The organism is Microlunatus kandeliicorticis (assembly GCF_014137855.1).
GTDB classification, from domain to species: Bacteria; Actinomycetota; Actinomycetes; order Propionibacteriales; family Propionibacteriaceae; genus Microlunatus; species Microlunatus kandeliicorticis.
Genome location: NZ_JACGWT010000005.1, coordinates 229,337 through 342,880 on the forward strand (window position 1 = coordinate 229,337; position 113,544 = coordinate 342,880).

The following is a 113,544-nucleotide window of genomic DNA, read 5'->3' on the forward strand; positions in this document are numbered from 1 at the left end:
CATCCGCCGGCTGAACGCGATCACCCCGCCCGAGGCGGCCTTCGACGCCGCCTTCGCGACGAAGGAGTGAGCGCCCCGGGCGGGTCCGGGTCGGCCTCGACGCTCACGGTCGTCAGCTACAACCTGCGGTACGCGACCGCCGACGACGGCCACCCGTGGTCGTCGCGACGCGGCCCGATGCTCGAGCTGCTCCGCGAGCTGGCCCCGGACGTCCTCGGCACCCAGGAGGGACTGGACTTCGCGCTCGCCGAGCTGGTCGAGGGTCTGCCGGGCCGCTACGGCTGGGTCGGCCGCGGACGCGGTGTGCGACCCGACGAGAGCGAGTTCGGCGCGGTCTTTTACGACACGACCCGGTTCGACGTGGTCCGGGTCGCCTACCGGTGGCTGTCCGACGACCCCGAGGTGCCGGGCTCGATGACCTGGGGCAACGACCTGCCGCGGATGATCACCCACGTCACGCTGCTCGAGCGCCGGACCGGCCGCGAGCTCGAGGTGGTCAACACCCATCTCGACCACGTCCCCGACGACGCGGTCCGGCTGCGCTCGGTGGCCATGATCACCGACTACCTCGGCCCGCTGCTCGACGCCGGGCGGGCGGTGGTGGTGACCGGCGACTTCAACGCGTCGGCCGGGAGCTCGCGGGTCTACGAGCGGTTTGCCGCCGGCCGGCTGGTCGACGCGGTGGCCGGCGCCGAGGAGGTCGGACCGCTCCCCTGCAGCTGCCCGTCCTACGAGCCGCCCGAACCGGACGGCGACCGGATCGACTGGGTGTTCACCTCTCCCGCGCTGCACCCGCTGACCTCGCGGGTCGTCGACACCGCCCCCGGCGGGATCTGGCCGAGCGACCACCTGCCGGTGGAGGTCCGCCTGCGCTGGTGATCCCGGCACCACGAGGGTCTACCCGCCCGCGGACGGCTCCCGGTCGGTCAGCGTCCAACGACCCTCGGCCAGGTCGTGGACACCGTCGCGCAGCACGACCCGGGCGGTCGAGCCCGCGGGCACCTCGACGCTGACCTCGCGCCCGGCGTCGACGGTGCGCCAGCTCACCGCCACCCGGCCGCGGACGGTCTCGGTGGCGAAGGACGCGTGGTCCAGCGAGGCCGGGAACCCGGTGGCCGGGGCGACCTCGAAGTCGGCCCAGCCGTGGTCGCCGCGGCGCAGCCCGACCACGTCCTCGATCAGCCACTGCACGACGGTGCCGTGGAAGTAGTGGTTGCGGGACCGGGTGGTCTCCTCCCACATCTCCCACATGGTGTCGGCGCCCTGGGCGAACCAGAAGCCCCAGCCCGGATAGGTCCGGGTGGTCGCGACCTCGAGCGCCAGCTCGGGGTGGCCGTTCCGGGTGAGCGCGGTGAGCAGCGTCGCCGCGCCGAGACAGCCGACGTGGTGGTGCCCTCCGCGGGCCCGGACGTCGGCGGCCAGCCCGGCCGCCACGGCCGCCACCCGGTCGGCCGGCACCAGCCCGAAGGCCAGCATCACCGCGTTGGCGGTCTGGCTGTAGGCCGGCCCGACGACGTAGCAGCCGGCGTCGGCGTCGAAGCACCGGTCGTGCAGCCGGCTGGTCAGCGCGGCCGCGGCGGCCCGCCACCGGGCCGCGTCCTCGGGACGGCCGACCAGCTCCGCGACCTCGGCCCCGCAGCCCAGCCCGCGGATGAGGAAGGCGGTCGCGGTGAGCACCGAGTCGTCCGGGCCGAGCCCGTCGGTGCCGGGAGCCAGGTAGTCGCCGAGCGCGGAGACGCACAGCCCGTCGACCAGCTGCCCCAGCTCCCAGTCGAGATAGCGACGCAGGGAGTCGGCGTGCCGGTGCAGCAGCGCGGGCTCGCCCCGGTGCCGGTAGAGCTCGCGGAGCAGGAACGGGTAGACCGTGGTCCACTCCGGCGACGGAGCCAGGTCGTGATAGCCCCAACCCGGGGTCGGGAAGATCACCGGCAGCGCGCCGTCGGGATGCATCGCGTCGACCGCGTCCTCGAGCCACTTGGCGAGCAGCGACCCGGCGTCGAGCAGGTAGAGCATCGTCGGCGCCCCGACCTGGGCGTCGCCGGTCCAGCCGTTCTTCTCGTAGGCCGGGGTGTCGGTCGGCAGGTGGTGCAGGTTGTTGGTGATCGTCCGGGCCATCGCGTCGGTGTAGGTGGCGAACAGCGGCTCGGCGGCGGTGAGGACGCCGACCCGCCGGACGTCGCTGTGCGCGGCCACCACCGTCACCGTCTCCGGCCCGGGCTCGTGGGTGAGCCCGTCGAGCTGCACCCAGCGGAAGCCCTTGTAGGTGTAGGAGGGCTCCCAGTGCTGGTCGGGTGTCCCGTCGCCGACGTACCGGTCCTCCTGGAACCGGTCGCCGGTGACGTGCCGGTTCACCGGCCGCAGCGTGCCGTCGGGTTCGGGCACCTCGGCGTAGCGGATCCGCACCTCGGCCCCGCGGGCCTGGTCGGTGCGCAGCCGGACCCAGCCGGCCACGGTCCGCCCGGCGTCCCCGACCCAGCTGTCCCCGATCCGACGCCAGCGGACCGGGCCGGTCCAGGTCGGCCGGACCGGTGGGAAGTCGCGCGGCCGGAGCACCCCGGCCGGTGGCTCGGCCGGCGCGGCCGGCACCGGCGCCCCCGGTTCCTTGGTCGCGTCGAAGCTCTCCCCGGCGTAGAGGCAGTTGGTCGTGGTGCCCCCCGCCGTGACCGTCCAGCCGGTGTCGCTCCCGCTCAGCACCGCCCCGTCGGGACCGCTCACCTCGAGGTCGGCGAGCAGCCGGAGCGGGCCGGTCCAGGGCGCCCGGTGCCAGCCCCAGACGTTCTCGGTGGGCAGCGCGAAGAAGCCGCGACCCAGGGTGACGGTCAGCCGGTGCGTCCCGGCGGCCAGACCGCTCAGGTCGTAGGTCTCGAACCAGACCGTCCTGTCGTAGGCGCTGAAGGCCGGTGCGAGCCTCCGGTCGTCGGGCTCGCGGCCGTCCACCCGGACGACGGCGAGCCCGAGCCCGGCCAGGTCGAGCCGCACGCCGGTGCAGCCCTCCGGGACCACGAGGTCGGTGGCGAAAACCGGCTCGTCGGCGCCGAAGCCGGCCGGTGGCCCGATCCACCGGCCGGCCCGCGGGAAGCTGGTCTCCGCGCTCACAGCTTGACCGCGGACTGCGACAGGCCGGAGACGAAGTACTTCATCATCACCAGCACCAGCACGGCGATCGGCACCGAGGCGATGCTGAACGCGGCCAGCTGGACGTTGTAGCTGTCGAGGTTGGGGGTCATCGGGGGCGGGGTGAAGCTGGTGATGGCCACCGAGACCGTCGAGCTGTCGCCCTGCAGGATCAGCGACGGCAGCACGTAGTCGCCCCACAGCCCGACGACGTTGAGCAGCGCCAGCGCGATCACCAACGGCATCGACAGCGGCACCGCGACCGAGAAGAACATCCAGGCGTGCCCGGCGCCGTCGATCTTGGCCGCCTCGAACAGCTCCTCGGGGATGGCCTCGATCGCGCTGCGCAGCACCACCACGCCGAGGGCCTGGCCGCCGGCCAGGTAGGGCAGGATCAGCCCCCACCGGGTGCCGATCAGCCCCATGTCGCTCATCTGGACGTAGAGCGGGATCAGCGTGATGAAGCCGGGGATCAGCAGCAGCCCGAAGACCGTGTAGAACCAGATCTCCTTCTCCCGGAACCGCAGCCGGGCGAAGGCGTAGGCGCTGGCCAGGGTGGTGATGGCGATGCCGACCACCGACACCACCACGATGAAGATCGTCCCCGGGTAGGCGAAGCTGCTGGCCTGCCAGGCGAGCGAGAAGTTGTGCCACTTCGGCTCGGTGGCCAGTGCGAACGGCGAGGCCTGCATCGCCGGGCCGCTGCGCAGCGCGTTGTCGATCATGAAGTAGGCCGGGACGTAGGTCAGCACGGCGATGATCGCCAGCACGAAGTGGCCGGGCAGCGACCACTTCCGCAGCGCGCGACCGGCGGTGGCGCTCCGGCGACCGGGCAGGGTGGCAGCACTCATGATCGCGTCCTCAGCACTCGCATGTTGATGATCGACAGGGCCAGCACCACCACGAACAGCAGGGTGCCGACGGCCATGCCGAAGCCGTACTGCCCGTAGTCGATGGCCCGCTGGTACATGTAGAGCACCGGGGTCAGGGTGGCGTTCCCCGGGCCGCCGTTGGTCAGCAGCAATGGCACGGTCAGGTTCTGGGTGACGCCGATGATGCTCAGCACCAGCAGCAGCTTCCACTGCCCGGCGATCAGCGGCAGCTCGATGTGGACCAGCTGGCGGAACCGCCCGGCCCCCTCGAGCGCGGAGGCCTCGATCACCTCGCGCGGGATGGCCTTGAGCCCGCTGTAGAAGATCAGTACGTTGAACGACGACACCCAGGGGAAGCCGAGGAAGATCAGCGCCCAGAGCGCGAACTTCGGGTCGGCGATCCAGGACCGGGCCAGCTCCCCCAGCCCGACGCTGTGCAGCACCGTGTTGATCGGGCCGTTCGGGCCGTAGAGAAACTGCCAGATCAGGATCGAGACCACCGGCGGGATGATCAGCGGCGCGACGAACACCGCCCGCCAGACGAACTGGGCCCGGTCCGAACGGAGCCGGAAGATCAGCTCGGCCACGACGAACGACGGCACCATGGCCAGCGGGACGCCGAACAGCGTCCAGATCGCCACGTTGACCGCTGAGCGCAGGAAGTCCGGGTCGCCGAACGCCTGGGTGAAGTTCTGCACCCCGACCCAGACCGGCGGGTTGAAGCCGTCCCACCGGGTGAAGGCCGTGACGCCCGCGCGGACCGCCGGGTAGTAGGAGAACACCCCGATCAGGGCCAGCGTGGGCAGCAGGAACGCCACTGCGGCCAGCCGCTCGAGGACGAGCCGCCGGACCGACCGGCGGCGCTGCGGGCGCACGGTCGCGGCCGGTCGCCGCTCGGTGGCGACGACCGTGGTCGAGCCCGCCATCAGCTGTACTTCGAGAAGTCGATCGGGTGCACCTGGAGGTAGTCCTGCAGCCCCTTGTCCATGATCTGCGGGTACTTGGTGGTGACGTCGTCCATGCTCACCTGGCCGAGCACGTAGGCCTGGAAGAGCTTGCTGATCTGGTCGTTGGCCTCGGTGGTGAACTCCGCGCCGCCGTTCATCGCGTAGATCGGCTCGGCGGCCAGGCTGGCCAGCTCCTTGAGGTCCTTGGTCGGCTCGGCGCCGCTGTAGGTCGGTAGGAAGCTGCCGTACTCGTTGCAGATCGCCGTGTTCCGCTCGGGCGTGGAGAAGAACTGCATCCAGGCGACCACCGCGTCGAGCTTGCCGTTCTCACGCAGGCTGGTGTCCGAGCGCGGGCTCGAGATGAAGTACTGCCAGGCCGCGTTCGGCCCGGAGACGGCGTTCGCGGTGTCGAAGGAGGTGGCGTACTGGTTCGAGCCGGCCAGGCTCGGCCACGGGAAGCTGCCGATCTCGATCCCGCCGCCGTTGGCGGCCACCGCGGTGGGCGCCCAGGTGCCGTCGTAGATCATCCCGACCTTGCCGGCCGCCATCATCGCCTCGGGGTTGGGCGAGCCGACCGGCGGGTTGGCCGGCAGCTGGTTGATCTGCGGGTCGCAGTAGGAGAACAGCTCCTTGGCCATCGGCCACCAGGCCAGCACCGCCGGGTTCTGCCGCGGGTCGAGCAGCCCCTTCTTGTAGGCCACCGCGACGTCGGTGGTGCTGATCCCCGGGTCCTTGGAGTAGGCGTCGATCTTCTTGCAGGTGTCCTCACCGAGGAAGTTGGCCAGGAAGATCCGTGCCAGCCAGCCGAACCCGTAGGTGTAGGCCGGGATCGCGCACGGCGTGGTGCCGGCGGCCTTGAGCTTCTGGCAGACCGCGATCAGCTCGTCCCAAGTCTTCGGGACGTCGCTGATCCCGGCCGAGGCAAAGATCTTCTTGTTGTAGAAGAACGCCGTCCCGACGAAGTCGCCGTTGTTGCAGTACTGGGTGTCCGCGTCGGCGTAGGACTGGGTGTAGGACTGCGCGTTGAGCACGTCGCGCCAGCGGGTGTTGCCCTTGATGAACGGGTTCGGCTTCTCCATGTAGGGCGCCAGGTTGGTGCAGACCCCGGCCGGGAACGAGGTGTTGACCTCGCTGTGCTGCTGCCACCAGACGTCGGGCAGCTGACCGCCGGTCGCCTGGGTCTTCATGGTGGTGGTCTCGTAGGTGTAGTCCGAACCCAGGAACTTGATCTTGATGTCCGGGTAGAGCGCGGTGAACGCGTCGGCCACCTTGCCGAACTCCTGCAGCTTGGCGGTGCCCGGGGCCAGCTTCACCCCCGGCAGCGCCGGGGTGTAGGCCTGGGCACCCATGGTGATGGTGCCCTTCCAGGTCAGGTCGGGGTTGCCGTCGGAGCGGAGTGACGGGCCGTTGCCCGCACCGCCCGAGGAGCTCTTCGAGCATCCCGCCAACGCAGCGGCACCGGCCGCCATCGTCGCGGCCATGAACTGCCGTCGTCTCATCATGTCCGTCTCCCTCGAGGAACATCGCGTCGGCGCCCGTGAATCGTTTCATCGCGGCGTGCCGCTGAATGTATAACGTTCTACAGAAACCGGTCAAGGATCGCGGGGCTGCTCGTCGGGATCGGTCGCCCGGTGGAGCGGTCCGGCTCAGCCGCCCGCGGGAACCGGTCCCGAGCTGGACCGGACCACCAGCGACGGCGGGTGCAGGAAGTGCCGGCCGGGCCGGGCCGAACCGATCCGGTCCATCAGCAGCCGGGCGGCGCGCCGGCCCATCCCCCGGGCGTCCTGGTCGACCGAGGTCAGCCCGACCGGGACCATCGCGGCCACCGGGGTGTTGTCGCAGCCGACCACCGACAGCTCCGCGGGCACCGGGACCCGGCGCCGGCGGAGCTCGTCGAGCAACCCGAGGGCGGCCACGTCGGCCCCGCCGTGCACCGCGGTCGGCCGTCGACGACGGCGCAGCAGCCGGCGCGCGGCCGCCACCCCGCCGGCCTGGGTCCAGGTGGTGTCCACCACGTCCGGACGCAGGCCGTGGTCGGTCATCGACGCGCGGTAGCCGGCCTCGCGGAAGGTCTCGGGCAGCCCCTCGACCCGGCTGACCCGCTGGGTGAGGAAGCTGACCCGCTGGTGGCCGAGCCCGACCAGGTGGTCGACGGCCAGCCGGGCGCCGAGGGCGTCGTCGCTGGCCACCGAGTCGTAGAGCGGGCCGCGGCCGTGCCGACCGAGCACCACGATGGGGATCCGCCGCGCCAGCGCCTCGAGCTCGTCGGTCTCCAGCCGCGGGGCCATCAGCACCAGCCCGTCCATCCGGTGGTCGATCATCGACTCGACCGCGCGGAGCTGCGCGGTCGGGCCGTCCCCGGCCAGCGAGATCAGCACCTGGTAGTCGGCCGCGTCGGCCGCGGCGCCGATCCCCTCGAGCAGCAGCCCGAAGAAGGGGTTCCACAGGTCGAGCGCGGAGACCCCGATCGTGTAGGTCGCCCCGCGCATCGCCCGGGCCCCCACCATCGGCCGGTAACCCAGCTCGTCGATCGCCCGCTGGACGCGTTCGCGCATCGCCGGGCTGCTGCCGTAGGCGTTGCGGAGCACCTTGGACACCGCGGAGGTCGAGACCCCGGCCCGCCCGGCGACGTCGACGATGGTCACCCGTCGCCGGGTGTCACGCGACGGCACCGGGGACGGTCCGCGGTCGGCCTCGAGGGTCACGGTGCAGAAGCGTACGAGCCGACGACGCCTCAGCCGTACAGCCGGGACTGCGGCAGACCGGGCGGCGCCGCCTCCAGCCAGCTGAGCAGACCGGTCAGCGAGTCCCCGCTCATGGCCAGCTGCCAGCGTCGCGCGGGCACCTCGGCGCGGTCCTCGATCTCGACCACCTGCTGCCCGGAGTAGAGCGCGACCGCCTCGGCGGGGTCGGGCGGGCGACTGGCCAGCACCCGGACGTCGCGGCGCGGGAACGCCTTGCGCGGCGCGAACCGGTAGGAGAAGAACCGGTACCACTCGAGCTGCTCACCCGAATAGCGCGCCACCCCCAGCGCCCAGCCGCCGCCACCGGTGGCCGCGCGCAGCCGCAGGCTGCACTCGAACGTGCCGCCCTTGCGGGACAGCCAGCGGCGTCGCAGCCCGAGGACGAGCAGCGCCAGGGCGGCGAACCCGATCAGGATCGCCACCACCTCGAAGGCACCCAGCCAGCCGGGAAGCACCGCTCAGACTCCTGCGCTGCTTGGACACCGGCCGGCCATACGGTGCCTCGCCCTATCTGGCCTTCTGCGCGGCGCGGAGCTGCGCGGTGGCCCGGTGGAGGTGCTGCTTGGTCTCTTCGCTCTCGTCCCCGGCGTCGAGCTTGGCGCGGGCGTCGGCGAGCTCGCGCTCGGCGTCGGCCACGCTCAGCTCCTGCGCCATCCGGGCGTACTCGCTGAGGATCGAGACCCGGTCCTGGCTGACCGAGATGAAGCCGCCGTCGACCGCGACGATCTCCCGGCTCCGCCCGTCGGGGCAGACGATCTCGACGCCACCGGGCACCAGCAGCGCCAACACCGGGCTGTGCCCGGGCAGGATGCCGATGTCACCGTCGACGGTCTTGGCGATGACCGACTCGGCCTCGCCGGACCACACCAGGGCCTCGGCGGAGACCACCTCGACCTGAAGGGGGTCGGCCATGATCAGGCGTCCTTCTCCATCTCCGACCAGCGCTTCTCGACGTCGTCGAGGGTGCCGGTGTTGAAGAACGCCTGCTCGGCGATGTGGTCCACCTTGCCGTCGCAGATCGCCTTGAACGAGTCGACGGTCTCCGAGACCGGGACCGTCGAGCCCTCGATCTGGGTGAACTTCTCGGCCATGTAGGTGTTCTGGCTGAGGAACTGCTGGATCCGCCGGGCCCGGTTGACGGTGACCTTGTCCTCCTCGGACAGCTCGTCGACACCGAGGATGGCGATGATGTCCTGCAGCTCCTTGTTGCGCTGCAGGATCGCCTTGACCTGGATCGCCGTGTCGTAGTGGTGCTGCCCGATGTACTGGGCGTCGAGGATCCGGCTGGTCGAGGTCAGCGGGTCCACCGCCGGGTACAGACCGCGCGAGGCGATCGCCCGGCTGAGCTCGGTGGTCGCGTCCAGGTGGGCGAAGGTGGTGGCCGGCGCCGGGTCGGTGTAGTCGTCGGCGGGCACGTAGATCGCCTGCATCGAGGTGATCGAGTGGCCGCGGGTCGAGGTGATCCGCTCCTGCAGCTGACCCATCTCGTCGGCCAGGTTGGGCTGGTAACCCACCGCGGACGGCATCCGGCCGAGCAGCGTCGACACCTCCGAGCCGGCCTGGGTGAACCGGAAGATGTTGTCGATGAACAGGAGCACGTCCTGGCTGGCGACGTCGCGGAAGTACTCGGCCATGGTCAACGCGCTCAGCGCGACCCGCAGCCGGGTGCCCGGGGGCTCGTCCATCTGCCCGAAGACCAGCGCGGTGTCCTTGAGGACCCCGGCCTCCTCCATCTCGTTGATCAGGTCGTTGCCCTCGCGGGTCCGCTCCCCGACACCGGCGAACACCGACGTGCCACCGAAGTTGTGGGCGATCCGGTAGATCATCTCCTGGATCAGCACGGTCTTGCCGACGCCGGCGCCGCCGAACAGGCCGATCTTGCCGCCCTGGACGTACGGGGTGAGCAGGTCGAGCACCTTGATGCCGGTCTCGAGCATCTCGGTCTTGGACTCGAGCTGGTCGAACTTCGGCGCCTGGCGGTGGATCGGCCAGCGCTCGGTGATCTCGATGGTGTCGGCCGGCACGTTGAGCACGTCACCGGTCACGTTCCAGACGTGGCCCTTGGTGATGTCCCCGACCGGGACGCTGATCGGCGCACCGGTGTCGTGCACCTCGGTGCCGCGGCGCAGACCGTCGGTCGGCTTGAGCGCGATGGCCCGCACCAGGTTGTCCCCGATGTGCAGCTCGACCTCGAGGGTCATGGTGGTGGTCTCGTCGCCGATGGTGGTGTCCACCGTCAGCGCGTTCATGATGTCGGGCATCTGGTCGGCGGGGAACTCCACGTCGACGACCGGGCCGATCACCCGGGAGATCCGTCCGACGCCGCCGCCCCGGGCCTGCTCGGTGTCCTGCTCGACGACTGCGGTCATCTCACTCACTCACTTTCTGCGCTGTCGGCCAGCGCGTTCGCGCCGCCGACGATCTCGGAGATCTCCTGGGTGATGCCCGCCTGCCGGGCCTGGTTGGCCTCGCGGGTCAGCCGCTCGATCAGCTGTTCGGCGTTGTCGGTGGCCGCCTTCATCGCCCGCTGCCGGGCGGCCAGCTCGGAGGCGGCCGCCTGGAGCAGACAGAACTGGATCCGGGAGGCGACGTAGAGCGGCAGCAGCTCGTCCAGCACGGTGTCGGCGTCGGGCTCGAACTCGTACAGCGGCAGGATGTCGCCCTTCTCCGGCGGCTCCTCCCCCTCCACGACCTCGAGCGGGAGCAGCCGGATGACCTCCGGCCGCTGGGTCAGCATCGAGACGAACCGGGTGTAGACGACGTGGATCTCGTCCACCCCGCCCTCCTCGGTCGGCGTGTTGAACCGCTCGATCAGCGCGTCGGCGATCTCGCGGGCCGCCGCGTAGGTCGGCGCGTCCGAGAACCCGCTCCAGCTGCCGGCCACCTCGCGGCGCCGGAAGGCGTAGAACTGGGCGGCCTTGCGACCGGCGAGGAACGGCACCACGTCCTTGCCGTCCTCGTGCAGCGCCTGGGTCAGCTGCTCACCCTGCCGGAGCACGCTCGAGGAGTAGGCCCCGGCCTGACCGCGGTCGGCGGTGATCAACAGCATCGCCGCCCGGGTCGGGTTCTCCGGCTCGGTGGTCAGCGGGTGGTCGACGTTGGAGAACGTCGCCACCGCCGACACCGCACGGGTCAGCTCGCGGGCGTACGGCTCGGCGGCGCGGGCGCTCCGCTGGGCCTTGATGATCCGCGAGGCGGCGATCAGCTCCATCGCCCGGGTGATCTTCTTGATGTTGGAGACGGAGGCCCGCCGCTCCCGGAGCTCGCGCAGACTAGCCGGCATCAGCCATCACCTCCGCTGCTTGACGATCTGCTCTTGCTCGACGTCCTCGTCCGGCAGCGCCTCGTGCTCCTCGCGTCCCGGCAGCAGCTTGCCGTCGGAGGTCTGGAAGCTCTGCTTGAAGGTGTCGATCTCCTTGGTCAGCGCCTCGGCGGTGGCGTCGTCGAAGACCTTGGTGTTGCGGATGTTGGTGAGGATCTCGGTGTTGTGCCGGAGGTGCTCGAGCAGCTCGTTCTCGAACCGGAGCACGTCGTCGACCGGGACCTCGTCGAACTTGCCGTTGGTGCCGGCCCAGATGCTGACCACCTGGTTCTCGACCGGGTAGGGCGAGTACTGCGGCTGCCGGAGCAGCTCGTAGAGCCGGGCACCGCGGTCGAGCTGGCGCCGGGTGGTGGCGTCGAGGTCGGAGGCGAACATCGCGAACGCCTGCATGTCCCGGTACTGGGCCAGGTCGATCTTGAGCGAGCCCGAGACGCCCTTCATCGCCTTGATCTGCGCGGCACCGCCGACCCGGGACACCGAGATGCCCACGTCGATGGCCGGCCGCTGGTTGGCGTTGAACAGGTCCGACTGCAGGAAGATCTGGCCGTCGGTGATCGAGATGACGTTGGTCGGGATGAACGCCGAGACGTCGTTGGCCTTGGTCTCGATGATCGGCAGACCGGTCATCGAGCCGCCGCCGAGCTCGTCGGAGAGCTTGGCGCAGCGCTCGAGCAGCCGCGAGTGGAGGTAGAAGACGTCGCCGGGGTACGCCTCGCGGCCCGGCGGGCGGCGGAGCAGCAGCGACATCGCCCGGTAGGCCTCGGCCTGCTTGGAGAGGTCGTCGAAGACGATCAGGACGTGCTTGCCCTGGTACATCCAGTGCTGGCCGATCGCCGAGCCGGTGTAGGGCGCGACGTACTTGTAGCCGGCCGGGTCCGAGGCCGGAGCCGCGACGATGGTCGTGTACTCCAGCGCACCGGCCTCCTCGAGGGCGGCCCGGACGCTGGCGATGGTCGAGCCCTTCTGGCCGATCGCGACGTAGATGCAGCGGACCTGCTGCTCGGGGTCGCCGGTCGCCCAGAACTCCTTCTGGTTGATGATCGTGTCCACCGCGACCGCGGTCTTGCCGGTCTTGCGGTCACCGATGATCAGCTGCCGCTGGCCGCGCCCGATCGGGGTCATGGCGTCGATCGCCTTGATCCCGGTCTGCAGCGGCTGGCGCACCTCCTGGCGGTCCATCACGCCGGCGGCCTGGAGCTCGAGGGCGCGCCGGCCCTCGATGTCGGTGATGTCACCGAGCCCGTCGATCGGGCGGCCGAGGGCGTCCACCACGCGACCGAGGTAGCCCTCGCCCACGTCGACGCCGAGGATCTCCCCGGTGCCGCGGACGGTCGAGCCCTCCTCGATGCCCTCCGACTCGCCCATCACCACGACGCCGATCTCGCGGACGTCGAGGTTCAGCGCGATGCCGGTGGTGCCGTTCTCGAACTCGAGCAGCTCGTTGGCCATCGCCGAGGGCAGGCCCTCGACCCGGGCGATGCCGTCGCCCGAGCTCACCACGGTGCCGACCTCCTCGGTGGCGGCCGCGTCCGGGTGGTAGTTCTGGACGTAGGCGTCCAGCGCCTCCCGGATCTCCTCCGGGCGGATCGTCAGTTCAGCCATCGCGTTGCCCTGCTCCCTGTACTCGGTCCTGCCGTGCTCACTGCTCTGTCTTCTGCTGTGCTCGCTGCTCGAGCCCGGCGCGCCGGGAGCCGAGCCCCCGCGCGACCAGTCTTACCCGTCAGCCGAACTGCCGACGCGCGTCGGCCAGCCGGCCCGCCACCGTGCCCTCGATGACCTGGCTGCCCATCTCCACCCGGACCCCGCCGATCAGGCCCGGCTCGACGATCTCCTGGATCGTCACCTGGCGCCCGGCCTGCCGGGTCAGCGTGCGGGCCAGCCGCTCGCGCTGTTCCCCGGTCAGCGGCCGCGCCACCCGGACCACCGCGATGGTCCGGTCGCGCATCTCCGCGGCGAGCTGGACGTAGCTCTCCAGCGTCCAGGCGAAGTTGCGCTCGCGTGCCCGGATCGCCCGCTTGGCCAGCAGCACCGTGGCGCCGCCCACCTTGCCGCCGAGCAGGCTGTCGACCAGCCCCTCCCGGCGCTCGATGCTCGCCGTCCGGTCGGTGATCGCAGCGCGCAGCGCCGGGTCGCCGTCGACCACACGGCCGAACCGGAACAGCTCGTCCTCCACCGAGTCCAGTCCGCCCCCGGCCTCGGCGATCCGCAGCTGGGCGCGGACGCCCTGGCGCTCGATCGTGTCGGCCAGGTGCCGACCGCTGTTCCAGCGCTGCCCGGCCGCCTCCGCGAGGACCCGGGCCGCCGGCTCGCTCACTCGGCTGTCGAACAGCGCGTGAGCCAGCCCGGTGCGCTGGGCGTCGGGCAGGTTCGGGTCGGTCAGCGCCCGCTTGAGCGCCGGCGACCGGTCGAGGCTGTCGACGAGCGCGAACAGCTCGCCCGGCAGCCCGTCGGCCACCGGGAGGCCGTCGAGCACGCGGTCGACGGCCTCGGTGCGGCCCGGCTTCTCGGCGCTCATCGGTGTGCGGACTCCTCCGGCTGCTGGGTCGGACGGCCGTCCTCGTGGCTCTCCAGCTCGCTGAGGAACCGGTCGACCGTGCGACGGGCGCGCTCGTCGTCGTCGAGCGACTCCCCGACGATCCGGCCGGCGAGGTTCGTGGCCAGCCCACCGATCTCGGCGCGCAGCTGGGAGACGACCTGGTTGCGCTCGGCCTCCATCTGGTTGTGCGCGTTCTGCACGATCCGCGCGGCCTCGGCCTGGGCCTGCTCGCGCATCTCGGCGATGATCCGGCCGCCCTCGGTCTTGGCGTCCTCGCGGATCTTGGCCGCCTCGCTGCGCGAGGAGGCCAGTTGCGCCTGGTACTGCTCGAGCGCCGCCTGGGCCTCGCGCTGGGCGCGCTCGGCCTTCTCGATCCCGCCCTCGATCGCCTCGGTGCGGGCCTGGTAGGTCGCCTCGAACCGCGGCACCACCGCCTTCGAGATGATCACGGTGAGGATCAGCACGAAGACGACCGCGGCGATGATCTCCGACAGGTGCGGGAGGAGCGGGTTCTCGCCGGCCATCGGGACGACCAGCGGGATGATCGCGTCGTTCATCGGAGCGGTCCCGACGTCACTGACCGACGAAGCCGAAGACGAAGGCCAGGGCGATGCCGATGATGGCCAGCGCCTCGGTCAGCGCGAAGCCGATGAACGCAGTGCTGAGCATCGCGCCGCGGGCCTCGGGCTGGCGGGCGGTGCCCTGGATCACGGCGGCGAAGATCAGGCCGACGCCGATGCCCGGGCCGATGGCGCCGAGGCCGTAGCCGACGATGCCGAGCGAGCCGACGATTTCCATGGGAGTCATGCTGTGTTCCTTTCGGGATCCACGAGGTGTGAACCTGACTGGGTGGTGGCTGCGGTGGGTGGAGCGGTCGGTGGGTCAGTGCTCCTCGGACGAGGCCGAGGAGATGTACTGCGCGGTGAGCACGGTGAAGATGTAGGCCTGCAGGATCTGCACGAAGATCTCCAGCGCGAAGATCGCCATGCTGAAGATCAGCGAGGCGCCACCGGCGACCTTGTTGATGATCGGCTCGGACTCCACCAGCAGGTACTCGCCGCCGAGCACGAAGACCAGCACCAGCAGGTGCCCGGCCAGCATGTTGGCGAAGAGTCGCAGCGACAGGGTGATCGGCCGGACGATGATGTTGGAGAAGAACTCCAGCGGGATCACGATCGGCAGCATGTAGCCGGGCACCCCCGGCGGCATGGTCACGTGCTTGAGGTAGCCGAGCGGCCCGAACTTCCGCAGCCCGATCGCGTTGTAGAGGATCCACACCATGCCGGCCAGGCCGTAGGCCCAGCCGACGTGCGAGGCGGTGGGGAGCAGGGTCAGCGGGAAGATGCCCCAGAGGTTGTTGACCAGCACGAAGCTGAACACCGCGATGAGGAACGGCAGGTACTTGCGGAACTCGTGGCCGATCATGTCCCGGCCGATCGAGTCCCGCAGGAAGAAGTAGGCGGACTCGCCGACGAACTGACCCTTGCTCGGGACCAGCTTGTTCTTCCGCGCCATCACCAGCCAGAAGATGCCCACCAGCAGGAAGGCGACCAGCGCCTGGAGCAGGTAGCGGTCGACCCAGGCCGGGGCGCCGGGGAACAGCGGCGGGAAGTCGAAGCTCTGGACACCGGGCGGCTCGTAGCCCTCCATGGGCACCAGCAGAGGGATCAGCAGCCCCATCAGAACCCCTCCCCCCTCGTGTTCCGGTCCGTGTGCGTCGTCGGTCGTGTCATCGGTCGCGGTCCGGTGGCGGACCCGGGTCGGCCGGCGGTGTCCCGCGGCGTCCCAGCGCCCCGAACCGGTGGATGATCAGGTAGCACCCGAGCCCCGCACCGATCACGATCCCGATCGGGGTGAACAGGTGCCGGGTGCCGGCGAGATGGTCCACCAACCAGCCGGCACCGCCCCACAGGAGCACGCCGGAGATGAGGTAGGAGAGCACGATCGAGGCCTGGTCGAGCCCCTGCGTCTGCGCTCGGTTGAGCTCCCGACGGGCGCGGTGCGCACGGTCGGCACGGGACTCCGTCGGGGAGCCCGGAGGAGAGATCGCCATGGCGTGTCACACGGTAGCAGTCAGACTGAGAGACGCTCAGTCCGCTCACCGCTGCCCTCCTTCCCTGCTCGTCCCCGACGACGCGTTCGCGTCGGCGCCCTGCTCGTGGTCGTCCCCGGAGCCCTCGCCGGGACCGACGTACTCGGTGTCGTAGGCGCTGATCCGCAGTCTGCGGAAGGTCAGCACCTCGCTGGTCAGCCACCCGACCACCACCAGCACGGTGGTCAGGAAGACCGCCATCGGCTCGATCGCGGTCCAGCTGGTGCGGTGCCGGCTGACGGTCAGCAGGATCGCGCCGAGGATGATCACCCGGAACGTGTAGCTGGTCATCGAGACCATCAGCAGCGTCTTGGCGTCCGCGTTGGCGAACAGCATGATGAGCAGCTGCCCGACCACGTAGAAGAACAGCACCATCGCCGCCGCCAGACCGGCCGACAGCAGACCCTTGACCCCGTCGAGCGCGGTGAAGATGATCAAGGCCAGCACCGTCGCGACCAGCCCGCCGATCAGCCCGCCGACCAGGAGTTTGCGCGCTCGGACGACGTGCACGCTCGGCCCGGGTTGGTTCCGGACTGGGGTGGTGTCAGTCGTCATGACGGCGGCTGTCCTCGTCTTCACGGTGGTGAACCGTGTCACTCGTGCGGGTTCCGAAGGAACCCGTCGCGGGCGGGGTGTCCGAGGAAACTAGCACAGGAACACGGGCCGCTGCGAACTCGCGCAGCGACCGCCCTGAGGGCCGGCGGGAGGGGTCACCGGGCGGGTCACCGGGCGGTCTGCCGGTCGCTCCGGGCCGGGCGGCCGAGGGTGAGGATCGAGAGCACCACCGCGACCACGACCAGCCCGCCGACCACCGGGATGCCGACCCGCAGGCTCTGCACCCGGCCGAGCGCGATCACCCCGAAGCTGACCAGCGCCGACCACACGTACATCAGCACCACCGCCCGACGGTGGCTGTGCCCGCGCTCCATCAGCCGGTGGTGCAGGTGCTGCTTGTCGGCCACGAACCACCACTTCCCGGCGTAGGTCCGCCGGATGAAGGCCAGGGTGAAGTCGAGGAACGGCAGGAACAGGGTGGCCAGCGGCAGCACCAGCGGCAGATAGGCCGGGACCAGCCCGCCGTCGGTGTTCTCCAGCTGCGAGCTGTCGATCTGCCCGGTCAGGGTGATGGTCGAGGTGGCCAGCAGGAAGCCGAGCAACAGCGCGCCCGAGTCGCCCATGAACATCCGCGCCGGGAAGAAGTTGTGCGGCAGGAAGCCCAGGCAGGCGCCGGCGATGGCCACCGTGATCAGGCTCGAGGTGGTGGCGCGGACCAGGTGCTGCTCGACGTAGAGGTAGTAGGAGTAGGCGAAGAACGCGAACGCCCCGATGCAGACCACGCCGGCGGCCAGGCCGTCGAGCCCGTCGACGAAGTTGACCGCGTTCGAGCAGAGCACGATGAAGAAGACGGTGATGGCGATCGAGGCGGTGTCGTCGAGGCTCACCGTCCGGTTCTGCAGCGGGATGTAGAGCATCTTCACCCCGAACGCGACGACGATGCCGGCGGCCAGCACCTGCCCGGCGAGCTTGGCCAGCGCGTTGAGCTCGAAGAGGTCGTCGAGCACCCCGACCGCGCAGATCACCAGGGCGCCGATCAGCACCGTCCGGGAGTCGTTCTGCAGCACCGCCTGACGGCCAAGGAACGGCAGGTGGTGCGCGACCAGGAACGCCGCCGCGACCCCGAACAGCATCGCCACCCCGCCGAAGTACGGCATCGCCACTGTGTGCACGTCGCGGTCGCGGACCCGGGCGACCGCGTTGATGCGCAGCGCGATCCGCCGGCAGAGCCCGCTGACCAGGAAGGTGGTGGCGGCGGCGATGGCCAGCACCAGCAGGTACTCACGCACCCGAGGTGGCCTCCGGAGCCGGGGTCCCGGCTGCGGTCTGCGGCTCGGCGTCGGTCTCCGCGGCGTCGGTCTGCGCGGGGTCGTCGGTCTGCGCGGGGTCGGTCGAGGTCGCCGTCCGCGCCGGCGGCTGGAGGGTGAACCGGGCCCGGTCGGGCCGGGCGGCAGGCGGGGCGAGCTCCGGCTCGGGCAGCCCGACGACGTCCGGGCAGACCTCGCGGAGCTGCTCGAGGCTCAGTGCCCCGAGCCGGAGCACCTGCCCGGTGACCAGCTGGGTGAAGTCGACCATGGTCGACGGCGGACGTCCCTCGTCGCCGAGCCGGCCACCGTCGAGGTAGACGCTGACCCGGTCGCCGAGCATCCCGATGGCCTCGTCGCAGTCGAGCGCGGCCGGGCTCCCGCTGGCGTTGGCGCTGCTGACCGCCATCGGCCCGGTGCGCCGCAGCAGGCTGCGGGCCAGCTCGTGGTCGGGCACCCGGAGCGCGACCGTACCGTGGGTCTCCCCGAGGTCCATCCGCAGACTCGGGTGAGCCCGCAGGATCACGGTCAGCGCCCCCGGCCAGAAGGCCGCGGTCAGCTGCTCAGCCGCCTCCGGCACCTCGTCGACCAGCGCCCGGACCTGACCGGCGTCGGCGATCAGCACCGGCGGCGGCATGTCCCGTCCGCGGCCCTTGGCGTCGAGCAGCCGCTGCACCGCCTTGGCGTCGAAGGCGTCCGCGCCGATGCCGTAGACCGTGTCGGTGGGGAGCACCACGCACTCCCCCGCCTCGACCGCGCGCCGGGCTGCCTCGGCGGCCGGCTCGATCCGGTCGGAGTCGGTGCAGTCGAAGCGCGCCCAGCCGGTGACCTCCGGCGTCGGCTCGCTCGCGTCCTCGCCCGCATCCTCGCCCGAGGCTTCACCCTGTTGCTCGCCCGAGCCGTCGCCCGGGTCGGCGGGACGGGGGTCGTCGGCGTCCGCGATCGCGGGGGCGCCAGCGTCGTCGGCGTCCGGTTCACTCACCCGGCCCATCCTGCCACCGCGACACCCCACCCTCCTGAACGCGACGGGCGGTCGTCCAGCGCGGCCGGTCGTTGAGGTCGCGGTGGTCGCGGACGTCGGTGAAGTCGCCGGTCCGGGCGAACACCGCGGGCGCGGAGCGCCCCTGGACGTCGGCGTGCTCGCAGCCGACCACGCCACCCGGCCGGAGCAGCCGGGCGGCCACCCGCGCCACCACCCGGATCGCGTCCAGGCCGTCGGGTCCGGAGAACAGCGCGAGCGCGGGATCGTGGTCGCGGGCCTCGACCGCCACCGACTCCCAGGCCTCGAGCGGGATGTAGGGCGGGTTGGCGGTCACCACGTCGACCGTCCCGTCGAGCTCGGGAAAGGCGTCGGCGAGATCCCCGATCCGCAGGTCGACGGCCCGGCCGGCCAGGTTGCGGGCCGCGTAGGCCGCCGCCTCCTCCGACAGCTCGACGGCGTGCACGCGGGCCCCGGGCACCTCGTCGGCCAGCGCGGCGGCGACGGCGCCGGACCCGGTGCACAGGTCGACGACGACCGGGCGTTGGCGTCCGGCGCAGGCCGCGATCGCCCACCCGGCCAGCAGCTCGGTCTCCGGCCGGGGCACGAAGACGCCCGGCCCCACCGCCAGCTCGACGTGCCGGAACCAGGCCCGACCGGTGAGGTGCTGCAGCGGTTCGCGCGCGGCGCGGCGGGCCAGCAGGACGTCGAACGCCGCGGCGTCGGCCGGTGCGACCGCGGAACGGAGCAGCAGGGCGGACGGCTCGACGCCGAGCACGTGGGCCAGCAGCGTCCGGGCGTCGTGCGCGGCCGACCCGGCGTCGATCCCGGCGGCCACCAGCCGGGCTCGGGCTTCGCGGAGCAGCGGCTCGATCGGGACCCCGGACACGACCGACGATCGTAGTGCCGCCGCCGGTCCGGGGTCGGCCGCCGGAGGCGGAAATTAGCCGTGCTAACGTCCGAGATCCCCGGCGGGTCTGAGCGCCGGCTGAACGTCGACGGAGAGGTTCGGGCCATGAGCGCTGCCGGGAGCACACCGGCCACCACCGAGCAGGGCCACCGACCGCGGCGGAACATCGCCATCTGGTTCTTCGGCGCCCTCGGCGGCATCCTCTGGGGCTACGACACCGGCGTGATCGGCGGCGCGCTGCTGTTCATCGGCCGCGACATCAGGCTGGGCCCCCTGGTCGAGGGCATGGTGGTCAGCGGGCTGCTGCTCGGCGCGATGATCGGCGCGCTCTCGGCCGGCCGGCTCTCGGACAGCCTGGGCCGCAAGAAGCTGATCGTGTCGGGCTCGATCGTGTTCGTGATCGGCACCATCGGTGCCGCGCTGTCGGTGAACGCGCCGATGCTGATCGCCTTCCGGCTGGTCATCGGGCTCGGCGTCGGGATCGTCTCGGTGGTCGTCCCGATGTACCTCAGCGAGCTCGCCCCCAAGCACATCCGCGGAGGGTTGTCCTCGCTGATGCAGCTGATGGTCACCACCGGCATCTTCGTGGCCTACCTGGTCGACTTCGCCTTCTCCGGCGGCGGGCTGTGGCGCTGGATGATCGGGCTCGGTGTGGTGCCGGCCGCGCTGCTCTTCGTGGGCATCCTCACCCAGCCCGAGAGCCCGCGCTGGCTGATCGGCGCTCACGACCGGGTGCGCGACGCCGACGCCAGGGCGCGGGAGACGCTGACCCGGCTCCGCGGCAGCGAGCAGGCGGCCGACGCCGAGATCGAGGAGATCAAGCAGAGCGTCGCCAAGGAGGAGGCCGAGACCCAGCCGCTGCGGCTGACCGACCTACTGGCGCCGCGGCTGCGGCTGCTCTTCGTGATCGGTGTGCTGCTGGTGTTCTTCCAGAACTGGGGCGGGATCAACACGATCATCTACTACGCCCCCACGCTGCTGAAGAACGTCGGCTTCAGCGACCAGCAGTCGATCATCGCCAACGCGGCCATCGGACTGCTCAACATGCTGATGACGCTGCCCGCGATGCGGCTGATCGACCGCGCCGGCCGCAAGCCGCTGCTGATCTTCGGTGCGGCCGGGATGTGCGTCGGGATGCTGTTCCTCGGGATCACCACGCTGCTCGGGCTGACCAGCGGCCGCACCTCGGGTGCGATCGCCATCACGCTGATCGGCATCGCGCTCTACATCGCCTCCTTCGCGATCAGCTGGGGTCCGGTGCAGTGGGTGATGCTGCCCGAGCTGTACCCGCTGCGGATCCGGGCCGGCGCGATGGGCATCTGCACGACGCTCAACTGGCTGTTCAACCTGGCGGTCGCGCTGCTGTTCCCGAGCCTGCTGGCCAAGTTCGGGGCCGGGCCCAACTTCCTGTTCTTCGCGCTCACCACCCTCCTGGCGCTGATCTTCGCCTGGCGGCTGCTGCCCGAGACCAAGGGCAAGAGCCTGGAGGAGATCGAGGCGCAGCTGAGCCTCGGCGGCGACGGACAGCGCATCGGAGAGGCGGCCTCGTCCCGAAGCTGACCTCGTGCCCGAACTGCCCGAGGTCGAACTCGCCCGCGCCACCGTCGACCAGCACGCCCTGAACCGGAAGATCGCCGACGTCGACGACCACGACGAGTGGGAGTGCCGGCCGCACCACCCCGGTGACCTGCGGACGGCGCTGGTCGGACGCCGGCTGACCGCGGCCCGGCGTCGCGGCAAGTCGATGTGGTGCGAGACGTCAGGCACCGGTCGGTCGCGCACGCCCGGTCCGCTGCTCGGGCTGCACCTCGGGATGAGCGGACGCATCATCGTCACCGACCGGCGCGGGAAGCCGAGCGAGGGCGGCGACCGGCTCGGCCGGTTCGCCACCGCCGTCGAGCAGATCGAGCGCAAGCCGGTCTGGGTCCGCTTCACGCTGGTCTTCGAGGACGGCGGCAAGCTGATGCTCTTCGACAAGCGGCGGCTGGGCCGGGTGCGACTCGACCCGGACCTCGACGCGCTCGGCCCGGACGCCGAGGAGGTCGGGGTCGCCGAGTTCCGCGAGCGGTTGAGCCGGGGCACCGCGCCGGTGAAGGCGCGGCTGCTCGACCAGTCGGTGATCGCCGGCGTCGGCAACCTGCTGGCCGACGAGACCCTCTGGCGGGCGCGGATCAGCCCGCAGCGCCGCGTCGACACCCTCGACCGCGACGACCTCACCACGCTGCACAAGGCGCTGCACCGGGCGACCAAGGCGGCCATCCGGCACGGCGGCGTCCACACCGGCGAGGTGATCGGCTTCCGCCGGGCCGGGGCCCACTGCCCCCGCTGCGGCGCCGAGATGACCCGCGCCACCGTCGGCGGCCGCACGACCTGGTGGTGTCCGCAGGAACAGCGCTGACGCCCTCCCCCGCACCGACACCGGCCCTTCGACGGGTCAGGGCACGGCCCCTTCGACAGGCTCAGGGCACGGGCCCTTGTAGGAGCTCAGGGGCCGGGCGTCAGGAGGCGGGAGTCGAGAGCCGGGCGGCGGTGTCGGCTTCCTGCAGGGCGCTGATCACCGGCTGGAGCTCACCGTCGAGGACGGCGTCGAGGTTGTGGGCCTTGAAGCCGATCCGGTGGTCGGCGATCCGGTTCTCCGGGTAGTTGTAGGTGCGGATCCGCTCGGACCGGTCGACGGTGCGCACCTGGCTCTTCCGGGCGGCCGAGGCGGCTGACGCGGCCTCCTCCTCGGCGGCGGCGAGCAGCCGCGAGCGGAGCATCCGCATCGCCTGCTCGCGGTTCTGCAGCTGGGACCGCTCGTTCTGGCAGGACACCACGATCCCGGTGGGCAGGTGGGTGATCCGGACCGCCGAGTCGGTGGTGTTGACACCCTGGCCGCCCGGGCCCGAGCTGCGGAACACGTCGATCCGCAGGTCGTTCTCGTCGATCGCGACCTCGGTCTCCTCGACCTCGGGCATCACCAGCACGCCGACCGCCGAGGTGTGCACCCGGCCCTGCGACTCGGTCACCGGCACCCGCTGCACCCGGTGCACGCCGCCCTCGAACTTGAGCACGCCGTAGGGCATCTGGTCGGGCTCGCCGACCGCGGGTGCCTTGACCGCGACGGTGACCGACTTGTAGCCGCCGAGGTCGGTGTCCTGGGCGTCGAGCACCTCGACCTTCCAGCCCCGCGACTCGGCGTAGCGGGTGTACATCTTGAGCAGGTCGGCGGCGAACAGCGCCGACTCCTCACCGCCCTCGCCGGACTTGATCTCGATCAGCGCGTCGCCCGAGTCGTTGGGGTCGCGCGGCGCCAGCAGCCGGGTGAGCCGTTCGGTCACCGCGTCGAGCTGACCACGGAGCGTCTCGGCCTCGGCGGCGAACGCCGGGTCCTCGGTGGCGAGCTCCCGGGCCGCGGCCAGGTCCTCGGTCAGCCGATCGTAGCTGTCCAGAGCGGTGACGATCGGGGTGAGCTCGGCGTAGCGCCGTCCGACCCGACGCGCCCGGGCCACGTCGGTGTGCAACTCCGGGTCCGCGAGCCGGGTCTCCAGCTCCGCGAACTCCGCGCGCAACGGCGCCGCCGACTCGAACACCGCACTCCTTCCCGCACCGGGCCGGCCGCACCCGGAGGCGGAGCCGGCCGCTCAGACAGAAGGGGCCGGGATCTCATCGATCCCGGCCCCTCCGTCACGAGCTCACTTCTTCTTCGCGTACCGCTTCTCGAACCGGGCCACCCGGCCACCGGTGTCGAGGATGCGCTGCTTGCCGGTGTAGAAGGGGTGGCACTGCGAGCAGGTCTCGGCGCGGATCACGCCGTCGGCCGCCGTCGAGCGGGTGGTGAAGGTGTTCCCGCAGGTACAGGTGACGGTGGTCTCCCCGTACGCCGGGTGGATGTTCGACTTCATGCTGTCTCCTCGGTGCTTTCTCGGCCCGGGTCCTCGAACGGTCGAACGAGGTGAACCGGTGCCAGCGGACCAGTGTGCCCCAGCGCGGCTCCCGCGGCCAAACCGACGTCCCCGCCGACCCGACCCGGGTGCCGCCCCGGATGCTCACCCGGCACAACGCCGGGTGAGCGCCGATATTCCCGGCGACTCTCCCGCGGACTCAGTCCGCGGTGCCCGGCATGGTCCGGGTGATCGCCATCAGGAACTCGTGGTTGTTGTGGGTCTTGCGCAGCCGGTCGAGCAGCATCTCGAGCGCCTGCTGGCCGTCGAGCCCGGACAGCACGCGGCGGAGCTTCCAGATGATGGCCAGCTCCTCCTTGCCCATCAGCAGCTCCTCGCGACGGGTGCTCGAGGCGTCGACGTCGATGGCCGGGAAGATCCGCTTGTCGGCGTACTCGCGACGCAGCCGGATCTCCATGTTGCCGGTGCCCTTGAACTCCTCGAAGATCACCTCGTCCATCTTCGAGCCGGTCTCGACCAGTGCGCTGGCCAGGATGGTCAGCGAGCCGCCGTTCTCGATGTTGCGCGCCGCGCCGAAGAACTTCTTCGGCGGGTACAGCGCCGCCGAGTCGACGCCACCGGACAGGATCCGGCCGGACGCCGGGGCGGCGATGTTGTAGGCCCGCCCGAGCCGGGTCATCGAGTCGAGCAGCACGACCACGTCGTGGCCGAGCTCGACCAGCCGCTTGGCCCGCTCGATGGCGAGCTCGGCGGCGGTGGTGTGGTCGTCGGCCGGCCGGTCGAAGGTCGAGGCGATGACCTCGCCCTTGACGGCGCGCTGCATGTCGGTGACCTCCTCGGGGCGCTCGTCGACGAGCACGACCATGAGGTGGACCTCGGGGTTGTTCTCGGTGATCGCGTTGGCGATCTGCTGCAGCACGATCGTCTTGCCGGCCTTGGTCGGCGAGACGATCAGGCCGCGCTGGCCCTTGCCGATCGGGCTGATCAGGTCGATGATCCGCGTGGTCAGCACGTTCGGCGTGGTCTCCAGCCGCAACCGCTCCTGCGGGTACAGCGGGGTCAGCTTGCCGAACTCGGCACGGTTCTTGGACTTCTCAGGGTCGTCGCCGTTGACGGTCTCGATCCGGACGAGCGGGTTGAACTTCTCCTTGCGCTCGCCGTCCTTCGGGGTGCGGATCACGCCGGTGACCACGTCACCCTTGCGCAGGCCGTACTTCTTGACCATCGAGAGCGAGACGTAGGCGTCGTTCGACCCCGGCAGGTAGCCGCTGGTGCGGACGAACGCGTAATTGTCGAGCACGTCGAGGATGCCGGCCGCCGGGACGAGGACGTCGTCCTCGTTGATCGTCGGCTCGGACTCGAACCGCTCCATCCCGCCGCCACCGCTGCCGTTGCGGCCCCGGCGGTTCTGCCGGTCGCGGCTGCGCCGGCGCCGGCCGCGGCGCCCGCCGCCGAAGTCGTCGTCGTCGCGCGAGTCGTTGCGGGAGTCGTTCCGCTGGTCGTTGCGACCCTGCTGCTGATCGTTGCGACCCTGCTGCTGATCGTTGCGACCCTGCTGCTGATCGTTGCGACCCTGCTGCTGATCGTTGCGACCCTGCTGCTGATCGTTGCGACCCTGCTGCTGATCGTTGCGACCCTGCTGCTGATCGTTGCGACCCTGCTGCTGATCGTTGCGACCCTGCTGCTGATCGTTGCGACCCTGCTGCTGATCGTTGCGCTGACCGTTCCGGTTGCGCCGACCGCCCTCGCGCTGCTGGTCACGGCCCTGGTCCTGACGACCCTGCTGGTCCTGGCGCTGCTGGTCCTGGCGCCCCTGGTCCTCGCGGGCCTGCGGCTGGTGGTCCTCACGAACCTGCGGCTGGTGGTCCTCGCGGGCCTGCGGTTGGTGGTCCTCGCGGGCCTGCGGCTGCTCACGGACCACGGTCTCGGTCGGCAGCGCGGCCTGGACAGCGCCGGCGGGCGCGCCGCTGCCGTGCGCGCCGTGGCTCGCGCCGTTGCCGTTGGCCTCGCCGTGGCTCGCGCCGTTCCCGGCATGGCCGTTCGAGGTCCCGGTGGCACCGTCGGTGGCCGGGCCACCGTTCGACGGGCGGCCGCCGCCCTGCGCACCGCGGATCGCGTCGATCAGCTGCGGCTTGCGCATCGCGCCGGTGCCCTTGAGGCCCAGCGAGCTCGCGAGCTGCTTGAGCTCGGGCAGGACCATGGCCTCGAGGCCGGAACCCTTCCGCCGTCGTCCCGCGGTCGGGGTGCCGGTCACTTCGGCTGTTTCTGTCACGTACGTCCTTTCGGGGATGGGCATCCAACTGCCCTGGAGCCGCTCCTGGAGATGAGCAGGCGTTCCGAGGTCGATGGGCGTCACGTCACGAGACGGACTGCACATACCGGGGTGGGGCCCGCGACTCGCTCCGGCGGGATCCCGGTGCCAGACGGAATCAGTGCGGGAGACGATCCACGGATCATTGCGCCGGACCTCTGCGGCGCGAGCTCGGGACCTCGTGGAATGAACTCGCCGCTGTGCGGCTGCCACACGTCCCTTTCTCGTTCTCAAGATTAGCACTGTGCGATGGCTCCGTGTCCAAGACCGCACGCGGGACCCGCCGGGAAACCGCGCGGCGAGCGGGCCACAGCCCGGTCTCAGACCACCTCGACCACGGTGGCGTCACGCCCGACGGCGACGTCGACGGTGCGGAATCCGGTGCTGTCCACCGCCGCCGACCGGGCCAGCTGCTCGGCCGTGCCCAGCACCAGCACCGTCGGCCCCGCGCCGCTGATCACCGCGGCACAGCCCCGGACCCGGAGCGCGGCGAGCAGCGCGGCCGAGGCGGGCATCGCCGCACTCCGGTAGTGCTGGTGCAGCCGGTCCTCGGTCGCGGCGAGGAGCAGGTCCGGCCGGCGTCCGAGCGCCTCGACGAGCAGCGCGGCCCGGGCCGCGTTGGCCGCCGCGTCGGGGTGCGGGACGGTCGGCGGCAGCAGCCCGCGGGCGGCCGCGGTCGAGACCGGCGTCGCCGGGACGTAGAGCCGGGCCGCGACGTCGGGGTGCACGGACGGTCCGACCACCTGCACCGGTCCGGCTCCACGGTCGGTCCCGCGGTAACAGAGGGTGAAGCCACCCCAGAGCGCCGCGGCGACGTTGTCGGGATGGCCCTCGATGGCGTCGGCCGGTCCGATCCAGCGCTCGGGACGGGTGTCCGCGCCGGCCAGCGCGGCCGCTCCCAACAGTCCGGCCACGATCGCCGCCGAGGACGACCCGAGCCCGCGTCCGTGCGGGATCGTGTTCGTCGCGGTCAGCCGCAGACCCGGCACCCGGACCCCGAGCAGGTCGAGCGCGCGGCGCGCGGTGGCCAGCACCAGGTGGGTCTCGTCGACCGGGACGGCGGCCGCTCCCTCACCGTCGACCACCGCGCTCCACCCGCCGGGGACCACCTCGAACGTGCAACGGTCGCGCCAGTCGAGGGCCAGGCCGAAGGCGTCGAACCCGGGCCCGAGGTTGGCGCTGGTGGCCGGCACCTCGACCACGGCCCGCCGGCCCGGCTCGAGCTCGCCCACCGCGAGCGGGCCCGGCTCAGAGCTCACAGGCCTCGGCGACCGCCGATAGCGCGGGAGCGACGACCTCGGCCTCGATGGTGCCCTTGGCGGCCAGCGCGGTGTCGATGTCCTTGAGTCCGTGCCCGGTCACGGTGACCGCGATCCGCAGCCCGGGATCGAGCTCACCCCGTCCGTGGGCGGCCAGCAGGCCCGCCACCCCGGCCGCCGAGGCCGGCTCGACGAAGACGCCCTCCTCGCCGGCCAGCAGGGCCTGCGCCTGGAGGATCTGGTCGTCGTCGACGGCGCCGAACCGGCCGCCGGACTCGGTCCGGGCGGCGCGGGCCAGCTCGGCCGAGGCGGGACGTCCGATCCGGATCGCGGTGGCCACGGTCTCCGGGCGGTCGACCGGTGCGCCGTGCACCAGCGGGGCGGCGCCGGCGGCCTGGAAGCCCCACATCTGCGGGGTCCGGGTGGCCAGGCCCTCCCGGGCGTACTGGGTGTAGCCGCGCCAGTACGCCGAGATGTTGCCGGCGTTGCCGACCGGGAGCGCGTGGATGTCGGGGGCGTCGCCGAGCTCGTCGACGATCTCGAAGGCCGCGGTCTTCTGCCCCTCGAGCCGGGCGGGGTTGACCGAGTTGACCAGCGCCACCGGGTAGTGGTCGGCGAGCTGGCGGGCCAGCGACAGGCAGTCGTCGAAGTTGCCGTCGACCTGGACCACGTGCGCGCTGTGCATGACCGCCTGGGCCAGCTTGCCGGCGGCGATCCGGCCGGCCGGGAGCAGCACGATCGGGCGCATCCGGCCGCGGACGGCGTAGGCGGCGGCCGAGGCCGAGGTGTTGCCGGTCGAGGCGCAGACCACCGCGGTGGCGCCCTGGCCCTTGGCCACGCTGGCCGCGACCGCCATCCCGCGGTCCTTGAACGAGCCGGTCGGGTTGGCACCCTCGACCTTGAGGAAGACCTCGGCGTCGAGCATCCGGGACAGCGTGGGTGCGTGCACCAGCGGGGTGTCGCCCTCGCCCAGGGTCAGCACCGGGTCGCCGGGACCGATCGGCAGCCACTCGCGGTAGCGCGCGATCACGCCGCGGCGGGCCGCGGTGGCGGGGCGGGCCGTCGTCATCTCACTCACCTTCGACTCGCATCACGCTGGTCACCTCGGACACGACATCCAGTCTGCGAAGAGCGTCAACCGTGGCGCTCAGGGCGGCGTCGGTGGCCCGGTGGGTCACGATGACCAGCTGGGCGTCACCCTCGCGGCCCTGCTGCCGGACGGTCTGGATCGACACGCCGTGCTCGGCGAAGCAGTGCGCGATCGTGGCCAGCACGCCGGCGACGTCGGCCACGGCCAGCGACAGGTGGTAGCGGGTGACCACGTCACCGATGCCGGTCACCACCCGTTGCGCGTAGCTCGACTCCCCCGGCCCGGAGGCGCCGCGGACCCGGTTGCGGGCCACGGTGACGAGGTCGCCGAGCACCGCGCTGGCGGTCGGCGAGCCGCCCGCGCCGGGGCCGTAGAACATCAGGCGACCGGCGAACCGGGACTCGACGAACACCGCGTTGTAGGCCCCGCCGACCCCGGCCAGCGGGTGGCTGCGCGGGATCATCGCCGGGTGCACCCGGACCGACACGGTCCGTCCCGGGCCGGTGCCGTCGGGCCGCCCGCCGTCGGAGAGCTGGCAGATGGCCAGCAGCTTGACCACGCAGCCCATCTCGCGGGCCGAGGCGATGTCGGCCGCGGTCACCTCGGTGATGCCCTCGCGGTGGACGTCGCCGATCCCGACCCGGCTGTGGAAGGCCAGGCTGGACAGGATGGCGGCCTTGGCCGCGGCGTCGAAGCCCTCGACGTCGGCGGTCGGGTCGGCCTCGGCGTAGCCGAGCTCCTGGGCGTCGGCGAGGGCCTCGGCGAACCCGGCGCCCTCGGTGTCCATCTTGTCGAGGATGAAGTTGGTGGTGCCGTTGAGGATGCCGATCACCGCGGTCACCTCGTCACCGACCAGCGACTCGCGCAGCGGCCGGACGATCGGGATGGCCCCGGCCACCGCGGCCTCGTAGTAGAGGTCGGCGCCGGCCCGCTCGGCCGCGTCGTAGAGGGTGGCGCCGTCCTCGGCCAGCAGCGCCTTGTTGGCGGTGACCACCGAGGCCCCGGAGGCCAGCGCGGTCAGGATCAGGGTGCGGGCCGGCTCGATCCCGCCGATCACCTCGATGACCAGGTCGATGTCGGTCCGGCTGACCAGCGTCTGCGCGTCGGTGGTGAACAGCGCCGGGTCGATCCCCGGGCGCTCCTTCCCGGCGCGGCGGACGGCGATGCCGACCAGCTCGAGCGGGCGGCCGATCCGGGCGGTGAAGTCGTCGGCCTGGGCCAGCAGCAGCCGGACCACCTCGCCGCCCACGGTCCCGCAGCCGAGCACGGCGACGCGCAACGGCGGGAGCGAGCCGGGATCGGACGGCGGAGTCATCGGGCAGACCTCACGGACGGGCCGGCCTCGGGATCGGGCCGGTGCGGCGGACGAGCGCCGCCATTGTGGCCCATCCGCGACCCCCGATCAGCCGACGTCCAGCATCAGCCGACGTCGAGCCCGAGCAGGTCGTCGAGGGTCTCGCGCCGGACCAGGGTGCTGATCACGCCGTCGCGGACCGCGACCACCGGCGGCCGCGGCACGTGGTTGTAGTTGCTGGCCATCGAGTGCGAGTAGGCGCCCGAGGCCGGGACCGCGACCAGGTCGCCGGGGGCGATGTCGGCGGGCAGGAACTCGTCGCGGACCAGGATGTCGCCGCCCTCGCAGTGCTTGCCGACCACCCGCGACAGCGCCGGCGGCGCGTCCGAGCGGCGCGAGGCCAGGGTGGCGGAGTACTCGGCGGCGTAAAGCGCGGTGCGGATGTTGTCGCTCATCCCGCCGTCGACGGCGACGTAGAGCCGGGTGAACCCGCCGTCGAGCCGGACCGGCTTGACCGTGCCGACGGTGTAGAGCGCGAACCCGGCCGGGCCGCTGATGGCCCGTCCGGGCTCGATCGACAGGTGCGGCACCTCGAGCCCGAGCTCGGCGCACTGGGCGGTGACGATCGACCGCAGCCGCTCGGCCAGCGCCGCCGGGGTGGAGGGGCTGTCGGCGCTGGTGTACGCGATCCCGAAGCCGCCGCCGAGGTCGAGCTCGGGCGGGGCCACCCCGGTCGCGGCGACGTGGTCGGCCTGCAGCCGCAGCGTCCGCCGGGCGGCCACCTCGAAGCCCTCGGCGTCGAAGATCTGCGAGCCGATGTGCGAGTGGATGCCGACCAGCGACAGCCGCGGATGATCATGGATCCGGCGCAGGGCCTCGGCGGCCGCGCCGCCGGCGATCGAGAACCCGAACTTCTGGTCCTCGTGCGCGGTGGCGATGTACTCGTGGGTGTGCGCCTCGACCCCGGTGGTCACCCGCACCATCAGCCGCGGGGTGACGTCGGCGAACCGCGGGTCGGCGACCAGCGCCTCGATCCGGTCGATCTCGTCGTGGCTGTCGACGATGATCCGGCCGCGCACGGCCACTCCGGACTCAAAGGCGGTGACCAGCTCGGCGGTGCTCTTGTTGTTGCCGTGCAGCCCGATCGTCGCCGGGTCGACGCCGGCGCGGAGCGCCACCGCCAGCTCTCCCCCGGTGCACACGTCGACCCCGCAGCCCTCCTCGGCGACCCAGCGGGCCACCGCGGTGCAGAGGAAGGACTTGCCGGCGTAGTAGACCCGGCAGCCGGCGAACGCCTCGACGAAGGCGCGGGCGCGGGCGCGCAGGTCGTCCTCGTCGATCACGTAGGCCGGGGTGCCGACCTCGGCGGCGATCCGGGCCACGTCGACCCCGGCCACGGTGAGCACGCCGTCGGCGTCCTTGGCGACATGGGCGCTCCACAGTTTCGGCAGCAGCGCGTTGACGTCGTCGGGCACCGCCAGCCAGCCCGGGGCACGCGAGCTGACGTCGGCGTGGATCGAGCCGGCGACGTGGGTGTGGGTCACCCGACCAGCCTGCCAGGGCCGGTCCGGATTCGGGCTGAGCGACTGATGGCTGGTACTGTCCTCCTCGGCCCGCAGGGGCCACGCCCCCGTAGCTCAGGGGATAGAGCACCGCCCTCCGGAGGCGGGAGCGCAGGTTCGAATCCTGCCGGGGGCGCAGGCAACACACCTAGTCAGGTGGGGTTTCAGCCGACACGGCTGGACTCTCGTGCGAGATACGTGCAACAGGCGCGTGTCCGAGCCGAGAGGACGAACTCCCATGACCACCAGCCCAGCCCTCGAAGTGAGCCACTGCCCGCGGTGGTGCACCAGCCACAGCGTTCTCACCGGCGACCCCGGCGAGGACAGCATCGTCATCCACACGACGCTGCTCGAGCACGGTGGCGCCGAGTTTATCCTGTCCCGCGAGCTCACGCCTTCTGGCGATCCGACGGGTGCGCCTGACCAGCTGATCCCGCGGTGCATTCCAGCCGAGATGACCCGTGCGGCCGTCGTCGAGCTGCTCGCGATGCTCGAGGACGCGGCCAGACGGATGGATGAGCACCTTCTCACCGCCGATCAGCCGCTGCCGGAGCCCCGCTCGCGTGAGGAGCGGCTGGGCAGAGCGATGATGCGCGCCGGCCAGACCACGCGCGGCCACCGGCGGGCGGCCGTCCGATGAGCCCCCTCGGCATGGCGACCGAGATCCTCGCCGCGCTCCCCCGCTCCCCCTTCCCGTGCCCCGACTGGTGCAGGCTGCCCGACGGGCACCCCAGCGACGGGCAGGCAGCAGACGGCCGGGAGTTCAGGGCCCACGAGCGACCGCTCGGCCGCGTGGCTGGGTTCAGCCTGGACCTGGTCTGCGACGAGGTGTCATCGGGCGACACGGCGGAGTTGAGTGAGCCTCGGCTCGAGCTGTACGCCGACGACCTGACCGGCCTGAACGCCGACCAGGCCAACGAGCTGGCGGCGTTGCTGCTCCGCGAGGCCGGCCGGCTGCCGCGACGGGCCTCGGGCGCGTGAACAGCTGGTGGGAGGCGCGGAGCTCGTTCAGGGCTCAGCGCCTCGCCGAAGGCTGCACGCGACACTCACTGGAGACGTACGGCACCCATCTGCGTCGGCTGGCGGCCGCGCTCGAGGGCACGGATCCGTTCTTGGTGACCCCGGCCCAGCTGGCCGCCTGGCTGTCGTCGCTGACCGGGCTGAGTCTGGACGGCCGGCGGACGGCCGCGACGGCTGTGCGGGCCTTCTACCGGTGGGCCTACCTGACGGGACGCGTGGAGTCGGATCCGGCGGCATTGCTGGCCGGGCGGAGGGTTGAGGTGCACGACGGTTTCCCAGCCGGCTGGCGACAGCCGATCGCCTCCTACGTGACCGGGCTGCAGCTGACGCCGCGGGTGGTCCGCCAGCGCGCGGCGTGGCTGCGCCGGTTCGCAGCAGACCACCCGGATCCGATGGCCGTCACGGGACATCAGGTAGCCGACTGGGTGCAGGAACGCCCGGAGGGCCGCCAGCGGCCAGCCAGGCAGGCGCTGCGCGGGTTCTACCGGTGGGCGCACCGTGAGCACCTGGTCGAGGTCGACGTGGCCGGAGGCCTCCCGGACGCACGGCATGCGGACACGGAGCTGCCCGTGGCGTGGCAGGCGGCGGTCGACGGGTGGAAGCTCTACCTGCAGGCCTCCGGAGCCCGCCCGGGAACGGTGCGGCTGCGGCTGCTGGTGCTGTCGACGCTGGCCCGGCACCACGTCACCCCGGCCGACGTCACCGGCCGTGACCTGGTCGCGTGGCTGGCGGACCAGTCGTGGGAGCCGTCGACCCGCAAGGGTGCCCGGACCACGGCGCGCGGCTTCTTCGGCTGGGCTGCCGGGGAGGGACTGGTCGAGCACGATCCGACGGGCCGGCTGCCGGCTGTGCGGGTGCCCGCGGGGAAGCCGAAGCCGACCCCGGAGGCTGTGCTGACGGCTGCCTTGGAGCGGTCGACCGACCGGGAGCGGCTGATGCTGCTGTTGGCCGCCTACGCCGGGCTGAGGCGCAGCGAGATCGCCGCTGTGCGGCCGCAGCACATCATCGGGGGCGTGCTGCACGTCAAGGGCAAGGGCGGCCGGTCCCGGATCGTGCCCGTGCACCCGCTGCTCGAGGAGGCGATTGAGGCCGAGCTCGGGCGGCGCCGGGCAGGGCGGCTCGGCAGCGGGTTCCGCGTCGCCGGCGGCCGGGTCGATCCAGACGGCTACCTGTTCCCGGGCCGGCAGCCCGGTGATCACACCTGCCCTGACGCGGTGGGAAGCAGCTTGGCCCGGCTGCTCGGAGGTGACTGGACGGCGCACAGCCTGCGGCACTCCTTCGCGACCCGCGCCTACGCCGCCACCCGTGACCTCCGGGCGGTGCAGGACCTCCTCGGCCACTCGAGCTCAACGACAACTGACCGGTACACGGCCGTTCCCTCCCGAGCGCTCGAGGAGGCGGTGGCGGCGTTGTGAGCAAGGCCGCCGGATGGCAGGATCCCAGCGCATGAGCGAACCCGTCGAGCAATGGAATGCGTGGCGAGCTCGATTGTCAGACGCGGAACTGCGGGAGGCGATCAGGGTGGCCAAGTCGGGCGAGTACCCGGTGCCGGAGAGCATCGCTCGGCTCCTCACGGACCGCGGCGCTCCTGGCGGATGGGTGCTGACCCAATGGCAGTCGAGCAACCCCCTGATGGCCACCATGGGCGCAGCCGTCGACTACTTGCGCACGCTGCCTGAGTGGGACCAGGTCGACCCGAGCCCGTCAGACGCGTAGAGCGCCGGGCAACACAAGCCGCCGCGGTCAGCTGCGGCTCCTCGGCCGCGGCTTGGCGCTCCTCGGCATCTTGCGCATCCCGCTGTCCAGCCAGACGGCGAGATCGTGGGCTGCCTCGTACAAGGGCATGTCCGTGCCGTCATACATCCAGTGGGCACCTCCCTCGTCCAAGCGGAGAGCGAGGGTGTGGAGGTCTCGTGCTCGGCGGGTCATCGTCCGGTCGCCCAGCATCCGGTAGCGGATCGCCCTCCGTCGCGCCTCGTGTCGGAGCGCCCTGACGGGCTCGAACGCGACCACACGGTAGTTCTCCTTGTGACTCGCCGTCATGAACCGTTCGACAGCTTGCTGAAGTGCGCTCGCGGCGTCGGCCAGCTCGGCAGCCATGGCTGCGCGCGACTGAGCCTTCCGCTGCGCGCCCTGAGCCCCCGCAGCCACTAGGGCGCCGACGATGACGCCAAAGAACCCGATGACCGAGGTCGACTGCTGCCGAAGCCAGCTCAGGAGAGCTTGCAAGATGTCCACGGGAGAGAGCTCAGCGCCGTTGGCCGCGGCTGTTCGGTCGCGGATTGGCAGCCCGGGCGTCGAGCTCGTCGTCGATCGCCGTGCGACCGTCGCTGTCGTCGGCGCGCCAGTCGTAGGCGTACAACACTTCGCCGGCCGCGTTGGCCACCGGCCGCGAGCCGGTCAGATCGTCCTGCCAAATCCGGAGCCGGTAGACCGCTGGGTCGGGCCGGCCGGGACTAGGTTGCGGCTCGGGCTGCTCGAGGATGGGCTGCAGCTGCTCGAGCTCGACGACCTGGCCGTCGGCCGGCCCGCCGTTCAGCCGACCACGGAGGCAGGTAGTCGTCGAGGGCATGGCCATCATGCTGCCAGCAGGGGCGGACAGCACCCGCCAGCACCGAGTCAGGGTCCGTCGGGAGGGGTGTCTCGCCGCTCGATGGCCTCGAGCTGTGAGGGCTCGAGGCGGTCGAACATGGCCGAGATTCTCCTCCGCTTGGCGACGACGTGCTCGACGATCATGTTCATCAGCTCGAACAGCGAGAACGCCTGGGCTGGCCCGTCGTCTTGTCGCAGCTCTCCGGGGTGGGCGGCATTGTTCCCACCGAGACGGAGCAGATCCGCAGCTCGTTGCATGTCGGCGTTGAGAGTCCCGTCTTTGACGAGCTCGCCGATGCCTTCGTAGAGCGACTGCTTCGGCTTGCCCGTGAGCTCGCGCACGAGGATCTCAAGGGCCACGCGCAGCATCGCCGCTCCGGCTCGAGGGCTGACCGGCGTGACCTGTCGGGCCTCCGCGTAGAGCTCGGCCACCGCATCCGGCATGTCGGGACTGGCCGGCGGAGCTTCCGCGCCGAAGGTCGGGTAGATCATGGCTTCGCCGTACCAGATGGAGAGATGTCGGCAGACCGCACAACGCGCACGCCGGATCTGGGTCGGGACTGCTTTGACCACGCCAGATGTCGACAGGTTGGCCCATTCCTGCTGCGCGTAGGCGCCACAGTGGGGGCAGTCGAAGGCGGGTGAGCTGGCGCTCGGGGGTGAGATGGCCACGTCCGAGTATCGGCCACCGGCCCGTCAGCGCGCGCACACAGGTGTCAGTGCGCCGTCCCTGCCGCGCCGACCAGCCCGCCGAGCGCGGCCGCGACCCGCAGGTCGATCCAGTCGCCGTTGATCTGCGCCTGAAACGACAGGCCGGCCATGCCGTCGCGGACGGCCTGGCGGAGCGCCCCCGGGTCGATGTGGCTGCTGCTCTGCACGTAGCCCCCTCCGGCGAAGTTGGTGCGAGCGAAGCCGTAGTCGACCGGGGCGGGCCGGCCGTAGTTGATCGAGTCCAGCCACGCCCGGTTCGCGGCGGTGGCGGCGGCGTTGACGACGTACTCGCCGTTCGACAGCCGCGCCGAGATGGAGTCCGAGGTGCCGGAGCCGGGTCCGGTGATGTAGCCGCCGAGCGCCTTGCGTTGCGGCGTCTTCTCGGCGGCCAGGCCGATCTTGTCGGCGGCCGAGGCCAGCTTGCGGCTGGCCTGGTCGAGCGCGGTGATGGTGCCCTTGCCGCCGGCCAGGATGTTGTCGGCCAGCGCACCGCCCGTGCCCGAGTTCTGCTGCTGGGCGATGACCTGTTGCACGATCGTCTCGTCGAGGCCGGCCTTGCGGAGCTTCGCGATCTTGTCGTTGAAGGCGGCGATTCGGGCTAGGTCGTAGAACTTGGCGTTCCTGGGTCCGGATTCGACGGTGAGGAGCGAGAGCTCGACCAGCGATCGGAGGGCCTTGCGGTGGTCGCCGCGCTGGAAGCTGACCCCCGTCTCACGTCGGCGGCGATGCGGCAGCCGACGAGCTCGATCTGCCCGGATCGTTGCGCGCCGGCGATCAGCGCGCCCCAGTGCTGCGGGGCCGATGGTTCGCCGACGCCGGCGTCTCGGAGCGAGTCGATGGTGAACCCGCGGCCGGTGTCGGCGAGGAGCTGCAGTGCGCGCTTGGCGCCCTTGGTCCACCAGTCCTCGGCGGCGTTGTTGATGGCCTGGTCGAGGCCGTTGAGCGGCGTACGATCGTGGGTGAGGCGGTCGTGGGGATCGACTTCAGGAGCGGGCTCGGCTGTGGCGGCTGGGCCCGTTCGTCGTTCCGGGCGGCTCACTCGAGGCCGCCTGCCGGGATCCGGTTCATGATCGACATGAGGTCGGACTCTTTGATCCGGAGGGCCCTGGCGCCGACCCGGTATGCGGGGAGGGTGCCTGCCGCGATCAGGCGCCGGATGGTCTTCTGGCTGACGTTGCTCAGGTCAGCGGATTGGGCGACAGAGAGCGATGGAAACTCGATCTGTCTGGCAGTGGTCTTGCCCACGAGCTACCTCTTCGGGGTGCGCGAAGCTGCACCTCCGATTAGAGGATCGATGACCGCCAAAGTACACGTGAGTACCGATGCGGGTCAGTAGCCACGCCCTGTGTCGCGACAGTGGAATAGGTCACCCGAGGACAGCGGTCGACACCGAAGGCAGCTGCTCGACGCCCTGAGCCCACTCGGCTCTCAGATGACGCCCGAGCCAGTCGAAGCGTCCTGCCTGGTCGCCTTCTCCTGACCGCACCTGCACGTCCAGCGAACACGACGGCCGCGGGCACCGAACACGCAGGCGCAGATGCGTCTGCGTCACAGGGCTCTCGACGGAGAAGCTCGGTGCTCCGAGCGGCCACCTCCCCTCGATCGTCGCGCGCTCCTGGACAGTAGGCACCCAGCCCCCGACCAGCTCGTCGTCGATCGCCGGCCCGGAGACCAGGACACTGTCCCCGTCGAAGGTGCTGAGCTCGAGCACCGTGACGTCCGGATGGTGCGGGCAGTGCAACCCGAGCCGTGTCCAGCGGACGACGCTCATGCTCCCCCGCTCACCATGGCCGAGAGTCTCTGAGCGATCTCGGCGTCGCGGTCCTGGGCGGCGTGCTGGTAGCGGATCGCCATCGCGGGGGTCGAGTGTCCGAGTCGCAGCATGAGCTCGGCGAGCGTGGCGCCGGTCTGGGCGGCGAGGACGGCTCCGGTGTGCCTCAGGTCGTGGAACCGCAGATCCGGGCGACAGGCGGCCTTGCGGGCGGCGTCCCAGGTCTTGAAGAAGGTGCCGTGGCCGAGGTGTGCACCGGTGGTGGCGGCCGGGAAGACGAGGGCGTCAGGATCGGCGGCGCAGAAGCGGTCGAGGTGGTCTGTGAGCATCGGCAGGAGGTGTGGCGGGATGCTGACGTCGCGGATGCCGGCTTCCGACTTCGGCGGCCCGATGACGGCCTGGCCGGCGACGAACGTCACTCCCCTGCGCACGTGGAGGCGGCCGGCGGCGAGGTCGAGGTCCTTGCGGCGGAGCTCGGTCAGTTCACCGAATCTGAGCGCGCACCACGATGCGAGCATCACGAGGGCGCCGTACCGGTCGGGGAGGGCCTCGACGAGCGCCTCGAGCTCGCCGAGGGTGGCTGGCTTGATCTTGTGCTGCCGCTTCGTGGTGCCAGCCCCTCGGATGGTGCAGGGGTTGACCGGGATGAGTCCGTCGGTGACTGCTGTGCCGAGGATGGTCCGGAGCAGCGCGTAGCTGTGTGCCTTCGCGGTCGGGCTCGGGTCGAGGTCGGAGTGCCAACGCCTCACGGTGACCGGGGAGATGTCGGCGAGCGGCAGGGCTCCGAGCTGGGGCAGCACGTGGTGGTCGAGGAGCCGGCGGTAGAGGTCGCGCGTTCGGGGTTTGAGCTCCCGCTCGGTGAGCCACGGCCACGCGTAGTCGGCCAGCGTCGCCGGTCGGGCTGTGCTGTTGCGACGCGCTGGGGCCACCCAGGTGCCGGCGTCGATGAGCCGGCGCTCGCCATGCACCCACCCGCGGGCGTCCATGAGCGTGTCGAAAGTCGACGAGGCCTTGTGGAGTGCGGTGTCGGGCCCGATGTAGGCGGCCTGGTAGCGGCCGGACGGCAGTTTCCGGATGCGGCCGAACGGCTCGCGAGCCTTTCGCGGGCGGTCAGGTTTCGGCACTGCGCTCCCTCGGTCGTGCAATACTGTGCAACACGAGAGTACAGCTGTGGCTATTCGTGACCACATCATTGACCGGATTTGCCCTAGTCAGAGCGTGTTTCCCCTAGTCAGAGAACCCGATCAGTCAGGTTCGAATCCTGCCGGGGCGCCTCACACACCACGGTCCGCGGACCGTGACCACTCACCCTCCGCGGCTGACGCCGTGGATCTCAGAAGACGACGGTCGTGGCGCCGTTGAGCAGGATCCGGTCCTCCGCCTGCCAGCGCACCGCACGGCTCAGCACCGCCCGCTCGATGTCGGCGCCCCACCGGGTCAGGTCGGCCGGCGTCGCCTCGTGGGTCACCCGGACGACGTCCTGCTCGATGATCGGCCCCTCGTCGAGGTCGGCGGTGACGAAGTGCGCGGTGGCCCCGATCAGCTTCACCCCGCGCCGCTTGGCCTGGTCGTAGGGCTTGGCCCCGGCGAACGCCGGCAGGAACGAGTGGTGGATGTTGATCGCCGGGATGCCGTGCCGGCCGAGCCGGTCGAGCAGGTCGGCGGACAGGATCTGCATGTAGCGGGCCAGCACGACGAAGTCGATGCCCGGTCCCGCCCCGGTCGTCCCGGCGTCCCCGGTCAGCAGCCGCAGCTGCTCGGCCTCGGCGGCCGGCTTGGTCTCCCGGGTCACCGGGATGTGGTGGAACGGCACCCCGAACCGTTCGACCTCGGGCCGCAGGTCGTCGTGGTTGGCGATCACCGAGGCGACCTCGACCCCGAGCGTCCCGCGCTGCCAGCGCCAGAGCAGGTCGAGCAGGCAGTGGTCGTAGCGGGAGACGAAGATCGAGATCCGCTTGGGTCGGGCGGCGTCGGTGAACCGGGCCTCCATCGCGTACCGCTGCCCCACCCGGGCGTCGAACTCGGCGGCCAGCGCGTCCAGCCGGTCGGCCAGCCCGTCGAGCGAGAAGGCCATCCGCAGGAAGAACCGGCCGCCGCCGACCGGGTCGGAGGAGTACTGGTCGGAGTGGGTGATGTTGGCGCCACGCTCGAACAGGAAGGCGGTCACCGCCGCCACGATCCCGGGCTGGTCGGGGCAGGAGACGAGCAGCCGGCCGATCCCGGGCCTGGCCGACGCGGGTGCCGGATCGGAGGGGGTCACGGGTACTACTCCTCGGGTGCTCGCGTGGTGCTCGCGCCGGCCTCGGCCGGTCGTGTCGGACGGCTCAGTGTGCCAGCCCCGGTGATAGATTCCCTCGACCCGACCGACCCGCAGCGGAAGTCACAGGTGTTGTCTCCATCCACGCCCGCGTCGCCGAGCACCGACCACCGGCGGGGCGGGCGCAGCATCGTCGCCGGGTGGCTGGTCACCCGGGTGCTGATGATCGTGCTGCTGCTCGCCGCCGAACGGGTGGCGCTCGGCGATCCCACCTACTACTGGCGCAAGATCGGCGCGATGTTCGACGTCGGGCTGGCCCAGACGCTGAACGAGTACCCGACCCCGGTGACCTGGATGCTGTGGGTGCCCTACGCCCTCGGCGGCGGCACCCGGCTCGGCTACCGGATCGCCTTCATCGTGCTGATGATGGCGCTCGACGCCGTCTTCTGCTGGCTGCTGTGGCGGCTCAACACCCGGCGGCGCGACGCCGCGGTCGACTTCTGGCTGGCCTTCCTCTTCCTGATCGGACCGCTGAGCTATCTGCGCTTCGACCTGGTCCCGGCCGTGCTGGCCGGCGCCGCGCTGCTGCTGGTGGCCCGGCGCCCGGCGGTGGCCGGCGTCCTCACCGGCATCGGGGCGGCGATCAAGCTCTGGCCGGCGCTGCTGATCGGCCTGGTCGCCGCCGAGCGCCGGGTGCGCCGGCGGGCGCTGCTCGGCTTCCTGGTCAGCGGGATCGGGCTGGCGGTGCTCAGCCTGGTCTTCGGCGGCTGGAGCCGGCTGGTCTCGCCGCTGACCTGGCAGTCCGACCGCGGGCTGCAGATCGAGTCGCCGTGGGCCACCCCGTTGATGGTGCTGCGGGCGCTGCGCCCGGACGTCTGGCGGGTCGACATCTCCCGCTACCAGGCCTACGAGATCTTCGGGCCCGGCGTGCAGGGCTTCCTGGTGGCCAGCACGGTGGCCACCGTGCTCGGTCTGCTGGTGATCGCCGGGCTGATCGCCCGGGCCTTCCGGCACGGGAACCCGACCCCGGTCGCGGTCGGGCTCGGGATGCTGGCGGTGATCGCGATCATGACCATCACCAACAAGACGCTGTCGCCGCAGTACCTGCTCTGGCTCGGCGGCCCGATGGCCGGGTTGCTGCTGATGGACCGGCGGGTCCGGCACGAACGCCGGGCGCTGGTGCGCCGGCTGGCCATCCAGCTGCTGGTGCTGGCCGCGCTCACCCAGCTGGTCTACCCGCTGCTCTACAGCGGGCTGCAGGGGCTGCACGGGAACGGACTCACCCTCGTCGCCACCGTGGTGCTGACCCTGCGGAACCTCGCGCTGCTGGTCTTCACCGTCGCGGTCTGCGCCTCCGCCTGGCGGGCGCTGCGGCCGGCTCCGACGCCGGTCGTCCCGCTCGCCCCGCCGATCTGACCCGCCGGACCGCCGACCCGTGACCTCCCCCGCCCCCTCGCCTCCCCGCTCACCCGCCGGCCCCGCGCTGCTGCTCGCCGGTGACGTCGGCGGCACCAGCACCCGGCTCGCGCTGGCCGCACCGGACGGGACGCTGCTGGCCGTCGCCCGCGGCGGGCCCGGCAACCCCAACGCCCTCGGTCACCCGGCCGCTGCGGACGAGCTCGCCGCGGTGTTCGGCCGGTGTCTCCGGGCCGCCCGGGCGACCGATGCCGACGCCCTCCGGGTACGCGGGGTGCTGGGCATGGCCGGGGCGAGCGCGCTGACCGACGTGGACGGATTCCTGGCCCGGGCGCTGCCCGGGGTGGCGCCCGGGTCGGTCCGGGTGCTGCCCGACCTGGCCGTCGCCTTCTCCTCGGCCAGCGCCGAGCGCCGCGGCTACGTGCTGCTGGCCGGCACCGGCGCCGGCGCGGTCCAGGTGGCCGACGGCGCGCTGGTCGAGCGGCGCGACGGCTGGGGCTGGCTGCTGGGCGACGCCGGGTCGGCGTTCTGGCTGGGCCGCGAGGCGGTCCGGGCCACCCTAGACGTGCTGGAGCGCGGCGACGCTCCCGGTCCGCTGGCCGCAGCCGTGCTGGCCGCCACCGGGTCCCGGGACGTCAGCTCGTTGCTGGCCGCGGTCTACCGCCGGCCGCCGGTCGAGCTGGCCGGGCTCGCGCCCCAGATCAGCGCCGCCGCGTCCGCCGACCCGGTGGCCGCGTCGATCGCCGCCCGCGGCGCCGACCGGCTGCTGGCGTCCTGGCACGCCCTCGATCCGCGGCCCGGGCTGCCGGTGGTGCTGACCGGGTCGGTGCTGGTGCGTCCCGGCCCGGTCGGCGACCGGGTGCGGGCCGCGCTGGGTGGCGTCGGGGCGGCCAACCCGGTCCACGTGGCCGGCGACGGACTCGCCGGTGCGCTCTGGCTGGCCGTCGGCGACGGGACGCCTGCGGGAACGGGTCCGCCGCCCCTCGACCACACGCGGCTGGTGGCTCAAGACTTCACCGACACGTGTGGGTAGCCTAGGGACGCACGCGACCGACGAGGAAGAAGGCGATTGTGGCCAGCGAGGCCGATCACTCCACCCTGCAGGAACACCCCGGCGCCGCAGAGGAGTTCGGCGCCAACGACTGGCTGATCGAGGAGATGTACGAGCGCTACCGCTCGGACCCCGGATCGGTCGACCAGCAGTGGGTGCGGTTCTTCGAGTCCTCCCCGGAGTTCGGCGCGTCCGCCAGCAACGGCTCGGGCAACGGCTCCGGCCACGGCTCCGGCAACGGTTCCGGGCGCAGCGCGACCCCCGCCGCGGGCGCCGGGCAGACCAAGACGGTGGCCGCCCCGCAGCCCGCCAGCCAGCCCGCCGACCGGTCGTCGAACGGCCACGCCGGGAGCAGTGGCATCAAGGCGAGCAACGGGGCGAGCAGCTCGGGCGGCAACGGCAGCCGTCCGCGGCCCGCGGCCAAGACCGAGGAGCGCAAGGAGAGCGAGGGCACCAGCCGGGCCGCCCAGAGCGGGAAGAAGACCGAGGCCGCGAAGTCGGGCCCGTCGCGTCCGGGCAGCAGCTCGGGCGCCGTCCCCGCCGACCCGCCGAACCCGGGTGACCGTCCCGCGGTCGACCTGCAGGGACCGGAGCGGATCGTCCTCAAGGGCGCCCCGGCCCGGACCGCCAAGAACATGGACGCCTCGCTGACCGTTCCGACTGCGACCAGCGTGCGGTCGCTCCCGGTCAAGCTGCTGATCGACCAGCGGGTCGTGATCAACAACCACCTCCGTCGCTCGCGCGGCGGCAAGGTGTCGTTCACCCACATCCTGGGCTACGCGATGATCAAGGCCCTCAAGGCCGTCCCCGGGATGAACTACGGGTACGAGGAGACCGACGGCAAGCCGACGCTGATCAAGCCGCGGCACATCAACCTCGGTCTGGCCATCGACCTGCCCAAGCCCGACGGCACCCGTCAGCTGCTGGTGCCGAGCATCAAGAGCTGCGAGGACCTCGACTTCGCGCAGTTCTGGGCCGCCTACGAAGAGGTGGTCAAGAAGGCTCGGGCCGGCAAGCTGACCGTCGCCGACTTCGCCGACACCACGATCACCCTGACCAACCCGGGCACCATCGGCACCAACCACTCGGTGCCGCGGCTGATGAACGGCCAGGGCTGCATCATCGGCGTCGGGTCGATGGACTACCCGCCGGAGTTCCAGGGGTCCGACCCGGACCGGCTCTCCGACATGAGCGTCTCCAAGGTGCTCACGCTGACCTCGACCTACGACCACCGGGTCATCCAGGGCGCCCAGTCCGGCGAGTTCCTGGCCAAGCTGCACCACCTGCTGCTCGGCGAGGACGGCTTCTACGACGAGATCTTCGCCGCCCTGCGGATCCCGTACGAGCCGATCCGCTGGGCCCAGGACCAGAGCGCGCACCACGAGGTCCAGGTCAGCAAGAACGCCCGGATCTTCGAGCTCATCCACGCCTACCGGGTGCGCGGCCACCTGATGGCCGACACCGACCCGCTCGAGTACCGGCAGCGCAGCCACCACGACCTCGACGTCCAGAGCCACGGGCTGACCCTCTGGGACCTCGACCGCGAGTTCGCCACCGGCTCGTTCGGCGGCGGGCGCGGGCTGATGAAGATGCGCCACATCCTCGGCATCCTGCGCGACTCCTACTGCCGGACCACCGGCATCGAGTACATGCACATCCAGGAGCCGGCCCAGCGCAAGTGGATCCAGGACCGGGTCGAGCGGCCGCACGAGTCGCTGCCCCGCGAGGAGCACCTGCGGATCCTGGACAAGCTCAACGAGGCCGAGATCTTCGAGACCTTCTTGCAGACGAAGTTCGTCGGGCAGAAGCGGTTCAGCCTCGAGGGCGGCGAGTCGACGATCGCGCTGCTCGACGAGATCTGCGAGCAGGCCGCCGACGACGGGCTCGAGGAGGTCTGCATCGGGATGCCGCACCGCGGTCGGCTGAACGTGCTGGCCAACATCGTCGGCAAGTCCTACGGCGACATCTTCCGCGAGTTCGAGGGCAACATCGACCCGCGCACCGTCCAGGGCTCGGGTGACGTCAAGTACCACCTGGGCGCCGAGGGCCAGTTCACCTCGATGTCCGGCAACACCATCAAGACGTCGGTGGCCGCGAACCCCTCGCACCTCGAGGCGGTCGACCCGGTGCTCGAGGGCATCGCGCGGGCCAAGCAGGACATCCTCAACCGCGGCGCGGAGTACCCGGTGCTGCCGGTGCTGATGCACGGAGACGCGGCCTTCGCCGGTCAGGGTGTGGTCGCCGAGACGCTCAACCTGTCCCAGCTCCGCGGCTACCGGACCGGCGGCACGTTGCACGTGGTCGTCAACAACCAGGTCGGCTTCACCACCAGCCCGACCGAGTCGCGCAGCTCGATGTACTGCACCGACGTGGCCCGGATGATCCAGGCGCCGATCTTCCACGTGAACGGCGACGACCCCGAGGCCTGCATCCGGGTGGCCCGGCTGGCCTACGAGTTCCGCCAGGAGTTCAACAAGGACGTCGTCATCGACGTCGTCTGCTACCGGCGGCGCGGGCACAACGAGGGCGACGACCCGAGCTTCACCCAGCCGCTGATGTACGACCTGATCGAGAAGAAGCGCTCGACCCGCAAGCTCTACACCGAGGCGCTGATCGGCCGCGGCGACATCACCGTCGAGGACGCCGAGGCGGTGATGACCCGGTTCCAGCAGCGGCTGGAGAGCGTGTTCGCCGAGGTCCGCGACGCCTCCGCCCCGGTCGAGCAGCCCGACTACCGGCGGGTGCCGAAGTACCCGGCGAAGTCGGGCGCCAAGCACGGCACCGCGATCACCCCGGAGACGCTCAAGAAGATCGCCGACGCCCACACCAACGTACCCGACGGCTTCACCGTCCACCCGAAGGTGATGCCGCAGCTGCAGCGCCGGGCCGCGGCGATCACCCAGGGCCCGATCGACTGGGCCACCGGCGAGATCCTCGCCTTCGGCTCGCTGGTGGCCGAGGGACGTGCGGTCCGGCTGAGCGGTCAGGACAGCCGCCGCGGCACCTTCGTCCAGCGGTTCGCCGCGGTGGTCGACCGGATCACCGGCGAGTCCTGGGTGCCGCTGCAGCACGTCGACGACGAGCAGGGCAAGTTCCACGTCTACGACTCGCTGCTCAGCGAGTACGCGGCGATGGGCTTCGAGTACGGCTACTCGGTGGCCCGGCCTGAGGCGCTGGTGCTCTGGGAGGCGCAGTTCGGCGACTTCGCCAACGGCGCCCAGACGATCATCGACGAGTTCATCACCTCCGGTCAGGCCAAGTGGACCCAGAAGTCGGGGGTGGTGCTGCTGCTCCCCCACGGCTACGAGGGCCAGGGTCCCGACCACAGCTCGGCCCGGATCGAGCGCTGGCTGCAGCTGGCCGCCGAGGAGGCGATCAGCGTCGCCCAGCCGTCGACCCCGGCGAGCTACTTCCACCTGCTCCGCAAGCAGGCGCTCGGGTCGCGGCACCGTCCGCTGGTGGTGATGACCCCGAAGCGGATGCTCCGGATGAAGGCGGCGGTCAGCCAGCCCGACGACTTCACCGAGGGCGACTGGCGTCCGGTGCTGCCCGACGCGTCGATCGCCGACCCGGGCAGGGTGACCAAGGTGCTGCTGTGCACCGGCATGGTCCGCTGGGACCTCGAGGCCGAGCGCAAGAAGCGCGGGCTCGACGGGACCGTGGCGATCGTCCCGCTCGAGCGGCTCTACCCGCTGCCGGCCGCCGAGATCGCCGCCGAGCTCGGCCGGTACGAGAACGCGCAGTCGGTCACCTGGGTGCAGAACGAGCCGCAGAACCAGGGCGCGTGGCCGTTCATGGCGCTCAACCTGGTGTCCGCGCTGACCGAGCAGGACCCGGGCTTCGCGCTGCCGCTCGACGCGGTCACCCGGCCCGCGTCGTCCGCGCCGTCGGTGGGCTCGGCCAAGGTGCACGAGGCCGAGGCCAAGCAGCTGCTGGAGAACGCGCTCGGCTGAGCCGTGTACTTCACCGACCGCGGCATCGAGGAGCTCGAGCGACGCCGGGGTGACGACGAGGTCACCCTGGCGTGGCTCGCCGAGCAGCTGCGCACCTTCGTCGACCTGAACCCCGACTTCGAGACCCCGGTCGAGCGGCTGGCGACCTGGCTGGCCCGGCTCGACGACGAGGACGACCCGGACGACTGACGGGGACGGCTGAGACGTTCCTGGGCCGATCGATCAGGCGATCCCGGCCTGGTAGTGGCTGAGCGCCTCGGCGGCGGTGAGCGTCCGGGTGTAGACAGCGGCCTCGTCGAACGAGGCGCCGAGGAAATAGCCGGTGAGCAGTCCCGTCGACCAGCCGAGCAGGCTGTCGTAGGAGATCCGGACGTACCCGGTCACGCTGGCCGACGGCCCGTTCGCGCTGCTGCCGACCAGGACGCCGTCGACGTAGAGCCGCAGCCCGGCCGACCCCGAGGTGGCCAGCACGTGGTGCCAGTTGCCGTCGTTGTAGGACCCGGAGCTCACCACGACCACCTTGCCGAGGACGCCGTTGACCACGCCGAAGGCGACCTGCCCGCTATTGGTCAGGTAGACCGGCCGGTCGAGCGTCAAGGACCCCCCGGTGTTGGCGCTGCCGATGCCGATCAGCAGCCCGCCGTTGGTGCTGATGGTCCGGAACCAGACCTCCTCGGAGCACGCGACCGGGCAGGTCAGGGTGGCGTTGGCGCTGACGTAGCCGGTGCTGCCGTCGGTGGTGATCGCACTCCCCCCGTCGCGGACGCAGGCCTGGGTGATCCCGCGGGTGACGGTGCCGCGGTAGGTGCCGGTCCGGCTGTTGCCGCTGCTGTCGGCCGCGGTGGTGCCGCTGGTCTCGTCGAGCGCCCAGTAGAGCGCAGGCCCCCCGCCGGTGACCGCGCCGGCGCAGGTGAAGTAGGTCCGGGTGCCCACGGTGTCGGTGCTGTTGGTCACCTGGGCGGTGAACGCCGCCCCGGAGCCGGGGACGACGGCGCACAGCACGCTGACCAGCAGCGCGGCGACCAGGCCGGCGAGCACCCGACGGCGACGCCCCGGGTCCGGACCGATCCAGCGCGCCCAGCGCGACCCGGTCACGCCGGCGGCCCCGGTTCGTCCTCGGGTCCGTCCTCGACCTCGTCCGCGGGCGGCACCGGGGCCAGCCCGACCAGCAGCGACCAGAGCAGCGGCAGCAGGCTGACCGCGATCATCCCGACCAGCCACCAGCCGCGCAGGTAGGGGCTGCCGTCGACGCGGACCGGGCCGCCGGGCGCGGTGGAGGCGACCGGCACCACCCCGGCCTCGCCCGTGCGCAGCACGATCGCGTGACCGTCCGCCCCGGTGATCCGGGTCGGCAGCAGCCCGGCGGACACCACGCTCGCCTCGGGGCCGCCGGGGCGGACCCCCACCCCGATCAGCACCGGCTGGACCAGCGGGCGGAGCACGAGCAGGCAGCCGGCGACCAGCAGGCAGGTGCCGAGGATGCGGACCGTCGACCGCCACCGCGGCCCGAGGTAGAGCCCGGTCGCAGCGAGCAGCACCACCTCGCCGAGCAGCAGCGTCGGGAGGGCGCGGACCAGCCAGCCCAACGCGGGAACGGCGACGGTGACCCGACCGATCAGGTCGTGCTGCCGGACCGGGAGCGGGTCCGGACTGCCGTTGAGGTCACCCTGGACCACCACCGCACCGTCGGTCGGGGCCGTCCGGACGCGGTGGGTGACGATCACGTCCGGCCGGTTGGCCGGCCGGTAACTGACCACGTCGCCGACCCGCAGCGCGGGCAGCGCCACCGGCCGGGTGAGGATCAGCGTCCCCACCGGCGCGGCGGTGCCCATCGAGGGCGTCCGGATGACCGCCCAGTCACCGCCGGTCAGCCGCCAACCCAGCGCCGCGGCGACCAGCCCCAGACAGCCGACCACCGCGACGCCGACGGCGACCCGACGGATCAGGAGGTGAAGGTCCACACCAGCGGCTGCGAGGCGGCGAGGCCCTGGTACGTGTTGCCGGCGCTGGAGGCCAGGGTGACCGCGAAGGTGAAGGTCACCGTGGTGTTGGGGGTGACCGGAGCGGTGAGCGTGATGGCGCCACCGGTCTGGAGCGTGGCCAGCGTCGAGCTCGCCGGGCTCACCGTGGTGGTGTTGCCACCGACGGTCTGGGTGATCACCACGGTGAGCTTCGAGCACAGATCGGTGGCGCTGCCGGTGACGCCGCCCGACTGGGTGCAGGTGCCCGGGGCCAGAGTGAAGGTGTTGGCCGGGACGGTGCCGGTGTTCTTGATGGTCACCGTGGTCGACGAGGTCTGGCCGGGCACCAGGGTGGTGCTGCCGCCGTACTTGTTGATGGTGGCGCAGGTGGCGGCGTTGCCGGTGACGTTGTTGCCGGTGCCGTCGGTGCTGAGGCAGGTGACGGAGCCGGCCTGGTTCTGCTCCTGCATCACCAGGGTGCCGGCGCCGGCGGTGTTGACCGAGTTGGTGATCGAGGCGGTGAAGGCGGCCAGGCTGCTGTTCATCGACAGCGCCAGGACCGCGGCACCGGCGGCGCCGGTGATCAGGGCCAGCGGGGTGAACCGACGACGGCGGGCAGGGCGGACGGGACGAGGGGCCATGAGCGGGGGGACTCTCCGGAGCGTGAGCGAGCGACCGGGAGATGGGGGGATTCCCGGTCAGGACGTCCGTATCTTAAGAAAGCGAAATTACCGGTGTCCTGAGAAAGCCCCAAAACTTCGGAACGCGAATTTGTCGACCCGCCAGACGATCCAGCGCGGATCCGTGCTCCGGCAACGAAATCCCTGGTCAGGGGGCGATCGGGTCGCGCCCGACCCTGTCGTGGCTCAGTCGGTGCCGGACTCCATCGCCGCGGCGTCGAGCAGCTCCTCGCTGTCGGAACGGGTGTCCGGACGTCCGCGCGAGGCGATCGCCTCGGCCCCGCCCTCGCGCATCGCGCCGATCAGACCGGTCGAGGCGGCCTGCGCCGCGCCGACGAGGGTCGGCCGGGTGCTGCCCACCAGGCCCATCTCGGCGTACTGCTCGAGCTTGGCCCGCGAATCGGCGATGTCGAGGTTGCGCATGGTCAGCTGCCCGATCCGGTCGGTCGGGCCGAAGGCGGAGTCGGTGGTCCGCTCCATCGACAGCTTGTCCGGGTGGTAGCTGAACGCCGGCCCCTCGGTGGCCAGCACCGAGTAGTCCTCGCCGCGGCGCAGCCGGAGCGTGACCTCGCCGGTGACCGCCGACCCGACCCAGCGCTGCAGCGACTCGCGGAGCATCAGCGCCTGCGGGTCGAGCCAGCGACCCTCGTAGAGCAGCCGGCCCAGCCGCCGGCCCTCGGTGTGGTACGCCGCGAGGGTGTCCTCGTTGTGGATCGCGTTGACCAGCCGCTCGTAGGCGATGTGCAACAGCGCCATCCCCGGCGCCTCGTAGATCCCGCGGCTCTTGGCCTCGATGATCCGGTTCTCGATCTGGTCCGACATCCCCAGCCCGTGCCGGCCGCCGATCGCGTTGGCCTCGAGCACCAGGTCCACCGCCGAGGAGAACTCCTTGCCGTCGAGGGTGACCGGGCGTCCGTACTCGAACCCGACCGTCACCTCTTCGGTCGCGATCTCCACCTCGTCGTCCCAGAACCGGACGCCCATGATGGGGTCGACGATCTCGATCCCGGTGTCGAGGTGCTCGAGCGACTTGGCCTCGTGGGTGGCTCCCCAGATGTTCGCGTCGGTCGAGTAGGCCTTTTCGGTGCTGTCCCGGTAGGGCAGGTCGTGGCTGACCAGCCAGTCCGACATCTCCTTGCGGCCGCCCAGCTCCTCGACGAAGTCACGGTCGAGCCAGGGCTTGTAGATCCGCAGCCCGGGGTTGGCCAGCAACCCGTACCGGTAGAACCGCTCGATGTCGTTGCCCTTGAAGGTCGAGCCGTCGCCCCAGATCTGCACGTCGTCCTCGAGCATCGCGCGGACCAGCAGGGTGCCGGTCACCGCGCGGCCGAGCGGGGTGGTGTTGAAGTAGGTGCGCCCGCCGGTGCGGATGTGGAAGGCGCCGCAGGCCAGGGCGGCCAGCCCCTCCTCCACCAGCGCGGCCCGGCAGTCGACCAGCCGGGCGATCTCGGCGCCGTAGAGCTCGGCCCGCCCGGGCACCGCCTCGATGTCGGGTTCGTCGTACTGCCCGAGCTCGGCGGTGTAGGTACAGGGCACGGCCCCCTTGTCGCGCATCCAGGCTACGGCGACCGACGTGTCGAGACCACCGGAGAAGGCGATGCCCACCTTCTCGCCGACGGGCAGGGAGCTGAGGACCTTGGCCATGCCCATAAGTATGTCGAGGTCTGCATGACTATGCAAAACCGGCCTCGCTCCTCCGTGGGACCGCGGTACGGTCTCGCCATGCCCGCGCACACCGACGCCGAGACCGCCGCGATCGACCAGGTCGTCACCGCCTTCCGCGACGCCCACGGCAGCGAGCCGGCCGGGGTGTGGGCCGGCCCCGGGCGGGTCAACCTGATCGGCGAGCACACCGACTACAACGACGGTTTCGTGATGCCGTTCGCGCTGGCCCAGCAGGTCACCGTGGCCGCCGGCCCGCGCACCGACGGCACCTGGACGGTCGCCTCGCTGCAGACCGACCACCCGGTGGCGTTCGGCCCGGATGACCTGGTGCCGGGGATGGCCGGCTGGGCGGCCTACGCCGCCGGCGTGGTGTGGGCGCTCCGCGAGGCCGGACACCGGGTGGACGGCGCCGACCTGGTGCTCAGCTCCGACGTCCCGCTCGGGGCAGGGCTGAGCTCGTCCGCCGCGCTCGAGTGCGGGGTGCTGACCGCCCTGGCCGACCTCAACGGGCTGGAGATCGACGGGCTCGAGCGGGCCAAGCTGGCGCGTCGGTGCGAGAACGTCTTCGTCGGGGCACCCACCGGGCTGCTCGACCAGGCCGCCTCGACCCTGTGCACCGCCGACCACGCGCTGCTCTTCGACTGCCGCAGCAACGCCACCGAGCAGGTGCCACTGGCCCTCGGCGACGCCGGGCTGGAGCTGCTCGTGCTCGACACCAAGACCCCGCACAGCCACGTCGACGGCGAGTACGCCGAGCGCCGGGCCAGCTGCGACCGGGCCGCGGAGCTGCTCGGCGTGGCCGCGCTCCGCGACGTCACCGACGCCGATCTCGAGGGCGCGCTCACCCGGCTCGCCGGCGAGTCCGACGGCGCCGTGCTCCAGCGCCGGGTCCGACACGTGGTGACCGAGGACGACCGGGTGCTCCGGGCCCGGCGCAGCCTGGCCGAGGGCGACTGGACGGGGTTCGCCGCGCTGCTCGACGCCTCGCACGTCTCGATGCGGGACGACTTCGAGATCACCGTGCCCACCGTCGACCTGGCGGTCACCGCGGCTCGCGAGGCCGGCGCGCTCGGCGCGCGGATGACCGGCGGCGGGTTCGGGGGCTGCATCATCGCGCTGGTCCCGGCGGGGTCCGCGGACCGCGTCGCCGGCCACGTCGCCGAGCGCTTCGCCGAGGCCGGGTTCGGCGCTCCCGCGCACTTCGTCGGCGTCCCGTCGGCGGGCGCGCGCCGGCTGCGCTGATCACGGCCGACCACCACCCCGGTCAGGACGTCGGCCCGCGCCTGGTTTGCGGTTTGGTTGCAATCGTGTGACCCTCCCGTCCCCACACCCCGTGCTCAGCCGGAGGGTGTGAAGATGCAGCGCGACAGGCTCGTCGGACACGCTCGTCAACGACAAGGGAGATCTTCGTGAAGATGCGGCTCACCGCCGGACTGGGCGCCGCCGTGATGGTGGCGGCCACCGCGCTCAGCGGGTGCGGCTCGAACTCGCTCAGCGGGCAGCCGGCCGGCCAGCCCTCGACCGAGACCTCCACCAAGGCGCAGACCGTCGACCAGGCGCTGGCCGCCAAGCTGCCGGCCAGCATCAAGTCGGCCGGCGTGATCAAGATCGGCACCGACCCGACCTATGCGCCCAACGAGTTCCTCGACTCCGACGGCAAGACCGTGATCGGCGCGGACGTCGACCTGTTCGACGCGGTGGCGGCCAAGCTCGGGGTCAAGGCCGAATTCGTCCCGTCGAGCTTCGACACGATCATCGTCGGCGTCCAGTCCGGCAAGTACGACATGGGCATCAGCTCGTTCACCATCAACGCCGAGCGCGAGAAGCAGGTCACGATGGTGAGCTACTACAGCGCGGGCACCCAGTGGGCCACCCAGGCCGGCAACCCCAAGGGCGTCCAGCCCGACAACGCGTGCGGCAAGACCGTCGCGGTGCAGAAGGCCACCGTCCAGGACACCGACGACCTGCCGGCGCGGCAGAAGAAGTGCGGGTCGAACCCGATCAAGGTGCTCCGGTTCACCGGCCAGGACCAGGCCACCGCGGCGGTGGTGGGCGGCCGGGCCGACGCGATGCTCGCCGACTCCCCGGTGACCGCCTACGCGGTCAAGCAGTCGCAGGGCAAGCTGGCCACGGTCGGCGACGTCTACGACGCGGCCCCGTACGGCTACGTGGTCAAGAAGGACCAGACCGACTTCGCCGACGCGCTGGCCGGGGCCCTCAAGGAGATCGAGGCCGACGGCAGCTACAAGGCCGCGCTGGAGAAGTGGGGCATCCAGTCGGGTGCCGTCACCAGCTTCGAGGTCAACCCCAGCTCATGACCGCGGGCCCGGCGGGCGAACCGACGAGCACCCGGAGCGCGGAGCGCCCCGGGCGGATCGAGGCGGTCGGCGTCCGCCACTACGGCCGGTGGGTCGCGGTGGCGGTGATCGTGGTGCTGGTGGCCATGTTCGTCAACATGATCATCTTCAACCCGGTCTTCAACTGGCCGTTCGTCTTCGAGGTGATGAACCAGGCCCCGGTGATCCAGGGCCTGTTCGTCGGCACCCTGCTGGTCACCGTGCTGACCATGATCGTCGGGATCGCCTTCGGGGTGCTGCTCGCCGTGATGCGGCTCTCGGACAACCCCATCCTGCGCGGTGTCTCCTGGGTCTACACCTGGGTGTTCCGGTCGATCCCCCGGATCGTCCTGCTCACCTTCATGGGCGCGGCCATGGGCCTGATCTTCCCTAAGGGCATCGCACTCGGCGTCCCCTTCGACTGGAAGATCATCGAGGCTCTCGGGCTGCGGGGCGACTGGCGGTTCGCCACCTTCGACGCCAACACCCTGTTCGGCGGCTTCCTCGGCGCGATCATCGGGCTCGGCGCCTCGGAGGCGGCCTACATGGCCGAGATCGCCCGGGCCGGCATCCTCAGCGTCGACAAGGGCCAGCGCGAGGCCGCGCTGGCGCTCGGGATGAAGTCGCCGCTGGCCATGCGCCGGATCGTGCTGCCGCAGGCGATGCGGGTGATCGTGCCGCCGACCGGCAACGAGACCATCGCGATGATGAAGGACACCTCGCTGCTGATCGTCCTCGGCTCGTTCACCTCCGAGCTCTTCTACCAGGTGGGGGCGATCGCCAACCGGACCTACCAGATCGTCCCGTCCTACCTGGCCGCGGTGCTCTACTACCTGATCGTCACCTCGATCATGATGGTCGGCCAGGCCTGGCTCGAGCGGCACTTCGGCCGCGGGTTCGGGGCGCGCTCCACCCGGGCGCAGGCCCGCGCGGCGCTGGCCGCCGGAGCGGGGCACTGATGGCCGACCACCTGGTCGAGGCGGTCAACGTCACCAAGGCCTTCGGCCACCACGAGGTGCTCAAGGGCATCGACCTGACCGTCGACCGCGGCGAGGTCGTGTGTCTGCTCGGCCCCTCCGGCTCGGGCAAGACCACCTTCCTCCGGCTGATCAACCAGATGGAGACGCTGACCGGCGGCCGGATCCGGGTCGACGGCGAGCTGATCGGCTTCAAGGAGGTCAAGGGCCGGTTGCACGTCCGGCGCGACGCCGACATCGCCCGGCAGCGCGCACGGATCGGGATGGTCTTCCAGCGGTTCAACCTGTTCCCGCACAAGACCGCGCTCCAGAACGTCATCGAGGCGCCGATCACCGTGCGGCGGAAGTCACGGGCCGCGGCGACCGCGCAGGCCCGGACGCTGCTCGAGACCGTCGGGCTGGCCGACCGGGCCGACTACTACCCCGCCCAGCTCTCCGGCGGCCAGCAGCAGCGGGTGGCCATCGCCCGTGCCCTGGCCATGGAGCCGGAGCTGATGCTGTTCGACGAGCCCACCTCCGCACTCGACCCCGAGCTGGTCGGTGAGGTGCTCACCGCGATGCGCGACCTGGCCGCCCACGGGATGACCATGATCGTGGTGACCCACGAGATGACCTTCGCCCGCGAGGTGGCCGACCGGGTGGTGTTCATGGACGACGGCGTGGTGGTCGAGGCCGGCGCGCCCGACGAGGTGCTGCTGCACCCCCAGGAGGAGCGGACACGGACGTTCCTGCGCCGGGTCCGGCAGGACGCCGAGCAGGAGCTCGAGGCGGCCCGCGCGCTGGAGACGCTCGAGGAGCTCGGTGAGCTCAGCGACCCGCCGGGGGCTTCCGGTCCGGAGCCCGGGGAGGATCCGGAGCGTCGTCGGGTCCACTGACCTCGCGGGCCAGCGCCGCCGTCGACGACGGCAGGAACATGCAGACCAGCACCACGACCGAGGCCAGCCCGAGCAGCACCGCGAACCAGGCGGTGCCGCCCTCGCGGAAGTTCCAGGCGAGTGGCAGGTGGATCAGCTGGGTGGCCACCACCGGCGCCCGGGTCCAGCGCCGGACCCGCAGCAGCCCGCGGGCCAGGGCCAGCAGCGCGACGCCGTAGCCGACCAGCAGGATGCCGGCGCCGAGCCCGACCACCAACCGTTCGGGCCGGATCTGGAACACCTCGAAGACGCCGTAGGCCAGTGCGGCGATCCCCTCCAGCGCCACCAGCACGGCAGCCGGCAGCAGCCCCGGCGGCCGGGTCGATGCAGTCACGCGGATCACTGTACGGCGGCCGCAAAAGAGCGGGTCACAGCGCGTTTTCAGGCCCGGTCAGCGGTTTCCAGCGCGGGAAGGGTCAATGTGAGCGACCCGACGTGCCGAACCCTTGTGTAGACCTGCATTACTTGGGAGAGTGTGTGGCCGGGCGAGGACCGAGACCCGACCCGTGCCCGCAGGTCAGCGAAACAAGGAGCGTATACGTTCATGGATTGGCGCCACAAGGCTGCCTGCCTCGAAGAGGACCCGGAGCTGTTCTTCCCGATCGGGAACACCGGCCCCGCCCTTCTTCAGATCGAGGAGGCCAAGCAGGTCTGCCGCCGGTGCGACGTGCGCGATGCATGCCTGCAGTGGGCGCTCGAAGCCGGACAGGACCACGGAGTCTGGGGTGGTCTGAGCGAGGACGAGCGGCGGGCCCTCAAGCGGCGCGCGGCCCGGTCCCGGATCAGGACGGCCTGAGCACCACAGCACGAGCATCGCGCGGGTTCACCCGCACGCAGATCACGACGTCGGCCCGAATCGGTCCGGCGTCGTCGTCTGTCCGGGGGCGATCGCCTGCACCGGACCGAGCACCTGGACCGGGTCGACCGGCTGGGCGCCGCCCGCCGTCGGTCCCCCGGCGCGTCCCGCCGGCGAGGCGGCCGGCGTGGCCGGGGCGGCCTGCACCGGGGGCCGCCGCACCGCGGACATCGGCACGTCGACCGTGGCCATGGTGCCCTTGCCGTCCCACCGCGGGCCCAGGTCGAAGTCGCCGCCGAGCTCGCTGACCAGGTTCGAGACGATCGACAACCCCAGGCTCCGCAGGTTCTGCAGCGAGAACCCCTCGGGCAGCCCGCGGCCGTTGTCCCACACCTGCAGGTGCAGCCACTCCCCCTCGACCCAGGAGTTGACCACCACCTCGCCGGAGCCGGTGGCCAGCCCGTGCTCGATGGCGTTCTGGCACAGCTCGGTCATCACCAGGGACAGGTTCGCGGCCACCGCGGCCGAGACGTCGCCGAAGCTGCCGATCCGCCGGGCCGTCACCGCGCCCTCGTGCGCCGCCACGTCGCCGACCATCCGCAGGATGTGGTCGGCGACCTGGTCGAACCGCACCACCTCGTCGAAGGTCTGCGACAGCGTCTCGTGGACGATGGCGATCGAGGCGACCCGCGACATCGCGTCGCGGAGCGCAGCCCGGGCGTCCTCGGACTCGATCCGCCGCGACTGCATGCGGAGCAGCGCGGCCACGGTCTGCAGGTTGTTCTTGACCCGGTGGTGGATCTCGCGGATCGTCGCGTCCTTGCTCATCAGCTCGCGCTCGCGGCTGCGCAGGTCGGTGACGTCGCGGAGCAGCACCACCGCGCCGACGTGGACGCCGTCGGGAGTCAGCGGGAGCGAGCGGATCAGCACGTGGGCGTCCTCGGCCACCACCTCGGCCTCGCGCGCCCGGGTGCCGGACAGCACCGACTCGAGCGACTCGTCGATCGGACCGCGGTGCGGCACCAGCTCGTCGGTCAGCCGGGCCAGGTGCGCGTCGATCAGGTCGGCGGTCAGGCCGAGCCGCCGGTAGGCGCTCAGCGCGTTCGGGCTGGCGTAGACGACCTCGCCGTTGGCGTCCAGCCGGATGAACCCGTCGCCGGGTCGCAGCACCACCGCCGGACGGTGACCGGGGAACGGGAACGCCCCGGTGCGGACCATGTCGGACAGGTCGGTGGCGGTCTGCAGGTAGGCCCGCTCGAGCGCGCCGGCCGAACGGACGGCCAGCTGGTTGGTGTGCTGCTCGACCACCGCGATCACCCGGCCCTCGCGGGCCACCGGGACCGCGTGCACCCCGACCGGAATGCCGGCCTGCAGCTTGCCCTCGCTGGTCTGGGTGATCTGCCCGCTGAGGAAGGCCTCGGTGACCAGGTGGTCCGGGGAGTAGGCGATCAGGTCGCCGACCACGTCGTCGACCAGCGCGGTCGGACCGGTGGTCGGACGGATCTGCGCCGCCGCCCAGAAGACGTTCTCGTCGGCCTCGGGGACCCAGAGCACCAGGTCGGAGAAGGACAGGTCGGCGAGCAGCTGCCACTCCTCGACCAGCTGCCGGAGCCACGCCTCGTCGTCGGCCGACAACTGGGTGTGCTCGGCGATCACCTCCGACATCGACGGCATGCCTCCACCCTGCCACACCCGGGTGACGAGGCCCGCCCGCGAGCGCGGCGCCCGACACCGGCGCTCAGCGCGGGACGGCGGAGGGTCGCGCGTGATAAGCCTGCGTCATGGCTGAGGACGCCGTCGAACCCGCACCGCCGCAGGGATCCGCGACCGGGTCGGTCGAGCAGACCGACCCGCGCTGGAGGCCCAGCCCGACCAAGGTGGTGGCCGGCCTCGTGCTGCTGGCCGGCATCGTGCTGCCGCTGCTGGTCGGCACCTACGCCTCGGTGGAGCCGCGGATCCTCGGCTTCCCGTTCTTCTACGCCTACCAGCTGATCTGGGTGTTCCTGGCCGCCGGCTGCTGCGCGATCGCCTTCCTGCTGCTGCGCGCCGAGCAGCGCCGGTTCGAGGCCCGGTCGCGCGACGGCGGGACCGCGGGGACACCGGGCCAGGACGCGAGCGAGGAGCACCGATGACCGGCATCAACGGGGTGGCGCTCGCCATCCTGATCGTCCTCTTCGTCGCCGTCGCGGTGATGGGCTTCCTGGCCGCCCGCTGGCGCCGGTCCGAGACCGGGCTCGGCTCGCTCGAGGAGTGGGGCCTGGGCGGCCGCCGCTTCGGCACCTGGGTGACCTGGTTCCTGCTCGGCGGTGACCTCTACACCGCCTACACCTTCATCGCGGTGCCGGCGGCGATGTTCACCGCGGGCGCCGTCTCCGGCTTCTTCGCGGTGCCCTACACGATCGTCCTCTACCCGATCATCTTCTTCTTCCTGGCCCGGATGTGGTCGGTCGCGCACCGGCACGGGTTCGTCACCCCGGCCGACATCGTCCAGGGTCGCTACGGCAGCCGCGGGCTGAGCCTGGCCATCGCGGTCACCGGGATCCTGGCCACGATGCCCTACATCGCGCTCCAGCTGGTGGGCATCCAGGCGGTGCTCGAGGTGGTGGGCCTGGGCGGGCGGAGCGCGCTGGCCCGCGACATCCCGCTGTTCATCGCCTTCGTGGTACTGGCCGCCTACACCTACTCCTCCGGGCTCCGGGCCCCGGCCATGATCGCCGTGGTCAAGGACCTGCTGATCTACATCGTGATCATCGTCGCGGTGCTCTACCTGCCGGGCCAGTTCGGCGGCTGGCACGCGATCTTCGACGCGGCGCAGGCCAAGATGGCCACCCCGAAACCCACGGCGGCCAACCCGCAGGCGGTGACCGGGGTGTTCGTCCCCACGGCCAAGCAGTACTGGGCGTACGCGTCGCTGGCCCTCGGCTCGGCACTGGCGCTGTTCATGTACCCGCACAGCGTGACCGCCGCCCTCAGCGCCAAGGACCGCAGCACCGGCCGACGCAACGCGATGATCCTGCCGGCGTACTCGCTGCTGCTCGGGCTGCTGGCGCTGCTCGGGTTCGTGGCGATCAAGGCCGGCACCAAGCCGATCGGGCTGGACGGCAAGGTGAACCCGCAGCTGGTCATCCCCCAGCTGTTCGAGGACCACTTCCCCAGCTGGTTCGCCGGCGTCGCCTTCGCCGCGATCGCCATCGGGGCGCTGGTCCCGGCGGCGATCATGTCGATCGCCGCGGCCAACCTGTTCACCCGCAACATCTACCGGGCCTTCTTCCGCCCCGACGCCAGCGACGCCACCGAGGCCAAGGTGTCCAAGATCGTCTCGCTGCTGACCAAGCTCGGTGCGCTCGGGTTCGTGCTGCTGCTCGACAAGCAGAACGCGCTGAACTTCCAGCTGCTCGGCGGCATCTGGATCCTGCAGACGCTGCCCAGCGTGGTGATCGGGCTGTTCACCCGCTGGTTCCACCGCTGGGCGCTGCTCGCCGGCTGGGCCGTCGGGATGGTCTACGGCACGGTCACCGCCTACGGCGGCTGCACGGCCTGCACGGCCAGCACCCACTTCGGCAACTCGCTGGCGGTGGTCCCCGGGCTCGGTCAGGCGGGCTACATCGGCTTCACCGCGCTGCTGCTCAACCTGGTGGTGGCGGCGGTGCTGACGCTGATCCTGCGGGCCGCCAAGGTGTCGAACGGCACCGACATCACCCGTCCCGCCGACTACTTCGCCGACGCCGGTGACCGCGGGGTGGCGCAGCAGCTGGACGTCCGCGGCTCGATCCACTGAGCGCGGTCCGCGCTCAGCGGGAGCGCGGATTCCGCGATGCGGACCCGCCGGTGGCAGAATGGTCGGCTGGTCCGCAGCACGACCAGCACGAACGAGGAGGAGCACATGGGCAAGACCGGCCGCAAGCGCCGCGCCCGCAGGAAGAAGGGCGCGAACCACGGCAAGCGCCCCAACGCCTGAGGACGTCGCCGTCACGTGACGAGACCCTCCCGACCGGCCGGTCGGGAGGGTCTCGTCGTTCGTGCTGAAGCGGTGTCAGGACTCGCGGAGCGTCACCTGGGTGCGGGTGATCTTGGCCATCACCTTGAGCCGCAGGTGGTCGGGCGCGACGTCCCCACCACAGCACCGGGCCACCAGCGACTTGAGCGCCTGCTCGGCGTCGAAGGTCTCCAGGCAGGGTTCGCAGGCCGCCAGGTGGGCCCGGATCCGGTCGCCGTCGGCGTGCTCGATCTCATGGTCGAGGAACTCGTAGACCTTGGCCAGCACCGTCTCGCAGTCGTCGGAGTGCAGCGCCGCGTCGGGATCGTCCGGGTCCCCGCCGTGGTCGTGTGCGTGGTCGTGTGCCTGGTCGTGTGCGTGTCCGCTGCTCATGCCTTCACCCCTTCCCGCGCGTCCTCCTCGCGGAGCAGGCCCCGCTCGCGGGCGTAGTCGCCGAGCCGGGTCCGCAACTGCTTGCGCCCCCGGTTGAGCCGCGACATCACGGTGCCGATCGGCGTCCCCATGATCTCGGCGATCTCCTTGTAGGAGAAGCCCTCGACGTCGGCCAGGAACACCGCGAGCCGGAAGTCCGGAGCCAGCGCTCCCAGTGCTTCCTTGACGTCGGTGTCGGGCAGGTTCTCCAGCGCCTCGACCTCGGCGGACTTGAGCCCCGAGGAGGTGTGCGACTCGGCGCGGGCGAGCTGCCAGTCCTCGACGTCGGCACCGTCGGAGATCTGCGGCTGGCGCTGACGCTTCCGGTAGGTGTTGATGTAGGTGTTGGTCAGGATCCGGTAGAGCCAGGCCTTGAGGTTCGTCCCGGGCCGGAACTGGTGGAACGAGGAGTAGGCCTTCGCGAAGGTCTCCTGGACCAGGTCCTCGGCGTCGGACGGGTTGCGGGTCATCCGCAGCGCCGCCGCGTAGAGCTGGTTCAGGTAGCCGAGGGCGTCGGCCTCGAACCGGGCGTCGCGCTCGGCGTCGGTCTCGTCCGGCGTCTCCTGCCCGGCGCGGTCGAGATCCTCCGGGTCGTCGAGCTCCACCGGATCGACGTCGCTGCGCCCGGGCAGGGTCGCGGAACGGTCGGGGTCGTCGGCCGTGGTGGGTGAGCCAGCGGGAATCGTCATCAGGTACGAGCGTACCGGCGAGTCCGGACCCACCACCGACGTGCTGCCGCCCACGCTGGTCGGCCTGGTCGCCGGGCGTTCGAGGGTCTGCATCACGCCCGGTTCAACACGGGCCGCGGCTCGGGGTATTCCCGGCCGCGCGGGTGGCGCGGGCTCAGCCGGCCAGCACGAACCGGGCGACCTCGTCGGTCAGCAGGGCACGCAGCTCGGGCAGCCCGAACGGCGCGCCGTCCCGGTCGGCCCGGCGCGGCAGCTTCATCCCGTGGTCCGCCCCCGGGATCCGCACCAGCCGGACGGCCCCGGCGCCCGGGCCGATCGTCGCGGCCAGCTCGTCGGCGGTGCCGAAGGTGTCGCGCTCGCCCTGGCAGACCAGGCGCGGGACGTCCGGTGCGAGCAGCTCGTGCGCGCGCGACTTCTCCGGTCGCCCGGGCAGGTGCAGCGGGAACGCGCAGCACACCACGCCACGCACCCGGCCGGCCAGCGGGCCCTCGGCGGCGGTCCGGCAGGCCACTCGGGCCCCGGCGCTCCGGCCGCCCGTCCACAGCGGGAGGGCCGGGTCCCAGCCGGGGACGGCGACCCGCCCGTCGAGCACCGCACCGACCGCGTCGTCCCAGGCCGCGTCGAGCCGCGGGGCCCGGACGGCGACCCGGCCGCCGGCGGTGCGCCAGGGCTGCTCGAACCGCACCACGCTGATCCCGCGGAACGGCAGGCCGGCGGCCAGCACGGTGAGGTCGACCGCGCCGACGCCGCCGCCGGCGCCGTGCCCGAGCACCAGCACCGCGCGCGGGTCCGGCGCGGGCGAGGCGAAGAAGCGGCCCGGCCCCTCGGACGTGTCGACCGTGACCGGCTCCGGGTCGCCGTCGCCCTGCCAGTCGAGGTCGCCCTGCCGGTCGAGGTCGCCCTGCCGGTCGAGGTCGCGGGCCCGGTCAGAAGAGCGCATCGGCGCCGCCGTCGGTGGTTCCGGCCGACCCCGTCCCGCTCGCCGTGGCGGCCTCCTCGGGGATCGGCTCGACCAACCCGGGGTGGTTGTTCTGCACGCTGTTCACCTCGGTGGAGACGGCGTGGACCTCGAGCGCCGTCGGCTGGATGACGGTGAGCAGCTCGCGGGCCGCCGCCGGGTCGGTGCGGTGCGGGTCGAGCCAGGCGTCCCAGGTCTCCGGGGTCAGCACCATCGGCATCCGGTCGTGGATGTGGCCGACCGCGTCGGTGGCCCGGGTGGTGATCACCGTGCAGGTGCGGAGCCAGGCGGTGTCGTCGTCGCGGTCCTTGGTCGGGTCGCGCCAGATCTCGTACAGCCCGGCCATGGCCAGCCGGCCGCCGTCGGCGCGACGGATGAAGAACGGCTGCTTGACCGGCTTGCCGCGGGCGTTGCGGCGCTCGGTCTCGTACCACTCGTAGTAGCCGTCGGCGGGCAGCAGGCACCGGCGGGCACCACAGGCCTTCTTGAAGGCCGGCTTCTCGGCGATGGTCTCCACCCGGGCGTTGATCATCCGGGCGCCGACGCCGCGGTCCTTGGCCCAGGACGGCACCAGCCCCCAGGTCAGCGGGCTGAGCCGCCGACGGGTCTCACCGGTGTCGCGGGACACCCTTTCGAGCACCGCGGGGACCGCCACCGTCGGGGCCACGTTGTAGTCCGGGCCCGGCAGGGTGCCGAGGATCTCGTCGATGTCGAACTCCTCGACCAGGTCGTCGGTGTTCGCCGAGGAGGCGTAGCGGCCGCACATGGCTCCGACGGTAGCGGGAGGCTCCGACGTCGCGGGAGGCTCGGACCTGCACGCCGTTCCGGGCAGCCGCAGCCCGGCGCGGTAGGCCCGTTCTGGTACAACAAGGGCCATGAGTCTTCTGCGCGCCGTCGCCCGGCCGATGCTGGCGAGCTACTTCGTGGTGAGTGGCATCAAGGCCATCCGCAACCCCCAGGCGCTGGTCGCCGAGGCCGAGCCGGTGGCCGACAAGCTCGTCCCGGTGATCAAGCGGGTCGCGCCCGACGAGATCAGCGGCCGGATCCCCGAGGACACCGCCACCCTGGTGCGAATCGACGGCGTCGTGCAGGTGGTCGGCGGTCTCGCGCTGGCCACCGGCAAGGGGCGCCGGGTCGGCGCGCTGCTGCTGGCCGCCTCGCTGATCCCGGCGACCTGGGCCCGGCACCCGTTCTGGAGCCGCTCGGACGCCGAGGAGAAGGCCGCCGACCGCGCGCACTTCCTCAAGAACGTCTCGCTGCTCGGCGGGGTGCTGCTCGCCTCGGCCGACACCGAGGGCAAGCCGAGCCTGGTCTGGCGGGCGCAGGCCGGTACCGACCGTGCGGCGCGGAAGACCCGCAAGGCCGGCAAGAAGGCCAAGCGCGCGCTGACCGGGAGCTCGAGCTCGGTCGCCGACACCCTGGGCGACGCCGGCAAGTCGCTGAGCAAGAACACCCAGCACCTCGCCGAGCTGGCCACGGTGGGCGGCGTCGGTCTGGTGCACGAGGTGGCCAAGCAGAGCCGCCGGTCGCGCAAGAAGGCCGCCAAGCAGGCCAAGAAGTCCTCGAAGCGGGCCGCCGAGCTCGCCGCCGAGGCCCGCAAGATCGCCGAGAAGCAGGCCAAGCGCGCGGCCAAGAAGACCAAGCACCTGCGCAAGGACGTCGGCAAGCAGGTCGGCGAGCTCGCCTCGGTGGCCCAGGACCAGGCCAAGACCCTGCAGAAGACCGCGGGGAAGCAGGCCCAGTCGATCGCCAAGGACGTCAGCAAGAACGCCGGGAAGCTGGCCGACAACATCCACCTCGGCGCCAACTGAGCCCGGCACCCCGCCGCTGCGCGCTACGGAGGCGATCAGCACCGTCATCGGTGCGGATCGCCCCCGTTCGCGTTCCGTGCGTCTCGTTAGACTCCGCCGGGTGACGGAACCGACCGCGACGACCCAGACGAGCTCCGAGCCGGGAGTCGGTCCGCAGCCGTGGGCCGCGCCGATCGCGACCGTGCCGGTGCGGGCCACCGTCCGGGTGCCGGGCTCGAAGTCGGAGACCGCACGGGCGCTGGTGCTGGCCGCGCTGGCCGACCGCCCCTCGACGATCACCAACGGCCTGGACGCCCGCGACACCCGGCTGATGCGCGACGGGCTGCGCGCGCTCGGCGTCCGGATCGACGACGGCGACGGCCACGACGCCCCGGTCTGGACGGTCACCCCGCCCGAGCGGTTCACCGCCGGGGCCACCATCGACTGCGGGCTGGCCGGCACCGTGATGCGCTTCCTGCCCCCGCTGGCCGCGCTGGCCGAGGGCCGCACCTCCTTCGACGGGGACGAGGCGGCCCGGGTCCGGCCGATGGCCGGGCTGTTCGACGGTCTCGCCGACGCCGGCGCGCACGTCGAGCCGATCGGCGAGGGCAACCGCGGCGGGCTGCCGTTCGCGGTCACCGGGCGCCCGGACCTGCCCGGCGGCGTGATCACGATCGACGCGAGCGCCTCGAGCCAATTCGTCTCCGGGCTGTTGATGATCGGGGCCCGGCTGGCCGGCGGGCTCGACCTCCGCCACGTCAGCCAGACCGGCGCCGCGGTGCCCAGCGCACCCAACATCGCGATGACCGTGGCGCACCTGCGCGAGCGGGGCGTCCAGGTCGACGACAGCCGGCCGGACCACTGGATCGTCTCCCCCGGCCCGGTCGCCGCCCGTGACGTCACCATCGGCCCGGACCTGGCCAACGCCGCGCCGTTCCTGGCCGCCGCGGCCGTCACCGGCGGCCGGGTGACCGTGCCGGACTGGCCCGAGCGCACCGACCAGCCGGGCGACCGGATCCAGGAGGTGCTGGCCCTGTTCGGCGCCGAGGTGGCGCTGGACGCCGACGGGCTCACCGTGACGGGCACCGACCAGCTGCACGCGGTCGACCTCGACCTCTCCGACGCCTCCGAGCTGACCCCGGTGGTGGCGGTGCTGGCCGCCTTGGCCGACCACACCAGCCACCTCCACGGGGTCGCCCACATCCGCGGCCACGAGACCGACCGGCTCGCCGCGCTGGCCACCGACCTCGAGGCGGTCGGCGCCGGCGTCCGCGAGACCGACGACGGACTCACCGTCCACCCCAAGCTGCTCCGCAGCAGCGGCTGGCTGACCTACGCCGACCACCGGATGGCCCACGCCGGTGCCGTGCTCGGGCTGGTCATCGACGACATCGTGCTCGACGACATCGGCTGCGTGGGCAAGACGATGCCGGAGTTCCCGGTGCTGTGGCAGCGGATGCTCGACGACGCGGTCCGGGCCGACGAGGAGCTCTCCGCCTCGTGACCACCCGGGTGATCGGCGAGGACGACCACGCCCGGTTCGAGCGGCCGGGCCGCCGCAGCCGACCCCGCACCAAGGACCGCCCGGACTACTCCGACGCCGAGATCGGCGTCGTCGTCACCATCGACCGCGGTCGCTACAGCCTGCTGATGACCGAGCCCGACGGCGGCGGACAGGGCGACGCCGGAGCCGAACGACGGGTGCTGGCCACCAAGGCCCGTCAGCTCGGCCGCAAGGGCGTGATCGTCGGCGACCGGGTCCGGGTGGTCGGCGACACCTCCGGCGACGAGGGCACCCTGGCCCGGATCGTCGAGGTCACCGAGCGGACCACGGTGCTCCGCCGCACCGCCGACGACGACGACCCCTACGAGCGCCCGATCGTGGCCAACGCAGACCAGCTGGTGATCGTCACCGCCCTGGCCGACCCGCCGCCGCGGACCGGGATGATCGACCGGGTGCTGGTGGCCGGCTACGACGCCGGGCTCGACCCGGTGCTCTGCCTGACCAAGGCCGACCTGGCCGACCCCGACGAGCTGGTGGCCGCCTACGCGCCGCTCGACGTGACCATCGAGGTCACCCGGCCCGGGGCCGACCTCGACTCGCTGCGCGCCCGGCTGGCCGGCCGCGTCAGCGTGTTCGTCGGGCACTCCGGCGTCGGCAAGTCGACCTTGGTGAACGCGCTGATCCCCGGGGCCGGGCGGGCCGTCGGGCACGTCAACGAGGTGACCGGGCGGGGCCGGCAGACCTCGACCGCGGCGATCGCGCTGCGGCTCCCCGCCCACCGCCCCGGGACGGGAGCCGAGGGCCACGAGCACGGGGACGATCACCGGGACGATCACCGGGACGATCACCGGGATGATCACCGGCGCGGTCCCGAGCATGATCACGACGGGGCCGACCCCGGCTGGGTGATCGACACCCCCGGCGTGCGGTCGTTCGGGCTCAGCCACGTCACCCCGGAGCGCATCGTGGCCGCCTTCGGCGACCTCGAGGCCTACACCGCCGACTGCCCGCGCGGCTGCACCCACGGCGCCGACGAACCCGAGTGCGGACTCGACGCCGCGGCGGCCCGCGGCGACCTGTCGGCCGCGCGGCTGTCGTCGTTCCGCCGCATGATCGCCTCCGGCCGCTAGGGTCGGAGCCGTGCCCGACTCCCGTGCGCTCGCGTCCCTGACCGACGACCTGCGCCTGGCGCACCTGCTCGCCGACGACGCCGACTCGATCAGCATGAGCCGGTTCAAGGCGCTCGACCTGCACGTCACCACCAAGCCCGACCTGACCCCGGTCACCGACGCCGACACCGCCGTGGAGGAGGCGATCCGGCGGACCCTGTCGCGGGCCCGGCCGCGGGACGCCGTGCACGGCGAGGAGGGACAGGACACCGGCTGGGGTCCGCGCCGGTGGGTGATCGACCCGATCGACGGCACCAAGAACTTCGTCCGCGGCGTCCCGGTCTGGGCCACCCTGATCAGCCTGATGATCAACGACGAGTCGGTGGTCGGCGTGGTCAGCGCGCCGGCCCTCGGCCGGCGGTGGTGGGCCAGCACCGGCGGCGGCGCGTACACCGGGAAGTCGCTGATGCAGGCCAAGCCGTGCCACGTCTCCGACGTGGCCGCGGTCGAGGACGCCTCGCTCAGCTACAGCGAGATCGCCGAGTGGGTGGAGGCCGGGCAGGGCCAGGAGTTCGTCGACCTGATGCGGTCGGTCTGGCGGAGCCGCGCCTACGGCGACTTCTGGTCCTACATGCTGGTGGCCGAGGGCGCGGTCGACCTGGCCTGCGAGCCCGAGCTGGCGCTGCACGACATGGCCGCGCTGTCCGTGGTGGTGACCGAGGCCGGGGGTGCGTTCACCGACCTCGACGGCCGGCCCGGGCCCAACGGCGCCGGCGCCTACGCCAGCAACGGCCGGCTGCACGAGGACCTGCTGCGCCGGTTGCGCCCCGCGCGCTAGATTTCAGCGACCACGGCCCGCGCCGAGTCCCGGAGGTTGATCATGGAGCTGACCCACCGCGTGACGGTCGGTGCGCCGCTCGACCGGGTCACCGAGGCGCTCGAGGACCTCACCCAGGTCGCCCGCTGCTTCCCGGGGGCCGCGCTGACCTCCCGCGACGGCGACCGGATCGAGGGTGCGCTGCGGGCCAAGCTCAACACGCTCGGGCTCGCCTTCGACGGGTCGGGCACCTACGTCACCGGGACGCTCGGCGGACGCGGGGTGCTGATCACCGGCCGCGGCGACGAGCGCCGCGGCAACGGCGCGATGGCGGTCACGGTGCGGGGCACCCTGGAGGGTGACCGGACCCGGACGGTGATCACCGTCCGGACCGAGCTGGCCCTGACCGGCCGGGCCGGGCAGTTCGGCCACGGCGTGATCGCGGACGCCCACGCACGGATGCTCGACCAGTTCGCCGACCGGCTGACCGCGCGGCTGGCGGCCGGGCTGATCGCCGCCACGCCGGCGCGGGTGGAGAGCGAGCCGGTGGCCACCGGTGTCGGTCCGGCAGGCGGTGGCGCCCAGTCGGGCGGGGCGAGCGGCGTGGTGAACGCGCCGCCGGCGCCGCCGGTGGCCGAGCCGCCGCCGGTCCCGCCGGGGGCCGGGGCCGCGGAGCGACGCCAGCGCCGGGCCGGGCTGGTGGTGGCCGGCAGCCTCGCGCTGGTCGCGCTGGCGCTGGGGACGCGAGCGCTCAGTCGGCGGCGATCACCCGCAGGCTGACCGTCTCGGGCAGGTCGGTGAGCTTCTGCACCAGCTCCGGCGACAGCGCGCAGCCGACGTCGGTGGCCACGAAGCCCAGCTCGCCGCGGGTGGACAACGTCTGCTGCTCGATGTTGGCGCCGTAGTCGGCCAGGATCCCGTTGGCGGTGGCCAGCACGCCGGGCACGTTGCGGTGGATGTGCAGCAGCCGGGCCCGGGCCGCGCCGAGGTCGACCGGCTGCAGGTGCGGCAGGTTGACCGACATCGTGGTCACCCCGCCGGCGACGAAGTCGCGGAGCTTGCCGGCCACGAACCGGCCGATGTCCTCCTGCGCCTCCTCGGTGGAGCCGCCGACGTGCGGGGTGAGGATCACGTTCGGGATGCCCTGCAGGCTGGACACGAACGGGTCGCCGGCGGTCTTCGGCTCGGTGGCGAAGACGTCGACCGCGGCACCGGCGATGTGTCCGGAGAGCAGCCGGTCGCGGAGCGCGTCGTGGTCGACCAGGAAGCCGCGGCTGAGGTTGAGGAAGAGGCTGCGCGGCCGCATCAGGTCGAACTGCTCGGCGCCGAACATCCCCGCGTTGCCCTCGCGGCCGTCGACGTGCAGGGTGATCGTCTCGGCCTCGGCCAGCAGCTCCTCGAGCGTGTCGCAGCGGCGGGCGTTGCCCAGCGCCAGCTTGTCGGTGACGTCGTAGAACAGCACCCGCATCCCGAGCGACTCGGCCACCACCGACAGCTGGCTGCCGATGTTGCCGTAGCCGACGATGCCCAGGGTGCGGCCGCGGACCTCGTGCGCGCCCTTGGCCGACTTGTCCCAGACGCCGGCGTGCATGCTGGCGTTCTTGTCGGTCAGGTGCCGGGCCAGCGCGATGATCTCGGCGATCACCAGCTCGACCACGCTGCGGGTGTTCGAGAACGGCGCGTTGAACACCGCGACGCCACGGCCGGCGGCGGCGGCCAGGTCGATCTGGTTGGTGCCTATGCAGAAGGCGCCGACGGCCAGCAGGTCGGGGGCGGCGGCCAGCACCTCGGCGGTCACCGTGGTCTTCGACCGGATCCCCAGCAGGTCGACGCCGGGCAGCGAGGCGATCAGCTCGTCGGTGTCGAGTGCGCCCTTGCGGGTCTCGATCTCGAACCCGCGCTCACCGAGCAGCCGCTCGGCCTCGGCGTGGATGTTCTCCAGGAGCAGCGCCTTCACGGCGCTCAGTCTAGGAAGCCGGCGCCGCGACCCCGGGGACGATCTCAGCCGCTGACGCGCACCAGCTCGCGGTAGGCCGGCATCCCGGCGCGGCCGGTCGCCGCCAGCAGCGCGACCAGGCAGGCCTCGGTGAACACGTCGGCGGCGGCCCCGAGCAGCGCGTTGAACGCCCCGAGCGCGGCGTAGGGGTCGGCCGGCGGTGCGACCCGGCCGGAACCGAGCGCGAACACGGTGTCGCCGTCGGAGAGCGTGTGCACCGGCGCCACCGCCCGGGCCATCCCGTCGTGCCCGAGCAGGGACACCCGGCGGGCCTGCGCCTTGGTCAGGGTCGCGTCGGTGAGCACCACCCCGATGGTGGTGTTGAACCCGCGGGCGGCCGTCTCGACGGCCGCGGCGAGCGCGGCCCGCTCGTCGGCGGTCGGATCGGGCAGCCGACGCTCGCGGTCGGCCCACAGCCGCCCGTCGGGCGAGAGCGGCGAGCCGGCGGCGTTGACCACCACCGCAGCGCCGACCGAGACCCCGGTGTCCAGCACACGTTCGGCGTACCCGAAGCCGCCCTTGAGCCCGCCGCAGCGCGCCCCGGTGCCGGCCCCGACGCTGCCGGTGGCCGGCTCGCTCCCCGCCTCGAGCGCGGCGTCCAGCGCCCGGCGGCCGAACCCGGCGTCCGGACGGTGGCCGAAGACGCCGCCACGGCCGAGGTCGAAGATCACCGCGGCCGGGACGATCGGCACCACCTGTCCGGGGCCGGGTCCGACCGGGAAGCCGCGGCCACGGGCCTCGAGCCCGGCCACCACCCCGTCGGCCGCCGCCAGCCCGTAGGCGCTGCCGCCGGTGAGCACCACCGCGTCGACCCGGTCGACCAGCGTGGACGGGTCGAGCAGGTCGGTCTCGCGGGTGCCCGGTCCGCCGCCCCGGACGTCCACCCCGCCGACCGCCGGCGCCAGCGCGGCGACCACCGTGGTCCCGGTCAGCCAGCCGTCGCCGTCCGCGGTGGCGTGGCCGATGCCGAACCCCGCGATCACGATGCGTCCCCGTCCGTCCGCTGCACGGCTCGATCCTCGCAGGCCGGTCCCCTGGCCCGGGAACAGAGAGCCGGGAACAGAGAGCCGGGAACACGGAGCGGCCGCCGGCGGTTGTCGTGGGTATGACTTCGACCGATGCGTCCCCGTCCCGCTCGCGTGCCGACTTCTGGTTCGACCCGCTGTGTCCGTTCTGCTGGATCACCAGCCGGTTCATCCTCGAGGTGGAGAAGGTCCGCGACGTCGACGTGGCCTTCCACGTGATGAGCCTGGCCGTGCTGAACGAGAAGGAGGACCCGACCGAGGAGGACCGGGCCAACTTCGAGCGGGCCATCGGGCCGGTGCGGGTGGCGATCGCCGCCGCCGACCGCGAGGGCGACCAGGTGCTGGCCCCGCTCTACGCCGCGATGGGGACCCGGATCCACAACCAGGGCAACAAGGACCTCGACGCGGTGATCAGCGAGTCGCTGGCCGAGGTCGGGCTGCCGGCCGAGCTGGCCTCGGCGGCCACCAGCACCGAGTTCGACGAGAAGCTGCGGGCCAGCCACCACGCCGGGATGGACCAGGTGGGCCAGGGTGTCGGCACGCCGACGATCGTGATCAACGGGGTCGCCTTCTTCGGCCCGGTGATCACCCGGATCCCGCGCGGCGAGGAGGCCGGGAAGCTCTGGGACGCGACGGTCACGCTGGCCGGCTTCCCCTACTTCTTCGAGATCAAGCGCGAGCGCACCGACTCGCTGCACTTCGACTGATCACCGGGGCTGCACCCGGTCAGACGCACACGACCCGGGCCGGACTCGCGTCCGACCCGGGTCGTCGTGTGTCCAGAACCGACAGTGCAGCCCGCTGGGGCAGACCGTCAGAGGACGATCTCTGCCCCGGCGTCCGCGGAGGCGTAGCAGGCGTCGATGATCAGCGCCCGGGTCAGACCGACCTGGCCGCGGTGATCGGCCCAGTCGCCGGACCCCACCGTGGTGAGGAAGTCGGCCACCGCGGCGTCGTGGCCGTGGCTGGGGCCGATCGCCGGCCGCACGTCCGCCGGGACGCCGGCCAGCTGGGTCCAGACCTCGAGCGACTGGTCACCGCCGCCGGGACGGCTCCAACCGATCGTCGCGCCGCCCTCGGTGCCGTAGAGGGTGCAGTAGATCTGGTCCTCGGGGATGTAGGAGGCCCAGCTGCTCTCCAGCAACAGCGTGCTGGTCAGCCCCGGGTCGCCGGTGCTGCCACCCTCGAGCCGGACGAACGCGGTGGCCAGGTCCTCGACCTCGTAGCTGGTGTCGCCGCTACCGGTCTTGGTGCCGGCGTACCCGGTGGCCGCGCCGCGGCCGCGCGGGCCGAACTCGGCGTAGCTGGCGCCGCTGACCGCCTTGACCTCGGGCTCGCCCATCAGGTGCAGCGCGATGTCGAGCATGTGCACCCCGATGTCCATCATCGGGCCGCCGCCGGCCAGCGTCTTCTTGGTGAACCAGCTGCCCAGGCCGGGGATCCCGGAGCGGCGCAGCCAGCCCGCCTTGGCGTAGTAGATCCGGCCCAGCACCCCGGCCTCGATCAGCTTCTTGGCCTCGGTGACGTCACCCCGGCGGCGGTGGTTGAACGAGATGTCGAGCACCCGGTCGTTGCGCTCGGCCGCGGCGACCATCTCCTTGGCCCGGGTCGCGTTCTCGGCCATCGGCTTCTCGCTCAGCACGTGCAGCCCGGCGTCGAGGGCGGCGATGCTCATCGGCGCGTGCAGCGAGGTCGGGGTGCAGACGCTGATCACGTCGAGCTCGCCACGGGCGATCAGGTCGGCGTAGTCGGCGTAGCGGTGCTCGACGCCGTACTCGTCACCGAGCCGGGCCAGCGCGTCGCTCTCCATCCCGGCCAGCCCGACCAGCTCGGTGCGCGGGTCGGCCGCGTAGGCCTTCATGTGCTGCTGGCCGGCCCAGCCCAGACCGATCACGCCGGCGCGGAGGGTGTCGGCCATCAGGCGTTCCCCCGATCGAAGCGCGGAGCGGGCATGTCGACGACCGCGGGCGCGACGAAGTCGGCGTTGTCCTCCGGCGCGGCCCAGCGGACGGCGTTGGCCAGCACCCGCTGGATGTCCGGGTGGTGGTAGACGGGGTAGTCCTGGTCACCGGGCGAGAAGTAGAAGACCCGGCCCTTGCCGCGGCGGTAGCAGCAGCCGGAGCGGAAGACCTCGCCCCCGGTGAAGGTGGACAGGAAGACCTGCTCGTCGGGCTGCGGGATGTCGAAGTACTCCCCGTACATCTCCTGCTCGTCGATGACGATCGGGTGCGGCACGCCCTGGGCGATCGGGTGCGACGGCGAGACCGTCCAGACCAGCTCGGTGTCGGCGGCGTTGCGCCACTGCAGCGAGCAGGTGGTGCCCATCAGCTTCTTGAAGATCTTGGAGAAGTGCGCCGAGTGCAGCACCAGGATGCCCATGCCGCCCAGCACCCGCTGGTGCACCTTCTCCACCACGGCGTCGTCGACGTCCCCGTGGGTGGCGTGACCCCACCAGGTGATGACGTCGGTGCTGTCGAGGACCTCGTCGGTCAGCCCGTGCTCGGGCTGGTCCTGGGTGGCGGTGCGCACCTCGACGCGGTCGCCGAGGACCCGGGTCAGGCCGGCGGCGATGGCGCCGTGCATGCCCTCCGGATAGCGCTCCGCCATCGCGTCGCGGTCGCGTTCGGATCGTTCGTGGTAGTTCTCGCCCCAGACGGTGACGCGGATCGGTGAGTTCACGGGTCGCCAGTCTGCTAGAAGCTTCTGGATCGTTCCACCCCGGGTGTGTCGTGCGGCGGGACGACCCCGATTTGGGAAGCTCCCGGGCATCGGGTAACGTCTTCCGAGCCGACGCGGGGTGGAGCAGCTCGGTAGCTCGCTGGGCTCATAACCCAGAGGTCGCAGGTTCAAATCCTGCCCCCGCTACAGACGGACGAAGGGCGACACCGGACCGGTGTCGCCCTTCGTCGTTCCCGGACCCGGCCGGAGACCGAGTCAGCGGGTGATCGCGACCTCGCGGACCAGCACGTGCCCGGGGAAGCTGTTCTTCCAGCCGGCCACCTGAAGCGTGTAGCGGTGCGGACCGACGATCGGGTCGCGCACGACCGAACCCACCTCGACCCCGTCGAACAGGTAGCGGGTGCCGGTGGTGCTGGTCATGATCGTGTAGGTGTGCCACTGGGTCCAGTCGACGGCCGGCCAGAACGAGTCGACGTCGGGGCAGTTGAGGTCGGTCTTGCACCGCGCGCCGGTGGCGTGGTCGTGCGCCAGCGGGCTCTGCACGAACCGGGCCTCGGGCCAGTTCTTCTCCCCGCGCCGCGGCTCGTTCCCGGTCGGCCACATCATCACCGACATGCCGTAGCCCTGTCCGGGCACGACCTTGAGGGTGATCGAGGTGACCGCACCGGCTTCCAGGTCGTTGGGTCCGAACCAGCCGGCCGCGCCGGGACCCGAGGTGTCACCGCCGGGCAGCCGGACGTCCATCACCCCGTCGTGGGCGGAGATCGTCCAGAAGTACTTCCCCTTGCCCTCGCCGTTGCGGTACGGGTTCCAGACCCCGCGGTAGACCCGGTTGAAGTCGTCCTCGCCCGCGTCCTTGGTGAACCGGTAGCGGTAGTCGGGCTTCGGCAGCGCCACCCGGCGCGCGTCAGCGGGCAGCGGTGTGGGGGCGCGGTCCGACCCGAGCGTGGGGTCGCCGGCCGGGCGCAGCGTCCGCGGCGGGTCGGCCGGGCTGAGCACGGCGCAGCCGCCGGCCAGGGCGCTGCTCGCCGCGGTGACCAGGGCGATCACGGCGGCGGCGAGTCTCGTCGGCACCCGATCCCCCCTCCCCCGATCCAGGCACGCGATCACGCACCCTAGCGAGGAGGAGGTCGGGATTCATGCTGGACGGGCCGGGACACCGTCGGTTCACAGCCTGGACCGGAGACGTCCGGCGATCCGTTCGGTCGGACGCGACCGGTCTCAGTCGAGGTTGCCGAGCACCTGCAGCCGGTCGACGTCCGGGAGCTCCGGGCGGCTGGTGCTCGGGGCGTCCAGGTAGAAGAACGCGGTCGAGGCGATGTCGTCGTGCAGCGGGAGGTAGCGGCCGCCGGACTGCCAGCCGAGCGCCTGCACCTCGACGTCGAGCGCGGTGGCGAAGTGGACCGGGTCCGGGACGTGCCAGCGGTACATCCCGAACCGCTGCTGGGAGTGGTAGAGCCCGTCCGGACGCAGCACCTGGGGCAGCCCGAGGTAGGGGGTGCTGAACTCGGTGTAGCCCCGGCCGGGGACGTCGAAGTTCCAGGCGCCGCCGAAGTAGTCCTCGGTGCCGGTGCCGCAGACGGTCGGGAAGTCGGTGTCGTCGTCGAGGTAGAACTTCACCTCCCCCTCGCCCCACCAGCCGGGGCTGTTGACGCCCCAGGCCAGGTAGGTGCCGACGTAGTGGCCGCGGCCGGCGATCCCGGCGAGGATCGGGTGCACCTCGCCGGCGACCAACGGGTCGCTGCGCCGGTACTGCGCGTGGAAGTACCCGTGCTCGGCGGGCGTGCGGTCGGCGTCCTCGACCTCGTAGTCGACCTGGTAGTAGACGGTGGCCTGCTGGTCGCCGAGATTCTCCAGCGTGATCACCGCGCCGGTGCGGAACGGCATCGTCCAGTAGCTGTTGAACCCGCCGTGCGGGTTGACCGCGACCATCGCCGAGCTGACCTGGGCGAACCGGCCCCAGCCGGAGGCGAAGAAGTCGCCGAGCGGCACCTCGACCGCGGGCTCGTCGGACCCGTCCCAGTGCATCCGCAGCACCAACCGACGCCAGTGCGAACGGTGGGTGGTCACCCAGAGGTGGGTGATCCGGCCGGAGCCCTCGATCCGGGCCACCGGGTGGGTGGCGCCGGCCGGGACGTCGACCGACGGCGAGACCTTCCAGCCGAGGCCGAGGTCGCGTGCGGCATGGGCCCCGGTGCCCTCGGTGGCCCGGGCTCCCCCGCCGGGACGGCCGTCGGGGTTCTCGGGGGTGATCGCCCGGCTGCGGACGTCGCGGAGCCGGGACAGGTCGGTGCCGAACATGATCAGAAATCCTGCCTCTCGCTGTGGGGATCGAGCACGAGGTGGACGCTCTCGCCCGCCTCCAGGGTGGTCGGCCCGCTCAGGCCGAACGTCCGGCCGTCGGGGTGGGTGACCTGGCATGCGGCCAGGTCGAGGGTGCCGCCGAGCAGCTCGAGCCGGATGCCGGTACCGTCCGCGACAGCCTGGCCCCAGCCGAGGGCGGTGCTGAACGGGACGCTGAACCGGTCGCCGTCGTAGGCGGCCGGCGCCGGAGCCAGCCGGAGGGTCCTGCTCGGCGCGTCCCACTGTGCCCCGGTCAGCGCCAGCAGCACGCCCCAGCTGGCCATCGACCGGGCGTAGTGGTTGCCGCACTCCGCCTCGTTCCACGGGTTGCGGTGCACGCCGTCGTGCCGGTCGCGGACCGCCCGGACGATCTGCAGCGCCTCCTCGACGAAGCCCTCGTAGGCCAGGTGGGTGGCGACCTGGTACTCGATGCCGGACCAGACCTCGTCGCTGTAGACGAAGGGGATCCGGGGGCGACCACCGCGCGGCCAGCTGCAGAGGATCAGTCCGGCGTCGTCGTTGAGCGCGTAGGTGCGCTGGACGCTCGGGTAGTCGGTGAAGTCGGTGCGGAAGTTGTGGGCGTGGACGGCGCGGACCGCCGAGCGGACGTGCTCGGGCGGCAGCAGGTGACCCAGCCCGTTGAGGTGCGCCCAGGTCTGCCCGAGCAGCTGGTCCGACAGGCAGCCGGCGCCGTACTGGTAGCGGTACGCGTCCACGCCACCGTGCGCCTCGGTCCGCTGCTCGTAGAACTCACCGTTGAACATCAGCGCGTCGGCCCGCTCGGCGCCGGTGTCGGCGGCCCGCTGCCAGCGCTCGGCGACCTCGGCCTCGCCCCGGGCCCGGGCCAGGACCACCCCGGCCCGCAGGGCCGCCAGGAAGATCGAGGTGCCGAGCATGTTCGGGCCGTAGAACTCGATGTCGTAGGTGTTGTGCTGCTGTCCGTCGAGCAGCAGGTCGCCGTCGGTGTCCCAGCGGTCGAAGGCGAAGTCGAGGGCGCGCCGGGCGGCGGGCCAGAGCTCGGCGAGGAAGTCGTCGGCGCCGCTGAACCGCCACTCGCGGTAGAGCCGGAGCACCGTGCCGAGCTGGCCGTCGACGGCCGGGTGGAACTCCCACGGTTCCTGGCCGAGCACCAGCCCGCTGCGGAACCGCATCCGCCCGTCGGGCAGCGTCTCGCGGGCGAACTCGTTGCGCCGGGCCGTCCGCTCGAGCGCCGGGAACAGCCAGGCGACCGCCTGGGCGTAGTTCCAGACGTGGGTGCAGGTCCCCTCGCAGCTGCCGGCGTGGTCGAAGCTGCCCTCCCAGGCGGCGAACTGGCCGACGCCGTCGGGATCCCCGCCGTCCGGATCGGTCTCGAGCAGCAGGCAGGTGGTGCTGCGGAGCACGACCAGCGTCGAGCTGACCGCGTCGACGACCTCGGCGGGCAGGCTCGATCCGTGCAGGGCGGTGTGGAACGCCTTCGTCGCACCCTCGAGCCGGGGCAGGTCGGCCAGCAGCCGGGCACCGGCGTCCCAGGCGTCGGTGGTGTCGCGGGCGTACCGGTTGCGGACGGTGGCGAACCCGGTGCCGGCGTACCCCTCGTCGGTGAGGTTGCCGCCGGCCCAGGCCCGCGGGCGGAGCGGGACGTGCCAGGCCAGCACGAAGTCGAAGTCGCGGGTCTCCCCCGGCCGCAGGGTCGCGTGCAGCGCCAGGCTCCCGGTCACCAGCGTCGGCAACCGGGCGGCGAAGGCGGCCGCGTCCTCGCCGTCGCGCGGCTGCTCGAGCGTCGCGGGCTGCGGCTCGAGCCGGCCGTCGGCGCAGAGGTCGTCCCAGAAGAGCTGGACGCCGTCCTGCCAGAAGTCGGTGGCCCAGCGCGGCGTCGCGGTGACCTCGCCACCGGTCGCACGGTGCGGGGTGAGCAGCGCGGCGGTCCCGTGCCGGACGTCGTCGGCGGGCAGGTCGGTGCCGAAGACCAGCCCGGTGAGGTCGCCGTCGTCGCGACGTCCGACCGTCGGCCGACCGGCGTGGACCGGGAACTGAAAGACGTTGTGGCCGGTGATGCCGATCGGGTTGGACATCGACCCGGCCACCGTCACCTCTACCGGTTCAGCACCCGGGTTGTGCGCCCGGTAGCGGAGCAGGGCCGCGGGCAGACCGGAGGCGGCGACGTCGAGCGGCACCAACGGCGTGAACGCCTCGAGGCCGACGTCGACGGGCAGGTCGGGATCGTCGAAGTCGATCCGCAGCACCGGGTACTCGACCCGCATCCGCGAGCCGGCCAGTCGGGGCAGCCCGGCCACCTTGCCGATGTGGTGACCGGAGTCGCCCTCGTGCGGGCCGTGGATCCGGGACTCGAGCACCCGGGTGACCGCGGGTCCGCCGGTCGGCTGGGCGCGGACGGCGAAGAAGGTGAAAGGCAGCCAGCTGTGCTTGTCCGGCCGGTTGCTGATCTCCCAGTCGCGGAGCTCGCCGCGGGCCCCGACCGACACCGTCCCGGTGCCGATCCCGCCGAGCGGGAAGGCCGCCACGGTCGCCTCCGGCCCGATCGTGCGCGGACCCGGCCAGGCCGTCGCCGTCGTCGTCATGGCGACAGCCTTGCAGTCCCGTGCCGCTCTGGTTGGCTGGGTCGGTGGTCGCACGACGCTTCACCCGGGCCGAGCTCGAGAGCTACCGGGACACGGAGGTGCCCGACCTGATCGGGCCCGGAGTCCGGCTGCTGTTCGTCGGGATCAATCCGGGTCTCTGGACCGCGGCCACCCGGACGCACTTCGCCCACCCCGGCAACCGGTTCTACCCGGCGCTGCTCCGCGCCGGGGTGATCGACCGGCCGATCGACGCCGCGGCCGGCTTCACCGACGCGGACCGGGCGATGCTGGTCGAACGCGGGATCGGGCTGACCAACCTGGTGCCGCGGGCCACCGCCCGCGCGGACGAGCTCTCCCGCGACGAGCTCCGGTCCGGCGCGGCGGCGCTCGTCGACCGGGTCCGCGTCCACCGGCCCCGGGTGGTCGCGTTCGCCGGGATCACCGCCTTCCGGACGGCCTTCGGCCGGCCGCGCGCCCGGACCGGTCGCCAGCCGGACCCGTGGGCCGACGACACCGCGGACACCGCGCTGTGGGTGGTGCCGAACCCGAGCGGGCTGAACGCCCACGACACCGTCGAGACCCTCGCGGCGGCCTACGCGGAACCGGCCGCCCACGCCGGGCTGCTGCCGGACCGGTCCCGACCCGCACCGGCGGACCGACCCGCGGAACCGGCCGACTGAGAATCCGCTGCGAATCCCCGGTGAGCGTCCGGCCGTGACCGGTTCGTCCCCGCTGCGGGGGTGCCCCCGAGGCCGTCCGATCGACCGCTGACCTGGGGGTTCACCGCGATGGCCCGACGGTCTCCGGATGCCCCGGGGGCGCCGTGCGCGGCCCACTTCTCAGCCGGGCGCCGGGGCCGGGTCCCGGCTCTTGCCGGTGACCCCCGGCGGTCCTAGATTTCCGCTCGAGGCTCCTCACCGGGGGGTGCGACCTCGCACTGCGCAACCGCGCCCGTCGTTGCGCGACCTCGGCTCCAGAGGAGAACTCCCCCGTGTTCCTACCCCGGTCCGTGGCGCTCGCCCGCACCCCCGGGGCGAGCCGTGGCCCGCGCCCGTCCCGCGCCGCCCGGCGCACCCACCCTGACGACCCGACCGCGTCCTACGACGGCGGCCGGGTGTCGACGCGCTCTGGGGGGAGCGCGAGCAGGTCTCCCGGTCCCGGGGGGTGACTGAGTGCGCGTGCACCCGAGCGAGGTCGGAGACTGGAGCCCTCCGGCCGACGCTCCGCACGTGCCGGAGATCTGCACCAGGTCGGGCCGGGTCCGGCGCTTCGGCGTCGGTCCCGGCCCGGCCGCTTTCCCCGTGACCGGGCCCGGAGCCGGTGTGTTGAGATACACCCCATGAGCGCACCGGCCCGCGTCCGGCTCGACTACCCGATCGTCCAGTCCCGGCTCGACAACGGGCTGCGGGTGATCGCCAGTCCAGACCCCGGCGTCGGGTCGGTGGCGGTCAACCTCTGGTACGACGTCGGGTCGCGGCACGAACAGCCGCACCGCACCGGGTTCGCCCACCTCTTCGAGCACCTGATGTTCCAGGGCTCGGGCGGCGTCGCGTCCGGGGAGCACTTCGGCCTGCTCCAGGCGGCCGGCGCCTCGGTGAACGCGACCACCTGGTTCGACCGGACCAACTACTTCGAGACCCTGCCGGCCGGCGGCCTCGACCTCGCGCTCTGGCTCGAGGCAGACCGGATGGCCAGCCTGCCCGCCGCACTGACCCGGGAGAACTTCGAGAACCAGCGCGAGGTGGTCAAGGAGGAGAAGCGGCAGCGCTACGACAACGTCCCCTACGGCGACGTGATGGAGCTGTTGATCTCGGTCACCTTCCCGCCCGACCACCCCTACGGCCACACCACCATCGGGTCGATGGCCGACCTCGACGCCGCGCAGCTCGAGGACGTCACCGCCTTCTTCACCCGGCACTACCTGCCCAACAACGCGGTGATCTCCGTGGTCGGCGACGTCCCGGCCGACACCGCGCTCGACCGGGTGGCGCACTACTTCGGCGACGTCCCCGCCGGCCCGGTGCCGCCGCCGCCCGACCAGCCCGGGCTGCCCCCGATCAGCGGGCTGCCGCGACGCGAGAAGGTCGCCGAGGTCCCCTCGGCGGCGGTCTACCTGACCTGGCGGCTGCCGCCGGTCGGCACCCGCGCCTACGACGCCGCCGACCTCGCGCTGACCGTGCTCGGCACCGGGCAGAGCTCGAGGCTGCACCGCACGCTGGTCCGGCGGCGAGAGCTGGCCGAGCAGGCCGGCGCCAGCTCGCTCGGGCTGATCGGCGGCAACTCGGTCGGCTTCGTCAACGGGCTGGCCCGCGACGGCGTCAGCCCCGAGCAGCTCGAGGAGGAGCTGATCGCCGAGGTGACCCGGCTCGGCACCGAGGGGCCGACCGACCTCGAGGTGCAGCGCGCTCAGGCCACCTTCGAGCGGCACTGGCTGCACGAGCTCGCCCGGGTCGACTCGCGGGCCGACGAGCTCAGCGGGTTCGCGACCCTGCACGACGACCCGACGCTGGTCAACCGGCGGATCGACGACATCGCCGCGATCGGCGCGGCGGAGATCGCCGAGGTGATCGCCGAGTGGTTCACCCCCGAGCAGCGCGCCACCGTGCTCTACCGCAAGGAGGAGGCCCGATGACCACCACGGCCGACCCGACGGGTCCGACCAACCGGCTCCCCCGGCCCGACGTCGCCCCGCCCGGCCCGTGGTCGTTCCCCGCGGCCGAGACCGCGGAGCTCGACAACGGGCTCCGGGTGCTGGTGCACCGGCTCTCCGGACAGCACGTCATCGCGGCGAACCTGATCCTGCCGGTGCCGCCGGACGCCGAGCCGCGCGAGCACGAGGGGGTGCTGGCGATCTGCGCGCGCACCCTCGACGAGGGGTCCCGGCTCCACGACGGCGAGACCTTCGCCGAGCTGATGGAGTCCGAGGGGGCCGGGCTCGGGGTGGAGATCGGCCCGGGCGGGCTGCAGCTGGTGCTCGACGTCCCGAGCACCCGGTTCTCCCCCGCCCTCGGGCTGCTCGCCGAAGCCGCCACGGTGCCCGCCTTCGCCGCCGCCGACGTCGACCGGCACGTCCAGCTCCGGCTGGCCGAGATCGAGCAGGCCTGGGCGAACCCGGGCCAGGCCTCGGCGCTGGCCTTCCGGCGCGCGGTCTACGCCGACGGCACCCGACCGACCCGGATGACCGAGGGCGAGCCGGAGACGGTGCGCACCGTCGACCGCGACCTGGTGGCCGGCTTCCACGCCCGCCACGTCGGCCCGCGCGGCGCGACGCTGGTGCTGGCCGGCGACTTCGCCGAGGACCCGTTCGCGCTGGCCGAACGGCACTTCGGCGGCTGGGCGGTGCCCGACCAGCAGGTGGTCGATCCGGTCCCGGCCCGGCCCGGCGACCGGACGGCGCTGATCGTCGACCGACCGGGAGCGGTGCAGGCCGACGTCCGGCTCGGCGGCTTCGGGATCGACCGGAACGACCCGCGCTGGGCGGCGGCGGTGATCGGGGCCTACGCCATGGGCGGGGCCTTCCTGTCCCGGCTCAACCGGGTGCTCCGCGAGGAGCGCGGCTACAGCTACGGCGTCCGGCTCGGGCTCAGCCCGCTGCGGCGCGGGGGCACCTTCGCGGTCCAGGGCTCGTTCCGGACCGAGGTCACCGCCGAGGCGCTGGTCGAGGCCCGGGCGCTGCTCCGGGTGGACGACGACCCCTTCACCGCGACCGAGGTCGAGGAGGCCATCGCCTTCTTCGCCGGGGTCTCCCCGCTCCGCTACGCCACCGCGGACGGCGTGGTCGACCAGGCGGCCAGCCAGGTGCTGGCCGGGCTGCCCACCGACTACGTCGACCACAACCTGCGCCGGCTGCGCGAGGTGACGCCCGAGGCGGCCACCGAGGCCTACCGGTCGCTGGTCGACCCGGACGCGCTCACCCTGGTGCTGGCCGGCGACGCCGAGCGGCTCACCGGCCCGCTCACCGAGGCGGGCTGGCCGGTGCAGCGGTTCACCCGCTGACCGGCCGGCCGGCTACTTCTTCTCGGCCTTCTGGGCTGCGGTGATGTGGTCGGCCATCTCCTTGATGTTCTGCTGGTAGCCGGCCAGGTCGCCGTCGCGGAGGGCCTTCTCGGCCGCCGCATAGCTCGCCTGGGCGGCGGCCAGCTCCTTGTCGACGGTCGCGTTGCCGGTGCTGCCACCGCCGCCGCTGTTGCCGGTGCTGCCGCCGTTCGAGCTGCCGGTGCTGCCCCCCTCACCGGTGTTCGCGCCGGAGTCGCCGGCGAACACCTGGTCGAGCGCGGCCTGCAGCGTCTGGCCGATGCCCACGCTCTGGCCGAACCGGGCCATCACGAACTGCAGCACCGGGTACTGGCCGCCGCCGGTGCCCTCGCGCTGGGTGTAGACGGGTTGGACGTACAGCAGGCCGCCGCCCACCGGCAGCGTGAGCAGGTTGCCGTACTTCACCCCGGTCTGGTTGCTGCCCTGGTTGAGGAAGGGTCGCAGCGTCTCCGCCACCTGGTTGGAGTTGATCATGGCGTTGAAGCTCTGCTGCGGACCGTCGATCTGGGTGCTGTCCGACATCCGCAGGATGCGCATCTGGCCGTACTCCGGGCTCGAGGCGTCGGCGTTGACGGCCATGTAGGCGGCCAGGTTGTTCCGGGCGTTGGGGACGAACACACCGGTCAGGCTGAAGTTGGCGGCGTCGTCGTCCGGCCACTTCACCGACAGGTAGTACGGCGACTCGAGCTGGTCGGTGCTGGTGCCCGACACCGGGTCGAGCGGCACCTTCCACAGGTCGGAGTTCAGGTACCAGCTGTTCGGGTCGGTGACGTGGTAGCGCGCGAGGATCGAGCGCTGCACCTTGAACAGGTCCTGCGGGTAGCGGAAGTGCGCCAGCAGGTCGGGCGAGATCTCCGAGCGCGGCAGCACCGTGCCGGGGAACGCCTTCTCCCAGGTCTTGAGCACCGGGTCGTTGGTGTCCCACTGGTAGAGCTTCACGGTGCCGTCATAGGCGTCGACCACGGCCTTGACCGAGTTCCGCATGTAGTTGATCTTGGTGTCGAGCTGCTGCCCGATGGTGCCGGCCGCGCTCTGGGTGTCGGAGGTGGCGTCCTGGAGCGAGACCCGCTGGCTGTTCGGGTAGGAGTTGCTGGTGGTGTAGCCGTCGACGATCCACACCAGCCGGCCGTCGACGACCGCCGGGTAGGAGTCGCGGTCGACGGTGAGCCACGGGGCGGCCTTCTGCACCCGCTCCTTGGGCGACCGGTCGTAGATGATCCGGGACTGGTCGTTCACCCGGTCGGAGAGCAGCAGGTTGCCGTCGGTGAACTTCACCGCGTAGAGGATCCGGCGCCAGAGGCTGGAGAGCGGGACGCCGCCCTGGCCGGTGTAGGTGTAGAGCTGGTTGTCGTTGCTCGGGTTGTCGAGCTCGAGCGACTGTCCGTTCGGCCGGGCGCCGACGACGGAGTAGCCGAGCGAGTCGAGCAGCTCACCGAAGTAGATCCGCGGCTGGTCGGTGACGATCGCGGACCCCGATCCGGACCCGGTGGGGATCCAGTCCGGCTCGCCGTCGGACTGACGTCGGTTGCCGTAGGCGGCGACGAGCCCGTAGCCGTGGGTGTAGACGGTGTGCAGGTTGTTCCAGCTCTTGTTGGCGATGTTGTCCGGGTCGAGTTCGCGGGCCGCCACCACGGTGTCGACGGTGGAGCCGTCGATCGGGTAGCGGTCGACGTCGAGCACGGAGGGGAACGCGTAGTAGCCGCGCACCTGCTGGAGCTGCTCGTAGGCCGGGGCGACCACGGCCGGGTCGATCAACCGGACCCCGGGCAGCGCCTCGGCGTCGGACTGCAGCTGCCCGGCGGTCGCGGTGGTCTCGGCCGAGTAGTTCTGGATCGCCACCTTGTCGACGCCGTAGGCGGCGCGGGTGGCGGCGATGTTCCAGCCGATGTAGGGACGTTCCTTGTCCGGCTCGTCCGGGCGGACGCTCAGCCCCTGGACCGCGGCCGGGTAGACGATGCCGAGCACGATCGCGGCGAGCAGCAGCAGGACCAGCGAGATCGTCGGGACCATCCAGCGGCGCAGCGCGGCGTTGGCGAAGAACAGCAGCGCGCACAGCCCGGCGATCACCGCGAGGATGATCTTGGCGTTGCTGGTGGCGTGGTCGGCGGTGTAGCCCATGCCGGTGAACCGCGGCGCGTCGGCGATCTCCAGCCCGTACTGGTCGAACCAGTAGCCGACGCCCTTGACCAGCACGGCCAGCCCGATGATCACCGACAGCTGGGCCTGCGCGGCCCCCGAGGCGCCGCGGCGCGGGCCGGAGAACCGGACGTTGCCGACGACGTAGTGGACGATCGCCGAGACCAGCGCGGCCAGCACGAACAGCGTGAAGGCGTAGCTCAGGACGAACCGCCACCACGGGTAGTCGAAGACGAAGAACGAGATGTCCAGCCCGTACTTGGGATCCTTGGTGCCGAACGGGGTGGAGTTGATCCAGGCCAGGTAGAGCGTGGCCCGGCCGAGCCCGGCGCCGCCGGCGAACAGCCCGACCAGCACCGCGACCGCGATCATGATCACCATGAACCGCGACTCGAGGGCCTCGCGGTAACGCTCGAGGGCCGGGCTGGTCGGCCCGACCGGACGCCCGCGCGGGCGGGTCCGGAAGGCCAGCGCCGCCGCACCGTAGACGGCGGCGGCCATCAGCAGCCCGGAGGCCGCGAACAGGCCGATCCGGGTGGCCAGCAGCTTGCTGAAGACGCTGCCGAAGCCCATCGAGACGTACCAGAGCCGGTCGGTCCAGACCCCGGTGTAGATGGCGAACGCGACGATGAGCACCGCCACGATGATCAGCGTGGGCAGGATCGCCCCGCGCCGTCTGGGCATCCGCAGCGTGCTCACGAGTGCGTCGTTCTCCTGTCGGTTGGCGGGCCGGTCAGCCGTCGACCGGCCCTGTCGGGCCTTCGGGGGTGTCGGCAAGGGTATGCGCCAGCGCTGTGACCAGCTGCGGCACGAGCTCGTCGGCGGCCAGAAGTTCACCCGGTTGTGATTTCAGTCGAGCCAGCCCGTGCCGGCTGCCGGCCCGGGTCACCCCGACGACCACCCGGACCTCCTCGGTGCCGCTCCCGGCGGTCGTCGGCTCGGGGTCGGCGTCGTCCGGCCCGCTCCGGAAGGTGCTCTCCAGGCTGACCGCACACCCGTGCACGGCCTCCGGCCAGACGATCGCGGCCAGGTCGGCCCCGAGGTCGCCGGTCGGCCGGAACTCGTCCTGCTCGATCGCGGTCAGCGCATCGGGGAACCCGCCGTCGGCGCTCCCCCGCAGGCCCTGGGCACGGGCCAGCTCGGGCTCGGCCTCGATCAGGTCGTCGGTGCGGACCAGGGCGAACAGCCGGGGCGCCGCGTCCCACCCGGCGGTCGCGAGGTGGTGCTCGAGATCGACCAGCGCGGCGACCAGCGCCTCGCGGTCGTCCGGGTCGGGAACGTCGGGAGCGTCGGGAGTCGTCATCAGCAGCGCGGGAGCTTCGCCGGAGCGGTGCCGGCGTCGAGGGACTGGAGCGCGGAGACCGCCTCGGCCAGGGTGCCGACCTTGACCAGGCTCATCGAGGTGCTGACGCCGTCGAGGTCGCCGCAGTTGGGGGCGGGCACCAGGAAGACGGTCGCACCGGCGTCCTGGGCGCCGGCGATCTTCTCCTGGATGCCGCCGATCGGGCCGACCTGGCCGCTGGCGTCGATCGTCCCGGTGCCGGCCACGTGCCGCCCGGCGAGCAGCGCGCCGGGGGTGATCTTGTCGTAGATGGCCAGCGAGAACACCAGCCCGGCGCTCGGGCCGCCGATGTCCTCGCCGAGGTCGAAGGAGATGTCGGGTGCGTACTGGTAGCCGACGCCGATGCCGATCCCGACCACCGGGGTGATCGAGTTCGGCCCGGTGGTCTCGGAGGTCACCCTGACGCTGACCCGGCGGCTGCGGTCGCGGAGCACCACGAAGGTGAGGGTGCTGCCGGCCTTGCGGCTGCGGATGGCCTGCTGGACGTCCTCGGCGGTGGTCGCCCGGGCGCCGTCGACGCTGAGCAGCAGGTCGCCCGGCTGCAGCTTGCGGTAGGCCGGCCCACCGACGGTGACCGAGGAGACGGCCAGCCGCTCGGTGACCGGCTGGCCGGCCTGCCGGAGCGCCGCGACGACCGCGTCGCTCTGGGAGGTCTCCATGTTCTCGGTCTGCTCGGTGCGCACCTGGTCGGCCGACACCCCCGGTGGGTAGATCGCCGCCCGCGGGAGCACGTCGCGGTGCGGCAGGAAGTAGGACAGCAACGCCTCGGGCAGGGTCAGCCGCGAGTCCGGCCGGGTCTCCGAGACGGTGGTCAGGTCGAGTCGGCCGCGGGTCGGGAACGTCTGGATGCCCGAGACCCGGATCACCGGTTGCCCCTGGACCTGGCCGAGGGTGTCCTGGACGGTGCCCGGACTCCAGCTGACGAACGGCACCGGGATGACCACCATCAGCACCGCCGCGGCGATGAAGGCCACGGCCGCCGTGAAGGCGGTCCAGGTCTGCCGGGTCACAGACCCACCCAGCTGGACGTCCCGGTGCGGTAGTGCTGTTCCTTCCAGATCGGCACCTCGAGCTTGAGGTCGTCGATCAGCCGGTGACAGGCCTCGAGCGCGTCGTGCCGGTGCACCGCCCCGACCGCGACGACCACGGCGAGGTCGCCGATCACCAGGTGGCCGACCCGGTGCTCGACGGCCACCGCGACGACGTCGAACTCGGCGGCGACCCGTTCGGCGACCGCACGCAGACGCGCCTCGGCGGTCGGGTGCTCGGAATAGTCGAGGGCGTCGACCTGCTCGCCGCCGTCGTGGTCGCGGACCACCCCGACGAAGAGCCCGATCCCGCCGACCGTCCGGTCGGACACGGCGGCCATCAACCGGTCGACGCTCAACGGGTCACCGCTGACCCGCGCGACCCGGACCCGGGACGCGGCGTCGGCCCGGTCCGGCGGCGGGCCAGCGTCCTCGTCGGTCATGGCGCCCGAGCCTAATCGGACCCCGGCGGCCGGTGCCTCGCGGCGCGTCCGGTGGCGGTCCGCGGGCGCCCTGCGCGGACCCGCCCCGAAGGTTGAGCCGGCTAGACTCAACTCACAGCAGAATCCTCGTCCGGGACGGAACGATCCCGTGCCGGCTGGGGTTCAATGGAGGACCCGCACCGCGGAGCACCCGTCGGCGGGGACGAACGATGCATGCACGACCACGAGCAGGACGACAGGTACAGGAGCACCCCGATCATGGCGGACGACACGGCGGACACCCCCGACGACCGGCGCCCCGGCGAACCCGGGGAGCCCGGGGATCGCAGCGACGACCGGGGCCAGGACCGGGACCAGGACCGGGACCAGGACCGGGACCAGGACCGGGGCGAGCAGCGCGGTCAGGGCCGCCCGGACGGCGGCGAGAGCCGCCCGCCGCAGAAGCCGCTCGGCCCGACGCCGGGCGGAGGGTCGGGCTACGACCGGCCGACCGGCCACCGCGGACCGGTCGGGTTCGGCGGTTCGGGCGCGACCGGTGCTCCGGGCGCCGGGGCGGGTGGGTCGCAGCCGACCAACCCGTTCGAGGCGTTGATGGCCGCCTTCGGCGGCGGCGCTCCCGGTGCCGGCGCTCCCGGTGCCGGCGCTCCCGGCGGGCAGCCGGACATGAACGCGTTCATGCAGCAGCTCCAGAGCGCCTTCGCGATGCTCGGCGGGCCCGGCGGGGTCTTCGGGGGCGGACAGGCCCCCGACGGCGGCGTCAACTGGGACGTGACCAAGGACACCGCGCGCAAGACCGCGGCCTCGCTCGGCGCCGACCCGACCCCCGGGAGCGCCGAGCGCCGCGAGCTCGAGCAGGCGGCCTCGATCGCCGACACCTGGCTCGACGAGGCGACCTCGTTCCCGCGCACCGGCACCGCGGTCGAGGTGTGGAGCCGGGCCGAGTGGATCGAGCGGACCATCCCGGTCTGGCGCCGGCTGGTGGAGCCGGTGGCCAGCCACATCGCCGACGCCATGGAGGGCGCGCTGAGCTTCTCCGGCGAGGGTGAGGACCGGCCCGAGGTGGCGCAGCTGGCCGGGCTCGAGCAGATGCTGCGGCCGATGCTGCGGTCCTCGGGCGCGAGCATGTTCGGGCTTCAGCTCGGACAGGGTCTCGGGCGGCTGGCCACCGAGGTGGTCGGCGCCACCGACATCGGGCTGCCGCTGGCCGAGGACGACCGGATCGCCCTGATCCCCACCAACGTCGCCGCGTTCGGGGACGGCCTCGACCAGAGCAGCACCGACGTCACCCTCTATCTGACGTTGCGGGAGGCCGCCCGGACCCGGCTCTTCGCCGCCGCCCCCTGGCTCCGCGAGCAGATGCTGGTGCTGGTCGAGCAGTACGCCCGGGGCATCACCATCGACACCTCCGCGCTCGAGCAGGCGGTCGGCGAGCTCGACATGAGCGGGCTGGACGCCTCCGGGATGGAGGAGCTGAGCAAGCGCGTCGAGGGCGGGCTGTTCGCCCCGCAGAAGACGCCGGAGCAGCAGGCCACCCTGGAGCGGCTCGAGACCATGCTGGCGCTCGTCGAGGGCTGGGTGGACGACGTGGTCGAGACCGCGACCGCGCGCTGGATGCCCGCTGCGGCCGCGCTGGCCGAGACCGTCCGCCGGCGGCGGGCCACCGGCGGGCCGGCCGAGCAGACCTTCGCCACCCTGGTGGGCCTCGAGCTGCGCCCGCGCCGGATGCGGGACGCCGCCAATCTGTGGGCCGCGGTCCGCGACGCCCGCGGGGCGGACGGCCGGGACGCGGTGTGGAGCCATCCGGACCTGATCCCGACTTCGGCCGACCTCGACGACCCGATCGGGTTCGCCCGCGGCACCGAGGACGAGCCGGGCGAGAGCGCCGACGACGACTTCGACGCAGCCCTCGCCGAGCTGCTCGACGAGGCCGAGCGAGCACGCGACGACGACACCGGCGGCCAGACCGGCGGAGGGAGCAGCGAGGAGCCCGGCGACGGGAGCCCGGGAGACCCGGGCGCGGGTCCCGACGCGAGCGGGCCGGACCAGACGCGCCGCTGAACGCGTCCCGGCGCGGTCAGCCGCCGAGCAGCGTGCGGGTCTGCTCCCAGCCCTCGAGGCCGGGGTCGAGCCGGTGCACCGAGGCCGGGGTTCGCAGCCGGTGCCAGCCCGGTGCGCGCGAGACCAGACGCCGCTGGGGCGCCCGGGCGACCAGCGCCTCCTGCGGGTCGTGGTCGAGGCCGACGGTGACGTCGAGCCACTCCGGCCAGGGCAACCGGACCGCGAAGCCGGCCAGCCCCGGCCCCCCGGTCTCGGGCGCGGTGCAGACGTCGCCGCGGAGCAGCCCGCGGACGAGCTTGGCGGGCACGAGCCCCGGCAGGTCGGGGACGTCGGCGGGGACGACCAGCAGCCCGCGGAGTGCCGGGCCGCCCTCGGTCCCGGCGACCACCCGCGCGGCGAGCGCGCGCAGGTCGTCGCCGGCATCCGCGTCCGCGTCCACCGCGACGTCACCCGGCCACAGCAGCTCGTCGGTCTCCGCGGCCGTCGGTCGGCCGCCGGCGCGGGCCACCCCGGCCCGGACCAGGTCGAGGTCGGCGAGCACCTCGTAGCTGTCGGCCAGAGCCGCGGCCGCGAACCGCTCCGGGTCGACGCCCGGCGGCGGCACGGCGGGTTGCGCCGCCCAGACCAGACCGAGGACCGGCCCGAGCCCGGGGACCTCGGTCACGCCGGCAGGGCGGGCTGGGCCACCTCGTCCGCGGCCTCGGGTTCGTCGAGCACGTCACCGGCGAGCCCGTCCGTCCGGTCGTCGGGACCGTCGTCGTCGCGGGGCGGCGGGCCCGCTTCCTGGCCGGCCAGGAAGCCCTCGAGGAACCCGCGGGCCTTCTCCGAGTCGGGGAACCCTCGGACCAGCGACCAGAACCGCGCCGAGTGGGTGGTCTCGACCAGGTGCGCGAGCTCGTGGACCAGGACGTAGTCGACCACCCAGGAGGGCATCACCTGCATCCGGTGCGACAACCGGATCACCCGGGTGCTCGGCGTGCAGGACCCCCAGCGCTGGTTCTGGTTGGTGACCCAGGAGACCGACCGGGGCCGGGGGGCGAAGCCGAGCTGCGGGCCGAGGTGACGCTCCGAGAGCCGCACCGCGCGGGCCAGCAGCTCGGCGTCACCGCGCGGCGGACGGACCCGGACCTCGCGGGCCAGCACCTTGGCGACCATGTCGGCGACGTAGCTGCGCTCGTCGGCCTTGCTCATCCGCTGCGGGATCAGCACCACGATGGTGTCGGCCTCGCGGTAGGCGGTGACCGTCCGGCGCCGGCGGGCGCTGCGACGCACCTCGACCTTGGGCTGCTCGGACACCCCTGTCACCCTCCGCGACCTCGGGACCCTGCGGGGTCCGCTCCCCTCCACTCTAAATCGGAGCACCGACGGTTTCCGGTCCCGACGCCCGGCCCCGGCTCCCGATGCGCCGGTCCACAGCCTCTCCCGGGTGAACAGGCGGGGAACCGGAGGCGACCACCGGAGGCGTCCACACCGTGCCGGCGGGTCTGCACAGTCTGTCCACACGGTTGTCCACAGCGGTGGACAACGAGACCACCGGCACGAGTGGTCTGTCGCGTCCCGCGGTCGCCGTCACCAGGTTGACGGCGGTCCCGACGCTCGCCTAACGTCGCGGACACGAAGCCCCCGGATGGTCCGACGCTCGCAGGGGAAGGCCAGCGTCTCGATCCAGTTGGGGGCTTCGTCACGTCCGGGGTGCGGTTCCACCCGGTCCCGACACACCGCCGACCGGTCCGACCGGCCGGGCAGCGCGCTCGCGTAGAGTGACGCCCGAATCAGCGCCGACAGTGCACACCGGATCCGACCCAGACGACGTGGCCGGGCGCGCGTAGCGAGGAGAGAACGTGGCTGACGAGACCTACAGTGGCGAGTTTTACTGCGTCAAGTGCAAGGCCAAGCGGGAAGCCTCCGGCGATGTCGTGGTGAACGACAAGGGCACCCGGATGGCCAAGGCCAAGTGCCCGGTCTGCGGCACCAACCTCAACCGGATCCTCGGCAAGGCCTGAGCCGGACCTGACCGGCCGCTCCTCCCGGAGCGGTCGGCGAGGACCCGACCACCGATCCACCGCGAACGGGGGCAGCGTCTCGCTGCCCCCGTTCCGCACGTCCGGAGCCGGATCGCCTGTGGACGAGCGCCCCACGACGTCACCGGGCTTGGCATCGTCGGAGCGTGACCCAGACCCCGGTGCCCGTGCCGACCGCCCTGCGCTGGTGCGGTGACCTCCCGTTGCTCCGCCGCGGTCCCGACCGGCTGCAGATCGGGGTGCCACCCGGTCCCGGCCTGCTGCTCGACGGTGTCCCGGCGGCGCTGGACCCGGTGCTGGTCGCTCTCGAGGGCACCGGACGCGAGGAGCTGCGGACCCGAGCGGTGGCGCACGGGGTCGCCGCGGAGGTGCTCGACGCGGTCCTCGAGCGGCTCCTGGCGGCCGGGCTCGTCGGCGACTCCCGTCCGATTGCGTCCGGGTCGACCGAGGGACCGGTCCGGGTCGTCGGAGCCGGCGTCCTGGGTCGCGCAGTGGCCGCCCAGCTGCGCGCCGCCGGCGTGCCCCTCGAGCTCTGCGACGACACCCCGGCCGACGAGGACCTCTATCCCCACGCGCCTCTCGGCGCGACCCGCGCGCAGGCGCTGGCCGCGGAGTTCGCGCGCCCGGACGGACCGCCCGGCGACGACGGCCTGCCGACCGCGCTGCGATCCGCGCCCGCCCCCCGCCGGGACTCGCCGGACGCGCTGACCGTGCTGGCCTGCGACACCTGGGAGCCGGACCGGGTGGTCACCGACGCGCTGCTCCGCGAGGACCGGCCGCACCTGCTCGTCCGCCCGTTCGCCGACGGGGTCGTGGTCGGGCCGCTGGTCGTCCCCGGTCGGTCGGCCTGTGTCAACTGCCTCGACGCCGCCCGCACGGCCACCGACCCCGGCTGGCCCGCCCTGCTGGCCCTGCTGACCCGGCGCCCGGCGCGTCCACCCGCTGACCTGGTGACGCTGGCCGCCGTGCTCGCGGTGACCCAGGCCTGCGGCTGGCGGGAGGGACGGCGGGCCGAGCTGGTGGGCGCGACGGTGACCGTCCTCCCTCCGGACCGCCGGCTGAGGATCCAACGCTGGCCACGGCATCCGGCGTGCGGGTGCGGTGGCCCGGCCGCGCTTGTCCGGTCACGGCAAGATAGGGCTCATGAGGCCCCGGCGGGACGAGCACCGTGACGTCCGGAACGACGGCGACACCGAGCGACCCCCCGAACCGGATCCGCAGGCGGACCGGGGGGTGAACGAGGGGTCGGACGCGGTCGCGCCCGACCCGGTCGACGGCGACGGAACCGAGGCACCGGACGCGACCGAGCGCCGACGGCGTGAACGCGACCCGCTGGCCCGCGGGTCGATCCGGCGGAGTGCCCGGCTGGCGACCCTCCCGCTCGGGTTCGCCGGCCGTGCGACGGTCGGCCTCGGCCGCCGGATCGGCGGCAGCTCGGCCGAACAGGTCTCGGCGCAGGTCCAGCAGCGGACCGCCGAGCAGCTCTTCAAGGTGCTGGGTGAGCTGAAGGGCGGCGCGATGAAGTTCGGCCAGGCCCTGAGTCTCTTCGAGTCGGTGCTGCCCGACGAGATCGCCGGACCGTACCGGGAGAACCTCTCCCGGTTGCAGGACTCCGCCCCGCCGATGCCGACCTCGCGGGTGCACGCCGTGCTGGCCCGCGAGCTGGGGGCCGACTGGCGGCACCATTTCCGCAGCTTCGAGCCGCGACCGGCGGCGGCCGCCTCGATCGGCCAGGTGCACCGCGGGGTCTGGTCCGACGGGCGCACGGTGGCGGTCAAGGTGCAGTACCCGGGTGCCGACGAGGCGCTGCGCTCCGACCTGCGTCAGATCAGCCGGCTGGCCGGGATGGCGGGTCCGCTGGCCGGCGGGATGGACGTCCGCGGTCTGGCCGCGGAGCTGGCGGACCGGATCGAGGAGGAGCTCGACTACACCCGGGAGGCCGACAACCAGGAGCGTTCGGCGGTCGCCTTCGAGGACCACCCCGAGTTCGCGGTCCCGCACGTCCTCGCCCACACGCCGCGGGTGATGGTCAGCGAGTGGCTCGAAGGTCCGGCGCTGTCCACCGCGATCCGGCTGCCGCAGGCCGAGCGCAACCGGTGGGCGGTTGCCTACGTCCGGTTCCTGTTCGCCGGGCCGAGCATCGCCGGGCTGCTGCACGCCGACCCCCACCCGGGCAACTTCAAGCTGCTCGACGACGGCCGGCTCGGCGCGATCGACTTCGGTCTGGTCGCCCGGCTGCCGGAGGGCCTGCCGGCACCGATGGGCCGGATCATGCGGATCGCCATGTCCGGCGACGCGGACGCCACCCTGGAGGGGCTGCGCGCGGAGGGCTTCATCACCCGCGACGTCGACGCCCAGGAGCTGCTCGACTACCTGGCGCCGTTCGTCGAGCCGGCCGCGGCGACGGAGTTCCACTTCAGCCGCGAGTGGATGCGCGAGCAGTTCCGCCGGGTCAGCGACGTCCGCACCTCCGGTGGCATCGGGCTCAAGCTCAACCTGCCGCCGAGCTACCTGCTGATCCACCGGGTCTGGCTGGGCGGCCTGGCCGTGCTGTCGCAGATGGACGTGACCGCCGACTTCGGGGCGGTGCTCGAGGAGTTCCTGCCCGGCTTCGCCGAGACCGACGCGTGAGGCCGGGTCGGACCTCCGGACCGGCGGGCACCCCCCTGGACGACTCGTCAACCGGGGCACCCCCGCTGGTCGTGCTCGAGTCGGTCCCCGCACCGCGACCGACCACGAATCCGTACGTGATCATGCTCAAGGAGGCCCTGGCGGCCGTCCCGGGGGTGACGGTGCTCTCGTTCGGCTGGCGTCGGGCCCTGACCGCCCGGTTCGACGTCTTCCACGTGCACTGGCCGGAGATCCTGGTCAGTGGGCGCACCCCGGCGCGGGCCTGGGTCCGTCGGCTGCTGTTCGTCGCCTTCGTCCTCCGGCTGCGGCTGCGGCGGGTGCCGATCGTCCGGACGGTGCACAACCTGGAGCTGCCGAGCGGGATCCCGCCCGTCGAGGTCCGCCTGCTGCAGTGGCTCGACCGGCAGGTCGCCGGATACGTCGTGCTCAACGCGTTCACCCCGACCCCGGACCGGCGCCCCGCCGCCCTGGTCCCGCACGGGCACTACCGCGACTGGTTCGCCCGGCACCCGGCCCGCGCGGCCGAGGAGGGACGGATCGGCTACTTCGGTCTGATCCGCCGCTACAAGGGGGTCGAGGACCTGGTCCGTGCCTTCGTCACGATCGACGACCCGACGGTCCGGCTGTCGGTGGCCGGCCGACCGTCCGGGCCGGACCTGGTCCGGGCCATCGAGCAGGCAGCCGGCGGGGACCCCCGGGTGGAGCTGCGGTTCGGCTTCCTCGACGACGCGTCCCTGGTCGACCAGGTGACCCGGTCCCGGCTGGTCGTGCTGCCCTACCGGCACATGCACAACTCGGGTGGCGCGCTCACCGCGCTCTCCCTCGACCGCCCGGTGCTGGTCCCCGACAACGAGGTGAACCGCGCGCTCCAAGAGGAGGTCGGCGCCACCTGGGTGCAGACCTACACCGGCGAGCTGACCGGCGAGGACCTGCGTCGGGCGCTGCAGGCCGTCACCGGACTGACCGGACAGCCGGACCTCTCCGCCCGCGCCTGGAACCTGGCCGGTCTCGCCCACCGCGACGCCTTCCTCGCCGCCCGGTCGCGGGCGCGCAGAGCGCGTCCGACCTGACCACCGGCCGCCGACACCCGACGGGTCAGCGACCCGGTCGCTCCCAGCGCCAGCGGCGGCCCCGGCCGTACTCCAGATAGGTCAGCCCGAGACCGCCGAGCAGCAGTCCGGCACCGCGCCATCGGGTCCGGGCGCCCCGCGCCGAGCGCTCCGCCGAGCCGGACGCACGCCCGAGCGCCGCGGTGAGGCCCCCGCCGATCAGACGGACCGTCCCGCCGGCCACCAGCCGCGCGCGGGTCGTCGGGGAGGGCCGCAGCGCCAGCTCGACCCGCGCTCCGCTGTTGGCCAAACTCAGCGCCCGGCGGCAGACCCACGCGCGGGTCAGGCGTTCGGGCGCGACGGGATCGTGGACGACCGCCTCGGCGCACCAGCGCAGCGGACGGACGTCGGCCAGCCGACGGGTGAACAACGAGTCCTCACCCCCGGACAGACCGAACTGCGGATCGAACCGGAGTCCGCGCTCGCGCACCGCCGCCAGGTCGACCAGCAGGTTGCTGGTGGCCGCCTCGAGGATCGGCGCGCCGGTGGCCAGCCCCTCGCGGTAGCGGCGGGCGAAGAAGCCGCCGGCGCGGATCCACGGGTCCAGGTCGTCGGGCAGCAGCGAGACCACCGGTCCGCTGACGCCGGCGGCGCCGGTGGAGAGCCAGGTGTCCACCAGGCCGGCCAGCCAGCCCGGCGCCGGGGTCTCGTCGTCGTCGATGAACACCAGCGCGTCGGCGTCGGCGGACTCGTCCAGCGCGCGGTTGCGCACCGCGGTCAGACCCGGACGTGGCTCGTGGACGTAACGGACCCCCGGGTGGGCACGGACGAGGTCGCGAGCCCCGCCGTCCGGGTCGTTGTCGATCACCAGCACGTCGACCTCGACCGGGTGGCGGCCGTCGCGACCGCTCAGCGACCGGTGCTGTTCAGGCAGTTCCCCCAGCAGCCGGCCGACGACCTCGGGCCGCCGATAGGTCGGTACGGCGACGAGGACGCGGCGCACTCCTCCCCCGTCGGCGGTGCGGGCGGAACCGTCGACAGCGGGGTGCACCCGCACAGGATAGGAACCATCGGCCCCGAGCAGGACGTGCCGGCCTCAGCGATCGCCCGGAGCGCTCTCGCGACGACCCGCGCGCCGGTCCTCGTCGGCTGCCACGTGCTCGGCGAGCTCGGCGCGCAACCGCCGGACGTCGTCCTGGAGCTCCATCACCTGCGCGATCCCGGCGAGGTTGAGACCCTCGGTGAGCAGGTTCTGCACTCGGCGGATCCGTGCGACGTCGTCGGGGCTGTAGAGACGGGTCCCGCCACCGGTGCGGGCGGGGTTGACCAGCCCGGCGCGCTCGTAGGCGCGCAGGTTCTGGGTGGCGGTGCCGACGAGGTCGGCGACCACGCCGATGCCGTAGACGCCCTGGTCCGGGGCCGGTCCGACGTCGTTGCTCTTCTGGTCCATCGCACCTCCTTCGTCCGACGCGGGGACTTGACGCGCGCCGATGACCGCGTTAAAAAGTGTATATCAGCGAACACAGATTTGTGGAAGCTGTCGCATCAGACAACCTGTCCAGTTGATCTCAGGAGGTGCCTCATGGTGTTGATGCGTACTGATCCGTTCCGTGAGCTGGATCGACTCACCCAGCAGGTGTTCGGCACGTCGTCGCGACCGGCATTTATGCCGATGGACGCGTGGCGCGAGGGCGAGGAGTTCCGCATCGAGTTCGACCTGCCGGGCGTCGATCCGGGCTCGATCGACCTCGACGTCGAACGCAACGTGCTGACCGTCCGGGCCGACCGGCCGATGCGCGAGGTCACCGGCGAGCAGCTGGCCGCCGAGCGCCCGCGGGGCGTGTTCAGCCGGCAGCTGATCCTCGGCGACAACCTCGACCTCGACCGGATCTCGGCGAGCTACCGCGACGGTGTGCTCAGCTTGCGGGTCCCGGTGGCCGAGCGGGCCAAGCCGCGCAAGATCAGCGTCGAGGTCGGTGACCACGACGACCGCGTGATCGAGGGCAACCGCACGGAGGCCGCCTCGGCGAGCTGACCCACCGGTCGGTACCGCTCCGCGGATCCGACCGACGGACGACTGGACGACGGGCCCGGCACCGGCCGGGCCCGTCCGCGTTCCGGCTCGCGCGGACGACCGGGGAAGCGTCGCGAGCTCGGGCGGCGCTCGGTCAGCCCGGCTGCTCGTCCTCGGCGCCGGGGATCGGCACCGCCGGGCGGTCGGCGTCCGGCTCGTCGGCCTCGAGGTGCGCGACGTCGTTGAAGCGGTGCAGGGTCCACTCGGGCAGCGCGTCGTCGACCGTGTAGCGCCAGTGGGTCAGGCTGGTGTTCTCCACCGCGAAGCCCACCCGCTTGCCCGAGGCACCGAGCCCGAGGGCGAGGTAGAACGAGGCCTCGATCACGCCGCCGTGGCAGACCGCCACCACGCGTCGGTCCGGGTGCCGCTCGACCAGCCGGGCCAGGCCGGCCCCGGCGCGGACCACGAAGGACGCCCAGCTCTCGCCGCCCTCGGCCATCGGGACGTACGGGTGCCGGTGGAGCACCTCCCCCGGGTAGGGCCAGGTCGCCTCCCACTGCGCGAACGACCAGCCGTCGGCCACCCCGGGGCGCAGCTCCTGCAGCTCGTCGTCGTCGGTGACCGGCAGCCCGATCGCCTCCGCGACGTAGGCCGCGGTCTCCTGGGCTCGCGGCAGCGTGCTGGCGTAGAGCACGTCGGCCCGGAAGCCCTCGGACGCCAACCGGCTCCGCAGCCGGGCGGCCTGCCCGCGACCGCGGTCGGTGAGGCCGATGTCCCCCGTCATCCCGCCGATCGTCGGCTCCACGTTCGCGTGCGACTCGCCGTGCCTGATCAAGATCAACTCGGTGGGCATGACACCCATCCAACCCGATCACCGGCGCGGGCGGACGGGCGGGGACGACCACGGCGCGGTGATCACCAGCGGCCGTGCTGCTGATGATCACCACCACCGGGGCCGATGATCAGCTGAGGCTCCGGGCGAGCCAGAGCCGGAGCGCGTGGAAGAGCCGGCCGGGGAGCAGGATCTCCCGCTCCCCGGTCGCACCGCTCATGCGGCCCGCTCCTTGCGGTCACTGCGCTCCGGCTGCGTCCGGGCCGCCGGGGCGACCCGCGGGTCGATCACCGGCTCGGGCAGCGGGTGCTTGCGGGGCCGGCCCCGCGGACGCTTCCGCGGGACGACGACACCCTGCACGAACAGCTGTCCACCCCAGACCCCCCACGGCTCCTGCCGCTCGAGCGCGCCCGCCAGGCATGCCTGCTGGATCGGGCAGTCGAGGCACAGGGCCTTGGCGTACTCGACGTCGGCGGGCGACTCGGCGAAGAACAGCTCGGGGTCGACCCGGTGGCACGGGAGCACCGTGCCGGTCGCGCCTCCAGCCGGAACGATCCGATCGATCGTCTCGTCGAGCGTTGCTGCGAACTTCATGTCGGCCAACTCGTCTTCCTCGACCAGGTCGTGGGTCTCACGTCCTGTTTGCGGGCCGGGAATCACGAAGGCCGTGAATCCCGGATGGTGTCGGGATCCACGGCCTGGAGGCTGTCGGTGTAGTCGGACCTACACCGGTGGTCTACCAGGCCTGGGACCCCACGGGGTACCGAAGTCATCGGTGGCGACGCCACCCATGACGGTGATCGAATCGATCGTGTTCTCGTGCTTGCGGGTGCACGGCCAGGCGTGCATCGGCTCCGACCCGCGGACAGCCGAAGCGGGCAGCGCATAGGCACGCTGCCGCCAACCGCCGAGAACGAGATCGTTGATGATCATCGAGTGATCGCCGATCACCGCCGTGGTGGTGTTGTCCATGTCGCTGCCCTCCTTCATCTGCTCGCGGGCTCGGGTGCACGATCGTGCGTCAGACACACTAGGCACCCCTCCGGTCGCTCGGCAACCGATTAACCGCGTTCGTGAGAAATTGTTCACCCGGCCACGTCCTCGGGGTCCTGCCCGGACAGGATCGCGAGCACCGGTTCCCCGTACTTGGCCGCCTTGGCCGACCCCAGCCCGCTGATCCGCAGCAGGTCTCCCGGACCGGTCGGGCGGGCCTCGGCGATGGCGGTCAGCGTCGCGTCGGTGAAGACGCAGTAGGCCGGCAGCCCCTGACTGGCCGCCTGCTTCTTGCGCCACTGCTTGAGCCGGTCGAGGGTCGCCTCGTCGTAGGTCGCCGGGCAGTCCTCGTGCCGGCCCAGCTTGCGCTCGGCGGCGTCGTGCAGGGCCCGGCCGCAGCTCCGGCAGGTCGCGGCGAGGGCACTGCTGCGGCCGCGCCGCTCGCCGCTCGCGCGGGTGCGCGGCTGGCTCGAGCCGCCGGGCCGGATGCCGTCGAGGAACCGGGACGGCTGGCGCTGCCCGCTGCCGTTGCGGGTCCGCGACCACGAGATCCGCAGGTGGCTGCGGGCCCGGGTGACCCCGACGTAGAGCAACCGCCGCTCCTCCTCGATCTCCTCCGGGCCGGTGGCCAGCACGAACGGCAGCGACCCCTCCTGGACGCCCACCAGGCAGACCGCGTCCCACTCCAGGCCCTTGGCCGAGTGCAGCGTCGACACGGTGACGCCCTGGGCCACCGGCGCGTGCTGGGCCTCGGCCCGCCGGTCGAGCTCGGCGGAGACCGCGGCCAGGCCGAGCGGGCTCCCCTCGGGCTGCTGGCGTTCGAGGTCCTCGGCCACCGAGACCAGGGCGGCCAGCGACTCCCACCGCTCACGCACCGCGCCCGAACCCTCCGGCGGCTTCTCGCTCCAGCCGGCCGCACCCAGCACCGCCTTGACCCGGTCGACCGCGGACGGCTCGCCCACCGGGTCAGCCGCGTCGCCGCCGGCTCCCCGGTCCTGGCGGGCTTCGTTGCGGAGCAACAGCAACGCCTGCCGCACCTCGGGCCGCTCGTAGAACCGCTCGGCGCCACGGACCAGGTAGGGCACGCCGCGGTCGGCCAGCGCCTGCTCGAACGCCGGGCTCTGGGCGTTGACCCGGAACAGCACCGCCATCTCGCGGTACTCGACGCCCTCGGCGTGCCGCGCGGCACACCAGTCCGCGACCGCACCGGCCTCGCTGGCCTCGTCGGCGGCCTCGGCGAAGACCGGCTCCGGTCCCGGGTCGCGCTGGGCCTGCAGGGTGACCGCACCGAGCACGCCCGGGCCCTTCGTCCCCGGGCCACCCGGCCCGCCGCGGCGCGCCATCACCTGGTTGGCCACCTTCACCACCTGTGGCGTCGACCGGTAGTCGCGGACGAGACGGATCACCCGGGCACCGGGATGCCGCTTCGTGAAGCCGGTCAGGAAGGTGCTCTGGGCGCCCGCGAAGGAGTGGATGGTCTGCGCCGGGTCGCCGACGACGCACAGGTCGTCGCTGTCCCCGCGCCAGAGGTCGAGCAGGGCCTGCTGCAACGGGCTGACGTCCTGGTACTCGTCGACCACCAGGTGGCGGTAGGTCCGCCGCACCTCCTCGGCCACCCGCGGGTGCTCGGCGATCAAGGAGGCGGTGCACAGCAGGATGTCCTCGAAGTCGATCCGGTCGCGCTCCCGCTTGGTCTTCTCGTAGCCCGCGAAGACCCGCCCGACCGTCTCCGGGTCGGCCGAGGCCAGCTCGCGACCGCGCGCCGCGGCGATCCGCGGGTAGTCCTCGGGGCTGACGTTGCTGACCTTGGCCCAGCCGATCTCGGTAACCAGGTCGCGGAGCGCCGGGGTGTCGGTGCGGACCCGCAGCCGCGACGCCGACTCGGCGACCAGGCTCATCCGGTTCTCCAGCACCCCGGGCAGGTCGCTGCCGTGCACGCGGGGCCAGAAGTAGGCGGCCTGCCGCAGCGCGGCCGAGTGGAACGTCCGGGCCTGCACCCCGCGGACCCCGAGCCGGCTCAGCCGGCCGCGCATCTCGCCGGCGGCGCGCTGGGTGAAGGTCACCGCGAGCACGGCGGTCGGGCGGTAGACCCCGGCCGCCACCGCGTAGGCGATCCGGTGGGTGATGGCCCGGGTCTTGCCGGTGCCGGCGCCGGCGATCACCGCGACCGGACCGCCGAGCGCGGTGGCCACCTCGCGCTGCTCGGGGTCGAGGGCGGCCAGGATCGCGTCCGGTGTGCGCGGCCCGGGTGCCTCGTCGATCAGCACCACGGTCGCCTGGCTCATGCGGTCCAGCCTAGGGGCCGGGGCGGACAGCCCGGCGGAACCGGCACAGGCGAAGCGCCCGGAGGACCGCACCTCCGGAGACGCGGGCGCGGGGTCGACCTCCGTCGGCCGGGAATGCCGGCGGCCACAACCTCGTTCCCCCGACATGACCGCGCAGAACCAGGACGCCATCACGATGTACACCACCAGTTGGTGCGGCTACTGCCGCCGGCTCAAGTCGCAGCTGCAGCGCGAGGGCATCGGCTACGCCGAGGTGGACATCGAGGAGCAGCCGGAGGCGGCCGACGTGGTGACCGCGGTCAACCACGGCAACCGCACCGTGCCGACCCTGGTCTTCGCCGACGGCAGCGCGCTGACCAATCCCTCGGTCGCGCAGGTGCGCGGCAGGCTGGACGCGCTCACCCACTGAGCCGACCCTCCGGGCCGGCAGGACCCGGACCGGCGTCACGGACCCGAGGCCGACGCGCGGCGCGAGGTCTCGGCACTGTCCGAGCCCGGTTCTAGGGTGGCCCGGTCATGAGCGTCCACCTGCACCGAGCCCGGCGTGCCGACCGACTGGTCGACGCGCTGGCCGAGGTGCTCGCCGACCCGCTGGACGACCCGTTCGCCGAGGAGCTCGTGGTCGTCCCCACCCGCGGGGTCGAGCGGTGGCTGGCCCAGCGGCTGGCCCGGCGGCTCGGACGCACCGGCCCGGACCGCACGGACGGCGTCTGCGCGGGAGTGGGTTTCCGCTCCCCCACCGACCTCGTCGCGACCGTCACCGCGGCCGGAGTGGCATCCGGGTCGTCGGGCGGTTCGGCCGGCGACGACCCGTGGCGGCCCCGCCGGCTGGTCTGGCCCGTGCTCGACGTCCTCAACGAGGGCCTGACCGAGCCCTGGGCCGCCCCGGTCCGGCGCTTCCTGCGCCGCAGCAGCTCGGTCGCCGGGTGCCCCTCGGGCGACGGGCATCCCGACGGGGCGGGCGGCCGTCGTCTCGCTCTGGCCCGCCACACTGCCGCGCTGTTCGACGACTACGCCGCCAACCGGCCCGCACTGGTGCGGGCCTGGGCCTCGGGCTCGCCGGCCGAGCCGACCCTCACGCCGGAACTGGCCCTGCCCCCGGAACCGGCGCTGCCCCCCGAGCTGGCCTGGCAGCCCGAGTGCTGGCGCCGGGTCCGGGCCCGGGTCGGCGCACCCGGACCGGCCGAGCGCCTCCCCGAGCTGTGCAGGCGAGTGCGGGAGGAGCCCGCGCTCGTCGACCTGCCGGAGCGGCTCTCGGTGTTCGGGCCGACCCGCCTGACCCCCGCGGTCCTCGACGTGCTCACCGCCCTGGCCGTGCACCGCGACGTCCACCTGTGGCTCCCGCACCCTTCGCCGGCCCTCTGGGCCGCCGTCCGTGAGGTCTCCGACGGTTTCGACGGCCCGCGCCGCGGCGACCCGACCGCCGCGGTCCCCCGGCACCGGTTGCTCGCCTATCTGGGACGCGACGTCCGCGAGCTCCAGCTGCGGCTGGGTGGTCTGGAAGCGGCCACCGACCATGATCACGACCGTGATGATCATGCACTCGACGATCACGGCCGGGATGATCGTGCAGTCGATGATCACGGCCGGAATGATCATGTTGCGACCACCCTGCTCGCCCGGCTGCAGTCCGACATCGCCGCGGACCACGGGCTGACCCCGACCCGCACCCCGCTGGTGCTCGATCCGGAGGACCACAGCGTCGGGGTGCACGCCTGCCACGGTCCGGACCGGCAGGTCGAGGTGCTCCGCGAGCTGCTGCTCGGCCGGCTGGCCGACGACCCGACCCTCGAGCCCCGCGACATCGTGGTGATGTGCCCGGACATCGAGACCTTCGCGCCCCTGATCTCCGCGGCCTTCGGGATCGAGACCGAGGAGCTCGACTCCGACGGGACGACCAGCGAGGCCGGCCCCCGGTGGCACCCCGGTCACCGGCTCCGGGTGCGGCTGGCCGACCGCTCGCTGCGCCGGCTCAACCCGATGCTCGCGGTGCTCGGCCGGGTGTTCGAGCTGGCCGAGGACCGCGTCGACGCCTCGACGGTGCTCGACCTGTGCGCGAGCCCGCCGGTCGCCGCCCGGTTCGGGTTCACCGACGAGCAGCTGCAGCGGCTGCGCGACCTGGTGATCGCCTCGGGGGTGCGCTGGGGTCTCGACGCCGCCGACCGCGACCGGTTCGGGCTCGGGCAGTTCGGGCAGAACACCTGGCGGGCCGGGCTCGACCGGCTGCTGCTCGGGGTGGCGATGGACGAGGAGGGCCAGCACTTCCTCGGCACCACGCTGCCGCTCGACGACGTGGACTCCGGGGACGTGGTCGCGCTCGGGCAGCTGGCCGAGGTGGTCGACCGGCTCCGCGACCTGCTCGCCCGGCTCGAGGGCCGCCGGCCCGTCGGCGGCTGGCTCGAGCTCTGCCGCGACGTCCTGGACCTGCTCTGCCTGGCCCCGCCCTGGGAGTCCTGGCAGGCCGCCCAGGCCTACGGCGAGCTGGCTCGGCTGGCCGAGACCGCCCCGGCCGACGGCGCGGGAGCCCAGCTCACCCGCGCCGAGGCCCGGGTGCTGCTCGCCGACGTCTTCGGTGGACGTCCGACCCGCAGCAACTTCCGCACCGGCACCCTGACCGTCTGCACCATGCTGCCGATGCGGTCGGTCCCGCACCGGGTGGTGTGCCTGCTCGGGGTCGACGACGGCGTCTTCCCCCGCGCGGGCGGGACCGACGGCGACGACCTGCTCGCCCTGGACCCGTGGGTCGGCGACCGGGACGGCCGCAGCGAGGACCGGCAGCTGATGCTCGACGCGATCACCGCCGCCGAGGAGCAGCTGCTCGTCGTCTACTCCGGCGCGGATCCGCGCACCAACGCCGTCCGGCCGCCCTCGGTCCCGGTCGGCGAGCTGCTCGACGTGCTCGACCTGACCGCCCGCACCGTCGACGGTGACCCGGCCCGCGCCCAGGTGCTGCACCGGCACCCGCTCCAGCCGTTCGACCCGGCCGACTTCGCCACCGCCGGCGACGGGCCGGTCAGCTTCGACCGCGCCGCGCTCGACGGGGCGCTCGCGCTCACCCGAGCCGCCACACCCCGAGCAGTCACCTCCGGGTCGTCCTCCCTCCGGAGCGCGGCCACCGACCCCTGGCCGCTCCCCGAGGTGGTCGAGCTGGACGACCTCGTCCGGTTCCTGCAGCACCCGCCGCGCGCCTACCTGCGCGCCCGGGCCGGACTGTCGACCTGGAGCGCCAGCCCGCCCGCCGAGGAGATCCCGGTCGAGCTCGACGCGCTCGAGCGCTGGGGTGTCGGTGACCGGTTGCTCGCCCTCCACCTGCGCGGGACCGCCCTCGACACCCTGGCTGCGGCCGAGTGGCGCCGCGGCACCCTGCCGCCGCGCGCGCTCGGTGCCCAGGTCATCACCCCGGTGACCGAGTCGGTGCACCGGGTGGCTGCGGTCGCCGATCCCCACCTGACCGGCGAACGCCGCCAGCACGACCTCCAGCTCGACCTGCCGGAGTCCGGTCTCCGGTCGGGCGGCCGGGTGCTCACCGGGACGGTCAGCACCGTGGCTTCTGCGTTCGGTCCGCAGCTGGTCGACGTCAGTTTCTCCAAGCTCGGGCCGAAACCCCGGCTGGCCGCCTGGGTGCGGCTGCTGGCCCTCACCGCGGCCGAACCCGAGCTCGGCTGGCGAGCCGTCGTGGTCGGCGCCGACGACGTCACCCGCCTCGGGCCGGTGCCTCCGATGGTCGCGATGCGGGTGCTCGGCGACCTCGTCGACCTGTGGGCGACCGGCCTGGCCGAGCCGCTGCCGCTGCCGCTGCGGACGTCCGCCGAGTACGCCGCGCACCGCGAGCGTGACCGCCCGGTCGAGCACGTGGTCGGGAAGCTCCGCAGGACCTGGGAGCGCGATGCCGACGAGGCGTTCGCCCTCTGCTTCGGCTCCGGGGTGACGCTCGAGCGACTGCTCGAGCTGCCCGCTCACCCCGAGGAGGCCCGGAACGGTCGGAGCGAGCCGAGCCGACTGGGCACGCTCGCGCTCCGGGTGTGGGCGCCGCTGCTGCGCGGGGAGGGTCAACCGTGAGCACCACGACCCGGTCGTCCGCCGGTCGGACGGACGAGGCGACCCGGACCGCGTTCGACCCGGCCGGCCCGCTCCCCACCGGCACCACCGTGCTCGAGGCCAGCGCCGGCACCGGCAAGACCTGGACCATCGCCGCGCTGGCGACCCGCTTCGTCGCCGAGGGCCGGGTCACCCTGTCCGAGATCATGCTGGTCACGTTCGGGCGGATGGCCACCGACGAGCTGCGGCAGCGGGTCCGGGAGCGGTTGGCCGGCACCGAACGCGCCCTCGCCGCCGTGTTGCTCGACGACGGCAGCGACACCGACGGCGGTGGCGGTCCGAGCGGGCCCGACGCCGACGACCCGGTGGTGCGGCTGCTCGCCGACGGTCCGCGCGAGGCGGTGGCCGCCCGGCACGCCCGGCTGCGCGCCGCGCTGGCCGACTTCGACGCCGCGACCATCGCGACCACCCACGAGTTCTGCCAGACCATGCTGGCCGGCCTCGGGGTGCTCGGCGACGCCGACGCCGACGCGGTGTTCGTCGAGACGCTCACCGACCTGACCCGCCAGGTCACCGCCGAGGTCTACCTGCGCCGGTTCGCCGCGGGCGGTCGGCCGCCGTTCACGCTCGAGGAGGCCCAGAAGCTCGCCGCCGCGGTGGTGGCGGGCGGCACCGCGCGGCTGGTCCCGGAGCCCGGGCCGACCCCGGGCGGCGCGGGACCCGACCTCACCGACGCCGGCCAGCGGGTCGCGTTCGCCCGCGAGGTCCGCGAGGAGGTGACGCGCCGCAAGCAGCGCGGCCGGATCTACGGCTACGACGACATGCTCACCCGATTGCAGGCCTGCCTGGCCGACCCCGACTCCGGCGAGCGCGCGGCGGCCCGGCTGCGCGACCGGTTCGGGCTCGTGCTGGTCGACGAGTTCCAGGACACCGACCCGATCCAGTGGGACATCCTGCGGCGGGCCTTCCACGGGCACGTGACCCTGGTGCTGATCGGCGACCCCAAGCAGGCGATCTACGCCTTCCGCGGCGCGGACGTCTACTCCTACCTCGACGCGGTCGGCCAGGCCGACACCGTGGCGACGCTCGACACCAACTGGCGCAGCGACGCGCCCCTGCTCGCCGCGCTCGACGAGCTCACCGGCGGCGCCGCGCTCGGGGACGAGCGGATCGTCGTGCGCCCGGTGGAGGCGGGCCGACCGGATCCCCGGATCCGCCGGACACCCGGCACGGGAGAGGCGACGGGTGCCCACGAGGCGCCGGTACGGATCCGGGTCCGCGAGCAGTCCCCCACCGAACAGGACAAGCCGCCGATCAGCCAGCTGCGGCGCGAGGTGGCCGCCGACCTGGCCGCCGACGTGGTCGCGCTGCTCGACCAGGGGGTCGAGATCCTGGACGACGACCGGCGCTGGCGTCGCCTGGGTCCGGGCGACATCGCCGTCCTGGTCCGCTACAACAAGCAGCTCGAACCGATCCGGACCGCCCTGGCCGGGCTGGGCGTACCCGCCGTGGTGCGCGGCGCGGGCAGCGTCTTCGACTCCGACGCGGCCGTGGACTGGACGCGCCTGCTCACCGCCTGCGAGAACCCCCGCCAGCCGTCGATCCGGGCGGTCGCGCTGACCGCCTTCGTCGGCTGGGACCTGGCCGACCTCGCCGCGGCCGACGAGGACGCCGTGACCCGGCTCACCACACTGGTCCGGCGCTGGGCCCGCATCCTGACCCGGCAGGGTGTCGCGGCGATGCTCGCCGCGATCACCGAGGAGACCGGCCTGGCCGGCCGGATCCTCGCCGAGCCGGACGGCGAGCGCCGGCTGACCGACCTGCGGCACGTCGGCGAGAGCCTGCACGCGGCGATGACCGGCGGTCAGCTCGGCACCGGGGCGCTGCTGGCCTGGCTCGCCGAGCGGGTCGAGGAGGCCCGGCGGGCGGGGACCGACGAGCTCAGCCGCCGGCTGGAGACCGACACGGCGGCCGTCCAGATCCTCACCATCCACCGGAGCAAGGGGCTGGAGTTCCCGGTGGTCTACCTGCCCGAGGCCTCGGACCGCTGGGTGCCCGACGAGGACGGGCAGGTGCTCCGGCTGCACGACGACGACGCCCCCGGCGCCGGCGGTTCGGACGACGGTCGGTCGGCGACCGGTCTGCGCAGCGGGACCGCGCTCGACGTGGGCGGCCGGAACGCCCCGGGCCGGCGCGACCGGCTCTCCCGGTACTGGCGGGAGGACGCCGGCGAGGACCTCCGGCTGTACTACGTCGCACTGACCCGGGCCCGCAGCCTGGTGGTCACCTGGTGGTTGCCGTCGCACAACACCGCGACCTCCGCGCTGCAGCGGTTCTGGGCCCGGTCGCGCGTCCCCGGCGCCGCCGCCGTCCCCGAGGCGCGGTACCCGGCCGCGGGCACCCCGGCCGGGCTGCGGGCGTTCGACCCGGCCCTGATCGCGGTGGAGACCGTGCCAGCACCCGGGACCCGGGCACCCGCGACCTGGGACCGCCCCGCCCCGGTGCACACCGACCTCGACGTCCGCCGGTTCGACCGCCCGCTCGACCTCGCCTGGCGTCGGACCTCCTACTCGGCGTTGACCGGGGCCGTCCACGGCGTCGTCGTGGCCGCCGCGGTCGGTGGCGGCGTCGGGAGCGAGCCCGACGGCGGCAAGGAGGACGACGAGTCGCCGGTGGCCGAGACCCTGTCCCAGACCCTTGCGCCGACGGTGACCCCGACGGTCGGCGGGAGCGGGCCGGCGGCGTCGACGTCGGCGATGGTGTCCCCGATGACTGACCTGCCGATGGGCACCCAGTTCGGCACCGCCGTGCACGCCGTGCTCGAGGCGGTGGACCCGGCGGCCAGCCAAGCCGCCGACCGGCTGGTGGGTGACCTGACCGCGGCCGCCGCGGTCGAGCTGGCCCGCGGCCCCTCGGGCGAGCTCACCGCCGGCACGCTCGGCCCCGCCCTCGCGCCCGCCCTGCTCACCCCGCTCGGCCCGCTGGCCGGTGACCGCCGACTGGTCGACCTGCCCGCCACCGACCGGTTGGCCGAGCTGACCTTCGAGCTGCCGCTGGCCGGCGGCGACACCCCGCACGGCACCGTCCGACTGGGAGACCTGGTGCCGCTGCTCGAACGACACCTCGGGCCCGACGACCTGCTGCACCGCTACCCCGACCGGCTCCGGTTGCCGCTGCTCGCCGACCAGCCGTTGCGCGGCTACCTGACCGGCAGCATCGACGCGGTCCTCCGGGTCACCGACGGCGGCGTCACCCGCTATCTGGTGGCCGACTACAAGACCAACTGGCTCGGCGATCCCGACGTGCGGCCGCTACCGGTCGACCACTACGCGCCGACGGCGATGGCCGAGGCGATGATCGGGGCCGACTACCCGCTGCAGGCCCTGCTCTATGCGGTCGCGCTGCACCGCTACCTGCGCTGGCGGCACCGCGGGTACGAACCCGCGGCGCAGCTCGGCGGCGTGCTGTACCTGTTCCTCCGCGGGATGGCCGGGCCGGACACACCGCGGGCCTCGGGCCAGGCGCCGTACGGGGTGTTCAGCTGGCGGCCGCCGGCCGCGCTGGTCACCGAGCTGTCCGATTTGTTGGACGGCCGGTCGTGACCGCCGTGGAGGCCGCGGGAGCCGTGGGGACCGTCGCAGCCGAGATCGACGAGTCGCACCTGGTGCGGTCGGCCGTAGGCCTGCTCGCGACCTTCAACCGGGCGGGGGTGCTGCTCCCTGCGGACGTCCACACCGCGGCGCGGATCGGGGCGATCTGCCAGGAAGCCGACGACCGGGTGCTGCTGGCGGTGGCGCTGACCGTCCGTGCGCTGCGGGTCGGCTCGGTCTGCGTCGACCTGACGACCGTGGCCCAGACCGCCTTCGACGACTCCGAGCACCAGCTCGACACCAGCACGCTGCCCTGGCCCGATCCGGAGGCCTGGCTGGCCGCGGTCCGCGCGAGTCCCGCGGTGGCGGTCGGCGCGGACGCACCCGCCGGCCGGCCGCTCCGGCTCGCCTTCGGCCGGCTCTACCTCGAGCGCTACTGGGGCCAGGAGGAGACGGTGCGGACCGAGCTGACCCGCCGAGCCGCGGCGACCCCGCCGGACGTGGACACCGAACGGCTCTCGGCGGGCCTCGCCCGGCTGTTCGACGGCTCCGACCTACCGGCCGGCGAACCGGACCGGCAACGACTGGCGGCGGCGGTGGCCGCCCTCGGCCGGGTGACCGTGCTCGCGGGCGGGCCCGGGACCGGCAAGACCACCACGGTGGCCCGGCTGCTGGCCCTGCTGCTCGACCAGCCGCGCCCGGGCGACCGGCCGTTGCGGGTCGCCCTGGCCGCACCGACCGGGAAGGCTGCGGCCCGGCTCGAGGAGGCGGTGCGGGGAGCGGCCGCCGCGCTCGACCCCGACGCGCTCGATGACGCCGACCGGGCGGTGCTGTCCGGGCTGCAGGCCTCGACCTTGCACCGGTTGCTGGGCTGGCGTCCGGACAGCCGGAGCCGATTCCGGCACGACGCCCAGCACCACCTGCCGCACGACGTCGTGGTGGTGGACGAGATGTCGATGGTGTCGCTGACCCTGATGGCGCGGCTGCTCGAGGCGGTGCGCCCGGACGCACGGCTGGTGCTGGTCGGCGACCCGGACCAGCTCTCCTCGGTCGAGGCCGGGGCGGTGCTGGCCGACATCACCGGCGCGCCCGGTGACACCGACACACGCCTGGTCGACGGCCTGTCGGCGCTCGGGATCGAGACGCCGGACCCGGTCCGGCACGGCGTGGTCGCGCTGACCCACACCTGGCGGTTCGGCGGGGTGATCGGTGAGCTGGCCGCGGCGATCCGGGCCTCCGATCCGGACGCGGTGATGGCGGTGCTGCGGCGGGGCGACCCGGCGCTGAGCTTCGTCGAGACGGTGGGCGAGGACGGGAGCGGGTCGGCAACGATCGACCCGGGCGCCGTGCCCGAGCTGCGGCGGGCGGTGGTGTCGGCTGGTCGGCGGGTGCTGGACGCGGCGCGTGCGGGTGAGGCCGGTGAGGCGATCCGCGGGCTGGAGGAGCACCGGCTGCTCTGCGCGCACCGGCGCGGACCGTTCGGGATGACCCGGTGGAGCCGCGAGGCGGAACGCTGGCTGGCCGAGGACCTGCCCGGGTACGGGGCGGGCACGACCGATCCGGCGGTGGCCACCGGCTCGACTGGAGCCTCCGGCCGGACGACCGCGCCGGCGATGACCGAGTGGTACCTCGGCCGACCGCTGCTGGTCACCGACAACGACTACGACCTCAACCTCTACAACGGTGACACCGGCGTGGTGGTGCGGACACCGTCCGGGGTGCGGGCCGCCTTCGCCCGCGGCGCCGACCCGGTCCTGGTCGCCCCGGTCCGGCTCGACAGCGTGCAGACCATGCACGCGATGACGGTCCACCGCGCGCAGGGCAGCCAGTTCGGGACGGTCTCCTTCGTGGTGCCGCCGCCGGACTCACCGCTGCTGACCCGCGAGCTGCTCTACACGGCGGTCACCCGGGCCCGCGACGCCGTCCGGGTGATCGGCAGCGAGGCCGCCATCCGCCGCTCCGTCCTGCGCCCCGCCAACCGGGCCAGCGGTCTGCGCGACCGGCTCGCCTGAGCCGCATCTGCCGGCAACGGGATCCTCGGACACGATGCCCTGAGCGTCTCGAAGCCAACCACGGTGCCCTGAGCGTCTCGAAGCCAACCACGGTGCCCTGAGCCCGTCGAAGGGCAAAGCACGCACCAAGATCACCCGCGCTTCGACAAGCTCAGCGCACATCGCCTGCACACAAGCGGTTCGACAGGCTCACCGTACGGTCAGCGTCATGCAACCACGGTGCCCTGAGCCTGTCGAAGGGCGAAGCCCACACCAAGATCACCCGCGCCTCGACAAGCTCAGCGCCCGAGTGCGCACCATCGCCCCACGACTCCCTGAGCCTGTCGAAGGGGAAAGCACGCACCAAGATCACCCGCGCTTCGACAAGCTCAGCGCCCGGGTGCGCACCATCGCCCCACGACTCCCTGAGCCCGTCGAAGGGCGAAGCACGCACCAAGATCACCCGCGCTTCGACAGTCTCACCGCACGGTCAGCGTCACGCAACCACGGTGCCCTGAGCCTGTCAAAGGGCGAAGCCCACCAAGATCAACCGCGCTTCGACAAGCTCAGCGCACGTCCAACCCAGCGCGCGGTCGGCGTCTTGCAGCCACGGTGCCCTGAGCCTGTCGAAGGGCGAAGCCCGTACCAAGATCAACTGCGCTTCGACAAGCTCAGCAAACTTTCCTGCGCACAGGAGCTTCGGCGAGCTCGGCGCACCTTCGCGGCTCCGCGCGCCGTCAAGGTCGGGCGCAGCGCGCGATGACCAGACAGGCCAGTCAGTCGCGGAGGCGGCCTTCGAGCCAGGCGGTGATCAGGCGGTTGGCGATCGAACTGCTACCGGGGAGGATCAGGTGCTCGGACTCGACCTCGGCGCGCACCCGTTCGCGGGTGTACCAGTCGGCGGCACCGATCTCGGTGCCGTCGACCACGATGTCGGTGCTCGCCGCCACCGCGCTGAAGCCGAGCATCAGCGAGCGCGGCATCGGCCACGGCTGGCTGCCGAAGTAACGCACGTCCTTGAGCCGCACCCCTGACTCCTCGAACACCTCGCGGTGCACGGTCTGCTCGAGCGACTCCCCCGCCTCGTTGAAACCGGCCAGCACCGACACCCGGTGCGGACCCCACACCACCTGGCTGGCCAGCAACAGCCGGTCCTCCGGGTCGGTCACTGCGACGATGATCGCCGGGTCGGTCCGCGGGAACAGCTCCCGGTCGTCGTGGCGGCAGAACCGCGCCGCGCCGGCCTTGCGGATCTCGGTCGGCCGTCCGCACTGCGGGCAGCGCGGCTCCGCACGGTGCCAGTGGGTCAGCGCGGCCGCGGTGGTGGCCAGCTCGCGGTCGACGTCCCCGAGCAGGCCGCCGACCTCCCGGATGGTGTGCTTGTCGTCGTCGATCACCGCGGGCGCCGCGAAGTAGGCAGTCCCCTCGACCAGTCCGAGCAGCAGGTGCTCCTGCGGCCGGTACGACCCGGTCGCCTCGACGAAGCGCAACCGGCTGCCCCGCTCGCCGGTGGCGAACGCCCCGTGCTCGTCGACCGGCAGGACCCGGGTCCCTGGTGTGCTCCAGAGCTCCCCCACCCACGCCACGGCGCCACGTCGGCCCTCGGCCCGGTCGATCAGGCTCGGCTCGTCCCAGGTCGTCACGGCTCCAGTCTTCCGCACCGCTCAGTCGGCCAGCGGCACGGCCCGCAGGGCGGCCTCCACCGCGGCGCGGTCGGCCAGCCTCGGCGGCCGGACCACCGTGTCGGAGCCGACGAAGTAGAACACCGCGTCGACCTCCTCGGGGCCCACCCCGGACAGCTCGGCCCAGGCCAGCCGGTAGAGCGCGAGCTGCCACGGGTCGGCCCGATCCCCGGGTCCGTCGCCAGGGGCGGTCTTCCAGTCGACGATCCGGTAGCGGTACGGCGGTGCGCCCGGGCCCGGTGCAGCGGTCGGCGCTTCGACAGGCTCAGCGGCCGTCCCGGAGGACTCAGCGTGCGTCGGCTCGCCCGACGCCAGCGCTTCGACAGGCTCAGCGCGCGCACCGGAGGGCTCAGGTTGCGTCGTCCCGCTCGAGGCCGGCGCTTCGACAGGCTCAGCGCGCGTCCCGGGGGGCTCAGCGCGCGTTCCGGCGGTGGAGGTCGGCGCTTCGACAGGCTCAGCGCGCGTTCTCGAGGGCTCAGCGTGCTGCGGCCCGCTCGAGGCCTGCGCTTCGACAGGCTCAGCGCGCGTCCCGGAGGGCTCAGCGCGCGTCCCGGAGGGTTCAGCGCGCGTTCCCGCGGTGGAGGTTGGCGCTTCGACAGGCTCAGCGCGCGTCCCGGAGGGCTCCGCGCGCGTGTCGGAGGGCCCTGCGCGCGTCGTCAGGTCCAGCCGGTCGTCACCGGGGAGTGAGCCGTCGGGGCCGGCGCGGTAGACCGCGTCGATCCGGCCGCGGACCACCCGGCCCGCGATCAGCACCGAGAACGGGATCTCGAGCCCGAACGGGCGCGCCGACCCGAAGGGGCCGGCGGCGAAGGTGGTGCAGAGCTCGGCGAACTCGCCCTCGGTAGCCGCGTCCAGCTCGGTGCGGTCGGTCGAGTCGTCGGGGTCGATCAGGCTCGGCTGGACGTCCGGAGACCCGAGGTGCTGCTCCACCCACTGGTGGAACCGGGTGCCGAACCGCGCGGCCGTCGACGGTCGCCGTGGCATCGGTCGGGCCAGCTCGGCGGCGTAGCGGCCCGGGTCCGTCCGCAGCCGCAGCAGGTTGGTCGCCGACAGCGTCCCGGGCAGCTCGACCGACCGCCGTCCCCGCCGCGCGGCCCGCGCCTCGCCGAGCAGCTGGTCGATGTCGGCGTCCCAGGCCGCCACCTGCTCCTCCTCGTCGAGCCGCAGCTGGTCGGGTGCCTCGGCCGCCGGCGGATCATAGCGACCACTCACCGCGAACCGCCGCCGGGCCAGCCGGACCCGCTGGGCCGCGTCCTGACGCCGCTGCCAGCCGTCCGGGTCGAGCGGCTGTGGCCATGGCGTCGGTGGCGTCTCGACCTCGAGCGGGTTGGCGTCGGCCACCGGGCCGGCCTCGGCCAGCAACTGGTCCTGCTCCCGAGCCGCGGCGATGATCGCCTTGAGATAGTTCGACGGCACCCGGGGGCGGACCGCCTCGACCCGCCAGGTGTGCCCGGTGCCCACCAGCACCGAGCGCGCGCGGGTCACCGCGACGTAGGCCAGCCGGTCCTCGGCCAGCAGCTGCTGCTCCCGCAGCCGCTGGGTGTAGGTCTTGACCGCTGCTCCGGTGTGGTCCTCCAGCTGCGGGATCGAGCCGGCGTCCCCGCGCAGGTCGGCCGGCAGCACCGCCGCACTGCTCACCCAGTTGTCGCTGACCCGGTCGCTGGGGAAGGTGCCCTGCATCAGCGCGGGCAGGTACACGACCTCCCACTCCAGGCCCTTGGCCTTGTGGACGGTGAGCAGCTTGACCGAGTCCTCCGCCGTGGGCAGCGCCTGCTCGAGCCCGGCGCCCTGTTCGGACTCGGCCCGCAGGTAGGCCAGCAGCCCCGACAGCGAGGCCTGCCCGTCGACGTCGACGTAGTCGGCCACCGCGTCGAGGAAGGCGCCGAGCTGGTCGCGACGCCGGGTCCGGGCGTACTCGGTGGTGGCGGTCAGCTCGACGTCGAGCCCGAGCACCGTGATCACCCGGCGGCAGAGGTCGAGCAACGGTTCCTCGGCGTGCCGGCGGAGCTGCGCCAGCTCGGCGGCCAGCGCGGCGAACCGGGTCAGCGCCTCGGCGGAGAACCCGCCGGACGACCCCTCGCCGGCCGCCTCCTGCTCCGGGTCGACCGGGTGCTCGAGCGCGTCGAGCAGGCTGACCACCTCGGTCGGGTCGACGTCGGCCACCGCCTCCTCGAGCGCGCCGAGGATCGAGCGGTCCTCGTCGGCGGACCGGCTGCCCGGCCGCGCCCCGGACGGACGCCCGTGGTCATGCTCGGCGAGCTGCCGGGCCCGGCGCCCGAGCAGCGCGAGGTCCCGCGGACCGATCCGCCACCGGGGGCCGGTCAGCAGTCGGACCAGCTCGGGGTTCGCGGTGACGTCGTCGATCAACCGCAGTGTCGCGGTCACGTCCATCACCTCGGGCAGGCTGAGCAGCCCGCCCAGCCCGACGATCTCGGTCGGCACGTCGCGCGCGGTCAGCTCGGCGTAGATCGCGCCGATGTCGGCATTCCGCCGGGTCAGCACGGCGATGTCCGACCAGCGCGGCGCGTCGGTGCCGCGGTCGGCGACGATCCGGTCGGCGATCCAGGTCACCTCCTCGGCCCAGGTGTCGAACGTCGCCGCGCGCACCTGTCCGGGCCGGGT

Annotated in this window: 105 protein-coding genes and 2 tRNA genes (2 of these 107 only partly in view); 41 read left to right on the top strand and 66 right to left on the bottom strand. The window is 72.7% G+C overall.

Translation table 11 applies throughout. The features are described from left to right. Both FHX74_RS15715 and FHX74_RS15720 read left to right on the top strand, forming a co-directional pair. Positions 1-70 carry the end of a sugar phosphate isomerase/epimerase family protein gene (locus tag FHX74_RS15715; protein WP_182561143.1) on the top strand. Its footprint begins 1,010 nt before the window's first position, so the window shows 70 of its 1,080 coding nt (coding positions 1,011-1,080); its start codon lies off the left edge, out of view; its stop codon occupies positions 68-70. Next, positions 67-879, top strand: a complete 813-nt coding sequence (locus FHX74_RS15720; protein WP_182561144.1) for an endonuclease/exonuclease/phosphatase family protein — start codon at positions 67-69, stop codon at positions 877-879. The genes FHX74_RS15715 and FHX74_RS15720 overlap by 4 nt, the downstream gene beginning before the upstream one ends. 18 nt (positions 880-897) lie before the next feature. Here the strand turns inward: FHX74_RS15720 and FHX74_RS15725 are convergent, their stop codons facing one another. From FHX74_RS15725 to prmC, 19 genes are all read right to left on the bottom strand, one after another. Next, positions 898-3,096 carry a family 78 glycoside hydrolase catalytic domain gene (locus tag FHX74_RS15725; protein ID WP_182561145.1) on the bottom strand — a complete coding sequence of 733 codons (2,199 nt, stop codon included), beginning with the start codon at positions 3,094-3,096 and terminating at the stop codon, positions 898-900. Continuing rightward, complete coding sequence (locus FHX74_RS15730; protein WP_182561146.1) at positions 3,093-3,965, bottom strand: carbohydrate ABC transporter permease; 873 nt, start codon at positions 3,963-3,965, stop codon at positions 3,093-3,095. The genes FHX74_RS15725 and FHX74_RS15730 overlap by 4 nt, the downstream gene beginning before the upstream one ends. Then, entirely contained in the window at positions 3,962-4,912 is a 951-nt protein-coding gene (locus tag FHX74_RS15735) for a carbohydrate ABC transporter permease (protein WP_182561147.1), read from the bottom strand. Before FHX74_RS15735 ends, FHX74_RS15730 begins: the two co-directional genes overlap by 4 nt. Continuing rightward, entirely contained in the window at positions 4,912-6,435 is a 1,524-nt protein-coding gene (locus tag FHX74_RS15740) for an ABC transporter substrate-binding protein (RefSeq protein ID WP_182561148.1), read from the bottom strand. The genes FHX74_RS15735 and FHX74_RS15740 overlap by 1 nt, the downstream gene beginning before the upstream one ends. Positions 6,436-6,579: 144 nt before the next feature. Beyond that, positions 6,580-7,638, bottom strand: coding sequence for a LacI family DNA-binding transcriptional regulator (locus tag FHX74_RS15745; protein ID WP_220484057.1), 1,059 nt, complete (start codon positions 7,636-7,638; stop codon positions 6,580-6,582). Between the two features lie 29 nt (positions 7,639-7,667). After that, complete coding sequence (locus FHX74_RS15750) at positions 7,668-8,132, bottom strand: DUF2550 domain-containing protein (RefSeq protein ID WP_328823858.1); 465 nt, start codon at positions 8,130-8,132, stop codon at positions 7,668-7,670. Between the two features lie 52 nt (positions 8,133-8,184). Beyond that, positions 8,185-8,589 carry a F0F1 ATP synthase subunit epsilon gene (locus FHX74_RS15755; protein WP_182561149.1) on the bottom strand — a complete coding sequence of 135 codons (405 nt, stop codon included), beginning with the start codon at positions 8,587-8,589 and terminating at the stop codon, positions 8,185-8,187. Between the two features lie 2 nt (positions 8,590-8,591). Further along, on the bottom strand, positions 8,592-10,046 hold the full coding sequence (gene atpD / locus FHX74_RS15760) for a F0F1 ATP synthase subunit beta (RefSeq protein ID WP_182561150.1): 1,455 nt from the start codon (positions 10,044-10,046) through the stop codon (positions 8,592-8,594). A gap of 5 nt (positions 10,047-10,051) precedes the next feature. After that, positions 10,052-10,960: a F0F1 ATP synthase subunit gamma gene (locus tag FHX74_RS15765; protein WP_182561151.1), complete on the bottom strand. Its 909-nt coding sequence runs from the start codon at positions 10,958-10,960 to the stop codon at positions 10,052-10,054. Between the two features lie 6 nt (positions 10,961-10,966). Then, positions 10,967-12,601, bottom strand: coding sequence for a F0F1 ATP synthase subunit alpha (gene atpA, locus FHX74_RS15770; protein ID WP_182561152.1), 1,635 nt, complete (start codon positions 12,599-12,601; stop codon positions 10,967-10,969). 118 nt (positions 12,602-12,719) lie between these two features. Further along, complete coding sequence (locus tag FHX74_RS15775; RefSeq protein ID WP_182561153.1) at positions 12,720-13,514, bottom strand: F0F1 ATP synthase subunit delta; 795 nt, start codon at positions 13,512-13,514, stop codon at positions 12,720-12,722. After that, entirely contained in the window at positions 13,511-14,059 is a 549-nt protein-coding gene (locus FHX74_RS15780) for a F0F1 ATP synthase subunit B (RefSeq protein WP_407941495.1), read from the bottom strand. The genes FHX74_RS15775 and FHX74_RS15780 overlap by 4 nt, the downstream gene beginning before the upstream one ends. Before the next feature lie 49 nt (positions 14,060-14,108). Further along, positions 14,109-14,342, bottom strand: a complete 234-nt coding sequence (atpE, locus tag FHX74_RS15785) for an ATP synthase F0 subunit C (protein WP_182561155.1) — start codon at positions 14,340-14,342, stop codon at positions 14,109-14,111. A gap of 75 nt (positions 14,343-14,417) precedes the next feature. Beyond that, positions 14,418-15,206 (bottom strand): F0F1 ATP synthase subunit A, encoded by a 789-nt coding sequence (atpB, locus tag FHX74_RS15790; RefSeq protein ID WP_407941497.1) that lies wholly within the window; start codon positions 15,204-15,206, stop codon positions 14,418-14,420. Positions 15,207-15,264: 58 nt separating this feature from the next. Continuing rightward, positions 15,265-15,477, bottom strand: coding sequence for an AtpZ/AtpI family protein (locus FHX74_RS20775; RefSeq protein ID WP_328823859.1), 213 nt, complete (start codon positions 15,475-15,477; stop codon positions 15,265-15,267). Positions 15,478-15,633: 156 nt separating this feature from the next. Continuing rightward, a complete protein-coding gene (locus FHX74_RS15800) occupies positions 15,634-16,182 on the bottom strand; it encodes a hypothetical protein (RefSeq protein ID WP_182561158.1) in 549 nt (182 codons plus the stop codon). Between the two features lie 167 nt (positions 16,183-16,349). Next, the gene (locus FHX74_RS15805; protein WP_182561159.1) at positions 16,350-17,471 is read right to left on the bottom strand and encodes a glycosyltransferase family 4 protein; all 1,122 of its coding nucleotides are present in this window, start codon (positions 17,469-17,471) and stop codon (positions 16,350-16,352) included. Then, positions 17,464-18,468 carry an L-threonylcarbamoyladenylate synthase gene (locus tag FHX74_RS15810; RefSeq protein ID WP_407941492.1) on the bottom strand — a complete coding sequence of 335 codons (1,005 nt, stop codon included), beginning with the start codon at positions 18,466-18,468 and terminating at the stop codon, positions 17,464-17,466. Before FHX74_RS15810 ends, FHX74_RS15805 begins: the two co-directional genes overlap by 8 nt. Continuing rightward, a complete protein-coding gene (gene prmC, locus FHX74_RS15815; RefSeq protein ID WP_328823860.1) occupies positions 18,461-19,354 on the bottom strand; it encodes a peptide chain release factor N(5)-glutamine methyltransferase in 894 nt (297 codons plus the stop codon). Before prmC ends, FHX74_RS15810 begins: the two co-directional genes overlap by 8 nt. Positions 19,355-19,480: 126 nt before the next feature. Here prmC and FHX74_RS15820 point away from each other — a divergent pair, with 126 nt between their 5' ends. Together FHX74_RS15820 and FHX74_RS15825 are read left to right on the top strand one after the other, a co-directional pair. Continuing rightward, positions 19,481-20,935: a sugar porter family MFS transporter gene (locus tag FHX74_RS15820; protein WP_182561161.1), complete on the top strand. Its 1,455-nt coding sequence runs from the start codon at positions 19,481-19,483 to the stop codon at positions 20,933-20,935. Between the two features lie 4 nt (positions 20,936-20,939). Next, positions 20,940-21,773: an Fpg/Nei family DNA glycosylase gene (locus FHX74_RS15825; RefSeq protein ID WP_182561162.1), complete on the top strand. Its 834-nt coding sequence runs from the start codon at positions 20,940-20,942 to the stop codon at positions 21,771-21,773. Positions 21,774-21,873: 100 nt separating this feature from the next. Here the strand turns inward: FHX74_RS15825 and prfA are convergent, their stop codons facing one another. The 7 genes from prfA to lysA all read right to left on the bottom strand — a co-directional run bounded on the left by prfA (position 21,874) and on the right by lysA (position 30,757). Continuing rightward, entirely contained in the window at positions 21,874-22,947 is a 1,074-nt protein-coding gene (gene prfA / locus FHX74_RS15830; RefSeq protein ID WP_182561163.1) for a peptide chain release factor 1, read from the bottom strand. A gap of 102 nt (positions 22,948-23,049) precedes the next feature. Continuing rightward, positions 23,050-23,259 (bottom strand): 50S ribosomal protein L31, encoded by a 210-nt coding sequence (gene rpmE / locus FHX74_RS15835; protein WP_182561164.1) that lies wholly within the window; start codon positions 23,257-23,259, stop codon positions 23,050-23,052. A 199-nt stretch (positions 23,260-23,458) separates the two neighbouring features. Continuing rightward, positions 23,459-25,459 carry a transcription termination factor Rho gene (gene rho / locus FHX74_RS15840; RefSeq protein WP_235970850.1) on the bottom strand — a complete coding sequence of 667 codons (2,001 nt, stop codon included), beginning with the start codon at positions 25,457-25,459 and terminating at the stop codon, positions 23,459-23,461. A 431-nt stretch (positions 25,460-25,890) separates the two neighbouring features. Beyond that, positions 25,891-26,829: a homoserine kinase gene (gene thrB / locus FHX74_RS15845; RefSeq protein ID WP_328823861.1), complete on the bottom strand. Its 939-nt coding sequence runs from the start codon at positions 26,827-26,829 to the stop codon at positions 25,891-25,893. Next, entirely contained in the window at positions 26,819-27,898 is a 1,080-nt protein-coding gene (thrC, locus tag FHX74_RS15850) for a threonine synthase (RefSeq protein WP_182561166.1), read from the bottom strand. Before thrC ends, thrB begins: the two co-directional genes overlap by 11 nt. Position 27,899: 1 nt before the next feature. Continuing rightward, positions 27,900-29,234 carry a homoserine dehydrogenase gene (locus tag FHX74_RS15855; RefSeq protein WP_182561167.1) on the bottom strand — a complete coding sequence of 445 codons (1,335 nt, stop codon included), beginning with the start codon at positions 29,232-29,234 and terminating at the stop codon, positions 27,900-27,902. Positions 29,235-29,338: 104 nt separating this feature from the next. After that, complete coding sequence (gene lysA, locus FHX74_RS15860) at positions 29,339-30,757, bottom strand: diaminopimelate decarboxylase (protein ID WP_182561168.1); 1,419 nt, start codon at positions 30,755-30,757, stop codon at positions 29,339-29,341. Between the two features lie 82 nt (positions 30,758-30,839). On the opposite strand from lysA, the gene FHX74_RS15865 reads away from it, so the two are divergent. From FHX74_RS15865 to FHX74_RS15885, 5 genes are all read left to right on the top strand, one after another. Next, positions 30,840-30,911, top strand: a tRNA-Arg gene (locus tag FHX74_RS15865). 102 nt (positions 30,912-31,013) lie between these two features. After that, on the top strand, positions 31,014-31,415 hold the full coding sequence (locus FHX74_RS15870) for a hypothetical protein (RefSeq protein WP_182561169.1): 402 nt from the start codon (positions 31,014-31,016) through the stop codon (positions 31,413-31,415). Positions 31,416-31,426: 11 nt separating this feature from the next. Next, positions 31,427-31,756 (top strand): DUF6907 domain-containing protein, encoded by a 330-nt coding sequence (locus tag FHX74_RS15875; RefSeq protein WP_182561170.1) that lies wholly within the window; start codon positions 31,427-31,429, stop codon positions 31,754-31,756. Positions 31,757-31,890: 134 nt separating this feature from the next. Next, positions 31,891-33,210, top strand: a complete 1,320-nt coding sequence (locus tag FHX74_RS20780) for a tyrosine-type recombinase/integrase (protein ID WP_182561171.1) — start codon at positions 31,891-31,893, stop codon at positions 33,208-33,210. A 31-nt stretch (positions 33,211-33,241) separates the two neighbouring features. Further along, positions 33,242-33,511 carry a hypothetical protein gene (locus FHX74_RS15885; protein ID WP_182561172.1) on the top strand — a complete coding sequence of 90 codons (270 nt, stop codon included), beginning with the start codon at positions 33,242-33,244 and terminating at the stop codon, positions 33,509-33,511. Positions 33,512-33,538: 27 nt separating this feature from the next. Here FHX74_RS15885 and FHX74_RS15890 read toward each other — a convergent pair whose 3' ends face one another. From FHX74_RS15890 to purU, 9 genes are all read right to left on the bottom strand, one after another. Beyond that, positions 33,539-34,033, bottom strand: a complete 495-nt coding sequence (locus FHX74_RS15890) for a hypothetical protein (protein WP_182561173.1) — start codon at positions 34,031-34,033, stop codon at positions 33,539-33,541. A 10-nt stretch (positions 34,034-34,043) separates the two neighbouring features. After that, positions 34,044-34,367, bottom strand: coding sequence for a hypothetical protein (locus tag FHX74_RS15895; protein ID WP_182561174.1), 324 nt, complete (start codon positions 34,365-34,367; stop codon positions 34,044-34,046). A 47-nt stretch (positions 34,368-34,414) separates the two neighbouring features. Beyond that, positions 34,415-34,879 (bottom strand): DUF4145 domain-containing protein, encoded by a 465-nt coding sequence (locus tag FHX74_RS15900; RefSeq protein WP_182561175.1) that lies wholly within the window; start codon positions 34,877-34,879, stop codon positions 34,415-34,417. A gap of 224 nt (positions 34,880-35,103) precedes the next feature. Further along, positions 35,104-35,631, bottom strand: coding sequence for a hypothetical protein (locus FHX74_RS15905; RefSeq protein ID WP_182561370.1), 528 nt, complete (start codon positions 35,629-35,631; stop codon positions 35,104-35,106). 65 nt (positions 35,632-35,696) lie between these two features. After that, complete coding sequence (locus FHX74_RS15910) at positions 35,697-36,137, bottom strand: hypothetical protein (protein WP_182561176.1); 441 nt, start codon at positions 36,135-36,137, stop codon at positions 35,697-35,699. Then, complete coding sequence (locus FHX74_RS20445) at positions 36,134-36,343, bottom strand: helix-turn-helix domain-containing protein (protein WP_182561177.1); 210 nt, start codon at positions 36,341-36,343, stop codon at positions 36,134-36,136. The genes FHX74_RS15910 and FHX74_RS20445 overlap by 4 nt, the downstream gene beginning before the upstream one ends. 121 nt (positions 36,344-36,464) lie before the next feature. Further along, on the bottom strand, positions 36,465-36,869 hold the full coding sequence (locus FHX74_RS15920) for a hypothetical protein (RefSeq protein ID WP_182561178.1): 405 nt from the start codon (positions 36,867-36,869) through the stop codon (positions 36,465-36,467). Then, on the bottom strand, positions 36,866-38,062 hold the full coding sequence (locus FHX74_RS15925; protein ID WP_220484058.1) for a tyrosine-type recombinase/integrase: 1,197 nt from the start codon (positions 38,060-38,062) through the stop codon (positions 36,866-36,868). Before FHX74_RS15925 ends, FHX74_RS15920 begins: the two co-directional genes overlap by 4 nt. Positions 38,063-38,202: 140 nt before the next feature. Beyond that, the gene (gene purU / locus FHX74_RS15930) at positions 38,203-39,129 is read right to left on the bottom strand and encodes a formyltetrahydrofolate deformylase (RefSeq protein WP_182561179.1); all 927 of its coding nucleotides are present in this window, start codon (positions 39,127-39,129) and stop codon (positions 38,203-38,205) included. Between the two features lie 126 nt (positions 39,130-39,255). Between purU and FHX74_RS15935 the strand changes: the two genes are divergently transcribed. From FHX74_RS15935 to FHX74_RS15950, 4 genes are all read left to right on the top strand, one after another. After that, positions 39,256-40,542: a glycosyltransferase 87 family protein gene (locus FHX74_RS15935; RefSeq protein WP_182561180.1), complete on the top strand. Its 1,287-nt coding sequence runs from the start codon at positions 39,256-39,258 to the stop codon at positions 40,540-40,542. 19 nt (positions 40,543-40,561) lie between these two features. After that, complete coding sequence (locus FHX74_RS15940) at positions 40,562-41,575, top strand: N-acetylglucosamine kinase (protein ID WP_182561181.1); 1,014 nt, start codon at positions 40,562-40,564, stop codon at positions 41,573-41,575. Between the two features lie 65 nt (positions 41,576-41,640). Continuing rightward, positions 41,641-45,546: a multifunctional oxoglutarate decarboxylase/oxoglutarate dehydrogenase thiamine pyrophosphate-binding subunit/dihydrolipoyllysine-residue succinyltransferase subunit gene (locus FHX74_RS15945; protein WP_235970857.1), complete on the top strand. Its 3,906-nt coding sequence runs from the start codon at positions 41,641-41,643 to the stop codon at positions 45,544-45,546. A gap of 3 nt (positions 45,547-45,549) precedes the next feature. Next, a complete protein-coding gene (locus FHX74_RS15950) occupies positions 45,550-45,735 on the top strand; it encodes a DUF6104 family protein (protein WP_182561182.1) in 186 nt (61 codons plus the stop codon). A 33-nt stretch (positions 45,736-45,768) separates the two neighbouring features. On the opposite strand, the gene FHX74_RS20785 is transcribed toward FHX74_RS15950, so the two are convergent. The 4 genes from FHX74_RS20785 to argG form a co-directional block, all read right to left on the bottom strand. Continuing rightward, positions 45,769-46,641, bottom strand: coding sequence for a LamG domain-containing protein (locus tag FHX74_RS20785; RefSeq protein WP_182561183.1), 873 nt, complete (start codon positions 46,639-46,641; stop codon positions 45,769-45,771). Next, positions 46,638-47,507: a S26 family signal peptidase gene (locus FHX74_RS15960; RefSeq protein ID WP_182561184.1), complete on the bottom strand. Its 870-nt coding sequence runs from the start codon at positions 47,505-47,507 to the stop codon at positions 46,638-46,640. The genes FHX74_RS20785 and FHX74_RS15960 overlap by 4 nt, the downstream gene beginning before the upstream one ends. Continuing rightward, a complete protein-coding gene (locus tag FHX74_RS15965) occupies positions 47,489-48,148 on the bottom strand; it encodes a hypothetical protein (protein ID WP_182561185.1) in 660 nt (219 codons plus the stop codon). Before FHX74_RS15965 ends, FHX74_RS15960 begins: the two co-directional genes overlap by 19 nt. 225 nt (positions 48,149-48,373) lie before the next feature. Then, a complete protein-coding gene (gene argG, locus FHX74_RS15970) occupies positions 48,374-49,831 on the bottom strand; it encodes an argininosuccinate synthase (RefSeq protein WP_182561186.1) in 1,458 nt (485 codons plus the stop codon). Positions 49,832-49,909: 78 nt separating this feature from the next. Between argG and galK the strand changes: the two genes are divergently transcribed. From galK to FHX74_RS15990, 4 genes are all read left to right on the top strand, one after another. Beyond that, positions 49,910-51,094, top strand: a complete 1,185-nt coding sequence (gene galK, locus FHX74_RS15975) for a galactokinase (RefSeq protein WP_182561187.1) — start codon at positions 49,910-49,912, stop codon at positions 51,092-51,094. A gap of 173 nt (positions 51,095-51,267) precedes the next feature. Next, positions 51,268-52,170: an ABC transporter substrate-binding protein gene (locus FHX74_RS15980; RefSeq protein WP_182561347.1), complete on the top strand. Its 903-nt coding sequence runs from the start codon at positions 51,268-51,270 to the stop codon at positions 52,168-52,170. After that, entirely contained in the window at positions 52,167-53,147 is a 981-nt protein-coding gene (locus tag FHX74_RS15985) for an amino acid ABC transporter permease (RefSeq protein WP_182561188.1), read from the top strand. Before FHX74_RS15980 ends, FHX74_RS15985 begins: the two co-directional genes overlap by 4 nt. Continuing rightward, positions 53,147-54,040: an amino acid ABC transporter ATP-binding protein gene (locus FHX74_RS15990; protein WP_182561189.1), complete on the top strand. Its 894-nt coding sequence runs from the start codon at positions 53,147-53,149 to the stop codon at positions 54,038-54,040. The genes FHX74_RS15985 and FHX74_RS15990 overlap by 1 nt, the downstream gene beginning before the upstream one ends. Here the strand turns inward: FHX74_RS15990 and FHX74_RS15995 are convergent. After that, positions 53,973-54,413: a hypothetical protein gene (locus FHX74_RS15995; RefSeq protein ID WP_182561190.1), complete on the bottom strand. Its 441-nt coding sequence runs from the start codon at positions 54,411-54,413 to the stop codon at positions 53,973-53,975. The genes FHX74_RS15990 and FHX74_RS15995 overlap by 68 nt on opposite strands. 210 nt (positions 54,414-54,623) lie before the next feature. Here FHX74_RS15995 and FHX74_RS16000 point away from each other — a divergent pair, with 210 nt between their 5' ends. Then, positions 54,624-54,875, top strand: a complete 252-nt coding sequence (locus tag FHX74_RS16000) for a WhiB family transcriptional regulator (RefSeq protein WP_182561191.1) — start codon at positions 54,624-54,626, stop codon at positions 54,873-54,875. 42 nt (positions 54,876-54,917) lie between these two features. Here the strand turns inward: FHX74_RS16000 and FHX74_RS16005 are convergent, their stop codons facing one another. Next, positions 54,918-56,549, bottom strand: a complete 1,632-nt coding sequence (locus FHX74_RS16005) for a sensor histidine kinase (RefSeq protein ID WP_182561192.1) — start codon at positions 56,547-56,549, stop codon at positions 54,918-54,920. A 107-nt stretch (positions 56,550-56,656) separates the two neighbouring features. Here FHX74_RS16005 and FHX74_RS16010 point away from each other — a divergent pair, with 107 nt between their 5' ends. The 3 genes from FHX74_RS16010 to FHX74_RS21320 all read left to right on the top strand — a co-directional run bounded on the left by FHX74_RS16010 (position 56,657) and on the right by FHX74_RS21320 (position 58,833). Beyond that, the gene (locus FHX74_RS16010) at positions 56,657-57,007 is read left to right on the top strand and encodes a DUF3311 domain-containing protein (protein ID WP_182561193.1); all 351 of its coding nucleotides are present in this window, start codon (positions 56,657-56,659) and stop codon (positions 57,005-57,007) included. After that, positions 57,004-58,653 carry a monocarboxylate uptake permease MctP gene (gene mctP, locus FHX74_RS16015; RefSeq protein WP_182561194.1) on the top strand — a complete coding sequence of 550 codons (1,650 nt, stop codon included), beginning with the start codon at positions 57,004-57,006 and terminating at the stop codon, positions 58,651-58,653. Before FHX74_RS16010 ends, mctP begins: the two co-directional genes overlap by 4 nt. A 105-nt stretch (positions 58,654-58,758) precedes the next feature. After that, positions 58,759-58,833 carry a 50S ribosomal protein bL37 gene (locus tag FHX74_RS21320; protein ID WP_369797015.1) on the top strand — a complete coding sequence of 25 codons (75 nt, stop codon included), beginning with the start codon at positions 58,759-58,761 and terminating at the stop codon, positions 58,831-58,833. A 75-nt stretch (positions 58,834-58,908) separates the two neighbouring features. Here FHX74_RS21320 and rsrA read toward each other — a convergent pair whose 3' ends face one another. The 4 genes from rsrA to FHX74_RS16040 form a co-directional block, all read right to left on the bottom strand. After that, complete coding sequence (rsrA, locus tag FHX74_RS16025) at positions 58,909-59,244, bottom strand: mycothiol system anti-sigma-R factor (RefSeq protein WP_182561196.1); 336 nt, start codon at positions 59,242-59,244, stop codon at positions 58,909-58,911. Continuing rightward, complete coding sequence (locus FHX74_RS16030; RefSeq protein WP_182561197.1) at positions 59,241-59,972, bottom strand: sigma-70 family RNA polymerase sigma factor; 732 nt, start codon at positions 59,970-59,972, stop codon at positions 59,241-59,243. Before FHX74_RS16030 ends, rsrA begins: the two co-directional genes overlap by 4 nt. Positions 59,973-60,126: 154 nt before the next feature. After that, complete coding sequence (locus tag FHX74_RS16035) at positions 60,127-60,912, bottom strand: alpha/beta hydrolase family protein (RefSeq protein WP_182561198.1); 786 nt, start codon at positions 60,910-60,912, stop codon at positions 60,127-60,129. Next, entirely contained in the window at positions 60,899-61,696 is a 798-nt protein-coding gene (locus FHX74_RS16040; RefSeq protein ID WP_182561199.1) for an SOS response-associated peptidase, read from the bottom strand. The genes FHX74_RS16035 and FHX74_RS16040 overlap by 14 nt, the downstream gene beginning before the upstream one ends. A 109-nt stretch (positions 61,697-61,805) precedes the next feature. Here FHX74_RS16040 and FHX74_RS16045 point away from each other — a divergent pair, with 109 nt between their 5' ends. The 5 genes from FHX74_RS16045 (at position 61,806) to FHX74_RS16065 (ending at position 66,930) form a co-directional block, all read left to right on the top strand. After that, positions 61,806-62,741 (top strand): DoxX family protein, encoded by a 936-nt coding sequence (locus FHX74_RS16045; protein WP_182561200.1) that lies wholly within the window; start codon positions 61,806-61,808, stop codon positions 62,739-62,741. A gap of 100 nt (positions 62,742-62,841) precedes the next feature. Next, entirely contained in the window at positions 62,842-64,224 is a 1,383-nt protein-coding gene (gene aroA, locus FHX74_RS16050) for a 3-phosphoshikimate 1-carboxyvinyltransferase (RefSeq protein ID WP_182561201.1), read from the top strand. After that, positions 64,221-65,354, top strand: coding sequence for a ribosome small subunit-dependent GTPase A (gene rsgA, locus FHX74_RS16055; protein ID WP_182561202.1), 1,134 nt, complete (start codon positions 64,221-64,223; stop codon positions 65,352-65,354). The genes aroA and rsgA overlap by 4 nt, the downstream gene beginning before the upstream one ends. A 10-nt stretch (positions 65,355-65,364) precedes the next feature. Beyond that, the gene (locus FHX74_RS16060; protein WP_182561203.1) at positions 65,365-66,171 is read left to right on the top strand and encodes an inositol monophosphatase family protein; all 807 of its coding nucleotides are present in this window, start codon (positions 65,365-65,367) and stop codon (positions 66,169-66,171) included. A 42-nt stretch (positions 66,172-66,213) separates the two neighbouring features. Continuing rightward, positions 66,214-66,930, top strand: a complete 717-nt coding sequence (locus FHX74_RS16065) for an SRPBCC domain-containing protein (RefSeq protein ID WP_182561204.1) — start codon at positions 66,214-66,216, stop codon at positions 66,928-66,930. Here FHX74_RS16065 and serA read toward each other — a convergent pair. Further along, positions 66,902-68,107, bottom strand: coding sequence for a phosphoglycerate dehydrogenase (serA, locus tag FHX74_RS16070; protein WP_182561205.1), 1,206 nt, complete (start codon positions 68,105-68,107; stop codon positions 66,902-66,904). The two genes, FHX74_RS16065 and serA, sit on opposite strands and share 29 nt — an antisense overlap. A gap of 44 nt (positions 68,108-68,151) precedes the next feature. Next, complete coding sequence (locus FHX74_RS16075) at positions 68,152-69,129, bottom strand: P1 family peptidase (RefSeq protein ID WP_220484059.1); 978 nt, start codon at positions 69,127-69,129, stop codon at positions 68,152-68,154. A 122-nt stretch (positions 69,130-69,251) separates the two neighbouring features. Here FHX74_RS16075 and FHX74_RS16080 point away from each other — a divergent pair, with 122 nt between their 5' ends. Further along, positions 69,252-69,878, top strand: coding sequence for a mycothiol-dependent nitroreductase Rv2466c family protein (locus tag FHX74_RS16080; protein ID WP_182561206.1), 627 nt, complete (start codon positions 69,252-69,254; stop codon positions 69,876-69,878). Positions 69,879-69,985: 107 nt separating this feature from the next. Here FHX74_RS16080 and FHX74_RS16085 read toward each other — a convergent pair whose 3' ends face one another. Beyond that, positions 69,986-71,089, bottom strand: a complete 1,104-nt coding sequence (locus FHX74_RS16085; RefSeq protein ID WP_182561207.1) for a Gfo/Idh/MocA family protein — start codon at positions 71,087-71,089, stop codon at positions 69,986-69,988. After that, positions 71,089-71,850, bottom strand: a complete 762-nt coding sequence (locus FHX74_RS16090) for a ThuA domain-containing protein (protein WP_328823863.1) — start codon at positions 71,848-71,850, stop codon at positions 71,089-71,091. Before FHX74_RS16090 ends, FHX74_RS16085 begins: the two co-directional genes overlap by 1 nt. Positions 71,851-71,962: 112 nt before the next feature. Here FHX74_RS16090 and FHX74_RS16095 point away from each other — a divergent pair. After that, positions 71,963-72,036: transfer RNA gene (locus tag FHX74_RS16095), tRNA-Met, on the top strand. Between the two features lie 69 nt (positions 72,037-72,105). Here FHX74_RS16095 and FHX74_RS16100 read toward each other — a convergent pair. From FHX74_RS16100 to FHX74_RS16110, 3 genes are all read right to left on the bottom strand, one after another. Then, positions 72,106-72,924, bottom strand: a complete 819-nt coding sequence (locus FHX74_RS16100; protein ID WP_182561209.1) for a LamG domain-containing protein — start codon at positions 72,922-72,924, stop codon at positions 72,106-72,108. A 147-nt stretch (positions 72,925-73,071) separates the two neighbouring features. Next, positions 73,072-74,151, bottom strand: a complete 1,080-nt coding sequence (locus FHX74_RS16105; protein ID WP_182561210.1) for a glycoside hydrolase family 172 protein — start codon at positions 74,149-74,151, stop codon at positions 73,072-73,074. A 2-nt stretch (positions 74,152-74,153) separates the two neighbouring features. Next, positions 74,154-76,754 (bottom strand): GH116 family glycosyl-hydrolase, encoded by a 2,601-nt coding sequence (locus FHX74_RS16110; RefSeq protein ID WP_182561211.1) that lies wholly within the window; start codon positions 76,752-76,754, stop codon positions 74,154-74,156. A gap of 44 nt (positions 76,755-76,798) precedes the next feature. Here FHX74_RS16110 and FHX74_RS16115 point away from each other — a divergent pair, with 44 nt between their 5' ends. The 3 genes from FHX74_RS16115 (at position 76,799) to FHX74_RS16125 (ending at position 80,750) form a co-directional block, all read left to right on the top strand. Then, on the top strand, positions 76,799-77,434 hold the full coding sequence (locus FHX74_RS16115; RefSeq protein ID WP_182561212.1) for a mismatch-specific DNA-glycosylase: 636 nt from the start codon (positions 76,799-76,801) through the stop codon (positions 77,432-77,434). Between the two features lie 659 nt (positions 77,435-78,093). Further along, complete coding sequence (locus FHX74_RS16120; RefSeq protein WP_182561213.1) at positions 78,094-79,386, top strand: M16 family metallopeptidase; 1,293 nt, start codon at positions 78,094-78,096, stop codon at positions 79,384-79,386. After that, entirely contained in the window at positions 79,383-80,750 is a 1,368-nt protein-coding gene (locus FHX74_RS16125; protein ID WP_182561214.1) for a M16 family metallopeptidase, read from the top strand. Before FHX74_RS16120 ends, FHX74_RS16125 begins: the two co-directional genes overlap by 4 nt. Positions 80,751-80,762: 12 nt before the next feature. Here FHX74_RS16125 and FHX74_RS16130 read toward each other — a convergent pair whose 3' ends face one another. From FHX74_RS16130 to FHX74_RS16145, 4 genes are read right to left on the bottom strand one after another with little or no spacing between them, the layout of a single operon-like run. Further along, positions 80,763-83,624, bottom strand: a complete 2,862-nt coding sequence (locus FHX74_RS16130) for a UPF0182 family membrane protein (RefSeq protein WP_328823864.1) — start codon at positions 83,622-83,624, stop codon at positions 80,763-80,765. Between the two features lie 34 nt (positions 83,625-83,658). Continuing rightward, complete coding sequence (locus FHX74_RS16135; RefSeq protein ID WP_182561215.1) at positions 83,659-84,228, bottom strand: PPA1309 family protein; 570 nt, start codon at positions 84,226-84,228, stop codon at positions 83,659-83,661. Beyond that, on the bottom strand, positions 84,228-85,277 hold the full coding sequence (locus FHX74_RS16140) for a YlbL family protein (protein WP_182561216.1): 1,050 nt from the start codon (positions 85,275-85,277) through the stop codon (positions 84,228-84,230). The genes FHX74_RS16135 and FHX74_RS16140 overlap by 1 nt, the downstream gene beginning before the upstream one ends. Beyond that, positions 85,274-85,738 carry a molybdenum cofactor biosynthesis protein MoaE gene (locus tag FHX74_RS16145; RefSeq protein WP_182561217.1) on the bottom strand — a complete coding sequence of 155 codons (465 nt, stop codon included), beginning with the start codon at positions 85,736-85,738 and terminating at the stop codon, positions 85,274-85,276. The genes FHX74_RS16140 and FHX74_RS16145 overlap by 4 nt, the downstream gene beginning before the upstream one ends. Positions 85,739-85,996: 258 nt before the next feature. Here FHX74_RS16145 and FHX74_RS16150 point away from each other — a divergent pair, with 258 nt between their 5' ends. Beyond that, a complete protein-coding gene (locus FHX74_RS16150; RefSeq protein WP_182561218.1) occupies positions 85,997-87,796 on the top strand; it encodes a zinc-dependent metalloprotease in 1,800 nt (599 codons plus the stop codon). A 16-nt stretch (positions 87,797-87,812) separates the two neighbouring features. Here the strand turns inward: FHX74_RS16150 and FHX74_RS16155 are convergent, their stop codons facing one another. Continuing rightward, a complete protein-coding gene (locus FHX74_RS16155) occupies positions 87,813-88,460 on the bottom strand; it encodes a hypothetical protein (RefSeq protein WP_182561219.1) in 648 nt (215 codons plus the stop codon). Then, positions 88,457-89,092, bottom strand: coding sequence for a M48 metallopeptidase family protein (locus tag FHX74_RS20455; RefSeq protein WP_328823865.1), 636 nt, complete (start codon positions 89,090-89,092; stop codon positions 88,457-88,459). Before FHX74_RS20455 ends, FHX74_RS16155 begins: the two co-directional genes overlap by 4 nt. A 545-nt stretch (positions 89,093-89,637) precedes the next feature. Here FHX74_RS20455 and FHX74_RS16165 point away from each other — a divergent pair. The 4 genes from FHX74_RS16165 to FHX74_RS16180 all read left to right on the top strand — a co-directional run bounded on the left by FHX74_RS16165 (position 89,638) and on the right by FHX74_RS16180 (position 93,518). Continuing rightward, positions 89,638-89,799, top strand: a complete 162-nt coding sequence (locus tag FHX74_RS16165) for a DUF5679 domain-containing protein (protein ID WP_182561220.1) — start codon at positions 89,638-89,640, stop codon at positions 89,797-89,799. 164 nt (positions 89,800-89,963) lie between these two features. Beyond that, positions 89,964-90,989 carry a DNA/RNA-binding winged helix domain-containing protein gene (locus tag FHX74_RS16170; RefSeq protein ID WP_182561221.1) on the top strand — a complete coding sequence of 342 codons (1,026 nt, stop codon included), beginning with the start codon at positions 89,964-89,966 and terminating at the stop codon, positions 90,987-90,989. Next, positions 90,961-92,448 (top strand): ABC1 kinase family protein, encoded by a 1,488-nt coding sequence (locus FHX74_RS16175; RefSeq protein WP_182561222.1) that lies wholly within the window; start codon positions 90,961-90,963, stop codon positions 92,446-92,448. The genes FHX74_RS16170 and FHX74_RS16175 overlap by 29 nt, the downstream gene beginning before the upstream one ends. A gap of 116 nt (positions 92,449-92,564) precedes the next feature. Then, positions 92,565-93,518 (top strand): glycosyltransferase, encoded by a 954-nt coding sequence (locus FHX74_RS16180; protein ID WP_220484060.1) that lies wholly within the window; start codon positions 92,565-92,567, stop codon positions 93,516-93,518. Positions 93,519-93,543: 25 nt separating this feature from the next. Here the strand turns inward: FHX74_RS16180 and FHX74_RS16185 are convergent, their stop codons facing one another. After that, on the bottom strand, positions 93,544-94,500 hold the full coding sequence (locus FHX74_RS16185) for a glycosyltransferase family 2 protein (RefSeq protein WP_182561223.1): 957 nt from the start codon (positions 94,498-94,500) through the stop codon (positions 93,544-93,546). Between the two features lie 93 nt (positions 94,501-94,593). Beyond that, a complete protein-coding gene (locus FHX74_RS16190) occupies positions 94,594-94,947 on the bottom strand; it encodes a MerR family transcriptional regulator (RefSeq protein ID WP_182561224.1) in 354 nt (117 codons plus the stop codon). A 132-nt stretch (positions 94,948-95,079) separates the two neighbouring features. On the opposite strand from FHX74_RS16190, the gene FHX74_RS16195 reads away from it, so the two are divergent. Continuing rightward, positions 95,080-95,532, top strand: a complete 453-nt coding sequence (locus FHX74_RS16195; RefSeq protein ID WP_220484061.1) for an Hsp20/alpha crystallin family protein — start codon at positions 95,080-95,082, stop codon at positions 95,530-95,532. A gap of 133 nt (positions 95,533-95,665) precedes the next feature. Here the strand turns inward: FHX74_RS16195 and FHX74_RS16200 are convergent, their stop codons facing one another. The 4 genes from FHX74_RS16200 to FHX74_RS16215 form a co-directional block, all read right to left on the bottom strand. Then, complete coding sequence (locus tag FHX74_RS16200) at positions 95,666-96,364, bottom strand: histidine phosphatase family protein (protein ID WP_182561225.1); 699 nt, start codon at positions 96,362-96,364, stop codon at positions 95,666-95,668. 195 nt (positions 96,365-96,559) lie between these two features. Next, a complete protein-coding gene (locus tag FHX74_RS16205) occupies positions 96,560-96,937 on the bottom strand; it encodes a WhiB family transcriptional regulator (protein WP_182561226.1) in 378 nt (125 codons plus the stop codon). 129 nt (positions 96,938-97,066) lie between these two features. After that, on the bottom strand, positions 97,067-97,315 hold the full coding sequence (locus FHX74_RS16210) for a hypothetical protein (RefSeq protein WP_182561227.1): 249 nt from the start codon (positions 97,313-97,315) through the stop codon (positions 97,067-97,069). A 113-nt stretch (positions 97,316-97,428) separates the two neighbouring features. After that, a complete protein-coding gene (locus FHX74_RS16215; RefSeq protein WP_182561228.1) occupies positions 97,429-99,621 on the bottom strand; it encodes an ATP-dependent DNA helicase UvrD2 in 2,193 nt (730 codons plus the stop codon). A gap of 145 nt (positions 99,622-99,766) precedes the next feature. Between FHX74_RS16215 and FHX74_RS16220 the strand changes: the two genes are divergently transcribed. The 4 genes from FHX74_RS16220 to recD all read left to right on the top strand — a co-directional run bounded on the left by FHX74_RS16220 (position 99,767) and on the right by recD (position 109,261). After that, entirely contained in the window at positions 99,767-100,030 is a 264-nt protein-coding gene (locus FHX74_RS16220) for a mycoredoxin (protein WP_182561229.1), read from the top strand. Between the two features lie 107 nt (positions 100,031-100,137). Continuing rightward, a complete protein-coding gene (recC, locus tag FHX74_RS16225) occupies positions 100,138-103,680 on the top strand; it encodes an exodeoxyribonuclease V subunit gamma (protein WP_182561230.1) in 3,543 nt (1,180 codons plus the stop codon). Then, entirely contained in the window at positions 103,677-107,261 is a 3,585-nt protein-coding gene (locus FHX74_RS21165) for a UvrD-helicase domain-containing protein (RefSeq protein ID WP_182561231.1), read from the top strand. Before recC ends, FHX74_RS21165 begins: the two co-directional genes overlap by 4 nt. After that, on the top strand, positions 107,258-109,261 hold the full coding sequence (gene recD, locus FHX74_RS16235; RefSeq protein WP_328823866.1) for an exodeoxyribonuclease V subunit alpha: 2,004 nt from the start codon (positions 107,258-107,260) through the stop codon (positions 109,259-109,261). The genes FHX74_RS21165 and recD overlap by 4 nt, the downstream gene beginning before the upstream one ends. 755 nt (positions 109,262-110,016) lie before the next feature. On the opposite strand, the gene nudC is transcribed toward recD, so the two are convergent. Together nudC and FHX74_RS16245 are read right to left on the bottom strand one after the other, a co-directional pair. Next, complete coding sequence (nudC, locus tag FHX74_RS16240; protein ID WP_328823867.1) at positions 110,017-110,883, bottom strand: NAD(+) diphosphatase; 867 nt, start codon at positions 110,881-110,883, stop codon at positions 110,017-110,019. A 21-nt stretch (positions 110,884-110,904) separates the two neighbouring features. After that, positions 110,905-113,544, bottom strand: partial view of a UvrD-helicase domain-containing protein gene (locus tag FHX74_RS16245; RefSeq protein WP_182561233.1) — the 3' portion only. It continues 1,224 nt past the right edge of the window; only the last 2,640 of its 3,864 coding nucleotides appear in the window; its start codon lies beyond the right edge, outside the window; its stop codon occupies positions 110,905-110,907.

What these genes read in the sequence shown, in the direction of transcription:
- rho (WP_235970850.1), bottom strand. Translation starts at nt 25,459, where the DNA reads ATGGTCCTGCCCGAGCTCAAGCAGCTCGCGAGCTCGCTGGGCCTCAAG.
- galK (WP_182561187.1), top strand. Translation starts at nt 49,910, where the DNA reads ATGCCCGCGCACACCGACGCCGAGACCGCCGCGATCGACCAGGTCGTC.
- rsrA (WP_182561196.1), bottom strand. Translation starts at nt 59,244, where the DNA reads ATGAGCAGCGGACACGCACACGACCAGGCACACGACCACGCACACGAC.
- FHX74_RS15765 (WP_182561151.1), bottom strand. Translation starts at nt 10,960, where the DNA reads ATGCCGGCTAGTCTGCGCGAGCTCCGGGAGCGGCGGGCCTCCGTCTCC.
- rpmE (WP_182561164.1), bottom strand. Translation starts at nt 23,259, where the DNA reads ATGAAGTCGAACATCCACCCGGCGTACGGGGAGACCACCGTCACCTGT.
- FHX74_RS16215 (WP_182561228.1), bottom strand. Translation starts at nt 99,621, where the DNA reads ATGAGCCAGGCGACCGTGGTGCTGATCGACGAGGCACCCGGGCCGCGC.
- FHX74_RS16085 (WP_182561207.1), bottom strand. Translation starts at nt 71,089, where the DNA reads ATGGCCGACACCCTCCGCGCCGGCGTGATCGGTCTGGGCTGGGCCGGC.
- FHX74_RS15755 (WP_182561149.1), bottom strand. Translation starts at nt 8,589, where the DNA reads ATGGCCGACCCCCTTCAGGTCGAGGTGGTCTCCGCCGAGGCCCTGGTG.
- FHX74_RS16040 (WP_182561199.1), bottom strand. Translation starts at nt 61,696, where the DNA reads ATGTGCGGCCGCTACGCCTCCTCGGCGAACACCGACGACCTGGTCGAG.
- FHX74_RS16190 (WP_182561224.1), bottom strand. Translation starts at nt 94,947, where the DNA reads ATGGACCAGAAGAGCAACGACGTCGGACCGGCCCCGGACCAGGGCGTC.
- FHX74_RS16135 (WP_182561215.1), bottom strand. Translation starts at nt 84,228, where the DNA reads ATGACGACTCCCGACGCTCCCGACGTTCCCGACCCGGACGACCGCGAG.
- FHX74_RS15735 (WP_182561147.1), bottom strand. Translation starts at nt 4,912, where the DNA reads ATGGCGGGCTCGACCACGGTCGTCGCCACCGAGCGGCGACCGGCCGCG.
- FHX74_RS15780 (WP_407941495.1), bottom strand. Translation starts at nt 14,059, where the DNA reads ATGGCCGGCGAGAACCCGCTCCTCCCGCACCTGTCGGAGATCATCGCC.
- atpD (WP_182561150.1), bottom strand. Translation starts at nt 10,046, where the DNA reads ATGACCGCAGTCGTCGAGCAGGACACCGAGCAGGCCCGGGGCGGCGGC.
- FHX74_RS16035 (WP_182561198.1), bottom strand. Translation starts at nt 60,912, where the DNA reads ATGCGCTCTTCTGACCGGGCCCGCGACCTCGACCGGCAGGGCGACCTC.
- FHX74_RS16145 (WP_182561217.1), bottom strand. Translation starts at nt 85,738, where the DNA reads ATGACCGACGAGGACGCTGGCCCGCCGCCGGACCGGGCCGACGCCGCG.
- FHX74_RS15730 (WP_182561146.1), bottom strand. Translation starts at nt 3,965, where the DNA reads ATGAGTGCTGCCACCCTGCCCGGTCGCCGGAGCGCCACCGCCGGTCGC.
- FHX74_RS16175 (WP_182561222.1), top strand. Translation starts at nt 90,961, where the DNA reads ATGAGGCCCCGGCGGGACGAGCACCGTGACGTCCGGAACGACGGCGAC.
- FHX74_RS15900 (WP_182561175.1), bottom strand. Translation starts at nt 34,879, where the DNA reads ATGATCTACCCGACCTTCGGCGCGGAAGCTCCGCCGGCCAGTCCCGAC.
- FHX74_RS16005 (WP_182561192.1), bottom strand. Translation starts at nt 56,549, where the DNA reads ATGCCGTCGATGTCGGAGGTGATCGCCGAGCACACCCAGTTGTCGGCC.
- thrC (WP_182561166.1), bottom strand. Translation starts at nt 27,898, where the DNA reads ATGACGACGGCCCGCCCCGCCACCGCGGCCCGCCGCGGCGTGATCGCG.
- FHX74_RS16045 (WP_182561200.1), top strand. Translation starts at nt 61,806, where the DNA reads ATGAGTCTTCTGCGCGCCGTCGCCCGGCCGATGCTGGCGAGCTACTTC.
- FHX74_RS16105 (WP_182561210.1), bottom strand. Translation starts at nt 74,151, where the DNA reads ATGTTCGGCACCGACCTGTCCCGGCTCCGCGACGTCCGCAGCCGGGCG.
- FHX74_RS16120 (WP_182561213.1), top strand. Translation starts at nt 78,094, where the DNA reads ATGAGCGCACCGGCCCGCGTCCGGCTCGACTACCCGATCGTCCAGTCC.
- FHX74_RS15875 (WP_182561170.1), top strand. Translation starts at nt 31,427, where the DNA reads ATGGCGACCGAGATCCTCGCCGCGCTCCCCCGCTCCCCCTTCCCGTGC.
- recC (WP_182561230.1), top strand. Translation starts at nt 100,138, where the DNA reads ATGAGCGTCCACCTGCACCGAGCCCGGCGTGCCGACCGACTGGTCGAC.
- FHX74_RS15855 (WP_182561167.1), bottom strand. Translation starts at nt 29,234, where the DNA reads ATGACTCCGCCGTCCGATCCCGGCTCGCTCCCGCCGTTGCGCGTCGCC.
- FHX74_RS15740 (WP_182561148.1), bottom strand. Translation starts at nt 6,435, where the DNA reads ATGATGAGACGACGGCAGTTCATGGCCGCGACGATGGCGGCCGGTGCC.
- FHX74_RS16220 (WP_182561229.1), top strand. Translation starts at nt 99,767, where the DNA reads ATGACCGCGCAGAACCAGGACGCCATCACGATGTACACCACCAGTTGG.
- FHX74_RS16210 (WP_182561227.1), bottom strand. Translation starts at nt 97,315, where the DNA reads ATGGACAACACCACCACGGCGGTGATCGGCGATCACTCGATGATCATC.
- FHX74_RS15990 (WP_182561189.1), top strand. Translation starts at nt 53,147, where the DNA reads ATGGCCGACCACCTGGTCGAGGCGGTCAACGTCACCAAGGCCTTCGGC.
- FHX74_RS15885 (WP_182561172.1), top strand. Translation starts at nt 33,242, where the DNA reads ATGAGCGAACCCGTCGAGCAATGGAATGCGTGGCGAGCTCGATTGTCA.
- FHX74_RS15980 (WP_182561347.1), top strand. Translation starts at nt 51,268, where the DNA reads ATGCGGCTCACCGCCGGACTGGGCGCCGCCGTGATGGTGGCGGCCACC.
- mctP (WP_182561194.1), top strand. Translation starts at nt 57,004, where the DNA reads ATGACCGGCATCAACGGGGTGGCGCTCGCCATCCTGATCGTCCTCTTC.
- FHX74_RS15965 (WP_182561185.1), bottom strand. Translation starts at nt 48,148, where the DNA reads ATGGCCCCTCGTCCCGTCCGCCCTGCCCGCCGTCGTCGGTTCACCCCG.
- FHX74_RS15895 (WP_182561174.1), bottom strand. Translation starts at nt 34,367, where the DNA reads ATGCCCTCGACGACTACCTGCCTCCGTGGTCGGCTGAACGGCGGGCCG.
- atpA (WP_182561152.1), bottom strand. Translation starts at nt 12,601, where the DNA reads ATGGCTGAACTGACGATCCGCCCGGAGGAGATCCGGGAGGCGCTGGAC.
- FHX74_RS15920 (WP_182561178.1), bottom strand. Translation starts at nt 36,869, where the DNA reads ATGAGCGTCGTCCGCTGGACACGGCTCGGGTTGCACTGCCCGCACCAT.
- FHX74_RS16110 (WP_182561211.1), bottom strand. Translation starts at nt 76,754, where the DNA reads ATGACGACGACGGCGACGGCCTGGCCGGGTCCGCGCACGATCGGGCCG.
- FHX74_RS15870 (WP_182561169.1), top strand. Translation starts at nt 31,014, where the DNA reads ATGACCACCAGCCCAGCCCTCGAAGTGAGCCACTGCCCGCGGTGGTGC.
- FHX74_RS16200 (WP_182561225.1), bottom strand. Translation starts at nt 96,364, where the DNA reads ATGCCCACCGAGTTGATCTTGATCAGGCACGGCGAGTCGCACGCGAAC.
- FHX74_RS16080 (WP_182561206.1), top strand. Translation starts at nt 69,252, where the DNA reads ATGACTTCGACCGATGCGTCCCCGTCCCGCTCGCGTGCCGACTTCTGG.
- FHX74_RS16150 (WP_182561218.1), top strand. Translation starts at nt 85,997, where the DNA reads ATGGCGGACGACACGGCGGACACCCCCGACGACCGGCGCCCCGGCGAA.
- FHX74_RS15925 (WP_220484058.1), bottom strand. Translation starts at nt 38,062, where the DNA reads ATGATGTGGTCACGAATAGCCACAGCTGTACTCTCGTGTTGCACAGTA.
- FHX74_RS16195 (WP_220484061.1), top strand. Translation starts at nt 95,080, where the DNA reads ATGGTGTTGATGCGTACTGATCCGTTCCGTGAGCTGGATCGACTCACC.
- FHX74_RS15775 (WP_182561153.1), bottom strand. Translation starts at nt 13,514, where the DNA reads ATGAGCGCCGAGAAGCCGGGCCGCACCGAGGCCGTCGACCGCGTGCTC.
- argG (WP_182561186.1), bottom strand. Translation starts at nt 49,831, where the DNA reads ATGGCCAAGGTCCTCAGCTCCCTGCCCGTCGGCGAGAAGGTGGGCATC.
- FHX74_RS16125 (WP_182561214.1), top strand. Translation starts at nt 79,383, where the DNA reads ATGACCACCACGGCCGACCCGACGGGTCCGACCAACCGGCTCCCCCGG.
- FHX74_RS16205 (WP_182561226.1), bottom strand. Translation starts at nt 96,937, where the DNA reads ATGAAGTTCGCAGCAACGCTCGACGAGACGATCGATCGGATCGTTCCG.
- FHX74_RS15985 (WP_182561188.1), top strand. Translation starts at nt 52,167, where the DNA reads ATGACCGCGGGCCCGGCGGGCGAACCGACGAGCACCCGGAGCGCGGAG.
- FHX74_RS15800 (WP_182561158.1), bottom strand. Translation starts at nt 16,182, where the DNA reads ATGACGACTGACACCACCCCAGTCCGGAACCAACCCGGGCCGAGCGTG.
- FHX74_RS15820 (WP_182561161.1), top strand. Translation starts at nt 19,481, where the DNA reads ATGAGCGCTGCCGGGAGCACACCGGCCACCACCGAGCAGGGCCACCGA.
- FHX74_RS16065 (WP_182561204.1), top strand. Translation starts at nt 66,214, where the DNA reads ATGGAGCTGACCCACCGCGTGACGGTCGGTGCGCCGCTCGACCGGGTC.
- FHX74_RS16000 (WP_182561191.1), top strand. Translation starts at nt 54,624, where the DNA reads ATGGATTGGCGCCACAAGGCTGCCTGCCTCGAAGAGGACCCGGAGCTG.
- FHX74_RS16030 (WP_182561197.1), bottom strand. Translation starts at nt 59,972, where the DNA reads ATGACGATTCCCGCTGGCTCACCCACCACGGCCGACGACCCCGACCGT.
- atpE (WP_182561155.1), bottom strand. Translation starts at nt 14,342, where the DNA reads ATGACTCCCATGGAAATCGTCGGCTCGCTCGGCATCGTCGGCTACGGC.
- FHX74_RS16010 (WP_182561193.1), top strand. Translation starts at nt 56,657, where the DNA reads ATGGCTGAGGACGCCGTCGAACCCGCACCGCCGCAGGGATCCGCGACC.